Here is a 109,806-nt window from a genome sequence, read left to right as displayed (position 1 = left end):
CCGCTTCACGTTCGGCAAAGCCGTCGGCCTGCGTGACCATGGCGTTGACGACCAGGCCGTGACGGTTGTCGGTGAGCGTGTGCCCCATGTAGCGCAACTCGCTGGCAGTCTTGCCCTTGCGGTACAGCCTCGAATCGGGATCGGTCTTCGACTCGTGCGTTTCGTTGCTGCGTCGCTGCCCCTTGAAGTCCCCGCCGCTGCCGGCATCGTCGTCACCGCCCTTGCTAACGAAGCTCTTGTGTCCTGCCCAGGCCTGGATCAGCGTGCCATCGACGCTGAAGTGCTCTCCCGACAACCAATCCTTGTTCTCCGCCGTCTCCAGCACTTCGTTGAAGAAGGCGACCACCGCGTCGTGCTCAATCAGGCGCTGGCGGTTCTTGCTGAACACCGTCGGCACCCACACCGCGTCGTCCATCGCCAGGCCGATGAACCAGCGAAACAGCATGTTGTATTGCGTCTGCTCCATGAGCTGGCGCTCCGAGCGGATGCTGAACAGAATCTGCAACAGCATCGCGCGAAGCAGCTTCTCCGGCGCGATGCTCGGGCGGCCGCCCTTGATGTCGGCCTCGTACATCCGAGAGAACAACTCGTCCATCTTGGCCAGCGCCTCATTGACCATCACCCGGATGCGGCGCAGCGGATGGTCGGCGGGAACGAAGTCGTCCAGCCGTCTCATCGTGAACAAACCTTCGGTGAATGTGTCAGGGCCGCGCATCGCAGGGGGTTTCGTGGGTCTGCAAGGACAACGCCCCAGGCCCACTTTCGGGGGACTTTCGAATGAGGTATTTCAGCAGCCTGCTAGAGGAGCTAGATTCTGCGCTGCTCGTCGACAACAGGCCAGCGGGTCAGGTTTGCGAACGCCCGCGACCGTGAGTCTGCTTGATCACCATCCGCCAGCGGCGAGCCACTCTTCGACAACCGGCAATTTTTCCAAACCGAAGAACGGCTCTCCATCCACGATGAAGTAGGGCGAACCAAACACGCCGCGTTGGATCGAGTCATCGACATTGCGCCGAAGGAGCTCAGCCGGAGTTCCCTCGGCGCGAGCCGCCTCGAAGGCGGGCCACGACAGCCCGGCCTTTCTTACACACACGCTCAGCACGCTGTCCTCCGAGATGTCGAGACAGCGCACGAAGTAGCTGCTAAAGATGAATCCGGCGAGCCGTTTGGCAGCTGCCGGATCGATTCCCTTTGCCCAGGCGAAGGCGCGTCCAGCCTCCACAGGGCGGGACGTTGGAGACGTGCTGGGGCGTTCGAATGCAACTTGATGCTGCCTGGCATAGCGTTTGGCATCGTTGATGACATATGGACCCTTCAGCGGAAGCTCGACGATGGGCGGCAGACCCATCACCTTGAGCACACTCACGCCCACCAGCATCGATGTCCACTCCACCTCGCGGCCATAACGTCGGGCCAGATCGTCGATTCGAAGGCTTGCGAAGTAGCCGAAGGGGGAAATGAAGTCGAAGTAGAACTGGATCGGCGTTGCGGTTCGCGCCGTCATTTAGCTTCCAGCTTGATCGATCTGGCGAGTCGCCGGAGCTTCTCGGTGTCGTCGCCATAGAACTTCGCTGCTTGCTGCAGCGTCAGGCCGGGCTCGGGAACGCTGGTGCCGTTCTCAGCCGAGAACTTGAGGTACTCCGGGGTGCGAATCGCATCATTGACGGCGGCGTTCACCTTCTTTGCCGCCTCGGCGGGCAACGTGGCAGGGCCGAACAGGCCCAACCAGACGGTGTGGTGCAAGCCCTTCATCTGCCGGGACTCGTCCACCGACGCGACTTGTGGGAGCTGGGGATTTCGCTTGGGGCCCGTCAGCGCGATGGGCTTCACCCGGCCTGAATTGATGAGGCCCACGGTCTGTCCGGCCACGGGCAAAAAGGCGAGGTCGACCTGATTGCCGATCAGATCGGTGACGACGGGTCCCATACCCCGGTAGGGGACGTGCAGCAGTTTCCCGCCGCTGCGATCCTTCAGGTCCTCTCCGATCAGGTGGTAGATCGACCCGTCCCCGAAGGAGGCGTAGCTCAATTCCATGCTGGATGCGGCGCGCATGTGCGCCACGAGGTCATCCAGGCTGTTCAAGGCCAACCCCGGGCGCCCCACGATGACGAATTCGGCTTGGCCCATGTAGCCCAGCAGGCGCAGGTCTTCAGGCTTGTATCGCGCCGACTGGATGGCAAGCGGTGCCAGCACCGTGTCGCTCGCGGTACCGAGGAACAGGACGTGCCCTTCAGGCGCCGCATTCGGCATCTTCTGCACGCCGATGGAACCACCGGCACCCGGCACGTTCTCGACGATGACGGTCTGTCGCCACGACTTCTGAAGGTGCGGTATCGCGACCCGGGCGGTGACGTCCGTCGCGCCGCCGGCGGGAAAGCCGACCACGACGGAAATGGTGCGCGAGGGAAACGCCGGGCTCTGGGCCCGAACGCTTCCGAAAGGCAAAAGCGTAGCTGCGACGGCCGCTGCGGCGGTCCGCCTGTTGACGGGTTTCAAGGTGATCTCCTGGTTGCGATCAGGACGGGCTTGCCTGGGAGCTTGCCCACTCGAGGGTGAGCAGATAGCCCTTCAAGTCGGCAGCGATGCGCTGACGGGTTTCGTGGGAGGAGTCCTCCTCGGCGGCTGCCAACTCGATGCACACGACCAGGCCGCGGCCGGGTTCCTCGCGCACCGTCAGGGCTGCGATCGATTCACCCTGGAGCACCTCCAGCAAGTGCTGCCGTGTGCAGTCCTGCCGCAGTGCGGGCTTGTAGATCTTTCCCACGGCGGTCATGGGCAGTTGCTCCAGGACGAAGAGCCGCCGCGGGAGCGCGGGCGGTTCATTGATGGTGGCCTTGGCGAAAGCCAGCAGTTCGTCCTCGGTGACGACAGTCCCTTGCCGCAGGGTGACATAGGCCACCGGCACTTCGCCCGCGTAGGCGTCCAGCATGCCCACCGCGCCCGCATCGGCCACTGCGGGGTGCCGCATCAGGCACTCTTCGATGACAGCCGGGTCGATGTTGTGGCCGCCGCGGATGATCAGATCCTTAGCCCGTCCCGTGATGAACACACGACCGGTGGCGTCGACGTACCCCACGTCTCCGGTGATGAGCCAGCCGTCCTCGGTAAAGAGGCTGGCGGATTGCCCGGCGTCCTTGTAGCCGGGCGTCACGTTGGGCCCGCGAACCACGAGCATGCCCGCCTCACCCGGCATGCAGGAGCGGCTCGAGGCGCTTGTTCCAGCCAGCGCGCGCGCCTCGACTTCGCAGAACGGTATGGGGCACCCCGCGGACCCCATGACCCGCGCGCGGGACACCGGGTCGACGCAGATCACGCCACCGGCTTCGGTCATGCCATAGACCTCACGCATGGGCTTGCCCGTGAGCAGCTCCATCTGCTCGGCGACACTGCGAGGAAGCAAGGAGGCACCGCAGATGTTGATGCGCACGCGGCTCAAGTCCGCGCCTTTCGGATCGACCTTCACCACGGCCGAGAGCGCTGTGGGTACACCGCCGACGATGGTCGTTCCGGTGCGCTCCACGATGCGCCAGAAGTTGGCGACGATCTGGGGGTTGCGAAATCCGGCTGGCGAGAGGATCACCATCTCCGCGCCGGCAACGAACATGGCCAGGCTGCAAAAGATCGCGGATGCCACATGGAACATCGGCAAGCCATTGACGATCACGTCGTCGGTGCAAGCGCCTACCGCCCAGGCGCCTCCGTAGGCAGCGGCAAGCTGGTTGCGATGGGTATGAATGACCAGCTTCGGTGCGCCGGTCGTTCCGCCCGTATGGAAATAGGCGGCGACATCGTCTGGCTCGGGCAGGTCAGAAAATGCCAGTTGCCGCGAGTTCGACCGCAGCAGATCCGCCAGCAGATGAACGTCGGCGCCGCCGGCGGCTTTCTCACCTCCCACCTGGATCAGGGCGCCGATCGCCGGCACCAGCGCTCTTACCCGCTCGGCCTTGTCCCAGATCTCGGTGCCCGGCAGAGGTCCCAGTGCCACCAGCGCCTTGACACCGGCTGCCCGGCAAAGGCTGGCGATCTCCTCGGCCTTCAGCAGCGGGTTGAGCGGCAAGGCCGACGCAGCCGTCGCCGCGCCCCACAGCACGAACTGCGTTTCGACCAGCGACGGCAGCATATAGGCCACCACGTCGCCCCGCCGCAAGCCGAGAGACCGGAAGGCATTCGCCGTCCGCGCGATCCCCTCCACCAGTTCCGTATAACTGACCTTTCGCGGCAGGGCTTCAGGTTCCGTGCCGAGGAAGGTGATGGCTGTCTTGTCGACGCAGCAGCGCTTTTGCGTGCGCTCGATCGCATCGAACGCGTTCGTAGCCTGAATCCAGTCTTCGAAGCGCGTTCCAGAGCCGGGTGTATCGATGGTCGGCAAGGCGACGCCGGAGGTGCTGTTCATGCTGGTCTCCTTTCTTGTGCAGATTTCAGGCGGCGGCGCGGCCGGCCTGCGCGACTGAATCCTTCAGCATCCGTCCGAACTCCAGGGAGCCGACAGCGGAGAAGCCGCCATCGATCGGAATCACCACGCCATTGATGTAGCGCCCGGATTCGCTGGCCAGGTACAGCGCCATGTCGGCGATCTCCTGCTTGGATGCGCCACGTCCGGACGGAATGGACTGCAGCAGCCTGGCCCAGCTTTCCTGGCCCTGCGGCGCGAGCCGGACCATGCCTTCGGTATCGGCCACCGGGCCCGGCGCTATGCCCACGCATCGGATTCCATCCTCGGCCCACTCCACCGCCAGTGAGCGAATCAACATGTCGATGCCGGCCTTGGCGGCGCACACATGGGCCTGGGCGTAGGTGGGCATGCTGGACTGGACGGCGGAAATGGCCAGCACCAGGGCGGATGGCTTGCGAAGGAAATCGTAGGCGGCGCGTAGCGTATTGAAAGTCCCGACCAGATCGGTGTCAATGACGGCACGAAAGCCGTTGGAACTCATCCCCGTCGCCGGCGCGACGAAATTTCCGGCGGCGCCGGCGACCACGATGTCGATCGGGCCAAACGCCGCGTGCGCCTGCTCGACGGCGTTTCGTAACGCCTCATAGCTGCGCACATCCGCGGACAGCCCGATCGCATGCCCGCCGACAGCCCCGATCTCGGCAGCGGCATCGCGCGCCTTTTCCTCGCTGCGGCCAACGATCGTCACTGACGCACCGGCAAGCGCGTAGGTGATCGCGATCTGGCGGTTGATGCCGCTGCCGCCGCCCGTGATGAACACGGCCTTGTTGCGCAGGAGGCCGGGTTGGAAGGTGTGGTGGGTGCTCATGGCGTTCCTCTCACTGCGCGCGCAGCGCGGCAGCGATGGCGGCGAACGCCCGCCGGTCGAGGTTGTGCGTGAAGCCGGTATCCCCATTGGGGTGGGAAGAGAGCTTGACGATGACCAGCTCGGCCGCCGGGTTGATGTGCATGTGCTGCCCGTTCAATCCCTTCATCTCGAAGGTGCCGTCGCGGTCGTGGGGAATCCACCACTGGTTGTGGTACGAGTAGCCGAAGCGCGTCGCCTGGCCGCTGGCCTTGAACTTCTCGATGTCGGCGCCCTTGCGGATTTCCGCGATGACGCTTTCCGCGATGACCTGCTGCCCGTCGGAACGGCCCGCCGTGCGCAGCGTCTCGCCCACCCGCCCAAGGTCTCGCAGCGTTGCGCTGAAGCCCACGCTGGTGATCTGCGTGCCGATCGGGTCGACCCAGACGTACGCGTCATCCTGGGCGCCGATGCGCGACCAGAGGCGCTCGGACAGGAGCGCGGAATAGCTCTTGCCCGTGACGCGCTGCAGGAGCCAGCCCATGACCTCGGTGTCGACGGTCTTGTATTTGAATCCCGCGCCATGCTCACCATCCTTCTTGAGGGTCACCAGCAGGTCGGGGATGGTGCGGGGCCCGCTGTAAGCGAGAGGCACAGGCAACAGTCCGGCGGCATGCAGGTACTGGAAGATGCCGGAGCTCGGGTCGCGGAAGTTTTCCTGGTACGCAACGCCAGTGGTCATGTCGAGCGTCTGCTGTACGGTGGCATCCGCCCACGCGCTGTCTTTCAGCTCGGGCAGGTACTTCGTGACCAGGGCGTTGGGATCGATCACCCCCTCCTTGATCAGCATCGTTGAGAGCAAGCCGGTAAACGACTTGCTCATGGACCAGAGCGAATGCGGCTGGTGGGCGGCCATGCCGGAGTAGTGCTTCTGGTAGACGATCGCGCCCTTGTGCAGCACGAGAAGGCCATCGGTGTAGGTGCTGCGCTGCCAGTCGGCCAGGGTGGTCTTGCCGCCCTTGTCGTCCTCGAACTTCAGCGCGCCGATATCCTGTTGGGCCTCACGCACGATGGACGGCTTCTCGTCGCCACGCCAGACCTGCACCGTCGGACCGAGTTCTCGCATGTGGTGGAACGCCCAGCGGCCATTGGGGAATTTCAGGACCGTGGACAGCCTGACGGTTTTGTCGGGCGCCGGCGGGAATCCTTTCATGAGTTCCAGCTTCACGGGATCGGTGGCCTCTGGCGGTGGAGGCTGCGGAGCCTGCGCCAGGGAGGCCGAGGCACTGAGGATGAGAGCAACCGCGACGGCAACGGCGCGATGCGGTTTCGATGGGTTCTGCATGATGGTCCTTGCGAGGTGGGATTGGGGTTGGGGTTGGGGTTCAGGGGATTTTTCTTGCCGCTTTGCGAGCGGGGGCGGGGCTGATGCGTTCCAGGGCGCTTGTGCCGCGGCTGCCGGCCATCCCCTGTTGGAGGGCACCGCGCACCAGGGCCGACATGGTCCTTTCGTGGAGTTGCCGCAGTTCGGTGTCGTCGGCCACGATGCCCGAGAGCCTCAGCATCACGAGGCCGTGTGCGGACGCCCACAGCATCTGCCCCAGGGCTTGCGTTTCGCCGCGCAGGATGCCCTTGTCGATCAGTGGGGCCACGTATGCCACCATGCTGCGGCGCGCCCGCGCCAAAGCCTCTGTCAGCTCCGCATTGCCGGTCACGGCGGCTTGGCTGACGTCGAACATCATTCGGTAGGCGTCCGGGTTCTCCAGGGCAAAACCCAGGTAGGCCTGGCCGACGTTGCGTGCGCTCTTGCGCGGGTCCGGGCTCGAGCGCGTCGCTTCTTCGATGACTTCGCAGAACCGGTTGAATGCAGCGGCTCGCACAGCCGCAAGGATTTCTTCCTTGTTCTTGAAGTAGCGGTAGGCGGTGGTAGGACTCCAGGCAAGCTCCGCGGCAATCTGCCGCATCGTGACGCCCTCGACGCCATGACGCGCGAACAGCACCTCGGCAACGCGGCAGACATCGGCACGGAACTGAGCTACCTCTTCGTCGGTCAGTACAGGTCGCATTTCATTTACACCGTTAAATAAACAGTGTTAAATGTACTTTGCTTGCGTTCGTTGTCAATGCTTTTTTGGGCGGATCGCTGAAAAGGCCAGTAGGGACAGGGCACAACGCCCCCACGCGGCAACGGCCGGTACCGACTTCTGAAGACCGATCGCTCGATCTGGACGTCGTGTGCCGCCCGTATTGAGAAAGAGATCGAACAGCTCTCTGGTCTCGCGCAGCGTGAGGGGGTGCACACCGCCGCACTCGCAATCGATGCCCGCAATTGGCAATGGATGAAGCTTGTAGCGTGGGAGCACGCAGTTCCGATTGACCAGGTTGTCACCGAGAAGTACGAGATCCTGCATGTGTCCACGCCCGGCGGGCCGGGTTTGGTAGGGAGCACCGCCTACGCACAGGTGTGCCGAATTTTCAGAGCACCTCTGCGGCCTTGGCAACGCGTGGCGTTTGCCGGCATGCCATCGCGTTCGTGCCCATGGCATTGGCGGCTACCGCGATCTTGTTCTTCTCACGCGGGCGCTTGTGGCAGCCGTGAGCCAAATGGATCTGGCGGCAGAATGGCGTGCTCATAGACTCGCCCTGCTTGCGGCCACAAGCATCGATGATCGGGCGGGTCCAGTAGCTCGCGGAGTTGTCTCTCTAGACTCGTAGCCCTTCACGAAGGAGAGATCGAACGAGGTCGGCGAGCGCAATTCAGGGCGAGCGATCTGCTGAACAGGTCCGACGCATCGATCGCCGATGGCGTGCCCATGCAGGTGGCGTTGTCGTTGATCGACTTCGATCCATCGCAGCCGCGGCGTTCGGTCGATGAAAGGACCATCGCGGAACTGGCGGAGTCGATTCAGACGCACGGGGTGCTGGAGCCCGTGTCGCTGCGCCGGCATCCGGAGGCAGCGGGACGCGACATCGTGAACCGGGGGGAACGTCGCGTTCGCCGCGGCCAGGCGCGCGGGACTCGAAACGGTGCCGGCCTTCCTGGACGACCGGGTGGATCCGTTCGCCCAGGCCGCAGAAAACCTCCACCGCGAAAACATGTCGCCGTCGACCTGGCGCTGTTCATCGCGGAGCGCGAGAGGGAGGGGTATTCGCGCGCGGAGATTGCCCGCAGGCTCAACAAGCCTCGATCATTCATCACCGAGGCCGCGGGCCTGATCGACGCGCCGGCGCAGGTGCGGTCTGCATTCGAGACAGGACGTGTGGGTTGCGATACCCGGGTGCTCTACCAACTCGCAGCGGCGATGAAGAAACGACCGGCCCAGACCGTGGCGTTGCTGGAGGGCAGCGCAGCCATCACGCGCGGCAACGTCGATGCGATTCTTGGTCGACCACCGCCAGCTGAGTCGGGCGCAGCAGCGACTGCGGCGCCCGCCGCGGTTCGTTGCGACTCAAGGCGCACGACAACGACCTGGCAGAGATTCGCTTCGGCGATGGCTCTCGCGACCTCATCAATTTGAAAGAGCTCCGGCTCGTCTGCTGGGCGACGGAGGAATGAACCATGGACCACTTCAATATCGGCCGATCTCGATCTGTGACCGTGCCCCGCGCACCGCATTCCCATCGCGCTTCGGTTGCTGGAGATCTCGCTTTTCGTCGGTTGGCAGGTGGTGCGCCTCGCATGCTGCGCCTTGCTCGTGCTGATGGAGCCGCTTCTGCGCGCGACGTTCATGCCGATCGCATTCCTGGGGTTCCTGGTAACCCTGGTCTTCGGCTTCCTGATCGGCGACCCCCGATTTCCGCGCTGGGGCATGCTTGCGTTCTCGGTGGGGGCGCTGATGCTCTACTGGCTATTCCTGGGCCTGATGAGCCTCTTCATGACCTTGCCGCCCAGCCATGACCGTCATTGACAGCCACCTGCTCGAACGCGTCGCGCGCGAGCGGCGCTTCGATCCGCGGACATTGGAGATTGCCTGGCGGCATTTCATCGAGAAGGAACCGGTCAAGAAGTTGTCGGCCGAGTACGGCGTGAGCAGATGACCGAGCTGGCAGCGGAAGCGAACAAGTAGTCGATGGATCGGCGACCGCGAGGGCATCGGTAGTCGCGAGATCGACTGTTGACGCCCCTGCGCTGCCCATGGAGTGCCAGCGTCCTGGTCGCGTGGTTAACCCCGGAGGTCTTCCAGAGTCTTTCCGGCGGCCAGTGCGGCCTTCAGCCATCCGGGCTTGGGCCCCATCCCGCTCCAGGAATTGCCGGCATCATCCTTGTAGATCTTCGACGCGGCACGCTTCGCCTTCTTGCGGGCAGGGCGGGCAGCTGGCGCAACAGTCTCGCCGGACACGGTCTCCACGGAGACAGGCTTCGACTTCTTGCGCGATCCCACTCGGAATTCGTCGATCGACCGACCCGCCGTCAGCGCGTCACGAAGCCATTGAGGACGCGGTCCACGGCCTGCCCAGACGTTGCCGTTGCCGTCACTGAACTTCGCACCGGACTTGCCCGAAGCGTTCGTGGCCTTCTTCGGCTGAGCAACTGTCTTGTTCGTGCCAAGTCCCAGTTGTGCAGCCGTCAGGCCGTAGTGCGCAATCGCCACCTTGATGCGGTCGATGACACCTTTGACCTCACTGTTGCGCAGAGCTTCTGCCTGTCGTTGAAGCTGTTCGATCTGCTTCTGGATCTGCTTGTACGTTTGCGCCATGGATACTTCCATTGAATGAATAGAGGGCCGACTTTACTCGGTTGCCAATTGGAAGCTGATTAACTCCATTCGCCAGTCCACCAATGCGTCTGATTGATGGGTGCCCGTTCGACAGTGTGAATCAGATGCTAGACCACATCTTCGGGACTGCTCACGACTCTGCGGTATTTGCCCATGGCCTCTGGCTCGACCCCAAGCCACCGTGCGACCTGATCGGAATCTGTCCCGCGGCGCAGCTGCCGCAATGCAAAGGTATGCCGCAACCGGAACGAGCCGCCATCGCTGGCATCCAGACCTGCTTCCTCCAAGACCTGCCTGGCGGCCTTGTACTGCGCGTCCTTACTCCAGGGCTTGCCGCTGCGGGTCGACGGAAAAAGGAAATTGCCCAGAATGCGAGCTTCCGTGCGGACTTGGAGCCAGTGCTGCAGCAACTCGCCCGCCCAGGGGGCGATCGGCGTTTCGCGTGCAGGCGAATTGCCGTTGCCCGGCACCGCGACTTTCCATGGGCGTTCGCGCACGCGGCCACCGCGCGATGTCGGCGCATCGAGGGTCAGCGCGCGAACATCGCCCGGTGCCAGGCCCCCGCCCAATTGCAGCGCAACGGCCACTCGATTGCGCAGCTGCTGCCAGGTGAAAGCCAGATGACTGTCGCGGCGTGAGCCCGACAGACCCGGGCGAGGTCGCGCATCCGACAAGAACGTGATCAGGTGCCGCGCCTCGGCCACCGACAAGAACTCAGGCAAGGGGTCGGCCTGCGCGGCTTCGGCGTACCGGATCTCCGGATGGGCGTCGATCCAGTCGCTCGCCGCCGTGTTCACGGGCTCGCCGGTCTCGGCGGCATGGTGGCGCAGCACCCGGTCGATCAGGCGCAGCAGGCGAAGCGCGTGACGCGGGGTGAGCGACAGGTCGGCGCTTTTCATGCCGAAGCGCGCCGCCTGGAACGCCTGCAGATCGCGGACATCGAGAGACGCCAGCGACACGGCCGGGGATTGTCCGAGGCACCAGGCCGTGAAGCTGCCCCACATGTCTCGGTAGACCTCGATGGACGACGCCTGACGCAGGGATCCAACGGCGCGCTGGTCCTGCAACCATCGCTCAAACGCCAGGCGATGAACGGCGAGGGGCGACTCTTCGAAGAGGGAGAGAGAAGACATTGAAATTACGCTAACGGCGAGGGGAGTGATTTTGCCTAGCTGGGTGGGTTTTGTCACTGTGCAATGGAATGTGCGCGTGCTTGCTGGTCGCTAAGTTGGTGCGCCGTTAGTGTATTAATTGCGGGGCAAGGGATGGGACCCGGCCTGGGGTTCCGGGCTCGAACTCTGGGACAAGAAGCAGGACCGCTGCGTGACCACCGTGCAGCCCGAGTTCGGCCGCACCATCGTGCTGCCGCACGGCCCCGCGAGCTACCACGGCCACACCAAGCCGCTGCAGGCGCCGGACGGCCGGCCGCGCCGTTCGGTCGCCGCCTACTACTACACCAGCCCGCTCGCCGGCAAGCAGCACGGGGACGAATCGGCCTCGGTCTTCATGAAGACGCACCGCGTCGACCGCGTCAAGGCGCTGGCCCGCATGCTGACGCCCCCTGTGGTCTGGCTGCTGGCGCGAAAGGTCAGCGGGCGCGCCTGAGGAGCGGACCCGGCGCTGCCCCGCAGGACGGGGGAGATGTCAGTCTTTCGACTTCGGGACTTCCCCGAGTGTGCGACAGTCCTACGCCAGCACTGGCAACTCCCGACACCCTCGGCCGGTCGCGCTGCAGCAAGATGAATCATGAGACATCTGTGGTTAATGGCCAGGGTGATCGTGATCATCGTGCTGACACCCTTGGTCGCGATTGCGGGCTTGGCCATGGGCCAGATCTACGCCGTGCTGGTGCTGCTGTCGCTGCCGTTCCTGTTGGCGTACGAACTGATCCAGCGGAAGGCCGAAGAAGCCGCCCTGGCCGAGCGCGAACTGGATCTGCTGCAGATGACCTACCCAGACGTTCCGCGGCACATGCTGCGGCAAGCCAGGCGGGAAACTCTCATGCAGGAGGGCGGACATGAAGTAGACGCGCGGCAGTTGGAGCGCGATGCGACAGCGGAGATGTGGGCCGACACTGCAGGGCAACGCGCTCCAGACCTGTCGCGCTGATGCGCTCGCTCGCCGAAGCGTTCGACGGCCCCGTGCTCAACGCGCGCACACGCCTCAATCATCCTTGCGAGTCGCTTGGCGACCTGGCATTCAGTTTCCATCGTCGTGCTCGCATTGACGCAATGAAAGTGGCCGTAGTTTCTGCTGCGGCCAACATCCTGGGTTCCTGGATCGAGGCCGCGGCGCTGCTGCCACTCGAAAGTCGTGCAGGTCTTTTCTGCCAATGGCATGCGCCTGCTGTCCCGCAGACAGTCCGGTTTGGTCATTCACGGCTACCTCCACGCGCGGTCGCACATTGTCGAATTGCTGAGCTGGTATAAGCGTCGGAAACGCTGCCGCGCGCAGCTCGCTCGACGAATTCGAAGACCCCCCCGACACCCGCTTACCGTCAGCACCGGGGCCGTAGACGCGAACGCTTCCTAGGTCCGGCCCGGCGGCACATGAAAGATGGAACTTGAAGTCGCCCCCATCGTCCGAAATGGGGACCAAGTGCGATGGCAGCCCGTCGAGCGGCAGGTTCCTGAGCAGCGCTCGAACGTCAGTCCAATAGGGCGGCTTATTCCCACGTCCTCACAGGTGTCCTTTTGGTGATAGGCCGCCATCATCGCGGATCGCGCGATTGACACACCCTACAAGGCCATCACCTGGCGCACGGCCAGGTCTGGGGCCGCGCGGGACAAAGCACACTAACATTGCGGGCGACCAGCGGCTGGTGTTGGTCGTTCCTGCCGCTCTCGCAAGACGGCACCCCCGGGCCGAGTGCAAGTCTGAGCAATGAGCAACAAGAGCAACAAGAGCAAAAGGATTCGCGGCACCGTCGAGATGGTTGCCGCCATGCTGATTTCGGGGACGATCGGGTGGTTCGTCGTTTTCTCCGGGCAGCCCGTGATCCAGTTGCTGTTTTGGCGCTGTGTCTTCGGTGCCGTGACGCTGCTGATCGCATGTTTCCTCACGAGAACGTTGGTCGGCCCGCTGACGCTCAAGCAAGTCGGTTGGGCCGCCCTCGGCGGTGTGGCCATCGTCCTCAACTGGCTGCTGATCTTTGCCTCGTTCTCGCGCGCGTCGATTTCCGTCGCGATCGCGGTCTACAACACACAGCCTTTCATCCTGGTCGGCCTCGGCGCGATCTTCTTCTCGGAGCGCATCACCGGCACCAAGCTCGCGTGGCTTGGCATCGCATTCGCGGGCGTACTGCTCATCGTCTATGCCAGACCTTCAGCGGCAGCCTACGCCGGGCCCCCAAGCGCGTATATCGCCGGAGTCCTGATGGCGCTCGGCGCTGCATTCTTCTACGCCATCGCGGTGATCGTGACCAAGAAACTGGGCGATACGCCGCCGCATCTCATCGCGTTGATCCATGTCTGCGTCGGCACCGTCATGATCGCGCCCTTCGCGGACCTGACGTCTCTTCCGACCGACTATCGGGCCTGGCGCGATTTCGTGGTGATGGGCGCCGTATACACAGGTCTGGTCTTCGCGCTTCTGTACGGCGCGATCCAGAAGCTGCCGACGCACTCCGTAGGTGCACTGTCCTTCCTCTATCCCATCTTCGCCATGGTCGTGGACTTCGTCGCCTTCGACCATAGGCTCAAGCTGTTGCAGTTCGTCGGCTCGGTTGCCATCCTGATCGCCGCTGCCGGAATGACCCTCGGGTGGTCCCTGCATCGAAGGAAGACTACTTCGCACACCTGAGCTTGGAAGGGGGCCGCCATGGGAGCGGCGGCTGGGCGCGACATCATGACTCTCTTCGTCGCCGCTCGAGTAGTTCACGTTGATGGCCGCGATCGGAATTCTGGCGTGTCCCGGCTCGCCGGAGCCGGCGTTCCACTCGGGAAGTACAACCAGCTCCGAGTGACCCGGGAGTCTTCCGAGTCGAAGCGTCCCTTGGACACCCCTTCTAGGAACCGGTCACGCATCGCAGCGGGAAGCGGCAGTTCAGCAGTGCACGGCCGCCGCTATGACGTACATAGATCTCAATTGGGTGGTCCATCACCGCAGTCTATTCAGCCGAACAATGGGTAGGAAAACTTCCCGCGCCATAGGCTCTGAAAAGGTGTTCCCCTCTGCTAACCGTTGGGACCAGCCTGCTCCCCCTCCTTCCGGTGGATTCATGCAGCGCTTTCGATCTTGCAATGAATGCTTTAGTAAACGCTGAAGGATTGGCTGGCCGAGAAGTGCAGCCGGGGGTTGAACGGCACTGGCCGACAAAACGCCGCCCCTCGAAGCAATTGCGTCGTGACAACGCAACTTCATTCACGCTCGTGCGATCTCTGGTCGCTCACGCACGCGTGCCGGGCGGGCTTTTATGAGTATGCTGGCCGAGGCGTTGACCCGATGACCAGAGCGAAGCGACGCTTCCGGGTCTGCGGCATCGAGCTGCGGCTGTTCTGACCTGAACTCACATGATGCGCCTCCCTGTCCTTCGCCTCTCTCGCCTCGGCCTCCGCGCCCGGTTGACCGTGGGCGTGGTTGCCGTTGTCCTGCTGACGACGCTGGGCGTCGCCACCGCCGCGCTCTACTTTGTCAAGCGCCACATGCAGGAGGACATCGCCAACGAACAGTTCGAGCGGATTTCGGCCATCGCTGATGCAGTGGATCAGAAGTTCTTAAGCCGGCGCACCTTGCTCAAGACCTTCGGCAACAGCGTCGAGGCACAACACATTGCCGACAGCAAGCTGCTGCAGGACTTTGTTATGCAGCACAAGTCGCTGAAGGAGGCCTTTGACAACGTCGCCTTTGTCGACAGGAACGGCGACCTTGTGGCCAACCTCAACGGCGCGGACAAAATCGGCAAGGTCAATATCAAAGACCGTGAATACTTCCTGCGGACGGTCGCTGCCAAGGCGGGCGTCATCTCGCAGCCCTACCGGAATCGACTCAACGGTCTGGCGCAGATCGCGATGACGGAGCCGGTATTGAACAGCCAGGGTGAAGTGGTCTATGTCATCTCCGGCGCCATCAGTCTCAAGGAGCAGAACTTCCTGGGTGAACTTGCCAACATCAAATTTGGCAAGAGCGGATACATGTTCATCGCCAATACGGATGGCATTGTTATCGACCACCCTCGCAAGGACCTGATTCTGCAAAGTGTGAATGCTGAGGGAGGCCGCAATCCTGCGCTGGACCGCGCCATCGCCGGATTTGAGGGTACGGCCGAAGCCATGAATCGCGTTGGCGTGTACGGGCTCTATGCATTCAAGCGCAGCAGCCAGACCAACTGGGTGCTCGGGGGCATTTATCCGCGAAGCGAGGCCTTTGCCCGGATCGAAGAGATCGAACGGTACACCTGGGCGGGCGCGCTGCTCCTGACCGTGCTGGTGGGAGGCCTCGCCTTCGTGGTCATGCGCTCCCAGCTCATGCCCTTGTCACAGCTGCATGAACACATGCAGGTTTCGCGCGCCGTCTCGAACTACGCCCCCTTGGAGCAGGTCGGCCCCAAGGACGAGATCGGCGATCTTTCGCGCACCTTCGATTCGCTCATGCTGGAGCGCCAGATCGCCCACGAGCGGCTGCGGTCGAGCGAACGGTTCTTGCGCGATGTGACCGACAACCTGCCGGCCGTCGTCGCCTACTTCGATCGCCACCAGGTCTGCCTCTTCGGCAACAAGGCGGGACTCGCCATGCGCGGCAAGACGAAGGCCGACATCGGCACCCTGACGATGAAGGAGTCGCTGCCGGAGGCGGTCTACAAGCAACTGGAGCCGGAGATTGCCAAAGTGCTGGCGGGGACGGCGACGCGCTACGTGGGCACCTACGATCGCAATGGCAAGGAGGGTTTCTTCGAGTGCCATCTGGTGCCCGACATACGCCACGCCGGCGAGGTGTTCGGCTACTACGTGATGACCTTCGACGTCACGCGCCAGAAGGTGGCCGAACGCGAGCGGGCTGCGGGCGAGGCTCGCATTCGCACCATCACCGATAACCTCCCGGCACTGGTCTCGCACGTGGATGCATCGTTGCGCTACACCTTTGTCAACGCACATGTGCGGGCGCTGCACGACAACGCGGAGCTGGTGGGCCAGAGCATGGCCGATGTGCGTGGAATCGAAGACTTCAGGACGGTCGAACCCTATGTCCGCCGCGTGCTCGCCGGGGAAGCAGTGACGTTCGAGAAGAAAGGAGACCCTGCGCGCGGGGTCGGCCAGAAGTGGTTTCAGTCCCACTACATTCCCGATCGCAATGCGGAAGGCGTTGTGCAAGGCTTCTATGCAATGACTTTCGATGTGACCGAGCGCAAGCTGGCCGAGATCCGCAGTGCCGAGAGCGAGAAACGCCTGCGCGGGCTCACCGACAACGTGCCGGCGCTCCTGACCGAGCTGGACCTCGACGAGCGGGTGGTATTCTGCAACGGCAGGTACCTGACCTGGCTCGGCATCCCGCCATCTTCGATGATGAACCGGCCCATTCGGGAGGCCGTTGGTGACGCGCACTACGAGATGCGCAAGCCGCTGCTGGCGCGCGCGTTTGCCGGCGAGGAGGTCTCCTTCGAGCAGACGGCCAAGCTGCTGGTCGGCGAGCGAACCCTGCAGACGACCTACCTGCCGCAGAGGAATGCAGAGGGCGAGGTCGTCGGCCTGTACATCCTGGCGAACGACGTCAGCGACCTGAAGCAGAAGCAGATGCAGCTGGACACCCTCGCGCGTGAAGACGCGCTCACGGGCCTGCCGAACCGCCGGTCCTTCGAAGAGCACGTGCGCGAGGCATTCGCCAGATCCCGGCGGTCCCGCCTTCCGGTCTGTCTCATGTTCCTGGACATCGACTACTTCAAGTCAATCAACGATTCGCTGGGCCATGCAGCGGGCGACGCGGTGCTCAAGGAATTCGGCCGTCGGCTCAAGGAGAGCGTGCGTGAGACGGACATGGCGGCGCGCTACGCCGGCGACGAATTCGTGGTCCTGCTCGAAGGTGTCACCGATGCCGACGAAGCGCGGCTGGTTGCCGGCAAGGTGATCAGTGCGATGCAGCCGGTATTCCACCTTCCGAGCCGCACCTTGCAGGTGACGACCAGCATCGGTGTCGCGATCTCGGAGGGGGATGAGGACTTTCCTGCGCTGCTGGCATGCGCCGACTCGGCGCTGTACGCGGCCAAGAAGGAGGGAAGAAACCGATTCATGATGGCCGCGTCGAGGTCCGAAACGCAGCAAGCCCGGTACGGATCCTCATTTGCGAGGCGGGAGCAGTTGGTCCAATGAAAACCGAGAACATCACCGAGGCCGCCGGTTCTCGCATCGGGCCGGACTTCACCATCGCGTTCCAGCCCATCGTGGACCTCGAGCAGCGAGACATCTTCGCGCATGAGGCGCTTGTTCGAGGCATTCACGGGGAAGGGGCCTTCGAGGTGCTCGGCAAGGTGCAGGCGCGTCATCGTTTTGCTTTCCACGAGACGTGCCGCGTGAGGTCGATCGAGATGGCATCGGTGCTCGGCATGCAATCGAGGCTCAGTCTCAATGTCATGCCCAACGACATTGCAAGGCCAGCGGAATGTTTCCATACTGCCATCCGCACGGCCGAGCGAGTGGGCTTTCCCGTCGATCGCCTGATGTTCGAGATCACGGAGGGCGAGCCGTTCAAGGACCTGCGCGAACTGGCCGCGACGTTCGAAACCTTCGAGCGCTTCGGGTTCACCTCGGCCATCGACGATTTCGGTGCGGCCTATGCAGGCTTCGAACTGCTGGCCGCTTTTCAGCCGGATATCGTCAAGATTGACATGAGCTTCATTCGGGACATCCACCTCAGCGCCGTGCGCTTCACGATCGTGAAGGGGTTCGTCGCGACGTGCGACGAACTCCAGATCAAGGTGATCGCGGAAGGGGTGGAGACCCGGCAAGAGGTCGATTCGCTCCGAAGCCTCGGCGTGAAGTTGTTCCAGGGCTACCTATTTGCACGTCCTGGCATAGCCATGCTGCCGAATGTTGCCTGGGATGCGGCCTGAGCTTAGCGCTGCGCGATGCCCATCGGCGCCAGCAGACGGGCGCGCGCGATGGCCTGCTGTCGATTGCCCATGTCACCCGTGACTGGTGTCGACGTCGCCGTGCCGTTGGCGAGGGTCGTCACCGGAGGACCGAGATGGGCGAGGCCGTCAGGGCGCAGTCCTGGCCCACCCTCGCTGCGGGCTCAGAGGCTTCGTAGGTCTCGGACATCGGCTTCGGGCAGCGTGGTTGCACTGTCAGAGCCCAACACCACGGCCAGCAAGGCATTGCACGCCCGCTGATCGGTCCGCGGGACAGAAAGCCGGACCTATGCGCCGCCGCGGAAGCAGGACGAGCCCCACGGCGTCAGCTTCACGGGCAGGTGGTAGTGCTGCGACATATCGGCCAGGCCGAAGCGAAATACCTGCACGCCCATGAACGCGGGCTCGGGCAGCTTGACGCCTCTTGCGCGGTAGTACTCGGCCACGTGCAGGCGCAGTTCGTAGAAGCCGATCTCGAACAAGGACTCGCGGCCTTCGATGCCGCCGACCACGCCATTGCTGCGGACCTTGCCCGAGGCCACGTCCGTCCAGCCGTGGACGGACGGTGAGCGGGTTGTGGTCCGCGACTGCAGGGTCGTCGAGGAACAGTGGGACGAGCGACAGCAGTTCGACATCAAGGGGCTCAATGCAAATCGCGAGGCCACGTGCGTCCTCTACATCGCCTTCAGCCGCAGAGTTCCGTCAGCGGTCTGATACGTGTCCTCGCCAGTCCGCTGAACGATGCGTCCTGTCGTGAGACGGTACTCGGAACCAACCTCGTCTCCGGGCGCTGCTTGGCTGTCGTCAGCTTCAGGGTCCAAGTGGACGGTGTACCGCAACACAACGTGCCGCTTCCCGACCTGGTCAACAACCTTGATCTGTTCTGCCGCCTTCTTTTTGGGCATGCAACTTCCTTCGAATGCGAAATCAAAACCTTGTGCTCTAGGGCGATCTGGATCCACCGCTTCCAGCCACCGAGCAACCCGAATTCGGCTGCCTCTTCAGTGTGTGGCCGGTGGTAGGCGCGTAGTGGGACGTCCGCGGCCTGGAAGACTTCGAATGCGAACCGCGAGTAAGACGGATTCGTTCGACGACGGTTCACAACTTCCGAGCACTCCTCATATCAGCGGTGAATCGTGCGACCTCGCGAGATTCTGGCAAGAGTTCTGCTGCGGCTTCGCATCGGGCTTCCGAGAACCGCCGACGCGCGATGCATGCGCAACCCAAGACCGACTCGATTGTCAGGCCTGGTCTGCATGGCCATCGAAGCAAGTGACACACAGCTTGCGTACCATGTGCATTCGGGTTGCCACCTTGGCGAGCGCATCAAACCGAACTGATTATCTCCTCCAACCTCTTGGTGGAATTAATCCGGGGGTGCAAGCCCCGGGGGTCTTTCTCGCATCGATCCGCTGCGTGACCGTTGCGAACCAGACTTGCAGCGCATGGGGGAGGGCTTGCGCGGCCCTTGCGTTTTGCAGACCGCCGCAAGCACATCGGCAGACGCGGCTGATCTTCTGGCCGCACACGCTAGTCGCGGATCCAAAGTTGCATGATTGACAAGCGTCCGCTCGACGTTTGCCAGGGCCCTACGAGGCTCGGCACACTCGCCTCCTTACGACGTAATGCACCGCTTTGCAGCTCTGTTTTTGAAACCATTCCGAAGCAAAGACGACTGGAACCACGACGACGCCTTCAAGGTCTCCCAGGACTACCTCACGCGCTTCAAGGAGATCGACGCCATCTGGGCCGCCGACGACCACATGGCATGGGCGCGACCACCGCCACCAGCCACGCGGGGGCCACCGGCGACTTCGGCTCCAGCTACCGGAGAGAAAGCACCTCGACCTACAAGCCGCCGATGATGGGCCGAACCACCGTGGCATTCGTCATGGAGGCGAATTGGGTCGGCCCGTCAAGGCCTGCCAGAAGCCCGGCGACCTGATCATGCCGGGTGGCCGGAAGATAAACGTGCTCGAGATGATAAAAAGTCAGACGAAGAAATAGCCCTCAGGCTTTCGCCACGCAGCCGGCACGCGCCCGGCCCTAGCCCACCAGGCTCACGTGCGCGGACACCACGCGCCAGCCCTCCGGCAGGCGCGTCCAGGTCTGGCTCTGGCGGCCCGTGCGGTCGCTGCCTGTGCGCTTGAACTCGACGTTTGCGACCGCGAAGTCCTGCCCGAAGGTGGTAATCGACGTCGCCGTGATCTCGCGCTCGAGGTTGACCGCCGGGCGGCCCTGGCGGAACGCGCGTATCGCGTCGTAGCCATAGAGGTTCTCACCCGCGCCGTAGCGCAGCGTGTGCGGCGAATCCCAGAAGAGCCTGTCAAGCACCGGTACGTCGTTGGTGACGAGCGCACGCTCGTACTCGGCGAACACGGCTTCGACTTCGGCGAGCACGGCGGGCAGGTTGATGTCGGTCATGGGAACGGTCATGGGCTGGTCTACTTTCCGCCCCAGTGAACGAAGCGCCGCTCCACCACCAGGAACACGAGGTTCATCACATAGCCGAGCAGGCCCGCCGCGAAGATCGAGGCGTACATGTCAGGCATGTCGAAAATGGTTTGCGCATTCATGATGCGCTGGCCGAGGCCGTCGGTGGAGCCGATGAACATCTCGGCCACGATCACAATTACCAGCGCGATCGACACGCCCGAGCGCATGCCGACGAACACCTGCGGCATCGATTCGAGCAGGATCACGTCGGTCAGCACGCGCCAGCGCGGTGCACCCATCACCTTGGCCGCGAGCTGGCGCTGCTTGCGCGCGCTCATCACGCCGTAGGCGACGTTGAACAGGATGGCCAGCGCCGCGCCGAAGGCCGCGACCGCGATCTTGGTGGCCTCGCCGACGCCGAACAGCACCAGGAACAGCGGGAACATGGCCGAGGCCGGCGTCGAGCGGAAGAAGTCGATCGCGAATTCGATCGATTCGTAGATCTTCTCGCTCGACCCCAGCACGATGCCGAGCGGCACCGCGATCACGAGCGCGAGGCCGAAGGACGTGACGGTGCGCACGATCGTCTTGAAAAAGTCGCCCCACAGCGTGCCATGGGCGAGGCCGTTCCAGAAGGCGGCGAGCGCTTCGAGTGGCGAGGGCAGCAGCACCGGGTCGACCGCACGCGTTGCATGCACGAAGGCCCAGAGGCCGATCAGCGCGGCGATGCCGAACAGCGGGCGCAAACGCGCGCCGAAGGTGTTGGCGCGATGGGCGAGGCTCATGGCTTACGCACCTCCCGCTGGAACACGTCCAGCGCGCGGGTCTTGGTGGCGATGAAGGCCGGCGTGATCGTGGTGTCGGCCGTGCGCGGGCGCGGCACGTCGAAAGGCAGTTTCTCGGCCACGCGCGTGGGCCGCTTGGTCAGGAGCAGCACCTCGTCGGCCAGCAGCACGGCCTCGTCGAGGTCGTGCGAGACCAGCAGCGTGGTGGTCCGGCGTTCGGTCAGCACCTTCTGCAGACGCTCGCGCAGGAACATCACCATCTCGTAGTCGAGCGCGGAGAAAGGCTCGTCGAGAAACAGCACCTCGGGGTCGACCACCAGCGCCCGCATGATCGACACCAGCTGCTGCTGGCCGCCCGACATCTGGTAGGGATAGCGCTGCAGGTCGAGCTTGACGTCGAAGCTCTCCATCAGCCTGTCCATACGCGCCTGCTGCTCCACCTTCGACAGGTTCAGGTACTGCAGCGGATAGCGGATGTTGTCGATCGCGCGCAGCCACGGGAACACCGCCTCGCGGTAGTTCTGGAACACGTAGCCGATGCGCGTCTCGCGCGCCTCCTTGCCCTCGAACAGGATCTGTCCACTGTCGCAGGGCAGGATCCCCGCGATCATGTTGATCAGCGTGCTCTTGCCGCAGCCGTTGGGGCCGAACACCGACACGATCTTTCCCTTTGGAATGTCGAGGTCGAAGTGGTCGTAGATGGTCGCGTCCTGGAAGCGCTTGGTCAGCCCTCGGATCGTGATGTGCGTGCCCCTCGGGTACCAGCGGTGCGAGGCGTCGGCGTCCGCAGCCTGGGGCGCGGCGGTGCCGATCGGCAGGTGGGGACTCATGGCGCGCATCAGAAGGCCCGCACCAACGCCTTGCCGTCGATCTTGTCCTTGACCACGCCCAGCTCGGTGCCGATGTCGAGGAACTTCTGGAAGTCCCCGACGTCCGCGGGCGTCATGTCCTTCGCCATCACGATGCGCGGGAGCGGCACCGTGGCGGCCAGCTCGGGCGGCACCTTCATGCCCTGCACCAGGTAGCCGCGCGCGCTGCTGTCGGCCTGCGCGTCCTTCACGCCGCGAGCCCATGCGGCGGCGAAGCGCCTGGCCACATCAGGCTTGTCGATCATGAACTTGCCCGACATCACGGCACCGGCCGCGAAAGCCGAAGCGCTCTTGTTGCCCAGCAGATGGGTGGAGATCACGCCGGCCTCGATGCGCTTGCCGATCTTCTGCGCCACCATGATGGTGGCCGACGGCTCGAGGGTGTAGCCGCCGTCGAAGTTGCCCGACTGCAGTGCGCCCAGGTGCACGCCGATCTGCTGCTCCTGGATCGTGAAGTCCTTGCCTTCGACTAGGCCCACCTTCTTGAGCACCGCGCGTGCCGCGCCGATGTTGGCCGGGCCAGGCGCCGAGAAGAGCTTGAAGCCGTTCTTGAAATCCTTCAGCGTCCGGGCCGGGCTGTCGGCCTTGACGACGAACTGCTCGATCATGTGCTGCGCGTTCTGGCCGTTGAGCGAGATGTACTTCAGCGTGTTGGGCCGGCGCGATTCCATATTGGCGCCTTCGAGCGTCACCAGGTTCGCCGCCGCGTCGATGCCGTTCGATACCAGCGCCTGCACGGTCAACGGATGGCTGGTCATGGGCACCTCCTCGATCTCGAGGTCGGCCTCCTTGAAGTAACCGCGGTTCACGGCCACGTAGAACGGCAGCGCCGCGCTCGAGGGGAACACGCCGACCTTGATCCTGTCGGCCGCCTGGGCCGGCAGGGCCAACGCGGCGAGGACGAACGCCATGGCGCCGGCGAGAAGGGCGCTGGCACGAAGGGGCGCAGCGAAAGGAAACTCAGGGCGTGACATCGTGGGGTTCTCCGGAACGAGGTGGCTGGGTCAGGGCGGGATAGGAAAGCGGATCGAAGAAGGAACTGCCGGCGCGGTATACGCGCGCGGCCGACATGTCGGGCGGCGCGCCGTCTTCCACCGCGCCTTCGAAGGTGAGTTCGAGCTGCACGCCGCTCGGGTCGTAGACGAACAGTTGCCACAGCGTGGTGCCGGGCACGAGGAATTCGCGCCAGTCCAGCCACGCGGCGCGAAAGCGCGCGACGTAGGCGTGGTAGCCCGAGCAGGCCAGCGACACGTGGTCGATGGCGCCGCTGCCGTGCGGCACGTGGCCGCTCCCGCCCAGCGCCGGGCCGCCGGCATAGAGGTGGATGATGGCCTGGCCGCCCGGTTGCCCGCAGGCAAGCCACGCGCCGGGGTAGCCGAAGTCGGGCCGCGCGATCTCGCGCAGGCCAATCACGCCGGTCCAGAAGGCGCGGGTGCGATCGAGATCGGCGGTCTTGATCGCGAGATGAAACAGCCCGTGGGTGATGGCGGCGCTCGTCATGGCGCAGGCACCGTTTCGCGTTCGCCCAGCGATACATCGCGGAACAGCGTGGAAAGATCGCCGAGAAACCCGGGCCCGGTTTTCCAGCGCGTACCGGCCACCGGGTCGGCGCCGGCCAGCATGGTGTCGGTGGCCGTGATCGACAGTGCCATCGCGAAGCGGATGCGCTCGCGCCGCGCGGCGTCGACCAGCGCCAGCCAGTCGCGCGGCGCCAGGCGGCCCGCGCGGATCTCGCGCTCGAGGATCAGCGCCGCGGCGCAGGCATCCTCCATCGCCTGGGTCGCGCCCTGGCCCAGCGTGGGCGCCATGCCATGGGCGCTGTCGCCCAGGTACATCACGTTGAAATCGGCTTCGCCGAACAGCACGTCGGACTCCTGCATGCGCGCCCAGTGGCTGTGCGGCAGGTTCGCGCACATGGCGTCCATCAGCCATTGCACCTGCGCGCTCGGCACACCCTGCGCCGGCTGGTACGTGGCGCGCATCGTGGCTTCGGTCTTCCATTCGTCGCGCAGCGGCGCACCGGGTTCGACCGGGTAGGTCGCCGCGATGTAGACATGCCCTGGCGGCACGCAGAAGGCCAACAGCCGGTGCGGGCCATTGAACCACTGGCCGTAGTCGTCGATCAGGCCGCCGCTGGTGTCGGGCACCAGCGTGCGCAGGATCGCCACGCCCACGTGGCGCGGCTCGGGCAGGCCCGAGAACACGGCGCGGGTAGCGGAATAGCGGCCGTCCGCGCCGACCAGCAGATCGATGTCATCGATGCGGTGCTCGCAACCGCCCTGCGTGTAGCGCACGGCGGTGCGTCCGCCGCCGCCCGCGGCTGCGGCGATCGATGCGATCTCGCAGCCGTACCGGATCGCCGCGCCCGCGCCTTCGCGCAGCACGCGGTAGAGCTCCGACCAGCGGATGCGGATGCCGGGGTTGTCCGCCACCTCGGACAGCAGCAGGTCGAACAGCACCGTGCCGTCGGTCAGCGCGATCTGCCAGTGCTTCCACGGCAGGCTCGCGGCCTCGACCTCGGCGGCCAGCGCCGCGTCGCAAAGGTGCAGCGCCTTGACCGCGTTGGGGCCCACGTTGAGGCCCGTGCCGGCCTCGGAATGGTCGTCGGGGCCGACGCGCTCCAGACAATGCAGCTCGACGCCGGGCAGTCCGGCGAGCCGGCGCGCCAGGATGGCACCGGCCACGCCGGCACCGATGATCACGATCTTCATGCGGATAGGATCTCGCTGAGAGGCGCCACCGCGGCAAGCGCGGGACGCCGGTGTTGCCAGGGATGGCGTTGTTCGAAGGCATGGCCGATGGTGCAGAGCAGCGCATCGCTGCCCTGCGGCCCGACGAGCTGGAAGCCGATGGGCAAGCCGTCCACGCCAGGCTCGGCCGGCAGGTTCAGTGCCGGCAGGTTCAGTGCCGGCAGGCCGGCAGCGTTGACGAAGGCAGTGAAGACCGCATGTCCGCGCGCACCGACCGCGCAGCCGGCAATCTGCGAGGGATGGCTGCGCGGCGCCGCCCAGGGCATCGCGGCGCAGCTCGGCGTGAGGATCAGGTCCCACGATTCGAACACCCGCGCCATCGCGGTGCGCACCTCGCGCTGCAGCGCCTGCGCGGCGAACAGGTCGACGGCCGAAAGGCGGCGGCCGGCCGCGAGCAGCTCGGCCATGGCGGGCGACAGCAGGCCTTCGTCGCCCGCGCGATCCCGCAGCACGGCGGCCAGCCCGGTCGCGCTCAGCACCGGCCAGGCTTCGCGGTTGAAGCGGGCGACGGCATCGGGCGCTTCGGCTTCGAGCATCACATGGCCCATCGCGCGCAGCCGGACGGCCACCGCATCGACCTGGTCGGCGATGGCCGCGTCCACCGGACTGCCGGCGATGGCGCGCCAGTACGCGATGCGTTGCGGGCGCGGCGACGGAGCGGCAAGGTCGATGGTGTGCATGGCGGGTGCGAGCACCTGCAGGATGCGTACCAAGTCCGCCGTGGTGCGCGCGATCGGGCCGATCACTTCCAGGCCCGGCAGCATTTCGGGCAAGCCGTCGGCACGCGGCACCGCATCCCACGTCGGCTTCAGGCCGATGAGCCCGGTGTAGGCGCAGGGCCGACGAATCGAGCCGCCGCCATCGGTGGCGAGTGCCAGCGGCCCGATGCCCGCAGCCACGGCCGCCACCGCCCCGCCGCTCGAACCGCCGGGGGTGAGATCCAGGTTCCACGGGTTGCGGGTGGTGCCGGAGAGCGCGTTGGGCCTCTCGATCACCCGCCTGGGCGCGCGCCATCAAGATGGACCAGTCGAACTCGCGCACCACGACGGGCATTTCGCTCGGCGACGTTGTGTGAGGGACGAGCCTCAACGCAGGGTTTCGATCACGGTTGCTGCTCACGCAACGCACGATAGCCCTCAACGCGGTCCGCCGGGGCGACTATTTTTCTTTCGCGGTGCGTAACCTTTCGCCGCCCTCGGACGAACCTTTGAGTGTCGGTCTCGACCCGAGGCCTTAACGCGAGAGGTGAAACCATGACTCATCAAGTGTTCGCAGGTTCAGCGCTGTCTACCGCGCTCGGACTGGTGTTGGCCGCATCGGGGATGGCGGCCCAGGCGCAAGGCATGGACATGAGCAAGGCGCCACAGGCCGTCAAGGACAACATGGCGCGCATGGAGAAGAACAAACTGGAGAAGTGCTACGGCATCAATGCCGCCGCCAAGAACGACTGCGCCGAGGGCAAGCACTCCTGTGCCGGCCAGTCCACGCAGGCGCGCGACCCCAAGTCCTTCGTGCTGCTGCCGGCGGGTGACTGCGCCAAGATCCAGGGCGGAAGCATGAAGTCGAGTTGAGCGCGGTGGCGGCCATGCGCGACGAACGCGGCGCGGTGCCGGCCGCCGCGGGGATCGGGCTGCGCTTCCAGCACCACGAGGCCGTGCTCGAGACACGGCCCGCCGTCGCCTGGCTGGAGGCGCATACCGAGAACTACATGGGCGGCGGCGCGCCGATCCGCACGCTCGAGGCCATCCGGTGCGACTATCCGGTGTCCCTGCACGGCGTCGGCCTGTCGCTGGGCAGCGCGGACGGGTTGGACGCCGCGCACCTCGAACGCATTCGGGATGTCGTGCGCCGGATCGAGCCGGGGCTCGTGTCCGAACACCTGTCATGGAGCGTCGTCGGCGGTACCTATCTGGCCGACCTGTTGCCGCTGCCGATGACCGACGAAGCGCTCGACCTCGTCTGCCGCCATGTCGACCAGGCCCAGACCTGTCTGCAGCGCCAGATCCTGATCGAGAACCCATCGACTTACCTGCGCTCGCCAGTATGATCAGCCAAGACGAGCAGATGGTGCGTGCGGCATCTCTCGCGATGGATCTAACCGCCTGGTTCGTGATCCTGCCGCTGAGTCTCGCCTCGCTGACAACTGGGCTGATTCAAGCACTGGGTACTGCGTGGGGCTTGTTTCGGCACTATTGGATTCTTTTCAAACTCCTACTAACCGCCGTTGCCACCGGCGTGTTGCTGTTGAAGCTGCAGCCAATTAGCTACCTGGCCGACGTGGCGGCAGAGGCGACATTTTCCAGCGCCGACCTCATTGGGCTGCGAACCTCCCTCGTGGTCCACACCGGAGGTGGGCTATTGGTGTTGCTCGCGGCCGTCACGCTGGCGGTATACAAGCCGCGGGGCATGACTCGGTACGTGTGCGAAAGCAGCGCGAACAGGGCAACGCCAGGGCAGGGTCCGACCTCGGGTCGACCACGAGCACGCCACTCTGGGTGAAAGTCTTTGGCGGAATTGTCATCGTCCTGATCCTGATGGTTGGTGTCATGTTGCTTGGCGGCGGCCATGGCCCAGGCGCCCATGGCTAACAAGGCGCTGCACCGGACGGCAATTCCGCTGCGCACCAGCGCGCCGGTGAGCTTTGGCGTTGTGCCCCACCTTCGCTGCCATGAACTCGCTTGAGCTGAAGGTCCCTCCTGCCGCGGCGCTGCTTTTCGGCGTCCTCATGTGGCTCGTGTCCTCGCTGGTCGCGCCGGCTGAAGTGCCGTCCGGCCTTCGCATATCGGTTGCCCTTTTTCTTGCTTCGGTTGGCCTGGTTTTCGGCGTCTCGGGCATGGTCTCCTTCTGGCGAGCAAGAACCACGATGAACCCAATCAAGCCTATGGCTACATCGTCTCTGGTCACCAGCGGTGCCTTTCGCCTCACACGCAATCCCATGTACCTCAGCCTTCTGCTCTACCTGCTTGCGTGGGTCGCGTACTTGTCAAACTGCTGGCTTTGCTTCTGCCGGTGTTCGTGCTCTACGTCAACAAGTTCCAAATCAAGCCCGAGGAGCGCGCGTTGTCCTCGCTCTTTGGTCCACAGTACGCCGCATACAAGAAGAGGGTTCGCCGGTGGCTGTGAGGCATAGCCGTTCCCATATGGACTCCGTCTCAACCGCAAGAAAGCTGCCCGATATTGACGGCTTGAGGGAAGCGCCCGCACGGGCATCTCTAGCGAGCTCCCAACGGAATCCAGCGCCCGCCCAAGTTCACGATCGCCTTCATAGGGGCCGTTCGTCGGCGACCTCCCATCGTCGTTCGGCCACCGCCTGCTTGTAGTTCCGTAGCACCTCCAGCTCGAAAGTTTTGCAAACGTCGAATCTGTGCGCCGTCGCAACACCTCAACGATGGCTTGTAGCCGCGCGCGACGGCACGAAGCTGGTTTGCGTGGCGAGGAACTGTTCTACCTGCCGATACACAAATCATCATGACGAGGACCGGAGGCCTCAGATGATTCGTGCGAGCCTCGCCCAACGACAGACTCTCCACGCCTGGATGCTCGCATGCGCACTTGGCGTCCTCGCGGCGCCGCCGGTTCGCGCCGGCCAACCGGTGACCCTGACTCACGTCCACGGGCTGTCCTATAGCGCTGACGGAAAGCAGCTCCTGATCCCCAGCCACCATGGCCTTGCCGTGTACGCGGACGGGCATTGGTCCAAGGCGGAGGGGCCGGCGCACGACTACATGGGCTTCTCCGCCACGCGCGATGCGCTGTACAGCAGCGGGCACCCGGCGCCGGGTTCCGAGCTGACCGATCCCTTTGGCCTGATCAAGAGCAGCGACGGCGGCAAAACCTGGCAGCAGCTCGGGCTCACGGGCGAGTCGGACTTCCACATACTGGCAACCAGCTTCGCGACCAACGCCGTGTACGTGGCCAACAAAGAGGCAAACACCCGCATGAGCCAAGTCGGCATCTACCACACGCGGACCGACGGCCTCAGGTGGCGACGCGCCGCGGCCAAGGGACTGGGGCGCTGGCTCCATAGCCTGGCCGTGCATCCCACCAACGCTGCCGTCGCCGCCGCGGGCACGGACGAGGGACTCTATCTGTCCCGGAATTCGGCGGAGAGCTTCGAGCGGCTGGTCGGCGGCATGGTGACTGCCGAAAGCTTCGATCTGGATGGGCAGCACTTGTGGTTCAGTACCTATGCCGACAAGGCGGTGCTGGCGAGGATCGTATTGAAGGCCAGGGCCAAGGCCGAAGAGGTGCCGATCCCAGCGCCGACAGACGATGCTGTGGCGTACATCGCGCAGAACCCTGTTCGGCGCGAAGAGATCGCGATCGCCACCTTCAAGCGAAGCGTGTTTCTCAGCAAGGACCAGGGTCGGACCTGGACGCAGATCGCGAAGGGCGGAACGACCCATGAGTGACTCGACGCCACGCCGGCGGCCTCCCGCATCGACGGTTAAGGGTGGCGCGTGCCGCCCAAGCGGTTCGGCAACCGGCACACTGTCTAGTCGTTGTGAAGCGGAGCGGCGTCCAAAGCGGGCTGAGCAACGGTAGCGTACATCTTGGGCCCGCGTTGCCCCCTAGGACAGGTCAAAGCAGCAACCCGCGTAGTACGCTTTGTCGCCGCCGTCGACGAAGGGCACCTCGATCGGCTTGCCCTCGTTGCGCCAGGCGTCGCGCCGCTTGTAGCCGGATTCGGCGAGCTCGGCGAGGAGCTCGTCGTGGTGCTGGATCCGGTAGGGACAGACGGCAAAGCCGATGCTGTTGAGCGTGTAGAGCGTGCGCTCGGGATGCACCGCCGTCGTGTTGAGCACGATGCGCCGTGGCTTCACGGGCAGCGCGGCAATGATCTCGGACATGCGCGTCGGCAGGTACTGCAGGCTGCCCGAGGCGTAGAGCACGTCGCAGCCGCTCGCGTCGCGCCAATCGGTGGTGAAGCTGAGCTGCGCGCTGGCCTCGCGCTGCACCGCGAGCTCCCGGCCGCTCGCCACCACGTTAGGCACGTCGCAGACGGTCCAACGCAGGTCGGCAGGGTAGTTGAGCATGCGGCGGAAGGCGTAGTACTTGATGCCGACATGGCCGCCCAGGTCGAAGATGCTGCGCATGCCGTCGTCGAGCGCGCGGCCGAGCCAGAACAGGCCCGGGTAGTCGTAGAAAGCGACCTGGTGACTGTAGAAGGCGTCCGCCGGGGCGTTGTCGTATCCGATGGCCTTGGAGGGCGGCGCGCCGGCTTCGGCAGCGGCGAAGCTCTCGAAGGAACCCATGAACAGGTTTTCTTCGCGGTTGTCCAGGAACTTGCGCCGGTAGGCAGCTTCGCGGACCGACGACGGCAGCAGACTCAAGTGCATTCTTCCTCCTGTGTATGCGCAACGGAGCCGGGTGTAAAAACTGATGCAAACCCACTCAATAGGAGCCCGGCGGCGGTGTCGTCACCGGCTTGAAGCGCCGCGCCGATGCGGTCATGTCGACGAGGCAGGATCGCGTCACACCGACCAGTTGGTCAAGCGCCTTCTTCTCTGCCACATCGAAAGCTGTGGTCATCGCTGGCACCGCGAGATTGCGAAGGTTCGGATTCGCGCCTGCGCAAGCGCCCGTATCGCGTCGCCCCTCTCTTGCGATCGATCACCTGCCACTCCGGATAGGCGAACCGTTCCGAGTCGATGGCGCGTTCATGCAACGAGGTCAAGCTTGCGGGCTTGGGAACGGCAGGAGCGAACTAATGTCACGACGGCATGGGCAAACCCTCAAGAAACAATTGGTGACATTCGGGGATGCTTCATCTCGCCTGCTTTTGGGCAAGGAGATCGATATGAAGAAACTGATGGTCGCCCTCGTCGCGCTGATGATGAGCGTTGGGGTTTGGGCGCACTCCGGCGGCACGGACAAGAATGGCTGCCACCACGATCGGAAGAGCGGCGGATACCACTGCCATTGAGATAGATCGGCGCGTATGCCCGCCAAAATTGCGGGCATGCATCTGGGCGGCGACGACCCTCGGCTAGACTTGCGCGATGCGCCGCAGGCTAGCCCTCGTCCTCCTCCTACTTTCTGCGTTCTGGCAGGCCATCGCCATCGGCGGGCAGGCCACCGCGTTCGCAGAAGTAGAGGAAATGGCCCACGCCGTCCTGCACTGGCAGGACGAGGCGCATCACCATCACGATGACGGGTCCGTGGCGCAGGACGACTCGGACGAGTCTGTCCAACACGTCGTTGCCGATGGCTGCCTGGGCGCGTCCGCGGTCTGGCTCACGGCTTCCTTTTCCTTTGCACCTGCCGAAGCGCCCCGACCGATGATGGTCAACGAGGCGGCCGGACCCTGGCCGCATCTCGACGGTCCTCGACGACCTCCAAGACTGACGACCTGAAAACGCCACTGCTCACCCCGCGTTCGCGCGCGTGGGCCGTTTTCATGTTGGCGACCCTCGCAGGCTGATCCGCATCGCGCGTGCGCGGCCGGCTCGCCGATGTCGCCGTCCCGTCAGTCAGGAGTCTTGTGAAATCCGTTCCATGGCTTGTGTCCTGCACGATCGCAGGAAGCGTGCTCCTTGGGGTCACAGCGCCCGCAGCCGCGCAACCATCCACTTCATCCGTCAGCGCAGTGTCGGCCAGCGTGAGCATCGCCCAGGCCTTCGAAGCGGCCTGGCAGCGCGCCGTCCAATCGCGAGAGACTGAATCCCAGACTCGGCGCGCACGCGCAGAGCAGACGGCGGCGTCCAGCCTCTGGGCGGCGCCGCCTGCCGCCGAGCTCAACCACATCAACGACCGTTGGCATTCGAACGCCGGGCGTCGCGAGACGGAGGTGGGCCTCGTGTGGCCACTCTGGTTGCCGGGCCAGCGCGACGCGCGCGCTGCAGCCGCCGATGCCGAACTGAAGCTCTCGGACCTTGGCCTCGAGGCGGCGCGATTGCGCGTGGCCGGACAGGTCCGCGAAGCCGCCTGGAAGCTGTCGGCAGCCCAGGCCGAAGCAATGTCGGTCGCAGCTCAGACGCGCTATCTGCAAGGCATCGTCGACGACGTGCAGCGTCGTGTCCAGGCAGGCGACCTGGCACGGGCTGATGCCTTGGCGGCCCGTGCCGAGTTCCTGGAGGCCAAGGCTGTCCAGAGCGAAGCCGATCAGCGATTGCAGGCGGCTCGCGCGCAGTGGCGAACACTCACCGGCATCGACGCGATGTCGCAAATGCCGAGCCCGCCGGCGCCGGCTGCTGGAGAGCAGCCGTCGACGACCGGCGAGCATCCCGAACTGCGGCTCGCCACGCAGGCCGTCGAGCGGGCGCGCAAACGCCTGGACGCCGTCAACGTATCGCGGCGCGACCCGCCGGAACTATCGCTTCGGTACCGCGAGGAGGCACCCGGCATGGGTGAGGCGACACTACGTGGCATCGGCATCGGCCTGCGGATACCGTTCGGCACCGACGGCCGCAATGCGCCTCTGCAGGCCGCTGCCTTCGGCGACCTCGATGTGGCGGAGACGACCGAGCAACGCCTGCGCGAGCGGCAAGACACCGAACTCGCGGTGGCGCGTGCGGCCGTGCAAAGCGCCGCGCTGCAAGTCGACAGCACACGCACCCGCGCCGGTCTGCTGCGCGAACGTGCGCAACTCGTCGACGCCTCGTTCAAGGCAGGTGAAACCTCTCTGCCAGACCTGCTGCGCGCAGCAAATGCCGCCGCACAGGCCGACGCCGCGCTCGCGCGCCAGCAAGCGGCGCTGGGCCTGGCCCATGCCCAACTCCAACAAGCACTTGGACTGTTTCCATGATTCATCTCACACACACCTCCAGCCTCAGGCACCGCTGCTGCCTGCTGCTGGCCGTCGCCCTTTCGCTGATGCTGCTGCTGGGCGCCCGCGCCTGGGCCAGCCCGGGGGCCCATGGCCCGAACGGTGAGCACCTCGATGCCCCCGGCCAGACCGTCAGCGGCGGCAACAGCGCTCCGCGCATGGAGGCCAAGTCGGAAACGTTCGAACTGGTCGGCCACCTGCGCGAGGACGAGCTTTCGATGCTCATCAACCGGTTCGAAACCAATGAGCCGGTCCTCGATGCGAAGGTGGAAGTCGAGTCCGGCGCGCTCAAGGCAATCGCCAAATTCCATTCCGATCTGGGCGACTACGCCGTCGACGATGCCGCCTTCCTCAAGGCCCTGAAAGCGCCCGGCGAGCATGCGGTCGTGATCACCGTGCTGGCCGGTGCAGACACGGACCTGCTGGACGCAACCATCAAAAGCGAAGGAGCCGCCGCGGGCTCCCACGGGCACTCCCATGACGACGAACACGGCCACGGCGTCCCCTTGACCGTCTGGCTCGCACTGGCGCTGCTGGCTGCCGGTGCCGTCATCTATTTCCTCAATCGCCATGCCGGCAGCCGCCCCGGCCTTCCGACCGGAGGTGCCCAATGACGCAGCGACTTCAACTTGCATCCTGCAAACCGGCGCCGTATCGCATGGCGGTGATCGCCGCGCTCGCGGTGCTGCTAAGCCTCGTCGCACCCAGTGCAACGCTTGCAGCGGCCGGCGCGCACGGACCTAACGGAGAGCACCTTGACGCACCGAGCAGCAACAATACATCGGGCCTTGCTCGCCTGCCGGACGGCAGCGTTCAGGTGCCAATGCTGGCCCAGCGCCGCATGGCCATCAGGACCCTTGTGGCCACCGAGGGCGAGGCGGCCGCCACCTTGGAGCTGCCGGGGCGGATCGTGATGGATCCCAACGCCGGCGGCCGCGTGCAAGCTGTGCACGGCGGGCGTATCGAGCCGGGCCCGCGCGGCTTGCCGGTGGCCGGCCAATCGGTACGCCAAGGCGAGCTGTTGGCCTATGTGAAGCACCATGCCGAGCCCTATGCGCTGGCGAACCAGCAATCGCAGCTGGCCGAGCTGCGAAGCAGCCGGGAACTGGCGGCGCAGCGGGTGCAGCGCCTGCAGTCGCTGGAAGGCACGGTGCCTCGCAAAGACATCGAAGCCGCGCGCGCGGAACTGCAAAGTCTTTCGGCGCGTGAGAAGAGCATCGGTGCGAGCCTCGGCGCGCGCGAAGCGCTCGTGGCGCCCGTGGCCGGTGTGATCGCGAGGGCCGATGCAGTCTCCGGCCAGATCGTGGAAGCGCGCGACGTGCTGTTCGAGGTAGTCGACCCGAGCCGGGTGCTGGTCGAGGCCACGACCGCCGATCCTGGCTTGCCTGCTCGTCTCGGAGACGCTTACCTGCAAGCCACTCCTGGCGTGAAGCTGAAGCTGCTGGGTGCCGCACGCAGCCTGCGCGACGGCGTGCTTCCACTCACGTTCCGGGCGCAGCCGGACAAGCCTGGCGCAGCCATGCCCTTGGCCATCGGCCAGCCGGTCACCGTCGTGGCGACGCTCACGGAACGCATCAAGGGCTTCGTGCTGCCGGCGCAGGCGGTGGTGCGCAACAGCGCCAACGAGCCCATCGTCTGGATCAAATCCGGCGCCGAGCGCTACATCCCGCAGCCGGTGCAGTACCGTCCGCTGGACGCATCGACCGTGATCATCACCCAGGGACTGGGTGCCGACAATCGCGTGGTGGTGCAAGGTGCTCCGCTGATCGCGCAGATCCGCTGAACGGAGCCTCTGCATGTTCAACTGGATCGTTCACCACAGCCTGCGCGGGCGTCTCTTCGTGCTGGCCGTCGCGGCGCTGCTGCTGGTCTATGGCGCCATCACCGCGTGGCGCACGCCGGTCGACGTCTTTCCGGACCTCAACAAGCCGCTGGTCACCGTGCTCACGGAAGCCGGCGGCATGGCGCCCGAAGAGGTCGAGCAGCTTGTCACCTTTCCCTTGGAGACGGCGCTCAATGGCATGCCGGGCGTGACGCGCGTGCGTTCGACCTCCGGGGTCGGCCTGTCCATCCTCTATGCCGAGTTCGACTGGGACACCGACATCTATCGCAACCGCCAGCTCGTGGCCGAGCGCTTGGCGCTGGTGCGCGAGCAACTGCCAGGTGGCATCACGCCCGCCATGGGGCCGGTGTCCTCGATCATGGGCGAGGTGATGCTGATCGCGCTGCCCCTGGCGGAAGGAAACGGCAAGACGGCCGCGGACCCGATGCGCGCGCGTGAGTACGCCGACTTCGTCCTGCGCCCGCGCTTGCTGTCCATCGCCGGCGTTTCCCAGGTCATTCCGATTGGCGGTGACGTGCGGCAACTGCGCGTCGAACCCGACACGGCCCGCATGGCCCAGTACGGTGTCTCGCTGACCCAGGTCGAGCAGGCGCTGCGCGGCTTCGCGAGCAACGCGGGCGGCGGCTTCATCGACCTCAACAGCCGCGAGTTCCTCATCCGCCATCTCGGCCGCACCAACCGGGTAGAGGATCTGCGCGGAATTGCGGTTGCCTGGAAGGAGGGCCGTCCCGTCCTGCTGGACCAGGTGGCCAATGTGCGTTTCGCAGCCAGCATGAAACGGGGCGACGCCGGCTACAACGGCCTGCCGGCGGTGATCGTCAGCGTGCAAAAGCAGCCCGCCGCGGACACCGTGAAGCTGACGGGCGCCATCGAGACCGCCCTGGGCGAGCTCCAGCAAGGCTTGCCGCCGGGCCTGGCGGCACCCAAGGTGCTGTTCCGCCAGGCCGACTTCATCCAGGCATCGATCAGCAACGTCAGCGAGGCATTGCGAGATGGGGCCATCATGGTTGCGATCGTGCTGTTTGCCTTCCTGCTCTCGGCGCGCACAACTCTGATTTCCCTGGTGGCGATCCCGTTGTCGCTGGCGGTCACCGCGCTGGTGTTCAAGCTGCTGGGCCAGTCCATCAACGTGATGACGCTGGGTGGCCTGGCGATCGCAATCGGCGAGCTGGTCGACGACGCCGTGGTGGATGTGGAAAACATCCTGCGCCGACTCAAGCAGAACCGTGCGGCCGGCAATCCCCTGTCCACGATGGAGGTCGTGCGAAGGGCCAGCGTGGAGGTTCGTTCCGGCATCGTCTATGCGACCGCCATCGTCGTGCTGGTGTTCGTGCCCTTGTTCGCGCTGCCGGGCATCGAGGGACGGCTGTTCTCGCCGCTGGGCATCGCCTACATTGTCTCCATCCTGGCTTCCATGCTGGTGTCGATGACGGTGACTCCAGTGCTGTGCCTCTACCTGCTGCCAACAATGAAGCGCCTGGATCACGGCGACAGCCCGCTGGTCATCCGCCTCAAGCGCTGGGACGAGAAGGTATTGGGCTGGTCTTTCGAGCGCGCCAAGCTGCTGATCGCCATCGCCGCCGTGGCGGTAGCCGCTGCGGCGACCAGCGTGCCGTTCTTCCCGCGCGCCTTCTTGCCGGCCTTCAACGAAGGGTCGTTGGTGCTTGGGATGGTCTTCAATCCCGGCACTGCGCTGGCCGAGGCCAACCGCATGGGATCGCTCGCGGAAACGCTGATCGCCGAGGTGCCCGAAGTCACCCAGGTCGGGCGTCGAACCGGGCGCGCCGAGCTCGACGAGCATGCCGAAGGCGTGCACGCCGCCGAGATCGACGTGGACCTGAAGCGATCCGCGCGCGACCGCGAGACCGTGATGGCGGATATCCGGGCGCGGTTGTCGGTGCTGCCGGCACAGGTGGCAATCGGCCAGCCCATCTCGCACCGCCTGGACCACCTGCTGTCGGGTGTACGCGCGCAAATTGCGCTGAAGATCTTCGGCGACGACACCGATACGTTGCGCGGCCTCGGCGAGCAGATGCGCCAAGGGCTGTCAGGCGTACCCGGCCTGGTCGACCTGACGGTGGAGAAGCAGGTGCTGATTCCCCAGATCACGGTGCGCCTCGATCAGCGCAAGCTGGCGCAGACGGGCTTGTCGCCGGGCGAAGCTGTGCGGGTGCTGCAGGCCTTGACGGACGGGGCACACGGCGCCCAGATCGTGGACGGCCAGCGTCGCTATGACCTGGTGCTGCGCCTGCCGGACGGTCGGCGCAGCCCGCAGGACCTTGCCGCCACGTTGATCGACACCCCGGCCGGCCGCTTGCCGGTCTCGGCGATCGCCACGGTGGAGGAAACCGATGGCCCGAACCAGATCGGACGCGAGAACGGGCGCCGGCGCATCGTGGTCTACGCCAACACCGACGGCTCGGACATGGGACGGGTGATCCAAGATATCCGCAATGTGATCGCCAAGACGCCATTGCCGCCGGGCACCTTCGTGAGCCTGGAGGGGCAGTTCCAGGCCCAGGAGCAGGCGATGAAGCTGATCGTGGGTCTGTCGCTGGTCTCGCTGGCGATGATCTTCCTGGTGCTCTATGCGCGCTACAAGTCCGCGGTGCTGGCCGGAATCATCATGGCCAACATTCCACTCGCCCTCATTGGCAGCGTGGTGGCCATGTGGCTCGCCGGTGTGAGCCTGTCGGTGGCCTCGATGGTGGGTTTCATCACGCTGGCGGGCATCGCGACGCGCAACGGCATCTTGAAGGTCAGCCACTACATCAACCTGTGCCGCTTCGAAGGCGAGAGCTTCGGCATTCCGATGATCGTGCGCGGCTCGCTTGAGCGTCTGACGCCGGTGCTGATGACCGCGCTGGTGGCCGCCTTCGCGCTGACGCCGCTGCTGCTGGCCGCCGATGCGCCGGGCAAGGAAATCCTGCACCCGGTCGCCGTGGTGATCTTCGGCGGCCTGGTCAGCTCGACCGTTCTCGACACGCTGCTCACGCCGGTCCTGTTCTGGCTGCTTGGCCGCCGCGCCGCCGAGCGTTTGCTCGAAGTGGAGGTGCCCGGACCTGGCCTCCGGCCGGTCCCGCAGGAGTCGTACTGAGGTGAGCTGCACGATTCTTGTTTCCATTCCCCAAGGCTTTGCGGCGCCGCCTTGTCAAAGCGCGCCATCCCCTGACCAAAGGACGATCCGATGATCCTGAAAAACTCTCCCTTGCGCCTTCTCGCCGCCGCTGTGGTGCTGACGGCATCGACGCTGAGCGTGAACAACGCGTTTGCGCACGGTGCTGCGAAGCCGCAGTACGGCGGCATCGTGCAAAGCGCGAGCGACCTGTCTTTCGAACTGGTCGCAGCCGGCGACGGCGCCACGATCTACGTCCTCGACCACGAAGACGAGTTCGATACGGCCGGTACGAGCGGCAAACTCACGGTGCTCAACGGCGCAGAAAAATCGGAAGCCGCTCTGAAGCCGGCGGGCGGCAACAAGCTCGAAGCGAAGGGTGTCAAGCTGGGCAAGGGGTCCAAGGTGGTGGCCGCGCTGAAGACGGCGGACAAGAAGACCATCACCCTGCGATTCACGCTGAAGTGATCAGCAGCACGCGGCGGCGCCCTCCAGAAGGCGGCGTGGCGTTGGCACTCGTCGTGCTCAACGGCCTGTTGCAAGGCTGCGCCGGTCTGCTGGACGAGCGTGCCCGCTTCCTGGAAGGCTGGCGGCCGGGCAGGGTCGTGCAGATCGATCAAGGGGCCGCCATCCACGTGCGGATCGCCAAGGATTGCCGCAAGATGGTGGCGCCCGACGCCGCGGCGCGAGATCGCTACGTGCTGGTTCGCTACTCCGAGACGCCCAGCCGCTGTGCGTATCGAGTCGCACCGTTGTCCGGCGCTGAAACGATCGAAGTTGGTGATCGGGTTCAAGTCAACATTCAGCACTGTCATGCTCCGCTGGCAATGATCGGTGGCTGAGGGAAATAATCTTTCGAAGGTGGTCGGCGCATGAAGCAACCCCATGCTCATCTACCCGCATTGCGCGGAGGCCTCCTGGCTCTGGTGGCGGCGGCGCTGTTCGGCATCAGCACCCCGCTGGTTCAGCGATTCGGGGCAGGTCTCGGGGCATTCACGACAGCGGCTTTGCTCTATGCGGGTGCTGCTGTCGTGGGAGCGTTTTCGCGACAGCATGTTGAAAAGGAAGCTCGGCTCAAGCGTGGCGACCTTCCACGCCTGCTGTCGATGGCGGCCTTCGGCGCCGTGCTGGGGCCCGTCGCGTTGGCATGGGGCCTGCAACACACCAGCGGTACCGGTGCTTCGCTGATGCTCACCCTCGAAGCCTTGTTCACCGCCTTGCTGGCGCGCGGCTTGTACGGCGAGACCATGGATCGACGCGTCTGGGCCGCCATGCTGCTCCTGCTCGCCGGCGGCATCGCGCTGGTGCTGGACCAGGGCCGCCAGGGCGGAAATCAGCTCTGGGGAGTGCTGGCGGTGCTGCTGGCCACCGTGGCCTGGGGCGCAGACAACACGCTCTCGCGTGCGCTGGCCGAGCGCGACCCGGCACAGGTGGTGCTTGGCAAGGCGGTCCTCGGGGCTGCCGCCACGACAGCGCTGGCGATGCTGTTCGGTGATCCGCTGCCCACGCTCGGCGCGGCGATCGGGCTGCTGGTAGTAGGCGCGACCGGCTACGGACTGAGCCTGCGTTTTTATCTGCTGGCCCAGCGGGCCTTCGGCGCGGCGCGCACGGGTTCTGTGTTTGCGTTCGCGCCATTCATAGGCGCCGCGCTCGCGATGGCGTTGGGGGACCGCAGCGGTAGTTGGATCATGGCGGTGGGCGGTCTGCTAATGGTGCTGGGGGTGGCGCTGCACTTGGCGGAATCGCATGGGCATGCGCACGCGCACGAGGCGTTGGAACACGAGCATGCGCACCGGCATGACGACGGGCACCATAACCACGCGCACGAGGTGATGCCGGCGGGCCCGCACAGCCATCGACACGTGCACGAACCGATGAGCCATGCGCATCCGCATGTGCCGGATGCGCACCATCGGCACGAGCATTGACGGCGAATAGGAACAAGCTGGTCACACGTTTGTCTGATCTGGTTGACCAGCAAGCGGGTGCATCGAGGCCTGCGGCTCAGTCGAGCGTCACCACTGCGACGTACAGTTCCACCACCAGCCAGCCGATCAACGCCGCAGCGCCGATGGCCAGGAGCACTGAAGCAGCTCTGCCCTCAATGCGTCGAAATGCACTGCTTGCCATTGGGCGACCGGTCCAAGAATTACCTGATAGGCGCTTCATGGAACGATTGTTGATCGCTTGGCGCGCAATGTAAAAGGCACGCTGGGCGCGAGGTTTCGCCGCGCAATGAGAGGAGCTTCGCATAGAGCGTGTCAACCGTCAGCACGCTCGGATGCACCCATTGCGCCGGAAAGAAGGCGCTGCTATGGCCACATCTGGGCGACTCTTGCGGGTCTTGTTCATTCAGCTGTACCCGCCGATCAGCAGTAGTGCGGTAGTGCGCGTGCTCCAGGTAGGGCCTCGCACAGGGGGTTTTTGTGGTGTGAGCCGGCTACCAGACACTTCGCGGGCCGGCTCGGCGCATTGACTCAAGCGCCCAAAGGACGCTGGCATGGACGCCACAACAGTCCGCAGAGTGCAATCAGGCAGAAGGCCGCCCCGGCATAGAAGGTGGCAGACGCCCCGAGCCGATCCCACAACAGCCCGGCAACCACGCTGGCGACCAGCATCGCCGCTCCGCTCACCAAGTTGAAGAACCCGTAGGCGGTGCCGCGCAGATCTGCGGGCGTGGTATCCGCCACCATGGTGGCTAGCAAGCCTTGCGTGATGCCCATGTGCACACCCCACAGGGCGACGCCTGCCAACACGACCCACCAATGATCGCTGGTGGCGAGCACGACGTCGGCCGCGATCAACACGGCCAGGCCGAGCGCCAGCAGTTTGGTGTGGCTCATGCGGTCGGAGAGCTTGCCAAAAGGATAGGCCGACAGCGCGTAGATCAGGTTCATCGCTACCATCACGAGGGGCACCAGAGCGACCGCAATGCCGCCTTGCTGTGCTCGCAGCACCAGGAATGCCTCGCTGAACCGCGCCAGCGTGAACACGGCACCGATTCCCACCACCCACCAATACGGCGGGCCAAGCCGCTTCAGGTTTTCTCGGCGGATTGGATTGGTCCGCTTCTCAACCTGATGATGTTTCGGCTCCCGAAGGCCGAACAAGAGCAGTGCGACAGCCATCAAGCCCGGGACCACTGCCACCCCGAAGACGGCCCGGAAATCATTGGCCCAGAGCAGCATCAAGCCCACCGCCAGCAGCGGACCGAGGAAGGCCCCCACGGTGTCGATCGACTGGCGCAGCCCGAAGGCGGCGCCGCGCAAGTGCGGCGGCGCAATGTCGGCGACCAAGGCATCACGGGGTGCACCGCGTACCCCCTTGCCGACCCGATCCAGCAGCCGGGCCGTCAGCACAATGCCGATCGTAGGGGCCAGCGCGAACAGCGGTTTGGACAGTGCCCCCAAGGCGTAGCCAAACACGGCCAGCCCTTTTCGCTTGCCGAGATAGTCGCTAAGCGCCCCCGAGAAGACCTTGACGATCAGCGCCGTGGACTCGGCCAGCCCTTCGATCAGACCGACCGCCGAAGCGCTGGCGCCCAAGGTCGAGACCATGAACATCGGCAGCAGGCTGTGGATCATTTCCGACGAGATGTCCATCAGCATGCTGACAAAGCCGAGCACCCAAATGCCGGCCGGAATTTGATGCAGGGTGCTGCTGCTTCTTGTGGTCATGGGTTCCGGCGCAGCATTGCTGTCAAAGAGCATGTCAGGCGTGATGGGGGTTGGACCCACTCAGGGCTTGGCATCTCGTTTGGCAGGCCGCTTTGCGGTCGCTTTCTTTGCCGTTGCGGGCCGTCTCGTCGGTGCGGTTTTCGTGTTCTGCTCCCGCTCGAAAACCTCATTGGCATAGCTCTCCAGCAAGGCCTCGCACTCGACCAGCTGCTGTTCGGCCGTCGCGCGCGCCGGCGCGCCATAGAAATCGACGACCTTGATTCGCTCGAGCCAGTTCTTGAGCTTCTTCAGGTCTTCGTCGTTCTCCTTGATCTCGGCGAAGCTGTAGTGGCCAGCCTTGACCTCCTTCTCGATCTCCTTCTTGTAGTCGTCACACTTTTCGAGAAACTCCTCGTAGTCCTGCTCGCGGTCGCGCTTGAAATAGGCCACGACACGCTCCTCCTGCTTGGCGTCGAGCGCGTGCGTTTCGAAGATCACCGCTTCGCCGCCCGCTTGCTCGATATCGCTTTGCACCGTGCGCAGCTGACGCTGGTGCTCGCTGCTGGTGGGCAGTACACAGATGCTGTTCTGCAGGTAGACGGCGCCCATGCCGCGGATGCGCCTCCAGATGCCGACCCGCAATTTGCTCGGCTCGGCGGGCACCTTGTAGGTCAGGAGAAGCCAGGACGAGTACTTGTTCGGATTCATTGCTAATGTAGCGGTGGTTACATCACAACTGTAGCAGATTAGAATCGAATCTGTGATTTCGACGAAGGTGATGCATGAACCGTGAGGACGGACGCGTTCAGGCGCGCGAGAAAGACAACCCGAGCCTGTTTCAGGTTCTAGCTAGGTGCCTGGGCCACACGCCTCAAGCGTGACGCCGTGATGCTCTGGTTCGCTTGCAGACATCAACGCACGCCCTGGGCCGCAAAGGCCCTTGGTGCGTTCGTCGTCGCCTACGCCTTGATTCCCATCGACCTGATCCCGGACTTCATCCCCATCCTCGGCTATGTGGACGATGCGCTGTTGCTGCCCGCGTTGATCTGGGTGGCGATCCGCATGCTGCCCCCGGACGTTGTCGAGGATTGCCGCGCACAAGCGGCGGCGTGGATGAGCCGGGACAACGGCAAACCGCGCAGCGTATGGGGCGCCGTGCTCATCGTCGCGATCTGGATCGGCTTCGCAGTGGCCCTTTGGCAGTGGCTGCGGTAACGCGCAAAATGCGGCGGCGATGAACATCGAGCGCATCAGAACATGGGCCTTCCGCTCGGCACGCAATCTCATTGCGCTGTGGCCGGCAGGATTTCATCGAGGGACACCGCGATCGGCCAAGACCATCGCGATCTTCGTCGTCCTCTATGCCACGCTACCGGTCGACCTGATCCCAGAGTTCCTGCCGCTACCGAGCTATCTGGACGATTTGGCGATGCTGGCCGGCTTGTCCTGGGTGGCAATCCACCTGGTCCCTGCAAACGTCTGGGATGCCAGTTGCGCCCAAGGGGATCATTGGCTCAGGCGCACGATCGGCTGGATCCAAGTCAGAAGCGACAACGTGATTCTGTGCATCGTTCTCGCAGCACTCGCCCTGTGGTTCAGGTTCTGGTTCGGAGGGTGAATTGGCCGGCGACGCCCCTGGATTTCCCGATCAACGACAAGCTCGCGGTTGGCAAGAAGGTCAACATCGAGTGCGTTCACAAACATACAAGGAAAACGAGTCTTCGCGGCCCGTTTTTTCTTTCGACCCCCACCCGGTCCGGGCGAGCGCCGAAGCAACCTCTACCAGCGCCTGCCGACTGTCAGGATGAATTGTGAAGTGCGACGGTGAAGCAACGATTGCAAGACCCAACGCCTCTTGCAACCGCAGTTGGATTTCGCGCTTCCTTGTCGGCGGGCCCCGCTGAGCCGCTCGGCGGCTCCGCAAAGCCGGGAACCGGCGCGCTCAGGCTGGAAGATTTTCTTGTGATCGGCGCTCGAAACGCGAAGCGGGCGTGCCATGCGTAGCGAGCCAAGCCTGCCGTTCCAACTCGCAAGCCTCACAGGTCGCGACTTCAGAGTCGATTTGCGTGACCAGGTCATCGTCCGAACCGTAGCGAGCCCGGAGATCGCCGACGAGCGTGACCAAGTCGTGAAGGTGCCGGGACGTAGAAGGCATAGACATTGCGTTCTCCTCGGGGGACGAAGCTTAGGTCATGTCCTCGGCGCTTGGCAAATCAAGAGACGATTCGTTTCACCTCGCTCCTTTGCGCGTCAACCGTGGCGGCGCGCTACGACTGCCCTGCAGGCGATGGCGCAGCCGTTCCGCGCCCCGCGGCTCAGGGCGCCGGCACGGCCTCGCGGTTGCCGGGCACGATCATCGGCTGGTACGAGAAGACATCGCGGCTCTTCGGGTCCACGACGACCTTCAGCCACTGGACGTCGTTGTTGCCGTTGGCCGCGTTGTCGCCGAAAGTCTCGACGCGGGTGAAGTTCTCGAGCCGGCGGCCGCGGACGTCGAGGAACGGCTTGTCGATGCGGAAGTAGTGCGAATCGCCGTGCACGTACGCCACCGGGCGCCGGAACGCGATCACCTGTTCGCGCAGGGCCAGAAGGTATTCCTTGTAGCCGTCGGGCGCACCGTCGGTCTGCTCCAGCGTCAGCGGGTCCCGCACCGGCGCGCGCGTGGGGTCGCTCTTGTCCCAGCCGGGGTTGGCCTGGGCAATGATCATGAGCGCCACCGAGCCCGTTTGCGCCGCCGCCGCGAAGGACTCGCGCAGCCACCGGATGTTCGCTGCATTGCGCGCCTGGAACTCCGCAGGGTCCGGGGCCGTGTCGCACAGGTTGTTGCAGGAGCCTGGAATGTTCAGCGTGACGTAGGTGACCCTGCCCACTTTCCAGCGTCGATTCTCGACGCAGGGCACGGCCCCGGCCTGGCCGAGGCACAGGGCTTCGGTCTGGACTTCCTGCACGATCGGATCGCGGCCCATTGAGAGCGGCGTGGAGAAGAACACCTGGCGTTCGCGGTCGAGCCGTTCGCGGGAGTTGAAGCCGCCGTTGGCCGTCCGGTCGCAATCGGTCCAGTCGTTGTCGCCTGGCGTGAACATGGCCGCGCCCTGCAGCGTATTGAACCAGCCCACCGCCCGGTGGAAGAGGGCGTCGTCGCACAGGCTTCCCGAGCCCTGCTTGAGGTCGCCGTTGTGCACGGTGAACGTCAGCTTCTGCGCGTTCATGTCGGCCAGCAGGTTGGGCAACCCGACGGCTTCCTGGACGGGGGAGTAGGGAAGGTCGCCCCAGAGTCCGATCGCATATGCTGCGTTCGCCTCCCCCTGGTCGGCGTGGGCCGGCAGCGGGACGCAGGCGACCAGGCCGAGGGTGATCAGTCCTGCGCCCAGCCGCGTGGCGGAGCTGTGCAGGCGTCGAAGCAGCGAGCGGGTCATCGGGTGTTCTCCTTCAACGGGCCGGCGGGATCGCCGGGGCGCATCTTGGGGTTCACTCGGTGACGCGCCGATGACATTCGCGGCGCCGCCGCCGTGCGGATCGATCACCTTTACCTTGCTCCAGGACCGCTTTTTTTCACGGCCATTGAAGTCGCAAACAGGCCAATAGAGTCGCAACGCAGCGGCCAAGCAGGGCGAGAGGGTGGGGCGTTGCCGGTGCGCAGCGCGCGGCTCAGAAAGCGACCGATGCGCGCGACCGTTCACGCGATTGAGACCGCGTGCCACGGCAAAATCACCCAATGACTGAGCCCGGTGAACTCTCCGACGCTGATCTGCGGGAGCGCGCTCTCGCTTGGCGCCGGCAGGCCCTCGGGGTGCGTTGCACGCACGGGCATCAGACCGACTACGGACTGGCGCTCGGCCGCGAGTTGCCGAACCACCGTGCCGCGTTCTCAAACTCCTCGTGTGCAACCTCAGTGGGGTCACGGTCGGCTTTTGAAGGGTAGATCTCGATGGCCCAGTACGCGAGTAGCTCCAGTGGGGCTACTCCATTGGAGAGCCTGGAAAACTCCTGCGTGAAGCCGCGCAGCCCTGCTTCTGCCGGCGAGAGGGTGTAGCCGGCGATGACGATAGGCCCGGCAAGTTTCCACATGGCTCCTGGCCCTCATGCCATCAGACCATTATGCCGTGAGACTGTTGATTGGTCAGATTTCGTTTTCGTTGATCTCCGATGATTTGTCTGAGCAGTGAGCGCAGGCGCTCAAAGAGGCTCCGTATACGCAAAGGCGATTCGATCGTTGGCCGCCTCGAGCTTTGGCCGCTTCAAGATTTCGATCAGGCCCAGGTTCAGGAGCGCCCGCGACGCGGCGACCGGATCTTTCAGCGGAGAGAGTTGATGAAGGTGCTGCAAAGCAGTATGGCCGTTGACTCGCAACAGCAGCGAGCGTTCGTCCAAGCCCAGCGCAGACGCGCGGAACAACACCTCACGCTGGCCACGAGTGGTGCGCGCCAGGACAATTTGCAGATCTTCTGTATGGTTCATAAAGTTCCAGGGTACGTGTCAGAGAGGCGCAATGCTGGCTGATGTTGCATGCGCGTTTCCCGAAGCGCAGCATCAGGGCGCACGGCAGTCAACTCGCCTTCTTGACCCATGCACTGCACCAACCGTTGGCTGCCACCAGCTTGCCCGGAAACAAGGGGCAGCCACCTGTCGCTTCTTTCGGCTTGCCCTGGAATAACTGGCAGTTCGCGCAGGTTTGCGAGACCACGTGCTTGGGGTATTTCTTGGGGTCCACCTTGGTAGTGTCTTGCTTGTAGCCGAGCGCCGTTGCCTGGGGATCGCTTTCTTCCAGCTTGGGCCCCGTAGATTGGGCGTAGACGCCAGTTGCCGCGAGTGCTGAACCTGTGGCGACGACTTGAAGCATGAAGCTCCGACGATTGCTGCTGTTCATGGAATGACTCCGGGTGATTGAAAAATGTTCGGGCAAAAGTTTGCGTGTAAGCGGCGGCAAGTGCCGGTGTCAGGATCGGGGTAACGGCGCACCTCGCGTCGCGACTCTTGCATTCGACGCATGACGGCCGCGAACCGTGCGCACCCGAGCGCGATGCTCAGCATCGCAATGCCCCAGTCCGGCCTCCGTCCGCCTTTCCAGGTGGGAGATGCGAAATATCGTCCGTTGCGGGCCTCCCGTGTCCTTAAGGCATCCCCTGGCTATGCCATCTGCCGAACCGCTTGATCATGGAAAAGCTGGGCGCCAGTTGCGCCCATGCTTCAGGCGCCAGCGTCGATGCGCAGCGTTGCAGGTTTGCAAGCAGCGGCGGCGTGGGCGTTTCCTTGAATGCGAAGGCAATGGTGTTGCCATAATCAAAGTCATTCACGGTGACGACACGTCCAGCAAAGCTTTCTTTAATCCGCTCAAGGTAGACCGGGAAGTGCTCATGATGGGAGTGGAGGTTTGCCACCAAAACCCCGTTGGGCTCCAGCATGTCAAAGCAGTTGTCGTAGAAAGAGCGCGAGCAAAGACTCGCAGGCACCCCGTTGGCATCGAAGCCGTCGGCCACGATCACATCGTAGCGATACTGGGCAGTACGAACATAGTCAGCAGCGTCCTCCTTGCGGACATGAAACCGGTGATCGTCTCTGGGCACCTCAAACTCATCGCGAAGCGCGATGACATAGGGATTGATTTCGATCACCTGAATGCGCGAATCTGGCAGATACCAGTAGCAGAACTTCGCCAGTGACCCGCCACCCAGACCCACCATGGCGATGTGGCGGGGGTTGGGCGCAAACAGCAGGAAGCCCATCATGAGGCGCGTGTAAGCCAGCATGAGGTTGTTGGGCCGGTCGATCTGCATCCGGCTTTGAACGTCGCAGATCGAGAAATGCATGGTCTTTGAGTTCAGCGATTTGTCAACAAGAGGTCGCGGGTGCCGGTTGTACTCGAGGCGGTCTGACATCAATGATTCAATGAGATGAAAAAGAAGGGTGGGCGGAGCGGGCGCGCGCTTGGAAGGACTACTTGTCGCTTGGGATCTCGGCGACAGTCAGGGCAGTCATGTTGAAGATGCCGCGCACCGTTGCCGACGGTGTCAAGACATGGATAGGCCGTGCTGCGCCGAGCAAGATGGGACCGATGGTGATTCCACCCCCCATGGCAGTCTTCATCAGGCCGTAGGAAATGTTGGCGGCGTCGATGTTCGGGAATACCAGCAGGTTGGCGTCGCCGGCCAGCGCACTGTGCGGCATGACGGCGGCGCGCTGCTTGCCGTCGAGCGCCACATCGCCCTGCATCTCGCCGTCGACTTGCAGCCAAGGCGCCTGGATCAGAAGGGCGTCGAGCGTCTGACGCATCTTGATAGCGCTCGGCTGGTTGCTGCTGCCGAAGTTGGAATGCGACAGCAGCGCCGCCTTCGGCTTGAGGCCGAAGCGCATCATCTCCTCGGCCGCCATGGTGGTGATCTCGGCGAGCTCCTCGGGCGTCGGGTCGTAGTTGACGTGCGTGTCGACCAGGAACACCTGGCGGTCAGGTAGCAGCAGGCCGTTCATGCAGGCGTAGGTGGAGACGCCGGCGCGCCTGCCGATCACCTGGTCGATGTAGTGCAGGTGCAAGGCGGTGGTGCCCCAGGTGCCGCAGATCATGCCGTCCACGTCGCCCTTGTGCAGCAGCATGGCGCCGATCAGCGTCAGGCGGCGGCGCATCTCGATCTTGGCGGTCTGCACCGTCGTGCCCTTGCGCTCGGTCATGCGGTGGTAGGTCTGCCAGAAGTCGCGGTAGCGATGGTCGTGCTCGACGTTGACGATGTCGTAGTCCAGCTCTTCCTTGAGGCGCAGGCCGAACTTCTCGATGCGCTGGGCGATGATCGCCGGCCGGCCGATCAGCGTGGGACGGGCGATGCCTTCGTCCACCACGATCTGTGCCGCCCGCAGCACGCGCTCTTCCTCGCCCTCGCAGTAGGCGACGCGCTTCTTCGGCGCGCGCTTGGCGGCGTCGAAGATCGGCTTCATCGCGGGGCCCGAGGCGTAGACGAAGCTCTGCAGCTTGTCGCGGTAGGCATCCAGGTCCGCGATCGGCCGCAGCGCGACGCCGCTCTCCGCAGCGGCCTTGGCGACCGCGGGCGCGACCTTTATCATGAGCCGCGGGTCGAAGGGCTTCGGAATCAGGTACTCGGGACCGAAGCTGAGCTTTTCGCCGACATAGGCGGCAGCCACGCGCTCGCTCTGCTCGGCCTGCGCGAGTTCGGCGATGGCATGCACCGCTGCGACTTCCATCTCGTCGGTGATGGTGGTCGCGCCGCAGTCGAGCGCGCCGCGGAAGATGTAGGGGAAGCACAGGACGTTGTTGACCTGGTTCGGGTAGTCGGTGCGCCCGGTGGCCATGACCACGTCGCTGCGCACGGCATGCGCGTCCTCGGGCGAGATCTCGGGGTTGGGATTGGCCAGCGCGAAGATCACCGGCTTGGCCGCCATCTTCGCCACCATCGCGGGCTTGAGCACGCCGCCGGCCGAGAGGCCGAGGAACACGTCGGCGCCTTCGATCACCTCGGCCAGCGAGCGCGCCGAGGTCTTTTGCATGTACTGGCGCTTGTCGTCGTCCATCAGCTCGGTGCGGCCTTCGTAGACCACGCCGGCGAGATCGGTCACGAACACGTTCTCGCGCTTCAGGCCGACCTTCAGCAGCAGGTTCAGGCAGGCCAGCGCCGCGGCGCCGGCGCCCGAGGTGACGAGCTTGACCTGCGAGATGTCCTTGCCCACCACCTTCAGGCCGTTGAGCATGGCGGCCGCCACCGTGATCGCCGTGCCGTGCTGGTCGTCGTGGAAGACCGGGATCTTCATGCGCTTGCGCAGCTCGCGCTCGACGTAGAAGCAGTCCGGTGCCTTGATGTCTTCGAGGTTGATGGCGCCGAAGGTCGGCTCCAGCGCGGCGATGACCTCCACCAGCCTGGCCGGGTCCTTCTCGTCGATCTCGATGTCGAACACGTCGACGCCGGCGAACTTCTTGAACAGGACGCCCTTGCCTTCCATCACCGGCTTGGCGGCCAGCGGCCCGATGTCGCCGAGGCCCAGCACGGCGGTGCCGTTGGTGATGACCGCGACGAGGTTGCCGCGCGCGGTGTACTTGAAGGCGTTGACCGGGTCCTTGACGATTTCCTCGCAAGGTGCCGCCACGCCGGGCGAGTAGGCCAGCGCCAGGTCGCGCTGGTTGAGCATTTGCTTGGTCGCCGCGATCGCGATCTTGCCCGGGACCGGATGCCCGTGATATTCAAGCGCGGCAAGGCGAAACGGATCAGTGGGGTTGGTCATAAGGTTCCTGTTCTGGCGCTTCATACGGAGCCGAGATACGCTCCCCGCCAGCTGAACGCGCTGGTCGTCGAGGTCGGTGGGGCAACTTCATGACGACAGTGGCGTAGCCCACACCAGCCGAACCAACCCGTTGGCGATGTGTGGCAGCCGCATCCCCGTCGCGAGCACGCTGGTTGTCAGCCGGAGAGGTAGCGCGCCCTTCAACTGAGCGAATACAAAGAACGAGACTTCCGAGTCCGAGCGCAGGCGAAAAAGCCGATCACTCTCCACAAGCAACTGGGGGACCACGCGACTCGGACGCGTATCGCGATCAAAGTAGATGCGTACGAGCCGGTCGTCAGGGAGGAGAAGTCGCGCGCACTCGCTCGAACCCTCCTCAGATATCAGCTCTAATGGAAGGCCCTTGAGAACGGCATGCTCCTTGACGAGGTGCTCCAAGGTCAGGTTCACAACGGTCCGAAGCATCTCGACATCCAGCAACTGCGCTTGGTTCTCTCCTTCCAGCAGGCTGGCGAGATCCCCGCCACGATCCGGTCCTTCGTACCGAACGCAGCTCAACCCCAGGCCCGGTTCTGTCTGGCAGGCCTGTGCAACGTCCAGTAGCTCGCGCGCAGCGCTGCAAACTGACTGCAGCCAGGTGATAGCGGCAGCGAAGTGATCAAATTCGTATGTGGCTTCTGGAAACCGGTCAACGAAGAGCTTCGGGTCCAACACGTCATTGAGTCTTCGTGTGATCGGTGACGTCCACCGGACTTCGTTGCCCAGTTGCCAAACCGCACCGAAGGTGCGGCTTGCACCTCCCGATGGAGGCTGGTAACGCAGCAGCTTGATGTGTCGGCTGACGGTGCGGTTCGTTCCCGCAGCGGCTTTCACGAAACATCCCCCGTAGATCTGTCACCCATCGACCTCAAGTCTTGCAGCATCGGCGGTGCAGCCAACGTCACCAGCACGGCGGCAAAGAGCACCGCCGCCGCAAAGCCCACAACCGTGAAGGCGATGACGCCGACAACGCCTCCGCCCACAAACAACCCGAGGATCGTCGTATAGAGAGCCACCTTCTCGGAGTCGGCCTTCACCATGCGTTGGCCATCGACTCCTCGAGGATCGTCACCGTGGATCCATCGACCCAGCTCAACGCCCAGGTCCGTGATAACGCCAGTCATGTGTGTCGTCCTGATCTCGGTCTTCGAGATCTTGCTGACGATCGCGTTCTGCAGCCCCATGATGAAACAAAGGAGCAAAACGGTGGACGGAACGAACCATTCGCCAAGCAGCTCGAGATTGGCGCCCAACAAACCAAACAGCAACAGCAAGACCGCCTCGAGCACAAGGGGGTGCGCGAACTCGCCCTGTAACCGCCGGCGGCGCGCACGAGTGGCCAGCGCTCCGGTGGTTGCCGCTCCGCAAATAAATGAAATGAGCAACGCGACTCCGGCAAACGCCCAGGCGACGACGCGAGCACGCCTCCCAGCTGTCGGTTTGTTCGTTGGGTCCGAACCAACTGGATGAGTTCTTGAAGAATGTTCGCTCGCATGGACGGTGGGGGCGTCGCGAGCTCATCGGGCTTCACGGCGGAAGCGCGAATATAGTTTTCATTGTGTATCATTGCAATTACCATTTGATTAACATATTTTGCGATCACCTCAGCGCGACAGGTACGCCCGTCGAAACACCGCATCTGCGACGCTTTCGCCTGAGGCTCAATAGATGCGAGTGCTCGAATGGCCTGTTCAGCGCCGCGGCGTCACACTCCTCGCAGCCGAGCGCCAGCTATTCAGCAGTCCTTAAGGGAGCTGACGGAGTTTTTTCTGCGGATTTCGGTCTGCGTGGCGGGATGAACGGCCGAGATTTGGCCGAGAGGAGCTGGGCGATACGACCCAGCCTCAAGGTGCTGTTCGTTACCGGCTATGCCGAGAGCGCCGCGTTTGGCAAGGGGTTTGTGTGAAGTTGGACATCTACGAAATTCTGAAGAGGCTTCCCCACCGCTATCCGTTCCTTTTGGTGGACCGCGTCGTGAATCTCGAGAAGGGCATGCGGATCGAGGCGCTGAAGAATGTCACGATCAACGAAGCGTTGTTCCAAGGTCACTTTCCTCACCGTCCCGTGGTGCCCGGCGTACTGCTGCTGGAAGCGCTGGCGCAGGCGGCTGCATTGCTCGCATTCGAGACTTTCGGTGAAACACCTGATGACACGAAGATGTACTACTTCGGTGGAATCGATGCAGCGCGGTTCAAGAGGCCGGTCGAACCTGGGGATCAGTTGATGATGGACGTTCGACTGCTGCGCAGGAAAGCGGGGGTCTTCAAGTTCAAGGGGAGTGGCTTTGTAGACGGTCAACTCGCCGTTGAGGCCGAGTTGCTGTGCACGCGTGTGGTCATCGCGTGATGTTTCGATGCCGCGCGTGCCGCCTGACCCGGCGCGTGGCCCCCCATTGAAAAAGAGCTCGTTCTACAGGTGGGAGGGGGACATCTTGGTCCTCAACATTCTCGGGACACCCGGCGCAGCAAAGGACGCCATCGGCAAGGTCAAGGGCAATCAGTTGAAAGTCAGCGTCACCGAGGCGCCGCGCGTGGGCCGTGCAACGGACCACATGGTGCGTTTCCTGGCCGGCGAGTTTGGCGTATCGCGCTGCGCCATCGAGGTTGTGTTCGGGCGCAAGAACGTCAACAAGCAACTGCGAATCAAGGCTCCCTCGAGGTTGCCTGCATGCATCGAGCCGCCTGCCATGGTCTCGCCAAGTTCGGTTCGACCCAAATAGGACGGTCCCGTCGATAGAGCGCGGCTTGCCAATCGGCATGGAGTATCAATGAGCGGGAATGGCCGGCCGACTCCTGTCTGGCACCGCGGCTGCGACGCGTGGTGGGGCCGCCCGTCCAGATGACATAGGCTCCTGTCGACGGACGCACAAACCCGGAGCCTGCAAGGCACGCGTTGCATTGCCGACGAGGTACAGCCCGGCGCCGGGGATTGCCCAGTTGCTTGCGCACTCGACGATGGTCACCGACAACCGCTGCTCGCGCAGGGCGATCGCAAGCGCCAGGCCGGCGAGGCCGCCCCCGACGATCAGCAGCTTCAATTCGTCTCCACCGTGGTCGAGTCGAATGACTTGGTGCCGACGCCGATATGGATCGGCGCTGTCAACACGGCCGGGCCCGCGCCGACCGCGCGCTCTCGGACCATGTCGTCCAGCGTCTGCTGGACCCCAACGAGCTGATCCTGCGTCAGGTGCAGGTGTCCTAGAACCTCCCCGACGATAGGATTGCTGTGCACCAACCAGTCCCACATGTGCTCGCCGGACTCGAACGCCGTTTTCTCGGTGACCGTCTCCACGCTGACCTGTTGAAGTCCGGCTTTCGTGAGCTCCTGGCGCAGCCTTTCGGGATCCTTCAGCTGAAAAGGCAGCGGAAGAGGATCCATCGTCGGACCTTCGAAGGACGGGACCACGGACCGTATGGCGGCCACGAAGAAGCCAAAGAATTCGATCTCGTGCGGATCGCCGTACACGGTCATCAGCACCCGCCCCGTCGGCTTGACGACGCGCGCCATTTCACGGATTCCGCGCGGCATGTCCGGAAACAGCATGACGCCGAACTGCGATCCGGCGACGTCGAAGCTGCTGTCCTCCAGCGCAAGGGCATGGCCGTCCATGACGCGCGTCTCGATGGCGAGCCCTTCCTTGCGTGCGCGCGCATCGAGGTGCTCGAGCATGGCCGGCGATTGGTCCGTCGCCAGGACCTGCGCGCCGAAGCGCGCTGCGGGAATGCTGAGCGCGCCGCTGCCTGCCGCCACGTCCAGGAAACTCATGCCGGCGAGCACGCCGGCGCGGCGCAGGCCTTCGTTGCCTACCCACATCTGCGTGGGCGTGTTCGTGCGGTCGTATCCCTTCGCGATCCTGTCCCAGGCATCCCGCGTTGATTCCGGGGTGTTCAGAGAGTCGGCGAGCGCGGCGCGCACCGCACGCACAAACGCTTCCGGCTGTTCGATCGCAGGATCGTCGTCGGCGTCCTCGATCACATGCAACGGCCATCCGTAGCGCGCGCTCGACGCCTCGGCAACGGGTAGCCCCGTCACACGGTCGTACCGCCCCCAGATCAGGGTCGTGGGGACGGCGATTCGCGCGAGATCCGCCGACGGGATCGCCGGCAGTCCGAACAAATCCATCAATGCGCCCAGAGCAGCCTGTACTCCCGGTGTCCGGGCACGATCGAGGTTATAGGCCTTGAACGGCTCCAAGAGCTCACCCATGCGTTGTCGCACGTCGTCCAGGTCGAGTGCGCAGTACTGCCACAAGCGATCGTGCGTATGCTCGGTCGGTTGCGCAATGAAATCGTTCAACGCGAGCCCGAAGACCTGCGCAGGCTGGAACGGGCTCAGGCCCAGGGTGTCGACGAGCACGAGCCGGTCGAGCCGATCGCCGTGCTGGCTGGCAAAGCGGGCTGCGATGGCGCCGCCAAGTGCGTAGCCCACCAGCACGGGTGGCGACGGGCAGGTGCGCGCGATCAACTCGCCGAGCCAGGCGAACACGCGATCGGCGTCCAAGGGGCCCTCGTCCACCTCCGAGGCGCCCTGGCCGGGCAGGTCGGGGGCCACGACGCGATGGGTTCTCGCGAGGTCCGGGATGACCTGCAACCAGTGAGCCGCGTTGCCGCCCGGACCATGCAGCAGCACCATCGACGGGCCGTCCCCACCCTCGAGCATCGCCGTCGAGACGCCGGCCAGCCGAAGTTGCCGCTGTGTGACCGGTAACCCCGCCAGCAACTGCTCGCGGGCGTCCGCGTCGGCCGGGGGACGGATGCGTTGCTGAGTTTCTTCGCGGGTAGTCACGGCTTGCTCCTTGTCGATGGCTTCACCATACAAACAGGTGCAAGACGGCGCGTCGGGCGGATCACCCAATTTCGGCCACGCGGCGGCATGGGTAGTCTCACCCAGTAGACCCGGCGGGTCAGGCGAGCTGGTGCTGGTAGGCGTAAGCGGTGGCGGCGCTGCGCGAAGCGACGGCGATCTTGTCGAAGATGTTGCTCACATGCCGGTCGATCGTCTTTTCGCTCACGAACAGCTCGTTCGCAATGGTCTTGTTGGTCCTGCCGGTGGCGATCAGGCGCAGCACCTGCAGCTCACGCGGGGTCAGGCCATGCGCCTGCGCCTTCGCCGCGCGGCACATCTGTGCGTCGATGCCGGCAAGGTCGGGCGCGGCGCCCAGTTGATCGAACACGGCACGGGCCGCTTCGAGCTCGAGCCTGCATCCTTCGTCGTCGCCGAGTGCGCGACAGGCCAGCCCCACCATCACACGGACGCGGGCGGTCATGTACGGAGCCTCGACTTCCTGCCACACCGCCGCTGCGCGACGCAGCGAGCCGAGCGCGGCCTGCGCGTCGCCGTCGGCCAGCTCGAGGGCCCCTCGGGCGTGCGCGGCCATCGCATCGAGCACGCCCGTGTCGAAGCTCCGGGCGACCTCCTGCAGCTCGCGGCAGGCGCTGCGCGCCTGTTCGATGTCGCCCACGGCCAGCATGATGTCAACGCAAGCGGGCAGCAGGCGCATGCGCTGGCGCCCCGTGGTCGCGCCCACGACACGGCGGATCGCTGCGGCTGCCGTGTTCGCGCGTCCCTGGGCGAGCCGCAACAGCGCAAGTCCAGGCTGCGGTTCCTGCCCTGACTCGCTCGCGCTGCGATACGCCTCCTCCGCCGCCGCAAACTCCCCGCGAAGCCGATGCACTTCGGCCTGCTGATAAAACGCGGCGCCTACCGCCTGCGCGTTTCCAGCCTGAGAGCAACGGCTGCGGGCGCGGCGCGCCTCCTCGATCGCCTCCGGCCAGGCGCCGCGCAACTGCATGATCTCCGAGCGATGCACCCGGCAAACGCCCGAGAAAGCGAGCATCTCGGGTTGCGCCTCGCACCACTGCGCCAGTGCAGTGGTCCACTCGCGGGCACGGTCCAAGGCGTAGACCTGCTGACAGCCTTCGATCACGCTGCAGTAGATCAAGCCGGTGACCAGAGGCGACAGCTCGCCTGCGGTCACGGCGACCATGGCCTCGTCCAGCAGCGCGAGGCCCGCCTCGACCTTCCCTTCGTGGATCAGGACCAGGCCCTGCAGGTGCCGTGCACACGCGACCAGATCGACTTCGCCGAAGCGCTCTCCGATTCCGGCGGCATCGGCCGCGCTCGCGTAGGCAGCGCGGCTATCGCCCGCATTGAGCTGTTGCCGCGCGACCGGCAGCATCAGGTAGCCCTGCTCGACGCACTCCCGTCCCTCGCGTTCGAGCAGCCGCTGGGCGCGCGCGAGCCATCCGGTCGCGCTGCCCGTCTCGCCTCGAAACAGAAGACGCAGGCCCAGCCAAAACGCGCAGCGAACAGCGCGCGCGCCTTCGCCTGCGTTCAAATGAGCCTGGTGTGCGCGAGCCAGCGCCTTCAAGTAGTCTTCATCCCGTCCGACCAGGTATGCCGAGATCGCCAACGACTCGAGATCCTCGGGTCCCAGCGGCGCAGTCTGGTCAGCGGCAGCGAGCGATTCGCAAGCACCCGCCCAGGCTCGTCGGCGGAAGCATTCACGGCCGCGTTCGAGTTCATCACAAAACAGCGCGGCGCGGGCGTCTGGGCAGTGTTGGTCAGGGTCGCTCATTCGCTTCAATCCCGTCTGCAGCGAATCTAGCAGACAGGTGATGCCATATTCTGCGCGTGTGTTCTGCTGCTACCGCTGCGTCTGTCGAGCGCGTGATAGTGCCGTGCCCAGCGCGATCCGTTGGGGCGCGAGGATGTGCAGCCGCTTGACATCCGCCATGGCCTTCGCGGCTGCGATCTCGAGTTCGCAGGCCGACAGCCGATCCTGCAAGGCCTTGGCACGGGGGCCTGCGCGCTCCAGCACCCAGACGTTCATCTCGCTGTGGACAGCGCGGATGCACCGACCACGGCGTCGTAGAGGCGCCGGGCCTTGAGGATCTGTTCGGATGCGGCGGCTTCGCAGTGCTGGTCCAGGCGAGCACCGAACTCGTAGACCACGATGTCCGCGGGCGCCGAAATCCAGGGTTCGATGAGGAGCGGGCGGGCGGTGGACGCAGGCGTGGCGCCAACCTCGGCGCCTTTCGCCTCAAGCAGGAACGCTTCTGCAATCTTCATGGCTAACGCTTGCCGGGCTGCGCCTGACGTTGTCGGACGGCGCTGAGGATCCCGCGCAGGATGTCGATCGGCGGTGGAGGACAGCCCGGTACCGCCACATCGACAGGAATCACGTTCGCCACCTTGCCACAACTGGCATAGCTCTCGCCGAAGATGCCGCCGGTGCAGCCGCAATCACCGACGGCGACCACCAGCTTCGGTTCCGGCGTGGCGTCGTAGGTGCGCCGCAATGCCTCTTCCATGTTGCGCGACACCGGCCCGGTGACCAGCAGCATGTCGGCATGGCGCGGACTGGCGACGAACTTGATGCCGAGTCCCTCGATGTTGTAGTAGGGGTTGTTGAGTGCGTGGATCTCGAGTTCACAGCCGTTGCATGAGCCGGCATCGACCTCGCGGATCGTGAGCGCCTGGCCAAGGATGGCGAGGATGTCGCGCTGGATGCGATCGACCGCGGCGTGTTCGGCATCGTCAACCTGCGGCGCCGGCTCGGTGACGATGCCGGTGCGGACGATCTGCTTGAGGATGTGCCACATCAGAGGTCGTGCCCCGAATAGCTGAGGTTGAAGGACTTGTTGATCAGCGGGAAGTCCGGAACGATGTTGCCGATGATGGCGTGCTCGAGCACTGGCCAGTTCTGCCAGGACGGATCATGGCAATGGCAGCGCAGGATGCGACCATCGCCCCCGATCTCCAGTGCGACGAAAACCTCGCCCCGCCAGCCTTCCACCCAGCCCGCACCCAGCGATGCCGAGGCCGGAGGCTGAAGCTCGGCGCGAGCAGCGCCGTCCGGCAAGCCAGCGCAGATGGCGCGGATGAGCCGCAATGACTCGAAGGCCTCTTCGAACCGCATCGTCACGCGCGCAGCGACATCGCCGTCGCTGGAGGTGGCCATCGCAACCTTGAGCCGATCGTAAGGCGGCCATGGGAAGCTGCAGCGCAGATCGGCCGTCTGCCCGCTGGCGCGTCCCGCAAGGCCCGAGAGGCCGAGTCGCGCGGCCAGTTGGGGCGTCACCCGCCCGGTGCCGACAAAGCGGTCCTGCAGGCCCGCATGTTCGTCGTACACACGTCGCAGCGCGCGCACCTCTCGCTCGATCACATCGCACTGCATGCAAAGGCGATCCCGCTTCATTGGCGTCAGATCGATCGCCACGCCGCCGGGCACGATGGCGTCCATCATCAGGCGGTGGCCGAAGATCTCCTTGGACAGGCGCAACCAGTCTTCGCGCAGGCGCGAGAACTGCGCCAGGCCGAAAGCCAGGGCCGCATCGTTCCCAAGAGCGCCGAGGTCGCCCAGGTGATTGGCCACACGCTCGCGCTCCAGCATCAGCGCACGCAGCCAGGTGGTGCGGTCCGGGACCTCGCCGCCCCAGGCCGACTCGAGCGCCATGCTGTAGGCCCAGGCGTAGGCCACCGTCGTGTCGCCCGAGATGCGTCCCGCGAGGCGGTGCCCCTCGAGCGGCATCAGTTCCGTGAACCGGCGCTCGATGCCCTTGTGCGTGTACCCGAGGTGCTGTTCGAGCCTGAGCACCTTCTCGCCCACGACGGAGAACCGAAAGTGGCCGGGCTCGATGATGCCGGCATGCACGGGCCCGACGGCGATCTCGTGCACGCCGTCGCCGTCGACGCGCACGAAGGGGTAGTCGGCAGGTAGCGCACCGGCGGTAGCAGCTGCTTCGGGCTGGGGTTTGTGTTGCAGTGGCGATGATCCGGGCGGCCACACCCCGTGGTCGAGCCAGGGGCGATCGTCACGGCTACCCTCGGCCCGGATGCCTGACAGGTCGGCCACGGCGCGTTGCATGCGCGCCGCGCACGGGAATGCGATTGCCAGATCGGGGAACTCTTGCGCTGCATCGTCCAGCTTCAGTTCGAGCCAGACCAGCCCCTCGGAAACGGCATAGGCTGCACACGCCGCCATGGCCTCGCCGGATGCGCTGCGATCGACGCCCCAGACTGAGATCAGGCGTCCACCCGTGTCCGCGATGCTGCGCGCCATTGCGCTCCATGCGTCCCGACCCACCCGCCCATGCCAAATGGGCGTCGGCGCCGACAGGCGCCGCAGATCGAGTCCGAGTTCCGGCCGTGCCATTTGCTCAGTTCCCCAGCATCGCCGCCGCCTGGACGTACCAGGCGTTGAGATAGGGTGGGATGTAGACGCCGAGCATCAGGCCAAGCGCCAGATGCACGAACACCGGAACCAGGGCCGGCGGATGCGCCAGGGGCTTGACGTTGGTCTCGCCGAAGACCATCGGCTGGACCCGGCTGAAGACGGATGCAAACGCCAGGCCCAGGGCGATCAGCAGGAACGGAGTCGCCCAGGGCTGCTCGCGCATTGCGGTCGTGACGATCAGGAACTCGCTGGCGAAGACCCCGAACGGCGGCATGCCGAGGATGGCGAGCGATCCGAGCATCAGTCCCCAGGCGACCGTCGGGCTGACCTTGATGAGCCCGCGGATGTCTTCCATGATCTGGGTGCCCGCCTTCTGCGTGGCATGGCCGACGGCAAAGAAGATCGCGGACTTGATCAGCGAATGCACCGTCATGTGCAGCAGCCCGGCGTAGTTGGCGATCGGGCCGCCCATGCCGAAAGCGAAGGTCATCATCCCCATGTGCTCGATCGACGAGTAGGCGAACATGCGCTTCACATCCTTCTGCCGGATCAGGAAGAACACTGCCGCCACCACCGACAGCAGGCCGAAGCCCATCATCAACCGGCCGGCCAGAGGATAGTGCAGCGCACCATCGGTCAGCACCTTGCAGCGCAGGATTGCGTAGAGTGCGACGTTCAGCAGCAGGCCCGACAGCACGGCCGACACCGGCGTCGGACCCTCGGCATGCGCGTCCGGCAGCCAGTTGTGGACCGGCACCAGCCCGACCTTGGTACCGTAGCCGATGAACAGGAACGCGAACGCCAGCGTGATGATGTTCGGGTCGAGCTGGTCCTTCACTGCATCGAGGTTGGTCCAGAGCAAGGCGCCGCCCTCGGGGCCGATCACCTTTTCGGCCGCCATGTAGAGCAACACCGTTCCGAACAACGCCTGGGCGATGCCCACGCCGCACAGGATGAAGTATTTCCATGCGGCCTCGAGACTGGCCGCGGTGCGATAGACGCTGACCAGCAGCACGGTGGTCAGCGTGGCGGCTTCCATCGCGACCCAGATGATGCCCATGTTGTTGGTCGTCAATGCCAGCAGCATCGTGAAGCTGAACAGCTGGTACATGCTGTGGTACAGGCGCAGGCGCGGCGGCGTCATCTTGCCGTGATCGCGCTCCACGCGCATGTAGGGGCGCGAGAAGATGGAAGTGGTCAGGCCGACGAATGCGGTCAGCGTGACGAGAAAGACGTTCAGCGGGTCGATGTAGAACTCGCGGTCCCACACCAGCATCGGCCCGCTCTTGACGATCTGCGCCGTGAGCACGCAGGCGGCGACGAAGGTGCCCAGGCTGAAGGCGACGTTGACGTCGCGCGCGTTGTCGCGATGGCCGACCAGCGCCAGCACCAGTCCGCCGGCCAGCGGAGTTGCGAGGAGGAAGGCCAATGCGAGCACCTCAGTCGTCCTTCAGATTTTCGAGGTGGCGGATGTCCAGGCTGTCGAATTGCTCGCGAATCTGGAACATGAACACGCCCAGGATCAGCACGCCGATCAGCACGTCCAGCGCGATGCCGAACTCGACCACCATCGGCATGCCGTAGGTTGCCGACGTGGCGGCAAAGAACAGGCCGTTCTCCATCGCGAGGAAGCCGATCACCTGCGGAACCGCCTTCGCACGCGTGATCATCATCAGGAACGACAGCAGCACGCAGGCCAGCGCGATGCCCAGTGTGCCGCTGGCCAGCGCTGACGACAGCTGGGAGATCGGTATCGCCAGATTGAACGCGAAGATCACGACCCCAATGCCGATCAGCATCGTCGTCGGGATATTGATCAGTGTCTCGACGTCCCAGCGGATGTTGAGACGGTCGATGACCCGGTGCAGCAGGTACGGGATCAACAGCACCTTGAGCACCAAGGTCAGCCCGGCCGACAGGTACAGGTGGTGCTGGTCGGTCGCAAAGCCGACCACGGCGGTCGCGAGCGCCAGCGCAGCACCCTGCATCGTGAACAGGTGAATCAGGGTGAGGATGCGCCGCTGCGAGATCATCGCGAATGCGAGCATCAGCAGCACCGCACCGAGCAGGTTGACAAGTTGGGTCAGGATGCTGCTGCTCATGTCACTGGTTGAGCAGCAGGTGCACCAGCATGCCGATCACCGCAAGCAGAAAGGCGGTGGCCAGGAACTCGGGCACGCGGAAGATGCGCATCTTGGCGCTTGCCGTCTCCAGCGCAGCAAGCAGAAAGCCGCCCACGGCGAGCTTGATCACCAGCACGGGCAGCGCCAGCAACATCTCCAGCGGCGCCTGGGCCTCGGCAACGCCCCAAGGGAAGAACAGGGCCAGGCCGATGCACGAATAGGCGAACAGCTTCAGGCTGGCCGCCCATTCGATCAGCGCCAGGTGGCGGCCCGAGTACTCGAGGATGAGCGCCTCGTGGATCATCGTCAGCTCGAGGTGCGTGGCCGGGTTATCGACCGGGACGCGCGCGTTCTCGGCCAGCGACACCATCGTGAATGCAACCCCGGCAAAGGCCATACCGGGATAGATCGCCAGTTCGCGGTGCGCCAGCGTCTCGACTATCGTGGTGAGCGAGGTCGACTGGGAAATCAGCGAAGCCGAGAACAGCACCATCAACAGGGCGGGTTCGGCAAGAAAACCAACCAGCATCTCGCGCCGCGCACCCATGGTGCCGAACGCGGTGCCGATGTCCATGGCGGCCAACGAGATGAACACTCGCGCCAGGGCGAACAGGCCGACCAACGCGATCGCATCGGCCGCTGGCGCCAACGGCAGATCGGTCGACAGCGTGGGGATAATGGCGCAAGCCAGCACCATGCAGCCGAACATCACATAGGGCGCGACGCGAAACAGTCGCGATGCATGGTCGGCGACCATCGACTCCTTGTTGAACAGCTTGTGCAGCATCCGGTAGGGCTGCCAGAGGCTGGGCGCGGACTTGTTCTGGAGCCACGCGCGCCACAGGTTGACCCAGCCGGTCAGCAGGGGCGCCAGCCCGATCGCGATGACGATCTCCAGCAACTGCGACATGAAGCCGGCGAAGCTCATGGCGACCTCATCGCATCACCACGAGCAACGTGGCCACCAGCGTCAGGAAGCTGTACAGCAGGTACACCGAGATCCGCCCTTGCTGCATGAGGCCGATCAGTCGCGCGAGGTACGCCGCCAGATCGGCGATGGGCACATAGAGCCAGCGCCAGAAGTGATCCTCCACCGTCACGCGGTAGCGCGGTTTCGCGTCGAAGGGCGTGGGCAGATCACGCCGCATCAGGAAGAAAGGTTCGAAGATCTGGCGGATCGGCTGGCCGAATCCTTCGGCGGTGTCCTGCATGCGTGCTGTGCTCCACGGGAAGCCGCAGGCCCAGGGCAGGCCGCGACGCACGCGGCCGTGGTAGAGCTTCCGCACGAGCAGGAAGGCGAGCGCAAAGCTCCCCAGGATGCCGAGCAGGAAGATCACGGGGCCGTAGCTGGCCTGCGCTAGACTGTTCGGCGCCAACAGCCAGCCATTGGCTGCTACCTTGGCGCCGAGGCCCGACTCGACAAGCTGCTGCGTCACGGGGTCTATCAGCTGAATGAATTGTGTCGGCAGCAGTCCGAGCGCGATGCAGCCGAGCGCCAGCCACACCATACCCATGCGCTCCCAGCGGCCGCCATCGTGGGCGTGGGTGAGCTTGTCCTCGCGCGGCTGCCCGAGGAAGATCACGCCGAAGAACTTGACCATCGTGTAGCCGGCCAGCGCGGCCACCAGAGCGATGAGCGCGGCGACCACCGGGATGAGCATGGTCAGCAACGGCACCGGCAGCCCCGGCGTGAAGAGGAAGCTCTGCAGCAGCAGCCATTCCGACACGAAGCCTCCCAGCGGCGGCAGACCCGCGCTGGTCAGCACGCCCAACAGCGTGAGCCAGGCTACCCAGGGCATGCTTCGGATCAGGCCTCCCAGCTTGCCGAGGCTTCTCTCGGAAGTGGCATGAAGCACGCTGCCGGTGCCGAGGAAGAGCAAGCTTTTGAAAAAGGCGTGGCTCGCGACGTGATAGAGGCTCGCGGTCAGCGCGAGCGCGGCCATCGGCTTCATGCCGTAGGCCGAGAAAATCAAGGTCAGGCCCATGCCGACGAACAGCAGGCCCATGTTCTCGATCGACGAATAGGCCAGCAGCCGCTTCATGTCGGTCTGCACCGCCGCGAAGATCACACCGAACAGGGCGGTCGCCAACCCGACTGCCAGCAGCAGCCCACCCCACCACCACAAGTGCGTGTGCAGCAGGTCGAAAGACACGCGCAACAGACCGTAGATGGCCGTATTGAGCATCACCCCACTCATCATGGCCGAGACCGGAGATGGCGCGGCGGGGTGGGCTTCGGGCAGCCACACATGCAAGGGCAGGATGCCGGCCTTGGCGCCGAATCCCAACACGGCGAGCAGGAAGCCGGCCGAGGCCCAGAACGGCGACAGTGCCTGGGCGCGCATGTTGGCGAAGGTGTAGTCGCCCGTGTTGGCCTGCAGCACACCGAAGCACAGCAGGACAGCGATCGCACCGATTCTCGCCATCGTGATGTAGAGATAACCGGCGCTGCGCACCTCGGCCATGCGGTGGTTCGCGGTCACCAGGAAGAACGACGACAGCGCCATCGTCTCCCACATCACCATGAATGAATACGCGTCGTCGGCGAGGATCACCCCCACCATGCTGACCAGAAATACGTGGTACTCCAGGCACAGCAGGCCGGGTGGCGTGCCTTCGCCCTTGCGGAAGTATCCGGCCGCAAATGTGGAGATGCCGGCTGACGCGCCACCGACCACCATCAGGAAATAGGCCGACAGGCTGTCCAGGCGGAGATGGAACGGCAATGCCGGCAGCCCGATGGGCAGCACGGCGACCTCGGGGGGGCCAAGCAGTGCGTCCAGGGCCAGGCCGAAGAGCGCCAATCCGAGCAGTGCCCCGATAGGGAAGAGCACTTGGGACACCAGGCTGAATCGATGCAGGGCGAAGATCCCAGTGGCCCCCACGATCAACCAGGCCACCGTCACAACGAGTATCCAGTCGAGATGGAGCCATTGCGCGACGGGAGGCAGGCTGCTCATGACTCAGGCCTTGGGGCGCACGGCTCGACGCCTCACGGCCGAAGGAGCGGCGTCCGGCGAGCCCGATTTCGGCCACAGCGCCGGTAAGTCAAAGCGGGCGGCGAACTCACGCGCGCTCACGCCGCGCGCCATGTATTGGACACCGTGCTGCGCGAGATAGTCACGGGTCAGCTGTCGCACCATCTGCGACGCCGTCCGATCCTGCGGCGCACAAAGCCGCTCGAAGGCTTCCTTCTTATGAGGATCAATGAGCAGAGTCAGGCGCGCAGTTTTGAGCTCCATGGATCCTCAGCATGGCAATGCAACAGGTACCCGCGACACATAGTATATGAACGCCATGCAATTGGAGAGGTCTAGCTTCGCTGGTCTCTCAGCACCGATGCGATCAGTGCAAACCCTGCGAGCAACTGGCTGGCGGCGCCTGGGTCGAGGTTTGGCGGCCTGCGAATCGCTCCCAAGCGGTACGTCTCGAGGGCATCACCTTTGCAGGCAAACACGATGCTATGGCTCTCCTCGCCGTCATCGACCACCAGGACCGAGCCATTGAAACTGCGACGGATGTGAGCCAGGTGCTCGTCGGTTTCAGGGTCACCGTACTGCAAATTGACCACCATGATTCCGTCGGGCTGGAGCGACTCGCGGCAGTCGTCGTAGAAGCTTCGAGAAGACAGCTGCGCGGGCAGTCCCTCAAGGTCATAGCCGTCGACGATCAATACGTCGAAACGATTTGGACCACGGCGTACAAAGTCCGCCCCATCGGCTTGAAAAACGATGAACCGCGCGTCATCGCGCGGTATGTGGAACTCCTCGCGCAACGCGATCACCATCGGATTGATCTCGGCGATCTGGATTCGAGCGCGGCTCAAATGGCGGTAGCAGAATTTGGCCAGCGACCCGCCGCCCAAGCCGACCATCCCAATGCTGCGCGGCTCCGGCTTGAAAAGCAGGAACCCCATCATCGTGCGTGTGTACTCGAGAGCGAGCGCGTACGGGTCGTTGAGTCGCATGCGGCTTTGAGTGTGACTGATACAGAAGTGGAGAGCCTTGGAGCTGACGGTCTCGTAAATGAAGGGTTTGATGTGCTGCGCAGATGCGGAACTGTCGGACATGGGCAAGGTTGGTCTACTGTTTCTTGATTGGGGAGCTCTGGTTTCAGCGCGTGGCCATATGTACCAGCGAGGCACGAACGTGATCAGTGTCCATGTTGGTGATCACCACGCGCGGGGTGAGGAACGTCGGCTGGTTGATTTGGAGATTGGGCACTACGAGCAGACATTGGGTCCGTGCATTGTTCGGGGCAGTCATCCTGTGGTGGGCCAGCACCCCTTGACGTACGACGTCCGTCGAGGCGATGTCCGCGAGCAAGGTGACAATCACCACTCGATCCAGCCCGAGGTCCAGCGTTGCGACGTCGTCCCCCTTTTGAGAGGTCGATTCGATCTGACCTGCCACCAGCTCAGGGTCGTTCTTCAGGATTTGCCTGATCATTTCCAGCAGGCAATCGCGCATGATCGCCTCCGGGAATGCGCCGGCTGTCTCCGCAGCCCGAATCAGGCCTGCCAGCCCCAACAGGTTGGCATCGCCTCCGTCGTACCGCACGCATCGCAATCGCCACTCGGGGTGCTGTTGACATGCGGTATCAACCTCGCGCGGGTCGGCAGCGCCATAGCACGCTGCATCCAGCCAGGTCATGGCTTCTTCGAAGGCATCGATCGACGCCAAGGCATTGGGAAACTGTCGTGCATAGGACTTCGGGTCCCGAACACCGTTGCGTGCGCGCATGAGCGGCGCTGCGAGGTGTACACGGTCACCCTCGCGCCAGAGTGCTGCACAAACTCGTGGTTCCCCGCCGGGCGGCAGAAACTGCACCAGCATCAGGTTGTGGTTGAGATGTGATCCGCCGGCCGCGGCGGGCTTGTTGAAATGCTGTTGGGGCATGGTGTCGCCTCAGGCCCCTCGAACGACGTTGATCAACCGTCGTCTCGGTGAGCACCGCCGGCCAACTCGAACTGCAATTGCCGTCGCTGCCAGAACAACAACAAGAGTCAGACGAACGAACCCCACGTCATCGAGCCTCCGCACGGCAAGTGTGGCCAGCGACGCGGTTTCTCGGCGCTGGGCTAGCCAACGCGCTCAAGGAGGCATAAGCTTCAAGGCAAATGTAATGCGTTGAATGTGTAATTGCAATGGTAATTATATTACCATGTTTGGTGGGCACGGAGGCCGGATCGCTGCAGGCGTGGCCAACCGTGATGCGGCGATGCAGCAGAGGCGTTACCCGTCGCCGCCCGTACGGCCGACAACAACAACGAGAAGGCGCCGGAATGTTCAAGGCCTTGATGGATCGGCTCGATCACCACAACATCGACGTTTCGGGCATCGTCAACTAGAACCTGGGAGACCGAAGCAACAGCTGTTCCGTCAACGCACCCCTCCAACGGCTTGCGAGAGCGGCCTTGTCTCTCCCACAAAGTCCGCACCCCTGCGATGAAGTCGACGAGACAGGAGATGAAACGACCTTCTTCAAACAGGTGTGACCTGCACGGCGTAGCCGATTTGTTGGAGCCGTCGGATGAGGCGGTTGGCGGTTTTATGGGCGTCTGCGTGGTCGAAGTGTGCGGCGCCGAGGTCGTGCCATTCGGTACCGTCGCGCAACATGTGCCAGGCGGCTGTGAGCATCGAGGCGGCCACGCCGATGATGGCCTTCTTGGCGCCGCGGCGGGCACGCAGACGGTGGAACTGCGCTTGCAGGTAGCCACCTTTGACCCTCACGGCGGACCATGCGGCCTGCACCAGCGTGGTCTTGAGCCATTTGCCGCCGCGGCGCAGCCGGGTGCTGCGGCGCTTGCCGGCGCTCTCGTCGTTGCGCGGGCACAGGCAGGCCCAGGACAGCAAATGGCCGGGTGTGGCGAAGCGCGACATGTCGATGCCGATCTCGGCCACGATGACATGGGCGCTGACAGCGCTCAGGCCCGGCATGGTGCTCAGGAGCCTGGCGGCTTGTCGAAACGGTTGGAGCCCCAGCCCCACCTCCTTTTCGATGTCGGCGATGGCCTTGTCCAGCGCGTCGATGTGCCCCAGGTGCAGCTTGAGCATGAAGCGGTGGTGCGTACTGACGCGCCCGCGCAGCGCCTCCAGCAACTCGGCGCGGCTGGCCTTGACGCGGCCAATGCAGGAGATCAGGCGCTCGGGGTCGTCGTGGCCGTCGATGATGGCCTGCAGCACCGCGCGCCCGCTCTTGCCCAGGATGTCGCTGAGCACGACGCTGAGCTTGAGGTTGGCGTCTTCGAGCACCTTCTCGATGCGCTGAGCATGAGCGCTCCTCTCGCGCACGAACTGCTTGCGCGTGCGCGTGAGGGTGCGCAGCTCCTGCACGGCCACCGGCGGCACGAAGCTGGCGCGGATCAAGCCGTGGGCCAGCAGATCGGCCAGCCACATTGCGTCGTTGACATCGGTCTTGCGCCCAGGCACGTTCTTCACGTGCGCAGCGTTGGCCAGCACCAGTTCGAAGTGGCCTTCGAGCACGTGCCACACCGGCTTCCAATAGACGCCCGTGGCCTCCATACCCACCTGCTCGACGCCGAACGAGTCGACCCAGTCAGCCAGGGCCAACAGACCCGAGGTGCTGGTGGCAAAGGTGCGCACCTCCTGCAACGGGGGGCCGTCGCCGGCGATGCGAACGCACGCCACCACGGTTTGCTTGTGAACGTCCAGGCCCGCGCAGCGCGGATAGATGACTTCCATGATCGCCTCCAATGTGCGGCGACATCGGCGTGCGGCCCACGTCATCGAAGTCTGAGATGCGTGCTCAGGGGCGAAACGCCCCAGGCGACAGTAGGGGGTGCTCGTGGAGCCGCGGGTCCAACTGATATAAGGGTTCGAGGCACCAAGGACAAACCGACCTCTTTGCCGGACGCCGCCCCTCAATTACAACAAGGTTTCATGCGTCGTGGGTCGCGCCAGGCGCGGTGGAGCAACTCATATGGATCGGGGTCAGATTGGTGCTCCCGCAAGATAAAGGCAGTAGGCATGCGCATATCGGGAGCACCGAGCAACTCGGCAGAGTCATACGGACCGTGATCACCGCCGACTTGGTGATGAGTATCGACAACGTGTTGGCGATTGCCGCGGCAGCTGAAAGCACCGCCATCCGGCACAAGATGCCGATCGTAGTGTTCGGGCTGCTGGTAAGCATCCCCATCATCGTTGTCGGCAGCCGCTTGGCATTGCGGCTGATGGATCGCTACCCGATCGTCGGGACCGCAGGTGGATTACTTCTTGGCTGGATCAGCGGTGTCATGCTGGCCACCGATGTCGGGATCGCGTGGATGGTCCCGCAGAATGCCATTGCAAGGTACGTCTGCGGCGCGGTAGGCGCTGTTTTAGTGGTCATGCTCGGCAGACTGTCGGCTGCGAGAGCTTCCAGGACAGCTCACGAGACCGAGCCGGGCGGATGCGGGTGAATCGTGGTTCAAATATCTCAGCTCGCAATACCAAGCAGGTCGAGCACCCCGCATACGAAAGTGAGCGGATGAGGCGGACGAGAAGCCATGCGGCCGGAGCTGCGGTCTCCCAGCCACGCAGGAAGATCAGTGCATGATCCGCGGTGTAGACGAGCACGAACGACAAGGCCATCAGGTTCAGCAGTGCGTAGTGCACCCCCAGATGCCGCTTCGATGTGAAGTGCGGCCCCAGGTAGCCGACCGCATAGACGCTGCCCAGCAAGGTCATCGGGAGTGACCAGGCCAGGAAGAAGGCGCCGAGTGCGTCCAACCGTACCCGCAGCGCGCCCGCCGGCTAGGCCCAGGCCAGTTCGCCGACCACGGGTGCTCCACCGGCCAGAATAGGTGTCACCGTTGCACAGATCAAGGCCGTTGCGACCACTTGCGACAATATCCCGATGCCAGCATGCGTGGCGCTGCGCACGGGCAGCAACAGGCTGCGGCGCCCAGCACCAAGACGAATACGGCGGCGCTGAGGGCCGTCATTGGTGTTCCAGAGCCTTGGGCGCCGCGAAGCCGTCTCGAACTCGTCCGGTTGCGCGCTTCAGCGAACCGGACGGCCAAGCCGCGTGCGGTGCGCAGGAATCAACGAGACAATGCAATGAACAGCTCCGGCATCTCGGCCAAAGCGGGCATCAGAAACGCCTTGGCCTGGCTTGCAATTCGATTGCGCTGGATGATACTGTTATTATCATGAAACTGACATAGGGATAGCTCATGGAACTCAAGACAGCGCGCCTGACGGTGCTGATCGATCCCTCGAAGAAAAAGGCCTTCGAGGCACTTTGCGCCCGCCAGGATGTCACGCCTTCGCAGGTCGTTCGACGTCTGATTCGCGACTACTTGGCGCACCACGGCGTCACCTTCGTCCCAAGCGGAATGGAGCAAGACGAGGAAATGGCTGCGAAGCCCTGATCGACGCTGACGCGAGCGAGAGCATTTGAGAAAACTGTCGGACGGTACAGTGGTTGGTGTCGGCGGCCCGAAAATCTTTGCCCAGTTCGGATGCTGGGCGCATGCATTTTTCTCGGGGACGGTCTGCGAAGCGCGATCTGGTCCCAATGGCTCTGGTCGATACGTGCTGTCGGTGACGGGGACTGCGAAACTTCGAGGGCCGCTCGCGGCGGCCCCCGGTCAGCACGAGAGTCGCCGAGCCACATGGCGATCCTCGGCCTTGTGCGCAACTCGACGATTGAAAGTGTCAAGCCCAGCGGCGGCCATGACAACGCGGCGGGCGGTATTTTGCGTAGCCGCCTCATCAGGCACTGAATGTCTTCTCCCAACGAAATAGAGAAACGAGCAGACGTGAATGACCGCGTGCCGCCGCATGAACTCGACGACGATCAATTGGCCGAGTTGGCCCGGGAATGGCGCAGTCGGGCCGCACGCGGGGATGAGCTCGCCTTTGGCCTCGCGCATGCTTTCGAGGCCGAACTTCGTCGCCGCGTGCGGGACAGCCAGGTCTCGCCTCTCGCGACGCCCGAGCAACCGAGCAGCCCCGAACCGCGGCCATGGTGGAAGTTCTGGTGAAGCATCAGTTTGATGCGTAATCCGACAGTACCGAATCGCTATCCACCCGCTCTGTCCCGCCTCATTTCTGTAAACACCCCGAGCCTGCCTTTTTCCGGCACGCGTTTCGCGTCGCAGGCTCGACTTACAGCTTGACCTCAACCGGCTCAATGCCGAACCAGCGGGAGCAAACGCGCGGCAGCTGTACAGCCGTGCCCGCACGCAACCACCGCATTTCGTGCGCCAGATCCCCTCGTCGCGATCTCAGACCTTCGACAGGATTTCCATCGCCTTGTTGGCGTCGCCCAGGGAGTCGACCGCGATATAGGCCACGAACTGTTTGCCGATCACGGAGGCCGAGAAGCCGCGAAGATTGATTTCCCCGGCGGCAAGCTTTTGCGTCAACTCCGCAGCGATGCCCGGGCGATCCGGGCCCATGACTCGAACCGAGTGAAGGCTTTGCGTCACGTTGAAGCCTACCTGTGCCGCCGCACGGATTTCACGGTCGTTCTGCAGCGGCGTGACATAGACGACCCCCGTCGCGGGCTTGTCCGGCCTACGCCTCGCAACGATGAATTGCAGGTCTGCCCCCGCTTCGCGCAGCGTATCCAGCACCTCGGCAAGGCCGCCGGGCCGGTCCTGGATGTCCGCTGCCCATACATCCGTACGTTCCACGAGAAGATCCATGATTGATCCTCCTTTTCTGCTGGTGACGCGTCCAACCAGAGGCTAGGCCAAAACCTCCGGGTTGACAAGCATGGGTAGAGTGGTGTAGTTGTTTCTGTTTGGAATTCGATCTGCCCGAAAAAAGGAGTGATCGTCATGACTGAACACAGGTCGCCTCGCCATGCCGCGGAGCAGCAGACTGTCGATGTCTCCGAGGCACAGATCGCGGTGCATTGGCCGGAAGAGGACTACGTCGCGCCGCCCGGCGGATTCATCGCGCAGGCCAACTTGACCGACACCGGCATCTTCCAGCGCTTTGCCCTTGACAAATTCCCCGAGTGCTTTAAGGAGTTCGCGGACCTTCTCGACTGGTACCAGCACTGGCAGACGACGTTCGACGCCAGCAACCCGCCGTTCTGGCGCTGGTTCGTCGGCGGCAGGATCAACGCCTGCCACAACTGCGTCGATCGCCACCTCGTCAAACACAAGAACAAGACCGCGATCCATTTCGTGCCCGAACCGGAGAACGAGCCGGTACAGCACCTGACCTATCAAGAGCTGTTCGTCCGCGTCAACGAGTTCGCGGCGCTGTTGCGCGACTTCTGCGGACTCAAGGCAGGCGACCGCGTGACCTTGCATATGCCGATGGTGGCGGAACTACCGATTACCATGCTCGCCTGCGCGCGGCTCGGCGTGATCCACTCGCAGGTGTTCAGCGGCTTCAGCGGCAAGGCTTGTGCCGACCGCATCTGGGATTCCGAGAGCCGCGTGCTGATCACGATGGACGCGTACTACCGTGCCGGCCATCTGCTCGATCACAAGGAAAAGGCTGACATCGCGGTGAAGGAGGCCGCCAGCCTCGGCCAGCAGGTCGACAAGGTCCTGGTCTGGCAGCGCTACCCGGGCAAAACCTCGAGCGCCAAGCAGCTGGTCGAGGGGCGCGACGTCATCGTCAACGACCTGCTCGGTAAGTTCCGCGGCCATCGTGTCGAGCCCGTGCCGATGCCGGCCGAGGCGCCGCTGTTCCTGATGTACACGAGCGGCACCACCGGGCGGCCGAAAGGTTGCCAACATTCGATCGGCGGCTACCTCGCCTACGTCACCTGGACATCCAAATACATCCAGGACATCCACCCCGAGGACGTGTATTGGTGCATGGCCGACATCGGCTGGATCACGGGCCATTCCTACATCGTCTACGGCCCGTTGGCGCTCGCTGCTTCAACGGTCGTGTATGAAGGCGTTCCGACCCATCCGGATGCCGGCCGGCCATGGCGCATCGCTGAACAACTCGATGTCAATATCTTCCATACCTCGCCCACGGCAATCCGCGCGCTGCGGCGCGACGGACCCGACGAGCCAGCGAAATACAGCCACCAATTCAAGCACATGACGACCGTTGGCGAGCCGATCGAGCCAGAGGTGTGGAAGTGGTACCACCGCATGGTCGGCAAGGGCGAAGCCGTCATCGTGGACACCTGGTGGCAGACCGAAACCGGCGGCTTCCTCTGCAGCACGGTGCCGGGCATCCACCAGATGAAACCCGGCAGCGCCGGGCCCGCGATTCCCGGCATTCATCCGGTGATCTACGACGATCAGGGCAAGGAGCTCGCCAGCGGTTCGGGCAAGGCCGGCAACATCTGCATCCGCAATCCCTGGCCGGGCGGCTTCCAGACGATCTGGAAGGATCCCGAGCGTTATGTGCGCCAGTACTACTCGCGCTACTGCAAGGACCCAAAGAGCAAGGACTGGCGCGACTGGCCCTACCTGGCGGGCGACGGCGCGGTGCAAGCGGCCGACGGGTACTACCGCATCCTCGGCCGCATCGACGACGTGATCAACGTTGCCGGCCACCGCCTGGGCACCAAGGAAATCGAATCGGCTGCGCTGCTCGTGCCAGAGGTCGTCGAGGCGGCCGTGGTTCCGGTGGCCGACCCGGTCAAGGGCAAGGTGCCCGACCTGTATGTCGCGTTGAAGCTGGGGCTGGCACCTTCCGCGGAGATTGCCGACCGTGTCTCGGCATCGGTGGTGTCCGAAATCGGCGCCATTGCGCGTCCGCGCCGGGTGATCGTCGTTCCCGACATGCCCAAGACGCGCTCGGGAAAGATCATGCGGCGCGTGCTCGCAGCGATTTCGAACCGTCAGGATCCAGGCGACGTGTCCACCCTCGCCAATCCAGAGGTCGTCGACCGGATCAGGGAGCTGGCCAAATAGAACCTAGAACCGCTCTGTCGCCCGCGACCAGGCATTGAGCTGTTGCGTCTCATCCGAAAGGGCCACTTCAATCTCGGGCGACTGCGCTTCGGGGCCAAACTGCGCCTGCAATCTGAACGCGGTTCTGTCGGCCTGAAATTCGGTCGTTCGCCAAACTTGCCGCCATCATCGCCTACCTGAGGGTGCAGCCCGCGTCAGGAATGAAGTACCCAAGTCGAAATACAACATCCGTCTGCCGACCAGTTACGGCCCGGTCGTCAAGAGCGTGAAGGCACCGGCCACCAGCAAGAAGGTGAAATACGGGGAGTACCTCGCCAACGTCGGCCACCGCATGGAATGCCACACCCCGCGCGACGTCAAGGGCTTGCTGCAGCGCGTCAGCCTGGGCGTAGGCGGCGTTGCCGATCATCGGCTCTTGGTCGAATGGCGGGCGCGCATCGTTTGTTCGATGACGCGGTCCCGGCAGTCAGCTTGTGTTGGCCTTCAGCCGTTCGAAGACTTCGGTCACCCGCGTCCGGCGCTGCGGTTCGACGAAGTCGAAGTTGAGGCCGCGGTCATTCAGTTCCCAGAACACTCGGTCCTGCACGGAAAGGATGCCGTGCTTCGCTTTCTCGATGACAGCCGGCGTCACGCCCCGCAACGAGGCCTCCACGAGCTCCAACTCCTGCGTCAACCCGCACTCGAGGAAATAGGCCGCGAGAATTGCACGCGACTTGACCAAGCCTACGCTCTGCGCGGCGCCGTCGAAGGCGAGCACGGCATCGAGCAGCTCCCGCGCTGGCGCAGCCTTGCGCTCGTAGGCGCGCTCGGTCAGTTCGCTCAACTCGTAACTGACCAGTTCATAGATGAAAGGCAGCCCCTGCATGCGCGCGTACTCGGCGTAAAAGCGCAGGTAGCGTACCAGTCGAGGAACCTGCTCGGGACGGTCGCTGAGGAGGCGACGGATCAGGGCCTTGTACGAGTAGACGACATTGAAGACGGAGGCGTTCTCTTTCTTCTTGATCGCCTCGCGCGTGAAACAATTCAGCATGCGCACGAGCAGGTCGAAGACAGCATCGTTGCGCCGGCACGCCTCTTCGTGCGCGGCGTTCTTGACCGCCTGGGCCATGGCGCTCACGCCGTCCGGCATCTTCCCCAGCACGCTCTTGAAGGCCAGGACCAACTGAATGGCAATGCGGTGCTCCATCCAGATGCGGGCCTCGCTGAGCATGTCGGTGGCGTCGCCGGACAGGCCGACGAGCAGGTCGTTGCTGACCTGGAAGAACTTCTCGGGCAGCCGCGTCTTCACATCGCGCAGGCGAGCCAGTTCCAGCATGTGTGTCTGGATTGCGTCGAACGTCACGTCGCGATCAGCTCGATCCGCCGCGCGCAGCAGCACGCTGCCGAGGTTGGCGATCTTCTGGTTGACGCGATGCTGGGACACAGCCACCGAATACTTGCCGGCGGCAGCGTCGTCGAGTTCGTGCATCAGGCTGTTGCGCACCCGCTTGATGATCGTCAGCGGGTCAATGAAGCTGACGACATAGAAGTAGTACGGCAGTAGCAAGAGCCAGCCGAAGATCGCACCGGCAACCGCAATCGCGAACGGCAGTTGTCCGGTCCATTGGTCGAACGAAAGGCTGAAGGCGAACAGGTTGTGGGCGGCGAGAATCGCGCAGGTGCAGAGCACGAACAGGTTGATACGGTCGCGGATGAAGATTTCGATCAGCTTTGGCGTGTAGAGATTGGCTGTGATCGGGATGGCCAGGGAGATGAAGGTCAACAGCAGGGCGATCAGTGTGTTGTAGGCGCCGGCGAAGGACGAAGAGAGTGCGCGCACCATCGCCGGCGTCGCTCGAAGTTGCGACAGCCGCACGGCCTCCCCGGTGGCTGGGTCAATCGCGTGCGACAAATCCCATGCGGCTTCCAGCCAGAAGAAGATCAGCGTGATGAAAAACAGGGCGACCAGCAGCCTCAGGGCGAATTTGACATGGTCCATGGTGGAAGGGTCACAAGCGATAAGGGCTTTCGGCCAGCATCCCAGCATTCTGGAGCGACACGACGTACTTGTCCGCTTCGCGTCCGCGTCGAACTCAATCTTCACACTCCACTGCGGAGGGGATTTGCCCGGCGCCCGCCGGCACGCAAGATCTGGGTCAATCGGGAGTAATCTTCGCTATTCTTGGAGAATCGCCATGTTCAAACGCATTCTTGTCGCTACCGATGGTTCCGCGCTGTCCGAACAGGCCGTCGCCAAGGCGATCGACCTGAGCTTGCTGACCGGGGCCGAGCTGTTTGCAGTCACTGTGGCTCACCTCGAACCGCACAGCTACTTTGACGGCTCGACCGTGTTGTTGAACGACCGGGAGATCGAAGAGTCGCGTCATCGTTCGGTCGCTGCCGCCCAGAAGTTGGTCGACGCCGTCAAAAGCGCCGCGCACGCCAAGGGGGTTCGCAGTGCGGAGGCCGTGGTCATGAAGTCGAACCTGGTGGCCGAGTCCATCGTCGACGTCGCCAAAACCCACGAGTGCGACTTGATCGTGATGGCTTCGCACGGGCGCCGGGGCCTCACGCGGCTGCTGATGGGTAGCGAGACGCTGCACGTCCTGACCCACTCGCACACGCCCGTTCTGGTACTGCGCTAGTCAGGGCTGCCTGCCACGCGGGCTTTGCGTGCCGGCCACGGACTGCTGCACACCTTATTCTTGCACCATCGTCGCTATCGGCCTGTTTCTTGGGAAACGTGCCGGCGTGCAAGCGCGACCCCCATGGCAGCCGCGATTCGCTCACTCACACCAGCGGCATGCCCCGTATGGCGGCCGCTCGAGCAATTGCGCCTTCCTGTCCGTGATCTGGTTGGGAGGCACGTCGTGCTGCTGGGCCAACGCGACCAGCGTCGTGTCACCACGGACGGCCCCCAACGCCGCCAAGGCCCAAGAACGCTGGTGAGTGATCGCGGCATGGTCTTTGGCTCTTGGTCTCTACGCCTCGTACACCCGCTTCGCAGCTGCGTTTATGGGGCAGAGTTGCCATTCATCGCGGTGTGGGGCCAGCGATCCAGACGGCGCGCTCAACCCTTCGATCGAGACCGTGATCCGCAGCCACAACGAGGGCGAGGCCGATTGCTCATCTAGGAAGCGTCATCGTCCAAAACGCAATGCGGCGCGCCCTGGCAGACGGTGCACTGAAGCCGATCGAGACTCAGACCATCCTCCTCGACAGCGATGGCGTCCGGTTCGTCGTGCGCACGGTGTCGAGCCTCGCGCGCAGGGACAAGGCGCGCCATGGAAGCAAACTCAACATGTGCGCGCGAACCGTGGAACAGCGGCCAAGCGGCTGGCGTCAATCCGGCCGCCATGCCATGTCGATGCGGCCATCGACGATGCCGATGCGCCGGTCTGCCACAGAGGCAAAGTTGGCGTCGTGCGTGACGGCAACCACGGTCTTATCGAACTCGTGGGTCAGGTTGCGCAGGATGTCGCGCACGTTGGTGCTGGCGACCGAATCGAGGTTGCCGGTCGGCTCGTCGGCGAGGATCACGAGCGGGTCGTTCGCCAGCGCACGGGCGATCGCGACGCGCTGGCGCTGGCCACCCGACAACTGGCTCGGCCGCTTGTGGTGCTGGCCCGCTAGGCCGAATCGATCCAATAGCTCGGCGGCGCGCGCCCGGGCCGCTTCGTCGGACACGCGGCCCAGCTTTCGCATGGGCAGCGACACGTTGTCGAGCGTGCTGAACTCGGCTAGCAAGAAATGGAACTGGAACACATAGCCCAGCCGCAACAGCCGAAAATCCGTGAGCCGGTCGTCGTCGAAGCTGCTCGTATCTTCGCCGTCGATCCAGACGCGTCCACGCGTGGGCACGTCGAGCAGCCCCAGCAGGTATAGCAGGGAGGACTTGCCCGAGCCCGAAGGCCCCATCACGCAGACAAACTCGCCGCGCTCGATCTGCAGGCTCACGTCGCTCACCAGCGTAACCGGCACCTCGCCTTGGAGCGTGCGGGTCACGTGTTCGACGCGAATCGCCGGGCCAGACGCCGATTCACCGCCACTCATGCCGCACCCCGCAGGATGTCCACCGGATTTACGCGTCCGGCACGCCGCGCCGGAAGATACGAGGCCGCCAGGCACGAAAGCATCGCAAACGCCGCCGCCAGCGCGTACTGTTCGGCGCCCCAGAACATCGGCAGGTGCACGACCTCGGTCACGCCGGGCGGACGGATCTCGATCTGCTCCAGCAGCCGCATCAGAGACAGGCCGAGCAGTTCGCCTAAGGCGCTGCCGATGAGTCCGACGATCAGCCCTTCGAGTAGGAAAATGCGGCGCAGGTCGCGCGCGTGGAAGCCCATCGACTTCATGATCGCGATGTCGCGCGTCTTTTCCATCACGATGGTCGAGATCGTGTTGTAGATGCCGAACGCGGCCACCACCAGGATCGCCGAGACCACGCTGTACATGATGATGTTGCGCACCAGAAGCAGGCTCAGCAGGTCTTCCGAGGCCTCGATCCACGACACCGACTTGTAGCCCGTGGCGGCCTCGATGGTCTGCGCCACGCTCTGCGCCGCATACGGGTCGGCGACTTGGATGACAAAGCGGTTGACGCGGTTCTCGCGCCCCAGCAACGACTGCGCGCGCTTGAGCAGCACAAAGGCCTGGGCCTCGTCGTACGTGGCGTTGCCGGTGCGAAAGATGCCGACCACGCGCAAGGATCGGCTGGTGCCGTCGGCGGCCAGCACGATCAGCGTACTTCCCAGGCGCAGGCTGAACTTGTCGACCAGGCCGCGGCCGACGACAACCCCGTTGGGGTCGGCAGCAAGCGCTTCGAGCGAGCCCTCGAGCATCTTCTCTTCGATGGTCGTCACATGCTTCATCTTCTCTGGCACCACGCCGGACAAGGTGACGCCCTGCTGGCGCCCAGCGAAGGTGAGCACGGCTGCGTCGGCGAGCACCGGCGCGGCGCGCACACCCGGCAAAGCCTCGATGACGGCCAGCCGCTGCGACCAGCCGCGTATGCCGCGCGTCTCACGCGGCGGCCGCACGTTGTGCACGCTGACTGCGCCATCGGGCCAGCGCATCGCGGCCGGCTGCGCGCGGCCGTGGCGCATCTCGTCGTAGACGGTGATGTGCGGGCTGTTGTCGACCAGACGCTTGAGAAAGTCTGCCTCCGAGCCGCGCATCAGCCCCGACACAGCGAGGAAGAAGGCCACGCCGAGCACGACGCCGGTGAGCGAGACCAGGGTCTGCCGCTTGCGACTAGTCAGGTGAGCCAGCGCGACGTCGAGTGCGATCGCCATGGCGTCACCGTTGGGTCGATGGTGCCGAGGCAGCCGAGGCGGGCGCGCTGCGCGCGCGCTGCCCGTCGCGCAACGCGTCGGGCGGCGACAGCACCACTTCTTCGCCATCCGCGAGTCCGGTGACGATCTCGGTGCGCTCGCCGCCGACCACGCCCTTGTTCACCGTGCGCCGCTTCACTCGACCCTGCGCCATCACCCACACGGCGTCGCCCTTCAGCGCGCGGTTCGGTATCAGTAGCGCCCCTTCGCGGCGCGACACGATCAGGTTGGCGTCCATCGTCATGCCGCTGCGCAGCGGGCCGGCATCGACGGCGGGCGCGTCGGCGAGGCGGACGCGCACCCGGTAGCTGCGCGACACCGGATCGCCCTTGGGCGTGATCTCGGCCACCTCGCCGTCGAACAGGCGCTTGGGCAAGGCATCGCTGCGCATCGTGACCTTCTGGCCGACCGCGACACGGGCGATGTCCTCTTCGTCGACCTCAGCCGTCACACGCAGCGGCGCGCAGCAGGCCAGCGTGAACACCGCCTGGCCGGCAGGCACGAACTGACCGGCTTCGCCATCGCGGCGCAGCACCATGCCGTCGGCCGGGGCCACGAGTTGGTTGTAGTCGCGTTGGGCTTGGGCCCGCTTCGCAGCAGCCTGCGCGACCTGTAGCTCGCTGCGCGTGCGGTCGAGCTCGGCCGGCGCGACGAAGCGCTTCTCCACCAGGTTGCGGGTGCGCTCGAACTGGGCGCGCGCCAACTGTTCGCGCGCGCGCATCTCCAGCACGGTCTGATCGAGGTCGATCGACTCGATGCGCGCGAGCACCTGGCCGCGCTTTACCGGCGCGCCTTCCTCGGCCTCGATCGCCACCAGCCGTCCGCCGGCGCGCGGCGCCACCGGCACCATCACCGTGGGTTCGACCGTGCCCGTGGCGTACACCGCCTCGATCGCCGGACCGCGCGTGGGCAGCGCGGTTTCCACGCGCGCGGGCCACTGCCACCAGACGATGGTGACCGCCCCAGTCGTCAGCGCGGCGAGGGCGATGGCGATTGCCGTCTTCCGTTGCAAGCGCATTCCGGTTCGCATGAGTGCAAGGGGGTTCACTATCGCACGCCGGTGAATTCATGGGCTAGGGGTCTTTGGCATTTGCGATGTCCGGTCTGGCCCGACTGCCGAAGTTAGCAGCAGTCGCATCGACCGGTTGAAGCCGCACTGCAAACCCGGCCGGACGCGTCATGCGGCCGCAGCCTCATGTCGAAGAGAAATGTCTCGGCAGAGTACAGATTGATCGCCACTTCCGCGACCCTGTCCCAAGCCGTCTTGTACGAGCGAGTGGCGATCCGGTTCTCATCGGCCCTGTGCGCGTTTCACCAGCTTGCGAAGCTCGCTGAACCACAGCACCACGCTGGCCATCGCAGCGCACACCAGCCATTGATCGACAGCCAGCGGCACCGTGCCAAAGGCGAGGTTGAGGAAGTCGAGATTGACAACCGCCACCTGCAGCAGAACCGAAAGCGCAATCGCCCCCCAGAGCCAAGGATTGACGAACAGATGCGAGAAGGCACTCGTGGTTTCGGAGCGCGCATTGAAGCAGTTGAACAGCTGGGCGAAGACGAGCACCGTGAAGCCCGCGGTGCGCGCAGTGGCGAGGTCGTGCGTGCCCTCGATCAGCCCGCCGGGCAGGTGGATGTCGATTGTCAGCAGCGTCATCGCGGCCATCACGGCGCCGATCTGGATCACCCCTGCCCACATTCGCGCGTCGATCACCCGTTCGGTGAGCCGCCTCGGCCTTCGGGCCATGACATCGTCGGTGGGCGGGTCGACACCCATCGCCAGTGCGGGCCCCGAGTCGGTGATCAGATTGATCCAGAGAATTTGCGTCGCCAGCAGCGGCAGCACCACCGCCTCGCCGGAACCCGTGAGCCCGATCACGCCGGCTCCCACGACACCCAGGAAGACGGTCAGTACTTCGCCCATGTTCGAGGACAGCAGGTAGCGCAGGAACTTGCGAATACCGTCGAAGATGGCGCGCCCTTCGCGCACGGCCTCGACGATCGTGGCGAAGTTGTCGTCGACCAGGATCATCTTGGCGGCTTCCTTCGTGACCTCGGTCCCGGTCACGCCCATTGCAATACCGATGTCCGCCGACTTCAGCGCCGGGGCGTCGTTGACGCCGTCACCCGTCATCGCGACGACGTTGCCGTCGGCTTGCAGCGCATCGACGATGCGCAGCTTGTGCGCGGGCGCCACCCGGGCGTAGACCGAGGTCTTGCGCACTGCCTCGGCGAAGGCCGCATCGTCCAGCCCATCGATCTCGATGCCGGTCAGCGCGCTCGCGCCGGATTCCACAATCCCGAGATCCGTGGCGATGCGCACAGCCGTGCGGGGATGGTCACCGGTGATCATGATCACCCGGATGCCGGCGCGCCGGGCCTCGTGGATGGCCACGGCCGCTTCCTCGCGCGGCGGGTCGATGATGCCCACGGTGCCGACGAACACGAGATCGCGTTCGAGCGCGTCCGTGATCAGCGGGTCTTCTTCGGGCCCGAGCGGGCGGTAGGCCACGGCCAGCGTGCGCAGCGCCGCGTCGGACAGCGTTTCGACGTCGGCCAGGATCCGCGCCCGAAGGGTGTCATCGAGAACCACCGCGTCCATTCCCACCCGCGCCCGGGTGCACCGATCGAGCAGGACGTCCGGGGCTCCCTTGGTGATCAGCACGACTTCGTCGCCGTGCTCGTGGTCGCGCTCGATCGTCGACATCATCTTGCGCTCGGACGTGAACGGGATTTCCCCGATGCGCTCGAAACGCCGCTCGCGCCGCCCGCTGACGCCCAGCTTGCGCTCGGCTACCAGAAAGGCCGCCTCCGTGGGATCGCCCTGGATCTCCCATTGGCCATCCGGTCCTTGGCGCAGGTCGGCATTGCCGGCCAGGCTGCCGCCGCTGAGCACCACGATGTGCTCCTCGCGCAGCGCCCCGGGCTCAAGTTCGACGCCTTCGTGCTCGACCCGTCCCTGCGGCGCGTACCCCACCCCGGTGACGCGGGAACTGCCCGAGGCAGTGATCACCCGCTCAACGGTCATCTCCGCCCGGGTCAACGTTCCTGTCTTGTCCGAGCAGATGACCGACGCCGACCCGAGCGTCTCCACGGACGACAGGTTCTTGACAATCGCGTTGTGCTTTGCCATCCGCTGCACTCCCAGGGCGAGCACCACCGACAGGATCGCCGGCAGCCCTTCGGGCACGGCCGCCACCGCCAGCGAGACGCCGAGCAGCAGGACGGTGATGACATCTGCGGCGCTGCGGATGTCGGAGATCAGCAGGATGGTCCCCACCACCAAGACGGCGATGATGACGACTGCGATGCCCAGCATGCGCCCGATGCGCCCGACTTCCTTCTCGAGCGGCGTCGGCTCCTGGGCGGTGGCCTCGAGCATTTCGGCGATCGCGCCCATCTCGGTGTCCATCCCGGTCGCCGTGACGACGGCGCGGCCGGTTCCCTGCGCGACGGCCGTTCCCTTGAAAACCATGTCGAGGCGGTCGCCGAGTGCAGCGCAATCCTGAAGCGTGGCGGCGTCCTTGAGCACCGCTTCGCTCTCGCCGGTGAGAGAGGCTTCCTGCACGCGCAGCGATGTGGCCTGAATCAGGCGCGCGTCCGCCCCAACGGCGTCACCCTCGCCGAGGACGAGCAGGTCCCCGCACACCAGTTCGGCGCTGGGAACGCGCAGCGACTGCCCGTCGCGCACGACGGCCGAAGTCGCGGCGGTCATCCGGGCCAGCGCGGCCACGGCGTTCGCCGCCTTGGCCTGCTGCAGGTAGCCCAACACGGCGTTGAGCAGGACGATCGTCGCGATGACGATCGCATCCACGGGCCAGCCATCCCGACCTTCGATCGCCCAGGCAATGAGCGCGATGGCGATGGCGGCCAGCAGCAGGTAGATCAGCGGATCCTGGAACTGCGACAGGATGCGGCGCCAGGTCGGCGTCTGCGGGCTGGCGCGAAGTTCGTTCGGACCGCTTTCCGAAAGTCGGCGTGACGCCTCCTGCGAAGTGAGCCCTTTGTCGACGTCCGCCCCGAGCGCACGCGCGACTTCGTCGATGTCCTTCGTGGCCGGCTCGTCGAGGCGGGCTGCCTTTGCCATGGCGTCAGGCCGCCTGGGTCATATATCCCATCCATGACCAGTACGTCAGCGCGAAGATCCCCAGCAGAACGGTCGCCGCCAGCATGTTCTGCGGCGCATTCACCGGCAGGATGAAGCCGAAGCTCACCACGAACTGCAGCAGCATGGTCATGCCGGAGGTCTGGACCCTGTCTCCAGGCTTGAACGCGGAAACACCCGGACCCACGGCGTCGCCGATGCCCACGCCTTCATGGCGCGGTACGGTTGCGGGTTGGCAGCTCGGCGCGTCACCCTTGAGGATGTGCAGGTCGGTGCCGCAGATGGTCATCTTCGTGATTCCTGATGATCGCGTCGGTGGGCCTGCTGATGATCGGCTTGGAGCGGACTTCCAGCGTCTGGCGACCTGGGCCGTTGTACACGAGGGCTTGAATGAGGATCTCCTTTGCAATCGGCCTGATGGCTGGTACGGGTGAGAGCGGACAAGAACCCACGTAGCCTAGGTTTCGCGCTTGCGCTGTGGCTTGCGCTGAATCAACGCAGCGTTTTCGGCCGGCGTGGCAAAGCTTGATCGAGCGCAAGTGCCATGTCCCGGCTGCTCGCTAGTCTCAGCCATTGTCCACGGAGAAGTCATGACACGACCATCATTGAAATTCAGATTGGCTGCGGCTTCTCTGCTGCAAGCGCTTCGAGACGGTGAGCGCGAGGTCTCGTCGTTTGGCGCCGGCGGACGATCGCGCGATGACGACGCCATCACGGCTCAAACGAAAGAAAGATCAACTCGGCGCAAGCGGCCCGGCTCAAGCGCCGGCAAGACCCCCGGGCGACTGCGAGCCCCTTGAGGGGGAACTCTCATTCAATGGCGCCGTGGGCGCTCGTTGTCTCACGCGCGGCGCCATGGGGCCGCGTTCTGGGGAATTTCATGGTCCTTCCATCGACGAGCTCAAGTGCTGGGCATCCCAACACTTTGGATTCATCGAGAACCTGCTGGATGGTGCGCCAGGTCAATGAGCTTGAATACGCGGATCAGATGTCAGCCTCGGATCGATCCGACGCCCCTTCCATGGGCTTGCCTCTCGCGGATCCGGCTGCGAGAGATAGATCGGGCTTCTGACGGTGCTTGAAGAGGCCAACAACACCCATTCGTCGGCAGCTAGATGGCTCGTGTGGATCGCCCCTCAACGGGCATTGACCGGCAGACAGATGATGCAAGCGCTCGTCGCGGCCGCCGGCTGCGGCTCTTCGGCAAGACCTGCGGCCACCAGCAGGGCTGTCGCTCCAAGGGTTGCAAGAACGAAGGCCAGCGCCTTCAGCGTTCGGGTGTGCCTCGAGATCATGGGGTCAACTCCTCATTCAACGAAGCACCAATACCGGCAACGCCGAATGGGTCAGCACGTGCTGTGTCTCGCTCCCGAGCAACAGCCGCTTGATGCCCTTGCGGCCGTGCGATGCCATGACGATCAAGTCGCTCTTGTGCTTCTTTGCGGCGGCGATCACTGCGTCCCCCACGAGGTCCGAGTTGATGGTTGCCGTCTTGCTCCTGACACCCGCTGCCTCTGCCAGCGTAGTGGCTTCGTCCAACGTGCCCTGCGCGGTCTCGGCCCACTGCCGCTCAATGCGCGCGACCTCGTCGTGCGAGAAGACCATCGCGCCGTCGAAATAGGTCTTCGGATAGCGAGGCACTACCGTGACTGCCACGAGGTCGGCATTGTTCTGAGCCGCAAGGGCGACGGCGCTTTTCACGGCCTTCTTCGAGAGCGCGGAGCCATCCGTGGCGACCAGGATGCGTTTGAACATGATCTTTCCCCTATGCGGTGAATGTCGCAAGCGTACGGAACGGGGTGTGATGGGGGTTTGATGCAGATCAAGGCCGCCCTGCATGCGTGCCAATAGCCTTGCACAATGCAAGCCGCAGCTGCGTTCAGCCCGCCCGCCCGCCACGACCCCACGTCCGCCGATCTCGCGGCACAGGCGGACTGCTCGCTGCTGGACGATGCGACCGAGTGGCCGGCATTTGGGCGTTCGCTCGACGACCAGCCTGCGGCGGGGCGCTGGGAATCGCAGGTTGTGGTCGAGGGCATGCATTGCGCAGCCTGCGCCTTCACGGTCGAGGCGACGCTGGCACAGGTGCCGGGCGTCGAGAAGGCCGAAGTCAATGCCGCAACCCGGCGCGCACGTATCGTGTGGTCGGCCGCGGCCGTGACGCCCTCGCGCTGGTTCGCGGCCTGCGCGGCCGCCGGCTACCGGCTCGTGCCGGCCGGCGACATGTTCGTGCGTGCTCGGCGTGCGCGTGAGGCGCGGCTCGCGCTGTGGCGCTGGCTGGTCGCGGGCTTCTGCATGATGCAGGTGATGATGTATGCCTACCCAGCGTACATCGCCAAGCCCGGCGACATGACGCCCGATGCCGCGCAGCTGCTGCGCTGGGCCTCCTGGGTGCTCACCCTGCCGGTGATCCTGTTCTCGTGCGGCCCGTTCTTTCGCAGCGCGCTTCTTGACCTACGCCACCGCCGCATCGGCATGGATCTGCCGGTCGCACTCGGCATTGCGATCACCTTCGTCGTCAGCACGGCGGCCACCTTCGATGCCTCTGGCCCGCTGGGCGGCGAGGTGTACTTCGACTCGCTCACGATGTTCGTGTTCTTCCTGCTCACCGGCCGCTGGCTCGAGACGCGCTTGCGCGACCGCACGGCGGGCGCGCTCGAAGCTTTGATGAACCGGCTGCCCGACAGCGTCGAGCGGCTCGGCGCCGACGGCATGTTCACTCGCGTGGCCGTGAGGCGCCTCGCGCCTGGCGATATTGTCCGCGTGCTGCCGGGCGAGGCTTTTCCAGCAGACGGCATCCTGACTGCCGGCGACACCACGGCGGATGAGGCCTTGTTGACTGGCGAATCGCGCCCGGTGCCGCGTCCCTGCGGCACGCGCGTCTTGGCCGGCAGTCACAACCTGTCGTCGGCGGTGCAGATCCAGGTCGAATCGCTGGGCCAGAACTCGCGCTTCGCGCAGATCATGGCGCTGATGGAGAGCGCGTCGCTGCAGAAGCCGCGGCTCGCTCGGCTCGCGGATCGCGCGGCGCGGCCCTTCCTGGTGGCTGTTCTGGCCGCAGCCTTCCTTGCCGGGGCGTTCTGGTGGCCGGTCGATTCGGGCAGGGCGTTGATGGTCGCGGTGGCGGTGCTGATCGTCACTTGCCCCTGCGCGTTGTCGCTCGCCACGCCGGCGGCGATGCTCGCGAGTGCCGGCTTCCTGGCCCGCCGCGGCGTCGTGGTGCGCAATCTGCAGGCGCTCGAGGCGCTCGCCTCGGTCGACACCGTGGTCTTCGACAAGACCGGCACGCTCACGCGCGATGTGCCCCGACTCGACCGCGTCTACTGCCGGCACGGCATGCGGCCTGGCGACGCGGTGGAACTCGCCGCGGCGATCGCTGCGCAGTCGCTGCATCCCGCAGGCCGTGCCCTCGTCGCGGCCTGGAGTGCCCAGTTCCGCACCGCGCCAGCGTGGGAGATCCTTCAACTGACGGAATACGGTGGGCTCGGACTCGAAGCACGTGTTCGCCGAAATGCGGCGATGGACGACACCGCGCGTTGCGTGCGCCTCGGCTCGGCAGCCTTTTGCGGGGTGCCCCCGCTGGAGGTCGAGGCGGTGCAGGTGCATCTGAGCGATGCGCAGGGCTGGCTGGCGAGCTTCGTACTGGCCGAGGATCTTCGCCCCGATGCGGGCGTCGCGGTGGCTGCGCTGCAAGGGCAGGGCCTGTCAGTGCAGCTTCTCTCGGGCGACCGCGACGCAGCCGCGCGCCAAGTCGCCGCCCGCTGCGGCATCAAGCAGGCCAGGGGCGACTGTGCGCCCGAGGAGAAGCTGCGCGTCCTGCAGGCGCTTCAAGCGGGCGGTCGGCGCGTCGCGATGGTCGGCGATGGCCTCAATGACGGCCCCATCCTGGCGCACGCGCATGTCTCTTTCGCCTTTGGCAACGCCGTTCCGCTGGCCCAGGCGCGCGCCGACTTCGTCGTGCTGGGCGGCTCGCTCGCCGTCGTCGCGCAAGCGGTCGCGCAGGCACGCCGCACGCTGCGGGTGGTGCGGCAGAACCTCTGGTGGGCCGCCGGCTACAACGCGCTGTGCGTGCCGCTGGCCGTCGCCGGCTGGCTGCCGGCCTGGCTCGCCGGGCTGGGGATGGCGGCGAGCTCGCTGCTCGTGGTGCTCAACGCGGCGCGCCTGGCCAGGCCCGCTGAGGCAGGACGCTGATGGACATCCTGTTTCTCCTGATCCCCTTCTCGGTCGTGCTCGTGCTGGTGATCCTGGGCGGGCTCTGGTGGGCCGTCGAGCGTGGCCAATTCGACGACGTCGAAGGCGAGGGCGAGCGCATTCTGCGCAACGATTGATCTGCATCAAACCGCCTCGCATGCCGCGCCGGGACACTGACCGCAATCCACGAGAAGGCCAGAAGATGCAAGTATCCAATCCTCCCGCAGCGGTCTACAGCGACACCGTCGTGCGGCAACTCGCCCTGATGTCGGTCGTGTGGGGGGTGGTCGGCATGCTCGTCGGCGTGATCATCGCCTCGCAGCTGGCCTGGCCCGAGCTCAATCTCGGCATTCCCTGGCTCAGCTACGGCCGGCTGCGGCCGCTGCACACCAACGCAGTGATCTTCGCCTTCGGCGGCTGCGCGCTGATGGCCACCAGCTTTCACGTGGTGCAGCGCACCTGCCAGGTACGCCTGTTCGCGCCGGCGCTCGCGTCCTTCGTCTTCTGGGGCTGGCAGGCCGTGATCGTGGCTGCCGCCATCAGCCTGCCGATGGGCTACACGAGCGGCAAGGAATATGCGGAGCTCGAATGGCCGATCGACATCCTGATCGCCCTGGTCTGGGTGGCCTATGCGGTCGTGTTCTTTGGAACCATCGGCACGCGCAAGGTCCGGCACATCTACGTGGCCAACTGGTTCTACGGCGCCTTCATCATCGCGGTCGCCCTGCTGCACATCGTCAACAGCGTGGCGATCCCCGCCGGCTTGATGAAGAGCTACTCGGCCTACGCCGGCGTGCAGGACGCGATGGTGCAGTGGTGGTACGGCCACAATGCGGTCGGCTTCTTCCTCACGGCCGGCTTCCTCGGGATGATGTACTACTACATCCCCAAGCAGGCCGGCCGGCCGGTGTATTCGTACCGGCTCTCGATCGTGCACTTCTGGGCGCTGATCTTCACCTACATGTGGGCGGGGCCGCACCACCTGCACTACACGGCGCTGCCCGACTGGACCCAGTCGATCGGCATGGTGTTCTCGCTGATCCTGCTGGCGCCGAGTTGGGGCGGAATGATCAACGGCGTCATGACCCTCTCGGGCGCCTGGCACAAGCTGCGCACCGACCCGATCCTGCGTTTCCTGATCGTGGCGCTCTCGTTCTACGGCATGGCGACCTTCGAGGGGCCGATGATGTCGATCAAGACGGTGAACGCGCTCTCCCACTACACCGACTGGACCGTCGGCCACGTGCATGCCGGCGCGCTCGGCTGGGTGGGACTGATCTCGATGGGCTCGCTTTACTACCTGATCCCGAGGATGTACAGCCGTAGCGAGATGCACAGCGTCAAGGCGATCGAGCTGCATTTCTGGATGTCCACCATCGGCATCGTGCTCTACATCGCCGCCATGTGGATCGCCGGCGTCATGCAGGGCCTGATGTGGCGCTCCATCAACCCGGACGGCACGCTCACCTACACCTTCGTGGAGAGCGTGAAGGCCACCTATCCCTACTACGTGGTGCGCCTGATCGGCGGTCTGCTCTACCTGGGCGGGATGCTGGTCATGGCATGGAACGTCGTCATGACCGTCATTTCGGGGAGCTCGGTGCGCGCAGCCATCCCGCTGCCCGCAGCCGCAGCCGCCTGAGGAAAGAAGAACATGAGCTCGAACACGCCCAAGTCCGGCTTCTCGCACGAGAAGATCGAGACCAACAACTTCCTGATGATCGTGCTGATCCTGCTGGTCGTCGCCATCGGCGGCCTGGTCGAGATCGTGCCGCTGTTCTTCCAGAAATCGACCACGCAGGCCGTGGCGGGCATGCAGCCGCCGAGTTCGCTGCAGGTGCTGGGCCGCGACGTCTACGTGCGCGAGGGCTGCTACAACTGCCACTCGCAGATGATCCGGCCCTTCCGTGCCGAGACGCTGCGCTACGGCCACTACTCGGTCGCCGGCGAGTTCGTCTATGACCACCCGTTCCAGTGGGGCAGCAAGCGCACCGGCCCTGATCTGCAGCGCGTCGGCGGCAAGTACAGCGACGAGTGGCATCGCATCCACCTGATCAACCCGCGCGATGTGGTGCCCGAGTCGAACATGCCGGGCTACGCCTGGCTCGAGAAGGCGCCGCTCGACGGAGCCGAGGCTGCGACCCACATGCGTGCCCTGCGCCGCGTGGGCGTGCCTTTCACCGATGAGCAGCTCGCCGCGGCGCCGGCCGAGGTGAAGGGAAAGACCGAGATGGATGCGCTGGTGGCCTATCTCCAGTCGCTCGGGCTCGCGGTCAAGTAAGGAGCGCCTCATGGACATCACCACCTTGCGGATCGTGGCCACGCTGGCTTCCTTCGCCACATTCATCGGCATCTTCGTATGGGCTTACTCGCGCCGCAACGCGAAACGGTTCGAGGGCGCCGCCCAACTGCCGTTCGAACAGGACTGAGAGAGCAACATGAGCGATTTCTTCAGTGTCTTCTGGTCGAACTATGTCGCCATTGCCTCGCTGGGCAGCATCCTGCTGTGTGCATTGCTGCTGTGGCTCGTTGCCCGCGCGAAGGTTCCGGGCGGGACCGATGAAACGACCGGACATGTCTGGGACGAAGACCTGCGCGAAGCCAACAATCCGATGCCGCGCTGGTGGGTCGGCCTCTTCGTGCTCACCATCATCTTCGGCCTGGCCTACCTGGTCGCGTATCCGGGGCTCGGCAGCTACCAGGGCCAGCTCGCATGGAGTACCGAGAACGAGTATGCGAAGGACCTTGCCAAGGCCAAGCGTGACCTCGAACCCGTCTACGCCGCCTATGCGGCCATGCCGATCGAGCGCGTGGCGGGCGAACCCGCGGCGGCGGCGATCGGCGAGCGCCTGTTCCTCAACAACTGCGCGCAGTGCCACGGCTCGGACGCGCGCGGCAGCAAGGGCTTTCCGAACCTGGCCGACCGCGACTGGTTGCACGGCGGCGCACCGGAGAAGATCAAGGAATCGATCACCCGGGGGCGCACCGGCGTGATGCCGCCGATGGCCGAGGCGGTCGGCACCCCCGAGGATGTCAAGAACGTCGCCAACTATGTGCTGAGCCTGTCGGGCAGCCCGCACGATTCGGTCCGCGCCGGCCTGGGCAAGAGCAAGTTCAGCGCCTGCGCGGCCTGCCATGGCATCGGCGGCGTCGGCAACCCCGCCATGGGCGCGCCGAACCTGGCCGACAAGGTCTGGCTGCACGGCTACGGGCAGGAGGCGATCATCTCGATCATCAACACCGGCAGGACCAATCAGATGCCGGCCCAGCAGGGCCGCCTGACCGAGGCCCAGATCCATGTGCTGGCCTCCTATGTCTGGGGCTTGTCGAACAAGCCTGCCGCTGCGCCCTAGGGCTGTCATGAAGGATGCCGCTTCCGCGTCGACCCCGGTGAGGCGCCGGGTGATCCCGATCGCCGCCGTTAAGGAAGGTGGCGGCCTGTTCGCCGCGCACCAGAAGGTCTATCCCCGCACGGTGCGCGGCGTCTTCGCGCGCTGGCGCTGGGCCATGGTGTTCCTGACGCAGCTCGTGTTCTATGGCCTGCCCTGGCTCGAGTGGGGGCAGCGCCAGGCGGTGCTGTTCGACCTGGGCGCGCGGCGCTTCTACATCCTCGGGCTGGTGCTGTATCCGCAGGACCTGATCTACCTGACCGGGCTGCTGGTGATCTCGGCGCTGTCGCTCTTCCTCTTCACCGCGGTGGCCGGGCGGTTGTGGTGCGGCTATGCCTGTCCGCAAACCGTCTACACCGAGATCTTCATGTGGGTCGAGCAAAAGATCGAAGGCAACCGCATCGCGCGCATGCGCCTGGACGAAGGCGACTTCTCGCTCGAGAAGCTGGTCAAGAAGTGGTTCAAGCACATCGTGTGGCTCGGCATCGCGCTGTGGACCGGCTTCACCTTCGTCGGCTACTTCACGCCGATCCGCGAGTTGGGCCTGGAGTTCCTGCAGACGCGCATGGGTTCGTGGGAGGTGTTCTGGGTCTTCTTCTACGGCTTTGCGACCTACGGCAATGCGGGTTTCATGCGCGAGCAGGTCTGCATGTACATGTGTCCCTATGCGCGCTTCCAGAGCGCCATGTTCGATCGCGACACGCTGATCGTGAGCTACGACAGCGAGCGTGGCGAGCCCCGCGGGGTGCGTTCCAAGAGCAGCAATGCCCGCGCTCAGGGACTTGGCGACTGCATCGACTGTTCGTTGTGCGTGCAGGTCTGCCCGACCGGCATCGACATCCGCAAGGGGCTGCAGTACGAGTGCATCGGCTGCGGGCTCTGTGTGGACGCCTGCAACACCGTGATGGACAAGATGGCCACACCGCGAGGTCTGATCCGCTACGCGACCCAGAACGGCATGGCCGGCCATTGGACGCCGAGGCAGGTGCTGCGCCGCGTGCTGCGCCCACGGGTGCTGATCTACACGGGCTTGCTCGCTGCGCTGACGATGGGGGTGCTGGCGAGCCTGGTCGTGCGCATGCCGCTGAAGGTCGACGTGGTGCGCGACCGGGCTTCGCTCGCGCGCATCGTCGAGGGCGGCCAACTCGAGAACGTCTATCGCCTGCAGATCATGAACGCGACCGAGCAGGTACAGCGCTACCGCATCGAAGCCAGGGGGCTGGAAGGCTTGAGCGTGTCGCCGCCTGATCCGGTCGAGGTCGGTTCTGCGCAGTCGCGCTGGGTCGCGGTGCGCCTGCAGCTCCCCTACGGCAGCGCCACCGCGGGTTCCCACGTCGTGCACTTCGACGTGCGCTCGGCCGACGGCAGCGCGCAGGTGTCGGAGAAGGCGACCTTCCTGGTGCCTCGTTGAGTTGGCAAAGAGGAGACAAGATGGACGATCATGCGATGACTTCCCCGAAGAGCGAACCCTGGTGGCAGTTCCCGCTGCTGTGGATGGTGATGGCCGGGCCCGCGGTGGTCGTCGTCGCCAGCTTCGTGACGCTCTGGCTCGCCCTGCGCACGCCCGATCCGGTGGTGGCGCCAGACTACTACCGCCAGGGCATCGAGATCAACAAGCATCTGATCGAAAAGAAACTGATGCCCGCGCTGGCGGGCCGCAATCATGCGGCAACGCCTGATGCCGACCTGCCCGCACCCAGGCGCTGATGGTCATGAAGACGCGCAACTGGATGTCGATTCTCTGGCCCGCCTTTCTGCTGGCGAGCGCGGCCGAACTGCTGGTGTTTGCACTGGTCGACCCCGGCGACCTCCACTGGCGCGGCGAGGCCGTCGGCCTGTCCCGCCAGACAGTCTATGCGGCCGGCTTCTTCGTCTTCTGGCTGCTGGCGATAGGGTCGAGCGCGCTGACGCTGCTTTTGACCAGGCCGGCCTCCGAGATCAACAGCCGGGAGGATTGACGATGCGCCGGAGCGCCTCGGCGTCGACGATGCGAAGATTGCGCTTCTCCACCTCGACGATCCCATCCTCCATGAACTTGGAGAGCGTTCGGCTCACGGTTTCGAGGGTGAGTCCGAGGTAGCTGCCGATCTCCTCGCGGGTCATGCGCAGCACGAACTCGGAGCGCGAGAAACCGCGCGCGTGCAGGCGCTGCACGAGGTTGAGCAGAAAAGCCGCGAGGCGTTCCTCGGCCCGCATGCTTCCCAGCAGCAGCATCACCCCGTGCTCGCGCACGATCTCGCGGCTCATGATCTGATGCACGTGGCGCTGCAGCGCCGCGACCTCGCGCGACAGTTCCTCGATTCGGTGAAAGGGCATCACGCAGACCTCGGCATCCTCGAGCGCGACCGCGTCGCAGGTGTGCTGGTTGTTGACGATGCCGTCGAGGCCGATGATTTCGCCGGCCATCTGGAAACCGGTGACCTGGTCGCGCCCATCCTCGGTCGCCACGCGGGTCTTGAAGACACCGGTGCGGATCGCATAGAGCGAGGTGAAGGGCTCGCCGTTGCGAAAGAGCGTCTCGCGTCGTCGGACCTTGCGCCGCGTGGCCACGATCTCGTCGATGCGTTTCAACTCGCTCGGCTCCAGCCCCGCGGGCATGCACAGCTCGCGCAGGGTGCAACTGGAGCAGGCGACCTTGATGTGTTCGGCTTTCATGGAGGGCGTCGAGGGTTGCAGTGATTCTGTGACGCGGTGCGCCGCCCAGGCTTGATGCACATCAAGGATGACGGGTCGACCTGCCCGCATAGTGGGTCATTGCTTGCCAGACCCACCGCCGCAATGAACACATCTCTCGCCCTCGCCCCTGCCGATTCATCTCGCGTCCCGGCCGAGCACAACCGCACGCGCTTCTCGCGCATCGTCTGATCATGCAGACTGCGCTCGCCAGCACTGCGCTCCTGATGGGATTGGTCGGCGGGCCCCATTGCGTCGCGATGTGCGGTGCTGCCTGTGCCGGCGTGATCCGCATCGTGCGCGTGCCGGTGGATGGTGGTGTGGCGCCGCTTTCGGCGAGCCCTCCGGCCGTTTCCGCATCCGTCGCCTTCCATGCGGCCCGTATCGCGGGCTATACGGCTGCCGGGGCGGCCGCCGCAGCGGCGATGCAGAGCCTCGGGTTCGCAAGCGAACAGGTCGCGGCGTTGCGTCCTCTGTGGGTGCTGCTTCATGTGTTCGTGCTCGCCTGGGGCCTGGTGCTCGCCGCACTCGGGCGACAGCCACTCTGGGCGCACCGTATCGGGCGCGCGCTCGCGACGCGCCTGCGGCCGCTCACCGGTTCGATGGCCGGCGTGCTCGCGACGGGTGCGCTCTGGGTCTCCATGCCTTGCGGTCTGTTGTATTCCGCGCTGATGCTTGCCGGGCTGGCCAACGGACCGGCGCAAGGCGCACTGACGATGGCCCTCTTTGCCGTGGGCAGCGGCGTGTCGCTGGTTCTGGCCCCTTGGCTGTGGCAGCGCTTGCGTTCAGGTGCCAGCATTGCGCGCAAGGAATGGGGAACCCGGCTTGCCGGCGGCCTGCTTGCGGCAGTGGCAATTCAGGCGCTGTGGATCGACCTGAGTCATCAGATCGACATATGGTGCCGCTGAAGGGAGACACCATGAGACGCAACATGATCGCGCTGATCGGACTTTCGGCCGTCTGCGCCGCGCTCATGAGCCCTTGCGCTGCCCAGCAGCGCCCCGCGCAGCCAGACCTTCAGATGCAGGGCATGGCCGCCCATGACGTTGCATATCAGGCGGCTCTCGATGCAGCCTCGGCCACAAGAAACGCGTCCAAGGACGCCGCTGCGGCGTTGCTCAAGGCAAGAAGGTATGCAGCTCGGCCCTCTGATCGCCGCGTGAAGGCGGCCGGCGAAGCGGCACGAAAGACCGGGCTGTCCGCCCATCGCGCTTGGCAAAGGGCGCTTGTTGCAGCCGATCGCGCGACGAGCCAAAGCAAGACAGCGGCCGAGCATGCGGCGCAGGCGAGCGAACAAGCCTCTGTCGCCTGGAATCGGGCGCTCGAGCAGATCGAGGCGGCGTCCGACCAGTTCGCTGGGGCGAGCACGGCGCAAGCCAAGAGCGCCGCGAGCGCTGTCTACGAAGATCTCCGGACAGCGCGCGATGCCTTGCGCATGGCAGCAAAGGCGAGCCACGAGGCCGCTGAGGAATCATGGCGGGCGAAAAGGCGGGCGCTGAGCGGAGAGACAGCTTCGGCCGCGCCTTAGCGCCGGGTTAGCCTTCAATGGAGCACAAACCAGACGGCAGCGGCCCATGTGCATGCGAGTTTGGCAAACAGGGCGGCGGCGATACGCAGCGCGAAGCTGCAACCCCCGCGATGGCGGCCAGGGTACATCGGGTCACCGTGTTGGCGCTGACCGCGACCAAGGCGCCGCGCACGAAGTGATGGTCGGCAAGCGCCCGCCTATGCTGCAACGGCGAAGGTGCGCAGGCCTGCGGCGGCGCGCCGATCACCGTCGCCCTTGCGACCCCTTGCGACGTTCGCGCTCGAAGCCGAGCAGGAGCCCGATGCCCAACGCCACGGCCAGGCCGACGACCGCGCCTGGCCGGGCGAGTTGCTCATACCTTCAGTGTCGCTTGAAGCTGCGCGTTCGCCGAGCCGCCGGCGCGCCAGGGATATCGCGAAGCATCAATCCAGGGTGATCCAGGCAATCAGCGCCTGGAGGGCGAGCCACAGCAGCGCCGCGCCGAGCAGCACCAAGACCGCGACGATCATCCACATGGCAGATCTCCCAAGGCGCCTCGATGGGCCGACATTCACGGTCGTCCTGGCCGGCCCCGAGGGCTGTCGCTGGCACAGGTGCCGACGCCGAGCAGCGCGTAGGCGGGGCAGGCGCCGAAGAGGCCTGTCAGCAGGGGCACGATGCCCAGATATCCCCATGGCCCGATCGTCCCGGCAGCCGACAGGCCGATGAGCGCGGCACCCGCCGTGATGCGCAGCAGGCGATCGGCAGCTCCAACATTCCGCTTCATTGCGCACGCTCCTTGTGGCTTCAATGCCATCCATCGTGCGCCAGACATGGGCGGGCGTCCTTGCGATGGATCAAGGGGTGATGATCGGACTGTTCAATGTCCTGACCACGCGCCGCACGCCCGAATCGGCCGGTTCCGCCGGATCGGCCTCGAAGCCCATGGCGCGCGCCAGGTTCAGCATCCGCGTGTTCTCGCGCAGGATGATGCCCACGAGACGGCCGATTCCGCGGCTCCTGGCGTGCTCGATCAATTGCGCGAACAGCAGCTTGCCGAGCCCGGCGCCCTTGAGATCGGAGCGCACGATAATGGCGAACTCGGCCTCCACCCGGTCGGGATCGCTCACGGTACGGGCCACGCCCAGCGTCTCGGGTGCGCCCTGCGCGTCGGAGCCTTCGGCAATGAAGGCCATCTCACGGTCGTAGTCGATCTGGGTGAGGCGGGCGAGCTCGCTGCGCGGCAGCTCACGCCTTGTCTGGAAGATTCGCATGCGGATGTCTTCCGGGTCGAGTTGCTCCAGAAAGCGCCGGTGCTGCGCCTCGTCCTCGGGGCGGATCGGCCGCAGCGTGATCTCGCGGCCGTTCCAGGTCAGGGTGCGGACCCATTGCGAAGGATACGGAAGGATCGCAAAGCGCTCCGCCCCGGCGACCGGCCGCGCGGCGACGCGAATGCGGGCATCGAGAGCGATGGCGCCCGATTCGTCGACATACAGCGGATTGATGTCGAGTTCCGCCAACTGCGGCAGGTCCGCGAGCATCTGCGACACGGCGATCAGCACGTCGTAGAGCGCGTCCAGCTGAGCCGGCGGATGGTCGCGGTAGCCGGCCAGCAGGCGCGACACGCGCGTGCGCGAGACCAACTCGCGCGCCAGGCTGCGGTTGAGAGGGGGCAGGGCGACGGCGCTGTCGGCGGTGACCTCCACCGCGGTGCCGCCCTGGCCACAGAGGATCACAGGGCCGAACACGCTGTCGATGCTGGCCCCGACAATGACTTCCTGGGCATGAGGCCGACGCACCATCGGCTGCACAGTGAACCCGTCGATGCGCGCATCGGGCCGGGCGATCCGCACGGCCTGCAGCATCTCGCTGACCGCATGGTCCAGCGATGCCTGGTCGCGCAGGTCGAGCCGGACGCCACCGACGTCGGATTTGTGCGTGATGTCGCGCGAGACGATCTTGAGCGCCACCGGGTAGCCGACTTCTCGCGCCGCTAAAAAAATGGCCTCGGCCGAGGCGGGAACCGCGAGCGTGGGCACCACCGGCACGCCATAGGCCTTAAGCACGGCCTTGGCCTCCTGCTCACCAAGCCATTCGCGACCTTCGGCGAGCACGGCGTCCAGCTGGCGGTGTGCCGAGGCGACATCGGGCACCGGGTTCTCGCTGGCGCTCGGTGCCTCGATCAGGGTGTCCTGGTTGCATCTGTAGGTTTGCAGCATCGCGAAGGCGCGAACGGCTTCCTCCGGCGTCGGGTAGTCGGGTATGCCGGCCTGTTCGAACAGTTGACGCGCCTGGGCGACGGCGGCGTCGCCGAGCCAGGCGCTCATGACGCGCGGCCCGGTTGTACGCAGCAAGGGCAGACAGGCGCGCGCGATGTCGTCGCTGCGAACGATCGCGGTCGGCGCGTGGACGAACAGCACCGCGCCGGCCGCCTCGTCGGCCAGCAGGGCCGACAGCGTGTCGGTGTAGCGCTCGATCGGTGCATCGCCGATGATGTCGATCGGGTTGGCGTGCGACCAGTTGGCTGGCAGCACCGCATTCAAGCGTTCCAGCAGCGCCTCGTTCGGCTCGGCGAGCGTGATGCCGGCCCGCGCGGCCGCGTCGGCTGCCATCACGCCGGCGCCGCCGCCGTTGGTCATGATGGTCAGCGATTCACTGCGGTTGCCGCGAAAACGCGCCAGGGTCTCCGCCGCGATGAACAGGTCCTGCAGCGTGTCGACACGCAACATGCCGGCTCGGCGGATGGCGGCGTCGTAGACGGCGTCCGAACCTGCCAGCGCACCGGTGTGCGAGGCGGCGGCGCGCACGCCGTTACCGGCGCGCCCGGCCTTCACGACGATCACCGGCTTGTTGCGCGCCGCCGCCCGCGCGGCGGACATGAACTTGCGCGGCGACTCCACCGATTCGACGTAGAGCAGGATGGATCGCGTGCGCGCGTCGCTCGCCAGATGGTCGAGCAGATCGCCGAAATCGACGTCGCAGTGGTCGCCGAGGGACACGAGGTGCGACAGGCCGATGCCGCGGCTCTTGGCCCAGTCAAGTACCGCGGTGACCAGCGCGCCGGACTGCGACACGAAGGCCAGCTCCCCCGGCAGCGCGTCGGTATGGGCGAAGCTGGCATTCAGCCCGATGTGCGGGCTCAGGAGGCCTATGCAATTGGGACCCAGCAGGCGCATCAGATAGGGCTTTGCCGCATCGAGCGCTGCCTGCTTCTGCGCTGCACTCAGACCGGCGGTCACGATGATGGCCGCGCGGGTGCCCAGCGCGCCGAGTTCGGCGATCAGTTGCGCCACCGTGTGCGCCGGCGTACACAGGAGGGCGAGATCCGGTGCGCCGGGCAGATGGGCAGCCTTCGCGAACACGGGCGCGCCATCCAGCACAGCGTGCTTGGGATTGACGGCATAGATCGGACCCGCGAAATGGCCGGCGCGCAGATTGCGCCAGACGGTGGCGCCGACACTGCCTTGGCGGTTCGAAGCGCCGACCACGGCGACCGAGTTCGGAGACAGCAAGCGGTCGAGATGGCGAATGGTCAAGGGGGCCTCCGGCGAAAAGCCGATCATGCGCAGCCGAGCATGCTCCTACCTTGACGAACATCAAGCCGAAGCGTGCGTCTGCTGCCAAGCTCCGACTCAACAAGGAGAAACAATGCGCATCGAATTCCTCGGTGGCACGGGCACCGTCACCGGATCGAAATACCTGCTGGAACACGAGGGCCGCCGGCTCTTGGTGGACTGCGGCCTGTTTCAGGGCCTGAAGCAACTGCGTCTGCGCAACTGGGAGGCCTTGCCGGTCAAGGCCTCCGAGATCGACGCGGTGCTGCTCACGCATGCGCACATGGACCATAGCGGCTTCGTGCCGCGGCTTGTCAAGCTCGGCTTCAAGGGCCCTGTCTACTGCACCGGGGCAACGCGCGACCTCTGCGAACTGCTTCTGCCCGATTCGGGCCGGCTGCAGGAGGAGGAAGCCGACTTCGCGAACCGGCATGGGCATTCCAAGCACAAGCCGGCGTTACCACTCTATACCGAGGAGGATGCCCGCGCTGCGTTGAAGCGCTTCGAGGCGATCTCCTTCGACAAGGAACACTCGCCATGGCCAGGCTGGTCGTGGCGTCTGAAGCGCGCGGGACACATTCTCGGCGCGGCCAGCGTGCACCTCACCTGGACCGGCGGCAGCATCCTGTTTTCCGGCGACCTTGGCCGCAGCGACGACCTGGTGATGCGCCCACCCGAATCTCCCGAGCCGGCGGACTATGTCGTCGTGGAGTCCACCTATGGCGATCGCCGGCATCGCGATGTCGACACGCTCATGGCGCTGGCCGACGTGGTCAACCGCACCGCGGCGCGCGGCGGCGTTGTCGTCATCCCTTCCTTCGCCGTCGGGCGCGCGCAGACCATCCTGCACTGCATCCACCTGCTCAAGAAGGCGCACCGCATTCCCGACATGCCGGTGTATCTGAACAGCCCCATGGCGGCCGATGCCACGCGCATCTTTCGGCATCACCTCGACGAGCACCGACTGAGCGCCGAGCAGTGCGCAGCCATGAGCAAGGAGGCCACCATCGTCAACACGGTGGAGGAGTCGAAGCGGCTTAACACATTGACGTTTCCATCGATCATCGTGTCCGCCAGCGGCATGGCGACCGGCGGCCGTGTGCTACATCACCTGAAGGCCTATGCGCCGGATGCACGCAACACGATCCTGTTCGCCGGCTTCCAGGCTGCCGCAACGCGCGGTGCCGCCTTGGTGGGTGGTGCGGAATCGGTCAAGATCCACGGCGTCTATGTGCCGGTGCGTGCCGAAGTGGCGAATCTGGACACCTTGTCGGCCCATGCGGACCGCGAACAGCTGCTGGCCTGGCTCGGCGCGCTGCGTGCGCCGAAGCGGGTTTTCGTGACCCACGGCGAGCCGGTGGCCGCCGATGCGCTGCGGCTGGCCATCGAGGAGCGTCACGGCTGGCCGGTCACAGTGCCGGAGTACCTCGAATCCCGCAAGCTCTGAAGAACGATCCACGCATGTCCTTCGAACACCTGCGAGCACGCCGGGCCGGCATCGACACCTATCAGCAACCCGTGGTGTACATGCGCGGCGACTGCCCTGTCTGCCGGGCGGAAGGCTTCGAAGCGCAGGCGCAGGTCGAGGTGATCGCCAACGGACGCCATCTGCTCGCAATCCTGAACCACGTGAGCAGCGACTGGCTTGGCAGCGACGAGATTGCGCTATCTGAGGTCGCCTGGACCTTGCTGGGAGCGGCAGCAGGCGATGAAGTGGAGGTGCGCCATCCGCCGGTGCTCGCCTCGCTTGCGCACCTTCGCGCCAAGGTACACGGCAGCAGGCTTGGCTATTCCGCCTTGCGCGAGCTCATGGAGGACGTGAGCCGTGGCCGGCTTTCCGACATTCACCTCGCGTGCCTGGTGACGGTCTGCGCTGGCGGCGGGCTCGATCTCGACGAGACGGTCGCGTTGACGCGGGCCATGGTCGACGTCGGCGAACGCATCGACTGGGGAACCTCGCCAGTGATGGACAAGCACTGCATCGGCGGCCTCCCAGGCAACCGCACGACGCTGCTGGTGGTGCCGATCGTCGCTGCGTGCGGCGTGCTGATGCCCAAGACCTCCTCGCGCGCCATCACCTCCGCGGCCGGAACTGCCGATGCGATGGAGACACTGGCGCCCGTCGAGCTGGACCTGGTGGCGCTGCGCCGCGTCGTCGCAAGGGAAGGGGGGTGCATCGCATGGGGCGGCGCCACCCGCATCAGTCCCGCCGACGACATGCTGATTCGCGTGGAGCGACCGCTGAGTCTGGAGAGCGAAGGCTTGCTGGTGGCCTCCATCCTCTCCAAGAAGGCGGCGACGGGCTCGCAGCGCGTGCTGATCGATCTGCCGGTCGGCCCGTTAACCAAGGTACGCAGCACAGCCGCAGCGGAACTTCTGTCGCACAGCCTGGTAACGGTAGGCGCCGCATTGGGGCTGCAGGTGCGCACGGTGTTCACTGACGGCACGCAGCCTGTGGGTCGCGGCATCGGGCCCGCGCTGGAGGCCATGGACGTGATGGCTGTGCTGAAACGCAGCGCCGATGCGCCGGAGGACCTGCGCGAGCGTGCATTGCTGCTTGCTGGCTTGCTGCTGGAAATGGCCGGAAAAACTGCCCTCGGTAGCGGGCAGGCGCTGGCGCGCGAGGTGCTGGAGGATGGACGCGCGCTGGCCAAGTTCCTCGCGATCTGCGAAGCGCAGGGCGGCTTGCGCGTGCCGCCCAGGGCGGCGCACACCGAGGATGTGATTGCGCATGCGTGCGGCACAGTGTCTGCGATCGACACACGGCTCATCTCGCGCGCGGCCAAATTGGCTGGCGCTCCGCGCGATCCGGCGGCCGGGGCAAGAATGCATGTTCGTGCACGCGACCACGTCGAGCTGGGACAGCCGCTCTTCACGTTGCATGCCGGCAGCCCTGGGGCGCTCCAGTACGCTTTGCGCTTTCTGCGTTCGCAGCTGCCTGTCGTTCAGATCGAAGCGCTGCCATGAGCGCGAGCAGCGGCGGCGCGGACAGGCTGCCGTCGACCAATCACCTCCTGCCACCGTTCGGACCCAGCTGCAGGGCGTTGCCACGGCCGCGCTGAGCCGAGCTCGCATTCGGTGTGCAGCCTAGGTGTTTGGGCGCCTTTCCCGAAGGGGCAGGGCACTGTGGAGGTGTGCGCTCATTGCGATAGCGGCAAAGCCGGCCATGCGTTGCGCAGTGGGGCGGTTCAGCGTGTCGCCGCCGTGACGCCCGGGCGATCGGTCAACCGTGCGCGACGGTATCAAGCAGTACCGTCTGCATCACGAAGCGGTGATTCTCGCAACGCCAAGCTTCGTCCAGCGGGCCGTTCGTCGAAAGCAGCGACCAGTGCCCGGCGTTCGTCGCATCGACCACACAAGTCGCATCGTTCGAAGCCGCCTGGCATTGGCCTCCCATCTCCACCTCGAAACCTATCTCACGGGCGGCGGACAGGAAAGCGCTGCCCCGCATGGTCAGCGGATCGCCGAGGAAGAGGATCGACGCGCGGGTCGTTGTCGGTGGCCGATGCTCGCACAGCGCCATGAGATCCGCCAGCGCCCGGGCTGGGTGGTCGTCCATCCCCAGCCCCTGGTAGACGGGCACCCCGGCTTCCCTTTCCAACTGACGGGCGGCTGCCGAAGGCATCGTTCCGCAGTCAATCGCGTCGTACATGCGGCCCAGCATCCGTGCCAGCGTGCGAATGTCGCCGTTGGAATGCGCTGATTCTGCAGGCTCGGCGAACCTCACCTCGGCGACGTGCGCCCCAAGCTCCAACGCCGCGCCATGGAGCGCCGACCTTTCTCCCTCGGACGACGTGCCGATCAGCAGGGCGATGTTCTTGCCGCGCAGGGGCTTGCCGACCGTACCCGCTTTCGCCGCGGTCCTCAGTCGCCGGGCGGCGGCGAAGACCGCGAGGATATGGCCGGCGCGCAGTGGCTCGCGAGGCGACAAGCAGTGCGAAGGGATTGAGAGGCGAGATTGCACACAGCGAAGGTATAGCCTGTCGCCATCTCGACCTTGATCGCCGTCAACGATCAGGCGTTCTGTGGGCGTCGCTACCAACGAGACACAAAGCATTCACCCACTGTTACCGAGACAGCCGTCACGTTGGCGTCGCTGTTGCACTGGCTTTCTAAGCTTCAACCATCGATTCGCAAGGAGCAAGAAAGTGAAAACGACGAGCGTTCCCAGGTGCACCCGGTCCACCGTCCAACGCATTGCGGACATGCTGCAACTGCTGCAGGACAGCCTGCCGATCCAGCGGCGCATCGTGCGCACGGGGGACACGATCTATCAGGCGGGCCAGCAGTTCGGGTGCCTTTACATCGTGAATTCAGGCTTCTTCAAGATGGTCAACCTGTCGAGCGAAGGGCGCGAGCAGGTGGTCGGTCTTCATTTCAAGGGCGACTGGCTGGGCCTCGACGGGATCGCCATGTCACGGTATGGCTGCGACGCGGTCGCGATGGACACCGGCGAGGTCTGGGCCATCCGCTATGACGCCTTGCTCCAGGCGGCGGTCCGCACCCCTGCGCTGCTGACTGCGCTGCATGAGGCCATGAGCCGCGAGCTCACGCGCGATCACGATTCGATGCTGTCCTTGTGCACGCTGCCCGCCGACGCCCGCGTGGCCGGTTTCCTGCGCTACTGGGCCGACGCGCTCTCGCAGCGCGGCCTGCGTACCGACCAATTCACGCTGCGCATGACGCGCGCCGAGATCGGCAATTACCTCGGCATGACGCTGGAGAGCGTGAGCCGTGCGCTCTCCCGACTGGCGCGTGGCGACGTGATCCGTTTCACCGAGAAGGGTCGGCGCGACATCCACATCCCGCAGGTGGAGGCGCTCACGAGCTTCATGCAGGGCCTCGCCACACCGATGAGCGCCGCCGCCCTTCACTGAGCTGCGTTGAGGACCCTCACGATGGCATGCTCGAGCTCGGTGCGCGTGTAGGGTTTGCGCAGCAGCTCCCAGCCCTGGGGCTCATCGAGCAGTTTGCTGGAATAGCCCGACATCAGCAGCACCGGCAGGCCGGGAAACTGCGTGCGCACCGCATCGGCCAGCTCGGTGCCGCGCATGCCGGTGCCGAGCAGGATGTCGGTGAGCAGCAGCCCGATGCCGGGTTCCGATGCGAGCAAGCGCAATGCTTCTTCGGCGTTCGCGCAGGCGACGACCTCGCAGGCCATCGAAGCAAGGAACTTCTCCACCACGCTCAGGACCTCGGGATCGTCCTCGACCAGCAGGACACGCAGGTTCGCGGGCACGCTGCCCGACGCCGTAGCGTCGAAATCCTCGTCGGCAGAGCCATCCTCGTCCACGCGCGGGAGATAGAGCGTCACCGTGGTGCCGGCGCCGGGCGCGCTGCTGAGACCGACGGCGCCGCGTGATTGCTTGGCGAAGCCGTAGACGGTCGAAAGGCCAAGGCCGGTACCGCGGCCGCTTTCCTTCGTGGTGAAGAAGGGTTCGAAGGCGCGCTCCTTGACGGCCTCGGGCATGCCCGAGCCCGTGTCCGAGATGGAGATTGCCACGTAGCCGGCCTCGTTGGCCGGCCCGCGCTCGGCATCGAGACTGGCCGGCAGCGAGGGAGCGGCGCGGCAGACAAAGGCCAGTGTGCCGCCCTGCGGCATGGCGTCGCGCGCGTTGATGGCGACGTTCAACAGCGCGGATTCGAGCTGCCCCGGGTCCGCCAGGCACAGTGCCTCTTCGGCATCGAGCGTGATGACGATGCGCTGATCGAGCGTGCGGCGCAGCATGTCGGTCAGGGAGTGCAGCAGCGCAGCGGCGTCGACGACCGTGGGTTGAAGCACCTGGCGCCGCGAAAACGCGAGCAGCTTGCCCGTCAGCTCGGCGCCTCGGCGTGTGGCACGCGCGGCGGCGCCGACGAGTTGCTGGATGAACGGATCGCCGGCGCACGCAGGAGCGTCCTCGAGCACCTGCAGGTTGCCCGAGATGATGGTCAGCAGGTTGTTGAAGTCGTGCGCGACGCCGCCGGTCAGCTGACCGACGGTCTCCAGCCGCTGGGCATGGTTGAGCGCCTCCTCGCTCTGCGCGCGCTGCAGGACGGTCCCCAGCAGGCTCGATAGCGAATCGAGAAATCGAAGCTCGTCGTCGCCGAAGCGGCTGCGCGTGCTCGAGTGCACGGCCAGGACACCAATGGTCCGGCCGCGATCCAGAAGCGGCACGGCAAGCTCGCTTGGCAGGCCGCGTTCCATGGCACGCGACGCCAGCTCGAAGCGGGTGTCCAGCGCATGGTCCGCCACCAGAACCGCCTTGCCGACGGCGATGACGCTGCCGGCAGGCGAGGTGGGCGAATTGGGAACTCGATCCCCGACGGCGAGATCCTGCAATGCGCCGCTGATGGCCGCGACGCGGAACTCGAGGCCGTTCGGCTCCAGCAGGAGGATCTCGGCCGTCTCGACCTGGAGTGCTTCGGCCGCGATCGCGGGCACGAGTTCCAGCATTTCTTGCGGCTCCCGCGCATCGACCGCAAAGCGGCCGAACTGGGCGAGATGCTCGGCATACCGGGCTCTTTGCAAGGCCTGCTTGACGCGCGGATAAGCGCTCACGCCGCGAATCGCAGCCACGACATACGGCAGGCCGTGGTCCTGCAACGGACTCAGCGCGATCTCGACCATCACCGTGCTGCCGTCGCGCCGTTTGGCGACCAGGTCCATCTGCATGCCCATCGGGCGCGTGCGCGGGTGGTCGGCATAGGCGTTGCGATAGGCCGCATGGCGCGGCCGGATCGCGTCGGGCACCAGTTCGTCGACCGAAAGTCCGACGAGTTCGTCTGCCGAATAGCCCAGCAGATCGAGCGCCGCCGGATTGGCGAGTCCGATCACGCCCTGAAGATCGACCAGCAGAAGCGCGTCGGGATAGGCAGCGAAGAGCGAGCGGAATACCGCCCCGTCGTCGAATCCGGGAACGAGGGATTTCTGCTTCATCAACCCGCCTCGACCTTGGGGACCAGAATGTAGCCGGCGCCACGCACCGACTTGATGATCTGTGGATTGTTCGGGTCGGCTTCCAGCTTTTTGCGCAGCCGCCCGATCTGGACGTCGATGGTGCGGTCGAAGGGGCCGCCGTCGCGGCCGCGGGTGTGTTCGAGAAGGAAGTCCCGCGACAGCACGCGGCCCGGGTGCGTCGCCAGCGTGTTCAGCAGGTCGAATTCGCCCGTGGTCAGGGGCACCTCAATTCGGTCGGGATCCAGCAGGCGCCGTGCCGCGGTGTCGAGCTCCCACTGCGCGAAGCGCAGCAGCGTCGTCGCGGCTTCGGCGTTCGCTTTTCCCTGGCCTTGTTCACCAGGTGTAAGGCGGCGCAGCACCGCTTTGATGCGCGCCAGCAATTCGCGCAGATCGAAAGGCTTGGTGACGTAGTCGTCGGCCCCGACCTCGAGGCCGACCACCTTGTCGACCGCATCGCCGCGGCCGGTGACGATCACCAGCCCGCAGCGCCAGTGCTCTCGCAACTGGCGCGCGATGGCGAAGCCGTCCTCGCCGGGCAGGCCCAGGTCGAGCAGCACGAGCATGGGCGCGTCGCGTGCCATCAGGTCCATGAGCGCTGTACCGGAATGCAGCTGGCTGACGCGAAAGCCGTGGCCTGCAAGGTAGTTGGCGAGCAGCATGGTGATGTCTGCTTCGTCGTCGAGAACTGCGAGATGGATGGAGGTGGTCACCCGGGTGATGTTAGTCGGGTGGCCACGGACCATCAACAGGGGCTGGGCCGGGCGGACTCGTTTGCATAATGATCCATCGCACGCCCTCGATCGCACGACGCCAGGCCACCCATGCGCATTCTCATCGTCGAAGACGACATCCTGCTCGGCGACGCCCTGGCGTCCGGACTGCGTCAACTGGGCCAGGTGGTCGATTGGTTCGGCAGCGGCGCCCAGGCTGACGCGGCGCTGGCCGATGCGCCCTTCGATGCGGTGGTGTTGGATCTCGGCCTGCCCGGCGGCGACGGCATGCATTGGCTGGGCCGCTGGCGCGGCCGCGGCCTGAAGCTTCCGGTGCTCATCCTGACCGCGCGCGACGCCGTCGACCAGCGCATCGCCGGACTGGACGGGGGGGCGGACGACTACCTGGTCAAGCCGATCACCATCGACGAACTTGCCGCGCGCTTGCGTGCGCTGGTGCGCCGCGCCTCCGGTCATGCCCAATCGGTGTGGCAGCACGGCGCGCTGGAATACGATCCGGCGGCCAAGCTGGTGCGTTGGAAGGGAGTGCCGGTCGATCTTACCGGTCGCGAGCTGACCCTGCTGGAGGCGCTGCTGACGGATTCTCAGCGCGTCCTGTCCAAGGCCTATCTGCAGCAAAAGCTCTACGACTGGAGCGGCGGGGAACCCGAAAGCAACACGCTGGAGGTCCACATTCATCGCCTGCGGCGCAAGATCGATCCCGGCATCGTGCGCACGGTGCGCGGAGTCGGTTACGCGCTTGGCTCCGGGGAGGCCGCCCCATGAGCCTTCAGCGCCGCTTGCTGACGTACCTGGTGGTGTGTGCCCCACTGGTATGGGCCGTCGCGTTGTTCGTGTCCATCGACCGCGCGCGACACGAAGTCAACGAACTTTTCGATACCGAGTTGATCCGTTTGGCCCGGCAGGTCCACGCAAGGCTGCCAGGGACGGCCGCTGTGCTGCCGCCTGCGCCGGCGCCGGGGAGCGTGGGATCGGGCGAAGCCGACGTGCGCGACCTTGCGATCGCGGTGTGGGACGCCGACGGGCGCCTGATGCTGGCCGACGGGGAGGGTGCTCAGTTTCCGCGGGTCGACGGCGCCGGTTTCGTGGACGAGCGCATCAATGGGAATCTCTGGCGTGTCTACTACCTCCGGTCGCTCGCCGGGGAAGGGATGGTCGCAGCGGGGCAAAAAGCCTATGAGCGTGACGAACTCGTTTTCAGCCTGACGGCGAGCCAGGTGGTGCCCTGGCTGCTGGTGCTGCCGCTGCTGCTGGTGATCATGGCCTGGGCCGTCCGACGGGCGCTGGCGCCAGTGCACCAGCTCACGGCGGAACTGCGGGGTCGCCGCGCGGACGATCTCCAACCCGTGCCCAAGGGCCAGGCGCCGGCCGAACTCAAGCCATTGGTGGACGCGATGAACGGCCTGTTCGCGCGCATCGAGGCGATGCTGGCGCGCGAGCGCCGCTTCACGGCCGATGCTGCGCACGAGCTTCGCACGCCCCTGGCCGTGCTGCGCGTTCAATGGGACGTGGTGCGCCGTGCGGCGAGCGGGCCCGAGCGCGCGCAGGCCGAAGCCAAGTTCACCGCAGGGATGGAACGCATGAGCCGCCTCGTCAGCCAGATGCTGGCCCTGTCGCGCCTGGAGGCGACCCACGCGGCATCGCTGACGACGGAAGTGCAATGGCCGACCATCGTCGAGCACGCGGTGAACGATTGCCTGGTCCTGGCCGAACGCCGCCGGATCGATCTGGCCTGCGAATGGCCCCCGCGGGGCCGACATCCGATGCCGTTGCTGGGTGACGAACACCTGCTGACCGTGCTGCTGCGCAATCTGCTGGACAACGCCGTGCGCTACGCGCCGCGAGGTACGGCCGTGACGCTGCGCGTCGCAGAGGAGCAACTCGAGATGGAGAACGAGGGGGAATCTTTGTGACCCGAACAACTGCTTCGACTGGGGGAGCGTTTCTACCGGCCCGCCGGACAGCAGGAAGGCGGCAGCGGCCTGGGTGTTTCGATCGCGCGGCGCATCGCCGAGCTGCACGGACTGGAAGTGATGTTCGGTGCGGGCGCGAACGGCAAGGGCGTGCGCGTCGTGCTGCGCTTCGACGCGGCGCACCGTTGAGTGTCTACTTGTTCTTCGCTTTTTCGAGCAATGCGCGCGCCTCTTCGCGCCGCCCCGCATCGGCCACCTGGCGCCCGGGGCGGGCAGGTGCCTCTATCGCGCGCTCGAGATATGTCACGGCCTGGTCGGGTTGCTTGATTTCGAGCAGGTACTCGCCATAGAAATAGTTGGGGTCGATGCCCTTGGGATTGAGGGCCAGGGCCTTCTGCAGCAACTCCTTGGCCTTGGCCTTGTCGCCGAAGCCCATCGGCCAGCCGGGTACCTTGTAGTAGAGGACGCCGAGGCTGTTGTAGGCCGAGCCGTCCAGCACGTCGCCATCGATGCGGATGGCCTCTTCGTACAGCGCCTTGGCCTGCTTGACCAGGCCGAGCGCGCCAAGACCGCCGCGCTCGCCGGCCCAGGAGCTGACGATGATGCCCTCCCAGACCAGCGGCTCGCTGCGGCCCGGATTGGCTTCGCTCACCTTGCGCGCCTGGGCGGCCAGCGCCTCGAAGCGCTTCTCGCGCTCGGTGGGCGGCGTCTGGTAGCGAATGACTTCCCACTCGCGCTGCAACGTGGCGACGGATTCTTCGACGCCGGCGGCGCCGGCTGCCAGCGGCAGCAGCTGGGCGAAGACGGCAGCAGCCAGCATGGCGGTCATGCCGCGGCGGGACAGCGCCGCGGCGGCGGTCTTGGGCGTACGGGTCATTCGGTGGTCCTCATAGAACAGTATTGAGCGGAGGCGAGTCGGCCTTGGGGCCCGCATGCGAGGCGGCGGGCAGGCTGTTGCGGTGCTTGACGAAGGCGGCGTCCATCGGGATGGGCGCGAGCCCGTTTAGGCGCACGGCCAGCGTTTCCGGAAAGCCGAGGAAACGCTCGGCAGCCTCGCTCTCCATCAGCTGCAGCATGGCGTGCGCCACCACTTCGGGGCTGTCCATCGCGGTGCCAGTGGCGCGGTTGTAGGCCTCCGCGTCGGCCGAGTTGAAGGCGGTGCGTGTGCTGCGCGGGCCGAGGTATTGCACGCGCACGCTGGTGCCGCCCAGCTCGCGGCGCAGCGCCTCGGCAAAACCGCGCAAGCCGAACTTGCTGGCGCTGTAGACGCTGTAGCCCGGCAGGCCGATGCGTCCCAGTACCGAACCCACGCAGATCACCTGGGCGCGCGGCAGGTCGCTCAGGTGAGGCAACAGCGCCCGGGTCAGCAGCATCGGGGCGAGCAGGTTGGTGTGCAGCACCTGGACGATGTCGTCCGGGCTCAGCGATTCCAGCCGACCAAAGCTCGGGACCCCCGCGCCGTGCACGAGCACGTTGCATCCCCAGGTGGAACCGGCCTCGCTCAGTTCCGCGAGGCCGGACACCTTGTTCAGGTCGGCGGCGTGCCACGCCACGCGCGGCGTCCGGACGTCGCAGTCGCGCGAGAGCGCGCGTGCCTGGGTCGACAGCCGCGCCGGCGATCGGCCGACGAGCATCACCGATGCGCCGGCCTTCAAGAAGGTCACGGCCGCCGCCGTTCCGATGCCGCCGGTGGCGCCGGTGAGCATGATGCGGGCCTCGGTAGCCTTCATGCCGTGGCCCCGATGGAACCGGCCGCCGCCAGGCCCGGCCGGACCTGCGGCAGGGGCAAGCTGCGGAACACATCGCCGTACAGGCGGTAGAAAGCACGTGCGGCATGCACGATGTCGGCCTGATCCTGTGGATCCTCGATCCGGTCCATCAGCAGCGCGAAGTGTGCGGTGTGCTCCTGGTCGAGCGTGCCATGCGAACGCAGGTAGCTGAAGGCCGCATCCGGCAGCTGCAGCGGCTGCTGAATCTGCTCGGCTGCGAGCAGCGCCAGCGACACGCTGGTGCCTTCGAGTACGTGCACCATGCCGAAGAAGCCCAGTGGATTTCGGCGCGCGATGGTGTCGTACGCATAGGCCACCATGACCTCGGTGGCGTGGCCCGGGAGGCCTTCGCGCACGGCCTCGGCATCGCCGCCGGCAGCGCGGATGTCGTCGAGGATCCACTGGTCATGACCCTGCTCCTCATCGATGTACTCGTCCAGTGGCTCGCGCAGCCAGTCGTTGCGCGCGGGCAGCGCGGCCTTGCAGGCTCGCAGCAACGGCACGGTGTGGCGCACATGGTGGTAGGCCTCGCGCAGGAAGGCCAGGTAGCTGGGCCGCGACACCTCGCCGCGCAGGCAACCCTGGATGATGGGTGTGCCGAGCAGCCCCATGCGGGCGTCGGCGGTTTGTTCGAGCAATCGGGCATGGAAGCTCATGAGCAATCCTGGGAGGTGGGGTGGTCAGAGGGGGCGATGCCCAAGGCATCGGCGTGTTCTTGCAGGATCGCCGCGCGCTGCGGGCGCCCGTTGGGGGTGGCCATCCCGGATTCCGGACTGAAGGCTGCGCGGGCGCGTGTCCAGCGCTGCACGCGCGCGTAGTCGGGCAGCGCTGCGTTGGCGGTTTCCACCGCAGCCTGTAGCGCCGCGTCGGGCACGCTCGGCTGCACCGGCCACAGCACGGCGCTCAGCGCCGCTTGCGCGTCGCCGAACACCACGGCCTGGCCGATGGCGTTCTCATCACGCAGGGCAGTTTCTACCCATTCCGGCGAAACGTTGCGGCCGAATGCGGTGATGAGCACCAGCTTCTTTCGCCCCTGGACGTAGACGAAGCCATCGGCGTCGATCGTGCCGAGGTCGCC

At 65.1% G+C, this 109,806-nt stretch carries 114 protein-coding genes and 4 pseudogenes (2 of these 118 cut by a window edge); 52 read left to right on the top strand and 66 right to left on the bottom strand.

All coding sequences use genetic code 11. The features are described from left to right. The 8 genes from ACSQ86_RS37385 to ACSQ86_RS37350 form a co-directional block, all read right to left on the bottom strand. Positions 1–715, bottom strand: the 5' portion of a protein-coding gene (locus ACSQ86_RS37385) for an IS5 family transposase (protein WP_436307573.1). 383 nt of this gene lie to the left of the window's left edge; 715 of the gene's 1,098 nt are visible here — the first part of the coding sequence; its start codon is at positions 713–715; the stop codon falls past the left edge of the window. Positions 716–883: 168 nt separating this feature from the next. Then, the gene (locus ACSQ86_RS37380) at positions 884–1,504 is read right to left on the bottom strand and encodes a 2-hydroxychromene-2-carboxylate isomerase (RefSeq protein ID WP_436307574.1); all 621 of its coding nucleotides are present in this window, start codon (positions 1,502–1,504) and stop codon (positions 884–886) included. Next, positions 1,501–2,496: a Bug family tripartite tricarboxylate transporter substrate binding protein gene (locus tag ACSQ86_RS37375; RefSeq protein WP_436307575.1), complete on the bottom strand. Its 996-nt coding sequence runs from the start codon at positions 2,494–2,496 to the stop codon at positions 1,501–1,503. Before ACSQ86_RS37375 ends, ACSQ86_RS37380 begins: the two co-directional genes overlap by 4 nt. A 19-nt stretch (positions 2,497–2,515) precedes the next feature. Then, positions 2,516–4,393: an AMP-binding protein gene (locus tag ACSQ86_RS37370; RefSeq protein ID WP_436307576.1), complete on the bottom strand. Its 1,878-nt coding sequence runs from the start codon at positions 4,391–4,393 to the stop codon at positions 2,516–2,518. 25 nt (positions 4,394–4,418) lie between these two features. Further along, positions 4,419–5,261 (bottom strand): SDR family oxidoreductase, encoded by an 843-nt coding sequence (locus tag ACSQ86_RS37365; RefSeq protein WP_436307577.1) that lies wholly within the window; start codon positions 5,259–5,261, stop codon positions 4,419–4,421. A gap of 10 nt (positions 5,262–5,271) precedes the next feature. Then, positions 5,272–6,582: a serine hydrolase domain-containing protein gene (locus ACSQ86_RS37360; RefSeq protein ID WP_436307578.1), complete on the bottom strand. Its 1,311-nt coding sequence runs from the start codon at positions 6,580–6,582 to the stop codon at positions 5,272–5,274. Positions 6,583–6,622: 40 nt separating this feature from the next. Further along, positions 6,623–7,237 carry a TetR/AcrR family transcriptional regulator gene (locus tag ACSQ86_RS37355; RefSeq protein ID WP_436310875.1) on the bottom strand — a complete coding sequence of 205 codons (615 nt, stop codon included), beginning with the start codon at positions 7,235–7,237 and terminating at the stop codon, positions 6,623–6,625. 120 nt (positions 7,238–7,357) lie between these two features. Beyond that, positions 7,358–7,648 carry a hypothetical protein gene (locus ACSQ86_RS37350; protein ID WP_436307788.1) on the bottom strand — a complete coding sequence of 97 codons (291 nt, stop codon included), beginning with the start codon at positions 7,646–7,648 and terminating at the stop codon, positions 7,358–7,360. Here ACSQ86_RS37350 and ACSQ86_RS37345 point away from each other — a divergent pair. From ACSQ86_RS37345 to ACSQ86_RS37330, 4 genes are all read left to right on the top strand, one after another. Continuing rightward, positions 7,532–7,873: a hypothetical protein gene (locus ACSQ86_RS37345; protein WP_436307580.1), complete on the top strand. Its 342-nt coding sequence runs from the start codon at positions 7,532–7,534 to the stop codon at positions 7,871–7,873. The two genes, ACSQ86_RS37350 and ACSQ86_RS37345, sit on opposite strands and share 117 nt — an antisense overlap. A gap of 177 nt (positions 7,874–8,050) precedes the next feature. Beyond that, the gene (locus tag ACSQ86_RS37340; RefSeq protein WP_436307581.1) at positions 8,051–8,755 is read left to right on the top strand and encodes a ParB N-terminal domain-containing protein; all 705 of its coding nucleotides are present in this window, start codon (positions 8,051–8,053) and stop codon (positions 8,753–8,755) included. Positions 8,756–8,869: 114 nt separating this feature from the next. Then, positions 8,870–9,145: a hypothetical protein gene (locus ACSQ86_RS37335; RefSeq protein ID WP_436307582.1), complete on the top strand. Its 276-nt coding sequence runs from the start codon at positions 8,870–8,872 to the stop codon at positions 9,143–9,145. Continuing rightward, entirely contained in the window at positions 9,132–9,275 is a 144-nt protein-coding gene (locus tag ACSQ86_RS37330) for a hypothetical protein (protein ID WP_436307583.1), read from the top strand. The genes ACSQ86_RS37335 and ACSQ86_RS37330 overlap by 14 nt, the downstream gene beginning before the upstream one ends. Positions 9,276–9,400: 125 nt before the next feature. Here ACSQ86_RS37330 and ACSQ86_RS37325 read toward each other — a convergent pair whose 3' ends face one another. Next, complete coding sequence (locus ACSQ86_RS37325) at positions 9,401–9,934, bottom strand: H-NS family nucleoid-associated regulatory protein (protein ID WP_436307584.1); 534 nt, start codon at positions 9,932–9,934, stop codon at positions 9,401–9,403. A gap of 128 nt (positions 9,935–10,062) precedes the next feature. Further along, on the bottom strand, positions 10,063–11,088 hold the full coding sequence (locus tag ACSQ86_RS37320; RefSeq protein WP_436307585.1) for a tyrosine-type recombinase/integrase: 1,026 nt from the start codon (positions 11,086–11,088) through the stop codon (positions 10,063–10,065). Between the two features lie 118 nt (positions 11,089–11,206). Here ACSQ86_RS37320 and ACSQ86_RS37315 point away from each other — a divergent pair, with 118 nt between their 5' ends. The 5 genes from ACSQ86_RS37315 (at position 11,207) to ACSQ86_RS37295 (ending at position 17,996) form a co-directional block, all read left to right on the top strand. Continuing rightward, the gene (locus tag ACSQ86_RS37315; RefSeq protein WP_436307586.1) at positions 11,207–11,560 is read left to right on the top strand and encodes a hypothetical protein; all 354 of its coding nucleotides are present in this window, start codon (positions 11,207–11,209) and stop codon (positions 11,558–11,560) included. A 141-nt stretch (positions 11,561–11,701) separates the two neighbouring features. Beyond that, entirely contained in the window at positions 11,702–12,064 is a 363-nt protein-coding gene (locus ACSQ86_RS37310) for a hypothetical protein (protein ID WP_436307587.1), read from the top strand. 774 nt (positions 12,065–12,838) lie between these two features. After that, entirely contained in the window at positions 12,839–13,756 is a 918-nt protein-coding gene (locus ACSQ86_RS37305; protein ID WP_436310874.1) for a DMT family transporter, read from the top strand. Positions 13,757–14,466: 710 nt separating this feature from the next. Continuing rightward, positions 14,467–17,256 carry a PAS domain-containing protein gene (locus tag ACSQ86_RS37300; RefSeq protein ID WP_436307590.1) on the top strand — a complete coding sequence of 930 codons (2,790 nt, stop codon included), beginning with the start codon at positions 14,467–14,469 and terminating at the stop codon, positions 17,254–17,256. Then, positions 17,253–17,996 (top strand): EAL domain-containing protein, encoded by a 744-nt coding sequence (locus ACSQ86_RS37295; protein WP_436307591.1) that lies wholly within the window; start codon positions 17,253–17,255, stop codon positions 17,994–17,996. Before ACSQ86_RS37300 ends, ACSQ86_RS37295 begins: the two co-directional genes overlap by 4 nt. A 305-nt stretch (positions 17,997–18,301) precedes the next feature. Here the strand turns inward: ACSQ86_RS37295 and ACSQ86_RS37290 are convergent, their stop codons facing one another. Next, on the bottom strand, positions 18,302–18,649 hold the full coding sequence (locus ACSQ86_RS37290; protein WP_436307773.1) for a hydroxyisourate hydrolase: 348 nt from the start codon (positions 18,647–18,649) through the stop codon (positions 18,302–18,304). Positions 18,650–18,688: 39 nt separating this feature from the next. Beyond that, positions 18,689–18,919: a hypothetical protein gene (locus tag ACSQ86_RS37285; RefSeq protein WP_436307592.1), complete on the bottom strand. Its 231-nt coding sequence runs from the start codon at positions 18,917–18,919 to the stop codon at positions 18,689–18,691. Between the two features lie 768 nt (positions 18,920–19,687). Between ACSQ86_RS37285 and ACSQ86_RS37280 the strand changes: the two are divergent. Together ACSQ86_RS37280 and ACSQ86_RS37275 are read left to right on the top strand one after the other, a co-directional pair. Beyond that, positions 19,688–19,783 (top strand): annotated as a pseudogene (locus ACSQ86_RS37280) (ABC transporter substrate-binding protein); the annotation flags it as partial. Continuing rightward, positions 19,783–19,959, top strand: coding sequence for a hypothetical protein (locus tag ACSQ86_RS37275; protein ID WP_436307789.1), 177 nt, complete (start codon positions 19,783–19,785; stop codon positions 19,957–19,959). The pseudogene ACSQ86_RS37280 and the gene ACSQ86_RS37275, both read left to right, overlap by 1 nt. Before the next feature lie 101 nt (positions 19,960–20,060). Here ACSQ86_RS37275 and hpxZ read toward each other — a convergent pair whose 3' ends face one another. From hpxZ to ACSQ86_RS37240, 7 genes are read right to left on the bottom strand one after another with little or no spacing between them, the layout of a single operon-like run. Then, positions 20,061–20,450 (bottom strand): oxalurate catabolism protein HpxZ, encoded by a 390-nt coding sequence (gene hpxZ, locus ACSQ86_RS37270; protein ID WP_436307593.1) that lies wholly within the window; start codon positions 20,448–20,450, stop codon positions 20,061–20,063. A gap of 8 nt (positions 20,451–20,458) precedes the next feature. Beyond that, positions 20,459–21,235 (bottom strand): ABC transporter permease, encoded by a 777-nt coding sequence (locus tag ACSQ86_RS37265; protein WP_436307594.1) that lies wholly within the window; start codon positions 21,233–21,235, stop codon positions 20,459–20,461. Further along, complete coding sequence (locus ACSQ86_RS37260; RefSeq protein WP_436307595.1) at positions 21,232–22,074, bottom strand: ABC transporter ATP-binding protein; 843 nt, start codon at positions 22,072–22,074, stop codon at positions 21,232–21,234. Before ACSQ86_RS37260 ends, ACSQ86_RS37265 begins: the two co-directional genes overlap by 4 nt. Then, entirely contained in the window at positions 22,074–23,078 is a 1,005-nt protein-coding gene (locus tag ACSQ86_RS37255; RefSeq protein ID WP_436310873.1) for an ABC transporter substrate-binding protein, read from the bottom strand. The genes ACSQ86_RS37260 and ACSQ86_RS37255 overlap by 1 nt, the downstream gene beginning before the upstream one ends. Then, entirely contained in the window at positions 23,065–23,604 is a 540-nt protein-coding gene (locus tag ACSQ86_RS37250) for a VOC family protein (protein ID WP_436307597.1), read from the bottom strand. Before ACSQ86_RS37250 ends, ACSQ86_RS37255 begins: the two co-directional genes overlap by 14 nt. Then, positions 23,601–24,815, bottom strand: coding sequence for an FAD-dependent oxidoreductase (locus tag ACSQ86_RS37245; protein WP_436307598.1), 1,215 nt, complete (start codon positions 24,813–24,815; stop codon positions 23,601–23,603). The genes ACSQ86_RS37250 and ACSQ86_RS37245 overlap by 4 nt, the downstream gene beginning before the upstream one ends. Beyond that, positions 24,812–25,849, bottom strand: a complete 1,038-nt coding sequence (locus ACSQ86_RS37240; protein WP_436310872.1) for an amidase — start codon at positions 25,847–25,849, stop codon at positions 24,812–24,814. The genes ACSQ86_RS37245 and ACSQ86_RS37240 overlap by 4 nt, the downstream gene beginning before the upstream one ends. Positions 25,850–26,107: 258 nt before the next feature. On the opposite strand from ACSQ86_RS37240, the gene ACSQ86_RS37235 reads away from it, so the two are divergent. From ACSQ86_RS37235 to ACSQ86_RS37215, 5 genes and pseudogenes are all read left to right on the top strand, one after another. Then, positions 26,108–26,425, top strand: a complete 318-nt coding sequence (locus ACSQ86_RS37235; RefSeq protein ID WP_436307464.1) for a BufA1 family periplasmic bufferin-type metallophore — start codon at positions 26,108–26,110, stop codon at positions 26,423–26,425. Between the two features lie 14 nt (positions 26,426–26,439). Next, positions 26,440–26,889 (top strand): annotated as a pseudogene (locus ACSQ86_RS37230) (multinuclear nonheme iron-dependent oxidase); the annotation flags it as partial. An 8-nt stretch (positions 26,890–26,897) separates the two neighbouring features. Next, a complete protein-coding gene (locus ACSQ86_RS37225) occupies positions 26,898–27,353 on the top strand; it encodes a hypothetical protein (protein WP_436307604.1) in 456 nt (151 codons plus the stop codon). Positions 27,354–27,522: 169 nt separating this feature from the next. Further along, positions 27,523–27,984 carry a methyltransferase gene (locus tag ACSQ86_RS37220; RefSeq protein WP_436310871.1) on the top strand — a complete coding sequence of 154 codons (462 nt, stop codon included), beginning with the start codon at positions 27,523–27,525 and terminating at the stop codon, positions 27,982–27,984. Positions 27,985–28,345: 361 nt separating this feature from the next. Then, on the top strand, positions 28,346–29,266 hold the full coding sequence (locus ACSQ86_RS37215; RefSeq protein ID WP_436307605.1) for a F510_1955 family glycosylhydrolase: 921 nt from the start codon (positions 28,346–28,348) through the stop codon (positions 29,264–29,266). Positions 29,267–29,425: 159 nt separating this feature from the next. Here ACSQ86_RS37215 and ACSQ86_RS37210 read toward each other — a convergent pair whose 3' ends face one another. Both ACSQ86_RS37210 and ACSQ86_RS37205 read right to left on the bottom strand, forming a co-directional pair. Next, positions 29,426–30,193, bottom strand: a complete 768-nt coding sequence (locus ACSQ86_RS37210) for a TIGR04325 family methyltransferase (RefSeq protein ID WP_436307606.1) — start codon at positions 30,191–30,193, stop codon at positions 29,426–29,428. A 55-nt stretch (positions 30,194–30,248) separates the two neighbouring features. Further along, positions 30,249–30,386: a hypothetical protein gene (locus tag ACSQ86_RS37205; RefSeq protein WP_436307607.1), complete on the bottom strand. Its 138-nt coding sequence runs from the start codon at positions 30,384–30,386 to the stop codon at positions 30,249–30,251. Between the two features lie 268 nt (positions 30,387–30,654). Here ACSQ86_RS37205 and ACSQ86_RS37200 point away from each other — a divergent pair, with 268 nt between their 5' ends. From ACSQ86_RS37200 to ACSQ86_RS37160, 9 genes are all read left to right on the top strand, one after another. Beyond that, positions 30,655–30,780, top strand: coding sequence for a YHYH domain-containing protein (locus ACSQ86_RS37200; protein WP_436307608.1), 126 nt, complete (start codon positions 30,655–30,657; stop codon positions 30,778–30,780). Between the two features lie 175 nt (positions 30,781–30,955). Beyond that, positions 30,956–31,210: a hypothetical protein gene (locus tag ACSQ86_RS37195; RefSeq protein WP_436310870.1), complete on the top strand. Its 255-nt coding sequence runs from the start codon at positions 30,956–30,958 to the stop codon at positions 31,208–31,210. Positions 31,211–31,455: 245 nt separating this feature from the next. Then, a complete protein-coding gene (locus ACSQ86_RS37190) occupies positions 31,456–32,601 on the top strand; it encodes a TolC family protein (RefSeq protein WP_436307610.1) in 1,146 nt (381 codons plus the stop codon). A 68-nt stretch (positions 32,602–32,669) separates the two neighbouring features. Next, complete coding sequence (locus tag ACSQ86_RS37185) at positions 32,670–33,236, top strand: hypothetical protein (RefSeq protein WP_436307611.1); 567 nt, start codon at positions 32,670–32,672, stop codon at positions 33,234–33,236. A 44-nt stretch (positions 33,237–33,280) separates the two neighbouring features. Then, complete coding sequence (locus ACSQ86_RS37180) at positions 33,281–34,405, top strand: efflux RND transporter periplasmic adaptor subunit (protein WP_436307775.1); 1,125 nt, start codon at positions 33,281–33,283, stop codon at positions 34,403–34,405. 13 nt (positions 34,406–34,418) lie between these two features. Next, positions 34,419–37,562: an efflux RND transporter permease subunit gene (locus tag ACSQ86_RS37175; protein ID WP_436307612.1), complete on the top strand. Its 3,144-nt coding sequence runs from the start codon at positions 34,419–34,421 to the stop codon at positions 37,560–37,562. A 90-nt stretch (positions 37,563–37,652) separates the two neighbouring features. Then, the gene (locus ACSQ86_RS37170) at positions 37,653–38,048 is read left to right on the top strand and encodes a hypothetical protein (protein WP_436307613.1); all 396 of its coding nucleotides are present in this window, start codon (positions 37,653–37,655) and stop codon (positions 38,046–38,048) included. A gap of 41 nt (positions 38,049–38,089) precedes the next feature. Continuing rightward, positions 38,090–38,422, top strand: coding sequence for a hypothetical protein (locus tag ACSQ86_RS37165; RefSeq protein ID WP_436310869.1), 333 nt, complete (start codon positions 38,090–38,092; stop codon positions 38,420–38,422). A 30-nt stretch (positions 38,423–38,452) separates the two neighbouring features. After that, positions 38,453–39,508: an EamA family transporter gene (locus ACSQ86_RS37160; RefSeq protein ID WP_436307615.1), complete on the top strand. Its 1,056-nt coding sequence runs from the start codon at positions 38,453–38,455 to the stop codon at positions 39,506–39,508. 76 nt (positions 39,509–39,584) lie between these two features. Here the strand turns inward: ACSQ86_RS37160 and ACSQ86_RS37155 are convergent, their stop codons facing one another. From ACSQ86_RS37155 to ACSQ86_RS37145, 3 genes are all read right to left on the bottom strand, one after another. Continuing rightward, positions 39,585–39,710: a hypothetical protein gene (locus ACSQ86_RS37155; RefSeq protein WP_436310868.1), complete on the bottom strand. Its 126-nt coding sequence runs from the start codon at positions 39,708–39,710 to the stop codon at positions 39,585–39,587. Positions 39,711–40,057: 347 nt separating this feature from the next. Continuing rightward, the gene (locus ACSQ86_RS37150; protein WP_436307776.1) at positions 40,058–41,257 is read right to left on the bottom strand and encodes an MFS transporter; all 1,200 of its coding nucleotides are present in this window, start codon (positions 41,255–41,257) and stop codon (positions 40,058–40,060) included. A gap of 60 nt (positions 41,258–41,317) precedes the next feature. Beyond that, entirely contained in the window at positions 41,318–41,944 is a 627-nt protein-coding gene (locus ACSQ86_RS37145; RefSeq protein WP_436307617.1) for a Chromate resistance protein ChrB, read from the bottom strand. 180 nt (positions 41,945–42,124) lie between these two features. On the opposite strand from ACSQ86_RS37145, the gene ACSQ86_RS37140 reads away from it, so the two are divergent. Both ACSQ86_RS37140 and ACSQ86_RS37135 read left to right on the top strand, forming a co-directional pair. Continuing rightward, complete coding sequence (locus tag ACSQ86_RS37140; protein ID WP_436307777.1) at positions 42,125–42,451, top strand: YkvA family protein; 327 nt, start codon at positions 42,125–42,127, stop codon at positions 42,449–42,451. Positions 42,452–42,470: 19 nt separating this feature from the next. Then, positions 42,471–42,854, top strand: a complete 384-nt coding sequence (locus ACSQ86_RS37135) for a YkvA family protein (RefSeq protein WP_436307618.1) — start codon at positions 42,471–42,473, stop codon at positions 42,852–42,854. A 697-nt stretch (positions 42,855–43,551) separates the two neighbouring features. Here ACSQ86_RS37135 and ACSQ86_RS37130 read toward each other — a convergent pair. The 8 genes from ACSQ86_RS37130 to ACSQ86_RS37095 all read right to left on the bottom strand — a co-directional run bounded on the left by ACSQ86_RS37130 (position 43,552) and on the right by ACSQ86_RS37095 (position 50,880). Further along, positions 43,552–44,652, bottom strand: coding sequence for a hypothetical protein (locus ACSQ86_RS37130; RefSeq protein ID WP_436307619.1), 1,101 nt, complete (start codon positions 44,650–44,652; stop codon positions 43,552–43,554). Positions 44,653–45,055: 403 nt separating this feature from the next. Further along, on the bottom strand, positions 45,056–45,304 hold the full coding sequence (locus tag ACSQ86_RS37125) for a hypothetical protein (RefSeq protein ID WP_436307620.1): 249 nt from the start codon (positions 45,302–45,304) through the stop codon (positions 45,056–45,058). 108 nt (positions 45,305–45,412) lie between these two features. Then, a complete protein-coding gene (locus ACSQ86_RS37120; protein ID WP_436307621.1) occupies positions 45,413–45,694 on the bottom strand; it encodes a hypothetical protein in 282 nt (93 codons plus the stop codon). 88 nt (positions 45,695–45,782) lie between these two features. After that, positions 45,783–46,103 (bottom strand): high-potential iron-sulfur protein, encoded by a 321-nt coding sequence (locus ACSQ86_RS37115; RefSeq protein WP_436307622.1) that lies wholly within the window; start codon positions 46,101–46,103, stop codon positions 45,783–45,785. 244 nt (positions 46,104–46,347) lie between these two features. Continuing rightward, positions 46,348–47,112: a fused MFS/spermidine synthase gene (locus tag ACSQ86_RS37110; protein ID WP_436310867.1), complete on the bottom strand. Its 765-nt coding sequence runs from the start codon at positions 47,110–47,112 to the stop codon at positions 46,348–46,350. A 58-nt stretch (positions 47,113–47,170) separates the two neighbouring features. Continuing rightward, complete coding sequence (locus tag ACSQ86_RS37105) at positions 47,171–49,456, bottom strand: NADP-dependent malic enzyme (RefSeq protein ID WP_436307624.1); 2,286 nt, start codon at positions 49,454–49,456, stop codon at positions 47,171–47,173. 87 nt (positions 49,457–49,543) lie between these two features. Beyond that, positions 49,544–50,329, bottom strand: a complete 786-nt coding sequence (locus ACSQ86_RS37100; RefSeq protein WP_436307625.1) for a hypothetical protein — start codon at positions 50,327–50,329, stop codon at positions 49,544–49,546. Further along, positions 50,326–50,880 (bottom strand): YoaK family protein, encoded by a 555-nt coding sequence (locus ACSQ86_RS37095; RefSeq protein WP_436307626.1) that lies wholly within the window; start codon positions 50,878–50,880, stop codon positions 50,326–50,328. Before ACSQ86_RS37095 ends, ACSQ86_RS37100 begins: the two co-directional genes overlap by 4 nt. A 523-nt stretch (positions 50,881–51,403) precedes the next feature. On the opposite strand from ACSQ86_RS37095, the gene fabZ reads away from it, so the two are divergent. Next, complete coding sequence (gene fabZ / locus ACSQ86_RS37090) at positions 51,404–51,841, top strand: 3-hydroxyacyl-ACP dehydratase FabZ (protein ID WP_436307627.1); 438 nt, start codon at positions 51,404–51,406, stop codon at positions 51,839–51,841. A 7-nt stretch (positions 51,842–51,848) separates the two neighbouring features. Continuing rightward, positions 51,849–52,214 (top strand): DUF167 domain-containing protein, encoded by a 366-nt coding sequence (locus ACSQ86_RS37085; protein ID WP_436307628.1) that lies wholly within the window; start codon positions 51,849–51,851, stop codon positions 52,212–52,214. A gap of 45 nt (positions 52,215–52,259) precedes the next feature. Here ACSQ86_RS37085 and ACSQ86_RS37080 read toward each other — a convergent pair whose 3' ends face one another. The 15 genes from ACSQ86_RS37080 to ACSQ86_RS37010 form a co-directional block, all read right to left on the bottom strand. Further along, complete coding sequence (locus tag ACSQ86_RS37080) at positions 52,260–52,532, bottom strand: FAD-binding protein (RefSeq protein WP_436307629.1); 273 nt, start codon at positions 52,530–52,532, stop codon at positions 52,260–52,262. Beyond that, positions 52,529–54,280, bottom strand: coding sequence for an alpha/beta fold hydrolase (locus ACSQ86_RS37075; protein WP_436307630.1), 1,752 nt, complete (start codon positions 54,278–54,280; stop codon positions 52,529–52,531). The genes ACSQ86_RS37080 and ACSQ86_RS37075 overlap by 4 nt, the downstream gene beginning before the upstream one ends. A gap of 118 nt (positions 54,281–54,398) precedes the next feature. Next, positions 54,399–56,072, bottom strand: a complete 1,674-nt coding sequence (locus ACSQ86_RS37070) for a LuxR C-terminal-related transcriptional regulator (protein WP_436307631.1) — start codon at positions 56,070–56,072, stop codon at positions 54,399–54,401. A 69-nt stretch (positions 56,073–56,141) separates the two neighbouring features. Beyond that, positions 56,142–56,327 carry a hypothetical protein gene (locus ACSQ86_RS37065; RefSeq protein ID WP_436307632.1) on the bottom strand — a complete coding sequence of 62 codons (186 nt, stop codon included), beginning with the start codon at positions 56,325–56,327 and terminating at the stop codon, positions 56,142–56,144. Next, positions 56,324–56,566 (bottom strand): hypothetical protein, encoded by a 243-nt coding sequence (locus ACSQ86_RS37060; protein WP_436307633.1) that lies wholly within the window; start codon positions 56,564–56,566, stop codon positions 56,324–56,326. The genes ACSQ86_RS37065 and ACSQ86_RS37060 overlap by 4 nt, the downstream gene beginning before the upstream one ends. 2 nt (positions 56,567–56,568) lie before the next feature. Beyond that, entirely contained in the window at positions 56,569–57,099 is a 531-nt protein-coding gene (locus ACSQ86_RS37055; RefSeq protein ID WP_436307634.1) for an NADH-quinone oxidoreductase subunit B family protein, read from the bottom strand. Continuing rightward, positions 57,099–58,652: an NADH-quinone oxidoreductase subunit C gene (locus tag ACSQ86_RS37050; protein ID WP_436310866.1), complete on the bottom strand. Its 1,554-nt coding sequence runs from the start codon at positions 58,650–58,652 to the stop codon at positions 57,099–57,101. The genes ACSQ86_RS37055 and ACSQ86_RS37050 overlap by 1 nt, the downstream gene beginning before the upstream one ends. 4 nt (positions 58,653–58,656) lie before the next feature. Next, on the bottom strand, positions 58,657–60,111 hold the full coding sequence (locus tag ACSQ86_RS37045) for a hydrogenase 4 subunit F (protein WP_436294337.1): 1,455 nt from the start codon (positions 60,109–60,111) through the stop codon (positions 58,657–58,659). Position 60,112: 1 nt separating this feature from the next. Continuing rightward, on the bottom strand, positions 60,113–60,775 hold the full coding sequence (locus ACSQ86_RS37040) for a formate hydrogenlyase (protein ID WP_436307636.1): 663 nt from the start codon (positions 60,773–60,775) through the stop codon (positions 60,113–60,115). Position 60,776: 1 nt separating this feature from the next. Continuing rightward, positions 60,777–61,724 carry a respiratory chain complex I subunit 1 family protein gene (locus tag ACSQ86_RS37035; RefSeq protein ID WP_093110235.1) on the bottom strand — a complete coding sequence of 316 codons (948 nt, stop codon included), beginning with the start codon at positions 61,722–61,724 and terminating at the stop codon, positions 60,777–60,779. Between the two features lie 7 nt (positions 61,725–61,731). Beyond that, a complete protein-coding gene (gene hyfB, locus ACSQ86_RS37030; RefSeq protein ID WP_436307637.1) occupies positions 61,732–63,756 on the bottom strand; it encodes a hydrogenase 4 subunit B in 2,025 nt (674 codons plus the stop codon). A gap of 3 nt (positions 63,757–63,759) precedes the next feature. Continuing rightward, entirely contained in the window at positions 63,760–64,038 is a 279-nt protein-coding gene (locus ACSQ86_RS37025; RefSeq protein WP_436307638.1) for a ribbon-helix-helix protein, CopG family, read from the bottom strand. A 71-nt stretch (positions 64,039–64,109) separates the two neighbouring features. Further along, positions 64,110–64,865: a fused MFS/spermidine synthase gene (locus ACSQ86_RS37020; RefSeq protein ID WP_436307639.1), complete on the bottom strand. Its 756-nt coding sequence runs from the start codon at positions 64,863–64,865 to the stop codon at positions 64,110–64,112. 43 nt (positions 64,866–64,908) lie between these two features. Further along, positions 64,909–65,694: a hypothetical protein gene (locus ACSQ86_RS37015; protein WP_436307640.1), complete on the bottom strand. Its 786-nt coding sequence runs from the start codon at positions 65,692–65,694 to the stop codon at positions 64,909–64,911. Positions 65,695–66,279: 585 nt separating this feature from the next. Next, positions 66,280–67,500: an IS110 family transposase gene (locus ACSQ86_RS37010; RefSeq protein WP_436307641.1), complete on the bottom strand. Its 1,221-nt coding sequence runs from the start codon at positions 67,498–67,500 to the stop codon at positions 66,280–66,282. A gap of 224 nt (positions 67,501–67,724) precedes the next feature. Between ACSQ86_RS37010 and ACSQ86_RS37005 the strand changes: the two genes are divergently transcribed. The 3 genes from ACSQ86_RS37005 to ACSQ86_RS36995 all read left to right on the top strand — a co-directional run bounded on the left by ACSQ86_RS37005 (position 67,725) and on the right by ACSQ86_RS36995 (position 69,788). Then, complete coding sequence (locus ACSQ86_RS37005) at positions 67,725–68,219, top strand: TerC family protein (protein WP_436307642.1); 495 nt, start codon at positions 67,725–67,727, stop codon at positions 68,217–68,219. A 756-nt stretch (positions 68,220–68,975) separates the two neighbouring features. Then, complete coding sequence (locus ACSQ86_RS37000) at positions 68,976–69,173, top strand: ribbon-helix-helix protein, CopG family (protein ID WP_436307643.1); 198 nt, start codon at positions 68,976–68,978, stop codon at positions 69,171–69,173. 354 nt (positions 69,174–69,527) lie between these two features. Next, positions 69,528–69,788 carry a hypothetical protein gene (locus ACSQ86_RS36995; RefSeq protein ID WP_436307644.1) on the top strand — a complete coding sequence of 87 codons (261 nt, stop codon included), beginning with the start codon at positions 69,528–69,530 and terminating at the stop codon, positions 69,786–69,788. A gap of 243 nt (positions 69,789–70,031) precedes the next feature. On the opposite strand, the gene ACSQ86_RS36990 is transcribed toward ACSQ86_RS36995, so the two are convergent. Next, positions 70,032–70,454, bottom strand: a complete 423-nt coding sequence (locus ACSQ86_RS36990; RefSeq protein WP_093110230.1) for an ACT domain-containing protein — start codon at positions 70,452–70,454, stop codon at positions 70,032–70,034. A gap of 135 nt (positions 70,455–70,589) precedes the next feature. On the opposite strand from ACSQ86_RS36990, the gene acs reads away from it, so the two are divergent. Further along, positions 70,590–72,647: an acetate--CoA ligase gene (gene acs, locus ACSQ86_RS36985; protein ID WP_436307645.1), complete on the top strand. Its 2,058-nt coding sequence runs from the start codon at positions 70,590–70,592 to the stop codon at positions 72,645–72,647. A 466-nt stretch (positions 72,648–73,113) separates the two neighbouring features. Here acs and ACSQ86_RS36980 read toward each other — a convergent pair whose 3' ends face one another. Continuing rightward, a complete protein-coding gene (locus tag ACSQ86_RS36980) occupies positions 73,114–74,730 on the bottom strand; it encodes a DUF2254 family protein (RefSeq protein WP_436307646.1) in 1,617 nt (538 codons plus the stop codon). Between the two features lie 91 nt (positions 74,731–74,821). Here ACSQ86_RS36980 and ACSQ86_RS36975 point away from each other — a divergent pair, with 91 nt between their 5' ends. Continuing rightward, positions 74,822–75,271: a universal stress protein gene (locus ACSQ86_RS36975; RefSeq protein ID WP_436307647.1), complete on the top strand. Its 450-nt coding sequence runs from the start codon at positions 74,822–74,824 to the stop codon at positions 75,269–75,271. 512 nt (positions 75,272–75,783) lie between these two features. Further along, a pseudogene (locus tag ACSQ86_RS36970) lies at positions 75,784–75,915 on the top strand (hypothetical protein); the annotation flags it as partial. A gap of 53 nt (positions 75,916–75,968) precedes the next feature. On the opposite strand, the gene ACSQ86_RS36965 reads toward ACSQ86_RS36970, so the two are convergent. The 7 genes and pseudogenes from ACSQ86_RS36965 to ACSQ86_RS36935 all read right to left on the bottom strand — a co-directional run bounded on the left by ACSQ86_RS36965 (position 75,969) and on the right by ACSQ86_RS36935 (position 83,816). Further along, a complete protein-coding gene (locus tag ACSQ86_RS36965) occupies positions 75,969–76,631 on the bottom strand; it encodes an ABC transporter ATP-binding protein (protein WP_436307648.1) in 663 nt (220 codons plus the stop codon). A gap of 44 nt (positions 76,632–76,675) precedes the next feature. Beyond that, positions 76,676–77,920 (bottom strand): ABC transporter permease, encoded by a 1,245-nt coding sequence (locus ACSQ86_RS36960; protein ID WP_093110224.1) that lies wholly within the window; start codon positions 77,918–77,920, stop codon positions 76,676–76,678. Positions 77,921–77,924: 4 nt separating this feature from the next. Beyond that, entirely contained in the window at positions 77,925–78,977 is a 1,053-nt protein-coding gene (locus ACSQ86_RS36955) for an efflux RND transporter periplasmic adaptor subunit (RefSeq protein ID WP_436310865.1), read from the bottom strand. A gap of 273 nt (positions 78,978–79,250) precedes the next feature. Continuing rightward, complete coding sequence (locus tag ACSQ86_RS36950) at positions 79,251–82,043, bottom strand: cation-translocating P-type ATPase (RefSeq protein ID WP_436307650.1); 2,793 nt, start codon at positions 82,041–82,043, stop codon at positions 79,251–79,253. A gap of 220 nt (positions 82,044–82,263) precedes the next feature. After that, a pseudogene (locus ACSQ86_RS36945) lies at positions 82,264–82,350 on the bottom strand (hypothetical protein); the annotation flags it as partial. A gap of 847 nt (positions 82,351–83,197) precedes the next feature. After that, positions 83,198–83,356: a hypothetical protein gene (locus tag ACSQ86_RS36940; protein ID WP_436307651.1), complete on the bottom strand. Its 159-nt coding sequence runs from the start codon at positions 83,354–83,356 to the stop codon at positions 83,198–83,200. Positions 83,357–83,372: 16 nt separating this feature from the next. After that, entirely contained in the window at positions 83,373–83,816 is a 444-nt protein-coding gene (locus tag ACSQ86_RS36935; RefSeq protein WP_436307652.1) for a universal stress protein, read from the bottom strand. A 105-nt stretch (positions 83,817–83,921) separates the two neighbouring features. Here ACSQ86_RS36935 and ACSQ86_RS36930 point away from each other — a divergent pair, with 105 nt between their 5' ends. From ACSQ86_RS36930 to ACSQ86_RS36890, 9 genes are all read left to right on the top strand, one after another. Beyond that, the gene (locus ACSQ86_RS36930) at positions 83,922–86,252 is read left to right on the top strand and encodes a heavy metal translocating P-type ATPase (protein ID WP_436310864.1); all 2,331 of its coding nucleotides are present in this window, start codon (positions 83,922–83,924) and stop codon (positions 86,250–86,252) included. Further along, positions 86,252–86,389, top strand: coding sequence for a cbb3-type cytochrome oxidase assembly protein CcoS (ccoS, locus tag ACSQ86_RS36925; RefSeq protein ID WP_093110219.1), 138 nt, complete (start codon positions 86,252–86,254; stop codon positions 86,387–86,389). The genes ACSQ86_RS36930 and ccoS overlap by 1 nt, the downstream gene beginning before the upstream one ends. 65 nt (positions 86,390–86,454) lie before the next feature. Beyond that, complete coding sequence (gene ccoN, locus ACSQ86_RS36920; protein WP_436307654.1) at positions 86,455–87,894, top strand: cytochrome-c oxidase, cbb3-type subunit I; 1,440 nt, start codon at positions 86,455–86,457, stop codon at positions 87,892–87,894. A 12-nt stretch (positions 87,895–87,906) separates the two neighbouring features. Next, positions 87,907–88,533 (top strand): cytochrome-c oxidase, cbb3-type subunit II, encoded by a 627-nt coding sequence (gene ccoO, locus ACSQ86_RS36915; RefSeq protein ID WP_436307655.1) that lies wholly within the window; start codon positions 87,907–87,909, stop codon positions 88,531–88,533. Positions 88,534–88,543: 10 nt separating this feature from the next. Beyond that, a complete protein-coding gene (locus tag ACSQ86_RS36910) occupies positions 88,544–88,681 on the top strand; it encodes a cbb3-type cytochrome oxidase subunit 3 (protein ID WP_436307656.1) in 138 nt (45 codons plus the stop codon). Between the two features lie 9 nt (positions 88,682–88,690). Further along, a complete protein-coding gene (ccoP, locus tag ACSQ86_RS36905) occupies positions 88,691–89,605 on the top strand; it encodes a cytochrome-c oxidase, cbb3-type subunit III (protein ID WP_436307657.1) in 915 nt (304 codons plus the stop codon). A 7-nt stretch (positions 89,606–89,612) separates the two neighbouring features. After that, the gene (gene ccoG / locus ACSQ86_RS36900; RefSeq protein WP_436307658.1) at positions 89,613–91,052 is read left to right on the top strand and encodes a cytochrome c oxidase accessory protein CcoG; all 1,440 of its coding nucleotides are present in this window, start codon (positions 89,613–89,615) and stop codon (positions 91,050–91,052) included. Positions 91,053–91,072: 20 nt separating this feature from the next. Continuing rightward, positions 91,073–91,348, top strand: coding sequence for a FixH family protein (locus ACSQ86_RS36895; RefSeq protein ID WP_436307659.1), 276 nt, complete (start codon positions 91,073–91,075; stop codon positions 91,346–91,348). Positions 91,349–91,353: 5 nt separating this feature from the next. Continuing rightward, positions 91,354–91,599: a hypothetical protein gene (locus tag ACSQ86_RS36890; RefSeq protein WP_436307660.1), complete on the top strand. Its 246-nt coding sequence runs from the start codon at positions 91,354–91,356 to the stop codon at positions 91,597–91,599. Here ACSQ86_RS36890 and fnr read toward each other — a convergent pair. Further along, positions 91,580–92,296, bottom strand: a complete 717-nt coding sequence (fnr, locus tag ACSQ86_RS36885; protein WP_093110211.1) for a fumarate/nitrate reduction transcriptional regulator Fnr — start codon at positions 92,294–92,296, stop codon at positions 91,580–91,582. The genes ACSQ86_RS36890 and fnr overlap by 20 nt on opposite strands. 212 nt (positions 92,297–92,508) lie before the next feature. Here fnr and ACSQ86_RS36880 point away from each other — a divergent pair, with 212 nt between their 5' ends. Both ACSQ86_RS36880 and ACSQ86_RS36875 read left to right on the top strand, forming a co-directional pair. Beyond that, complete coding sequence (locus tag ACSQ86_RS36880) at positions 92,509–93,222, top strand: sulfite exporter TauE/SafE family protein (protein WP_436294362.1); 714 nt, start codon at positions 92,509–92,511, stop codon at positions 93,220–93,222. A gap of 23 nt (positions 93,223–93,245) precedes the next feature. Continuing rightward, a complete protein-coding gene (locus ACSQ86_RS36875) occupies positions 93,246–93,842 on the top strand; it encodes a hypothetical protein (RefSeq protein WP_436294363.1) in 597 nt (198 codons plus the stop codon). Between the two features lie 550 nt (positions 93,843–94,392). Here ACSQ86_RS36875 and ACSQ86_RS36870 read toward each other — a convergent pair. Continuing rightward, complete coding sequence (locus tag ACSQ86_RS36870; RefSeq protein WP_436307661.1) at positions 94,393–94,608, bottom strand: YgaP family membrane protein; 216 nt, start codon at positions 94,606–94,608, stop codon at positions 94,393–94,395. Positions 94,609–94,678: 70 nt separating this feature from the next. Then, entirely contained in the window at positions 94,679–97,357 is a 2,679-nt protein-coding gene (locus ACSQ86_RS36865; RefSeq protein ID WP_436307662.1) for a bifunctional acetate--CoA ligase family protein/GNAT family N-acetyltransferase, read from the bottom strand. A 112-nt stretch (positions 97,358–97,469) separates the two neighbouring features. Between ACSQ86_RS36865 and ACSQ86_RS36860 the strand changes: the two genes are divergently transcribed. Together ACSQ86_RS36860 and ACSQ86_RS36855 are read left to right on the top strand one after the other, a co-directional pair. Beyond that, positions 97,470–98,822, top strand: a complete 1,353-nt coding sequence (locus tag ACSQ86_RS36860) for an MBL fold metallo-hydrolase RNA specificity domain-containing protein (protein WP_436307663.1) — start codon at positions 97,470–97,472, stop codon at positions 98,820–98,822. A 14-nt stretch (positions 98,823–98,836) separates the two neighbouring features. Beyond that, positions 98,837–100,342, top strand: coding sequence for a thymidine phosphorylase family protein (locus ACSQ86_RS36855; protein WP_436310863.1), 1,506 nt, complete (start codon positions 98,837–98,839; stop codon positions 100,340–100,342). A 256-nt stretch (positions 100,343–100,598) separates the two neighbouring features. On the opposite strand, the gene ACSQ86_RS36850 is transcribed toward ACSQ86_RS36855, so the two are convergent. After that, entirely contained in the window at positions 100,599–101,339 is a 741-nt protein-coding gene (locus ACSQ86_RS36850; protein WP_436310862.1) for a hypothetical protein, read from the bottom strand. 241 nt (positions 101,340–101,580) lie between these two features. On the opposite strand from ACSQ86_RS36850, the gene ACSQ86_RS36845 reads away from it, so the two are divergent. Further along, a complete protein-coding gene (locus ACSQ86_RS36845) occupies positions 101,581–102,252 on the top strand; it encodes a Crp/Fnr family transcriptional regulator (protein ID WP_436310861.1) in 672 nt (223 codons plus the stop codon). On the opposite strand, the gene ACSQ86_RS36840 is transcribed toward ACSQ86_RS36845, so the two are convergent. Beyond that, positions 102,246–104,294: a PAS domain S-box protein gene (locus ACSQ86_RS36840; protein ID WP_436307666.1), complete on the bottom strand. Its 2,049-nt coding sequence runs from the start codon at positions 104,292–104,294 to the stop codon at positions 102,246–102,248. The genes ACSQ86_RS36845 and ACSQ86_RS36840 overlap by 7 nt on opposite strands. Further along, a complete protein-coding gene (locus ACSQ86_RS36835) occupies positions 104,294–105,058 on the bottom strand; it encodes a winged helix-turn-helix domain-containing protein (protein WP_436294371.1) in 765 nt (254 codons plus the stop codon). Before ACSQ86_RS36835 ends, ACSQ86_RS36840 begins: the two co-directional genes overlap by 1 nt. A gap of 78 nt (positions 105,059–105,136) precedes the next feature. Between ACSQ86_RS36835 and ACSQ86_RS36830 the strand changes: the two genes are divergently transcribed. Genes ACSQ86_RS36830 through ACSQ86_RS36820 form a run of 3 tightly spaced genes read left to right on the top strand, consistent with a single transcriptional unit; the run spans position 105,137 to position 107,148 of the window. Further along, the gene (locus ACSQ86_RS36830; RefSeq protein WP_436294372.1) at positions 105,137–105,811 is read left to right on the top strand and encodes a response regulator; all 675 of its coding nucleotides are present in this window, start codon (positions 105,137–105,139) and stop codon (positions 105,809–105,811) included. Next, the gene (locus ACSQ86_RS36825) at positions 105,808–106,959 is read left to right on the top strand and encodes a histidine kinase dimerization/phospho-acceptor domain-containing protein (protein WP_436310860.1); all 1,152 of its coding nucleotides are present in this window, start codon (positions 105,808–105,810) and stop codon (positions 106,957–106,959) included. The genes ACSQ86_RS36830 and ACSQ86_RS36825 overlap by 4 nt, the downstream gene beginning before the upstream one ends. Before the next feature lie 9 nt (positions 106,960–106,968). Then, on the top strand, positions 106,969–107,148 hold the full coding sequence (locus tag ACSQ86_RS36820) for an ATP-binding protein (protein ID WP_436310903.1): 180 nt from the start codon (positions 106,969–106,971) through the stop codon (positions 107,146–107,148). Positions 107,149–107,152: 4 nt separating this feature from the next. Here the strand turns inward: ACSQ86_RS36820 and ACSQ86_RS36815 are convergent, their stop codons facing one another. The 4 genes in view from ACSQ86_RS36815 to ACSQ86_RS36800 are tightly spaced (at most 10 nt apart) and all read right to left on the bottom strand, a layout consistent with a single transcriptional unit that may run on beyond the window. Continuing rightward, the gene (locus tag ACSQ86_RS36815) at positions 107,153–107,836 is read right to left on the bottom strand and encodes a tetratricopeptide repeat protein (RefSeq protein ID WP_436294374.1); all 684 of its coding nucleotides are present in this window, start codon (positions 107,834–107,836) and stop codon (positions 107,153–107,155) included. Positions 107,837–107,846: 10 nt separating this feature from the next. After that, the gene (locus ACSQ86_RS36810) at positions 107,847–108,689 is read right to left on the bottom strand and encodes an SDR family oxidoreductase (RefSeq protein WP_436307668.1); all 843 of its coding nucleotides are present in this window, start codon (positions 108,687–108,689) and stop codon (positions 107,847–107,849) included. Further along, a complete protein-coding gene (locus ACSQ86_RS36805; protein ID WP_436307669.1) occupies positions 108,686–109,384 on the bottom strand; it encodes a TenA family transcriptional regulator in 699 nt (232 codons plus the stop codon). Before ACSQ86_RS36805 ends, ACSQ86_RS36810 begins: the two co-directional genes overlap by 4 nt. Then, positions 109,381–109,806, bottom strand: partial view of an AMP-binding protein gene (locus ACSQ86_RS36800; RefSeq protein ID WP_436310859.1) — the end only. It continues 1,035 nt past the right edge of the window; the window shows 426 of its 1,461 coding nt (coding positions 1,036–1,461); its start codon lies off the right edge, out of view; its stop codon occupies positions 109,381–109,383. Before ACSQ86_RS36800 ends, ACSQ86_RS36805 begins: the two co-directional genes overlap by 4 nt.

The sequence above is a fragment of the Variovorax sp. LjRoot130 genome, assembly GCF_964253755.1.
GTDB lineage: Bacteria > Pseudomonadota > Gammaproteobacteria > Burkholderiales > Burkholderiaceae_C > Variovorax.
This window is presented reverse-complemented; position numbering and strand designations above follow the sequence as displayed.

Bases quoted from the DNA above. Each gene is read 5' to 3' on its own strand.
- ACSQ86_RS37380 (WP_436307574.1), bottom strand. From the start codon at position 1,504: ATGACGGCGCGAACCGCAACGCCGATCCAGTTCTACTTCGACTTCATT.
- ACSQ86_RS37370 (WP_436307576.1), bottom strand. From the start codon at position 4,393: ATGAACAGCACCTCCGGCGTCGCCTTGCCGACCATCGATACACCCGGC.
- ACSQ86_RS37365 (WP_436307577.1), bottom strand. From the start codon at position 5,261: ATGAGCACCCACCACACCTTCCAACCCGGCCTCCTGCGCAACAAGGCC.
- ACSQ86_RS37360 (WP_436307578.1), bottom strand. From the start codon at position 6,582: ATGCAGAACCCATCGAAACCGCATCGCGCCGTTGCCGTCGCGGTTGCT.
- ACSQ86_RS37350 (WP_436307788.1), bottom strand. From the start codon at position 7,648: ATGCAGGATCTCGTACTTCTCGGTGACAACCTGGTCAATCGGAACTGC.
- ACSQ86_RS37340 (WP_436307581.1), top strand. From the start codon at position 8,051: ATGCAGGTGGCGTTGTCGTTGATCGACTTCGATCCATCGCAGCCGCGG.
- ACSQ86_RS37330 (WP_436307583.1), top strand. From the start codon at position 9,132: ATGACCGTCATTGACAGCCACCTGCTCGAACGCGTCGCGCGCGAGCGG.
- ACSQ86_RS37325 (WP_436307584.1), bottom strand. From the start codon at position 9,934: ATGGCGCAAACGTACAAGCAGATCCAGAAGCAGATCGAACAGCTTCAA.
- ACSQ86_RS37320 (WP_436307585.1), bottom strand. From the start codon at position 11,088: ATGTCTTCTCTCTCCCTCTTCGAAGAGTCGCCCCTCGCCGTTCATCGC.
- ACSQ86_RS37310 (WP_436307587.1), top strand. From the start codon at position 11,702: ATGAGACATCTGTGGTTAATGGCCAGGGTGATCGTGATCATCGTGCTG.
- ACSQ86_RS37305 (WP_436310874.1), top strand. From the start codon at position 12,839: ATGAGCAACAAGAGCAACAAGAGCAAAAGGATTCGCGGCACCGTCGAG.
- ACSQ86_RS37300 (WP_436307590.1), top strand. From the start codon at position 14,467: ATGATGCGCCTCCCTGTCCTTCGCCTCTCTCGCCTCGGCCTCCGCGCC.
- ACSQ86_RS37295 (WP_436307591.1), top strand. From the start codon at position 17,253: ATGAAAACCGAGAACATCACCGAGGCCGCCGGTTCTCGCATCGGGCCG.
- ACSQ86_RS37290 (WP_436307773.1), bottom strand. From the start codon at position 18,649: ATGTCGAACTGCTGTCGCTCGTCCCACTGTTCCTCGACGACCCTGCAG.
- ACSQ86_RS37285 (WP_436307592.1), bottom strand. From the start codon at position 18,919: ATGCCCAAAAAGAAGGCGGCAGAACAGATCAAGGTTGTTGACCAGGTC.
- ACSQ86_RS37275 (WP_436307789.1), top strand. From the start codon at position 19,783: ATGGGCGCGACCACCGCCACCAGCCACGCGGGGGCCACCGGCGACTTC.
- hpxZ (WP_436307593.1), bottom strand. From the start codon at position 20,450: ATGACCGTTCCCATGACCGACATCAACCTGCCCGCCGTGCTCGCCGAA.
- ACSQ86_RS37265 (WP_436307594.1), bottom strand. From the start codon at position 21,235: ATGAGCCTCGCCCATCGCGCCAACACCTTCGGCGCGCGTTTGCGCCCG.
- ACSQ86_RS37260 (WP_436307595.1), bottom strand. From the start codon at position 22,074: ATGCGCGCCATGAGTCCCCACCTGCCGATCGGCACCGCCGCGCCCCAG.
- ACSQ86_RS37255 (WP_436310873.1), bottom strand. From the start codon at position 23,078: ATGTCACGCCCTGAGTTTCCTTTCGCTGCGCCCCTTCGTGCCAGCGCC.
- ACSQ86_RS37250 (WP_436307597.1), bottom strand. From the start codon at position 23,604: ATGACGAGCGCCGCCATCACCCACGGGCTGTTTCATCTCGCGATCAAG.
- ACSQ86_RS37245 (WP_436307598.1), bottom strand. From the start codon at position 24,815: ATGAAGATCGTGATCATCGGTGCCGGCGTGGCCGGTGCCATCCTGGCG.
- ACSQ86_RS37235 (WP_436307464.1), top strand. From the start codon at position 26,108: ATGACTCATCAAGTGTTCGCAGGTTCAGCGCTGTCTACCGCGCTCGGA.
- ACSQ86_RS37225 (WP_436307604.1), top strand. From the start codon at position 26,898: ATGATCAGCCAAGACGAGCAGATGGTGCGTGCGGCATCTCTCGCGATG.
- ACSQ86_RS37220 (WP_436310871.1), top strand. From the start codon at position 27,523: ATGAACTCGCTTGAGCTGAAGGTCCCTCCTGCCGCGGCGCTGCTTTTC.
- ACSQ86_RS37215 (WP_436307605.1), top strand. From the start codon at position 28,346: ATGATTCGTGCGAGCCTCGCCCAACGACAGACTCTCCACGCCTGGATG.
- ACSQ86_RS37210 (WP_436307606.1), bottom strand. From the start codon at position 30,193: ATGCACTTGAGTCTGCTGCCGTCGTCGGTCCGCGAAGCTGCCTACCGG.
- ACSQ86_RS37205 (WP_436307607.1), bottom strand. From the start codon at position 30,386: ATGACCACAGCTTTCGATGTGGCAGAGAAGAAGGCGCTTGACCAACTG.
- ACSQ86_RS37200 (WP_436307608.1), top strand. From the start codon at position 30,655: ATGAAGAAACTGATGGTCGCCCTCGTCGCGCTGATGATGAGCGTTGGG.
- ACSQ86_RS37195 (WP_436310870.1), top strand. From the start codon at position 30,956: ATGGCCCACGCCGTCCTGCACTGGCAGGACGAGGCGCATCACCATCAC.
- ACSQ86_RS37185 (WP_436307611.1), top strand. From the start codon at position 32,670: ATGCTGCTGCTGGGCGCCCGCGCCTGGGCCAGCCCGGGGGCCCATGGC.
- ACSQ86_RS37180 (WP_436307775.1), top strand. From the start codon at position 33,281: ATGGCGGTGATCGCCGCGCTCGCGGTGCTGCTAAGCCTCGTCGCACCC.
- ACSQ86_RS37175 (WP_436307612.1), top strand. From the start codon at position 34,419: ATGTTCAACTGGATCGTTCACCACAGCCTGCGCGGGCGTCTCTTCGTG.
- ACSQ86_RS37170 (WP_436307613.1), top strand. From the start codon at position 37,653: ATGATCCTGAAAAACTCTCCCTTGCGCCTTCTCGCCGCCGCTGTGGTG.
- ACSQ86_RS37160 (WP_436307615.1), top strand. From the start codon at position 38,453: ATGAAGCAACCCCATGCTCATCTACCCGCATTGCGCGGAGGCCTCCTG.
- ACSQ86_RS37155 (WP_436310868.1), bottom strand. From the start codon at position 39,710: ATGGCAAGCAGTGCATTTCGACGCATTGAGGGCAGAGCTGCTTCAGTG.
- ACSQ86_RS37150 (WP_436307776.1), bottom strand. From the start codon at position 41,257: ATGACCACAAGAAGCAGCAGCACCCTGCATCAAATTCCGGCCGGCATT.
- ACSQ86_RS37145 (WP_436307617.1), bottom strand. From the start codon at position 41,944: ATGAATCCGAACAAGTACTCGTCCTGGCTTCTCCTGACCTACAAGGTG.
- ACSQ86_RS37140 (WP_436307777.1), top strand. From the start codon at position 42,125: ATGCTCTGGTTCGCTTGCAGACATCAACGCACGCCCTGGGCCGCAAAG.
- ACSQ86_RS37135 (WP_436307618.1), top strand. From the start codon at position 42,471: ATGAACATCGAGCGCATCAGAACATGGGCCTTCCGCTCGGCACGCAAT.
- ACSQ86_RS37130 (WP_436307619.1), bottom strand. From the start codon at position 44,652: ATGACCCGCTCGCTGCTTCGACGCCTGCACAGCTCCGCCACGCGGCTG.
- ACSQ86_RS37125 (WP_436307620.1), bottom strand. From the start codon at position 45,304: ATGTGGAAACTTGCCGGGCCTATCGTCATCGCCGGCTACACCCTCTCG.
- ACSQ86_RS37120 (WP_436307621.1), bottom strand. From the start codon at position 45,694: ATGAACCATACAGAAGATCTGCAAATTGTCCTGGCGCGCACCACTCGT.
- ACSQ86_RS37115 (WP_436307622.1), bottom strand. From the start codon at position 46,103: ATGAACAGCAGCAATCGTCGGAGCTTCATGCTTCAAGTCGTCGCCACA.
- ACSQ86_RS37110 (WP_436310867.1), bottom strand. From the start codon at position 47,112: ATGTCAGACCGCCTCGAGTACAACCGGCACCCGCGACCTCTTGTTGAC.
- ACSQ86_RS37105 (WP_436307624.1), bottom strand. From the start codon at position 49,456: ATGACCAACCCCACTGATCCGTTTCGCCTTGCCGCGCTTGAATATCAC.
- ACSQ86_RS37085 (WP_436307628.1), top strand. From the start codon at position 51,849: ATGCCGCGCGTGCCGCCTGACCCGGCGCGTGGCCCCCCATTGAAAAAG.
- ACSQ86_RS37070 (WP_436307631.1), bottom strand. From the start codon at position 56,072: ATGAGCGACCCTGACCAACACTGCCCAGACGCCCGCGCCGCGCTGTTT.
- ACSQ86_RS37065 (WP_436307632.1), bottom strand. From the start codon at position 56,327: ATGAACGTCTGGGTGCTGGAGCGCGCAGGCCCCCGTGCCAAGGCCTTG.
- ACSQ86_RS37060 (WP_436307633.1), bottom strand. From the start codon at position 56,566: ATGAAGATTGCAGAAGCGTTCCTGCTTGAGGCGAAAGGCGCCGAGGTT.
- ACSQ86_RS37055 (WP_436307634.1), bottom strand. From the start codon at position 57,099: ATGTGGCACATCCTCAAGCAGATCGTCCGCACCGGCATCGTCACCGAG.
- ACSQ86_RS37050 (WP_436310866.1), bottom strand. From the start codon at position 58,652: ATGGCACGGCCGGAACTCGGACTCGATCTGCGGCGCCTGTCGGCGCCG.
- ACSQ86_RS37040 (WP_436307636.1), bottom strand. From the start codon at position 60,775: ATGAGCAGCAGCATCCTGACCCAACTTGTCAACCTGCTCGGTGCGGTG.
- ACSQ86_RS37035 (WP_093110235.1), bottom strand. From the start codon at position 61,724: ATGAGCTTCGCCGGCTTCATGTCGCAGTTGCTGGAGATCGTCATCGCG.
- hyfB (WP_436307637.1), bottom strand. From the start codon at position 63,756: ATGAGCAGCCTGCCTCCCGTCGCGCAATGGCTCCATCTCGACTGGATA.
- ACSQ86_RS37025 (WP_436307638.1), bottom strand. From the start codon at position 64,038: ATGGAGCTCAAAACTGCGCGCCTGACTCTGCTCATTGATCCTCATAAG.
- ACSQ86_RS37020 (WP_436307639.1), bottom strand. From the start codon at position 64,865: ATGTCCGACAGTTCCGCATCTGCGCAGCACATCAAACCCTTCATTTAC.
- ACSQ86_RS37015 (WP_436307640.1), bottom strand. From the start codon at position 65,694: ATGCCCCAACAGCATTTCAACAAGCCCGCCGCGGCCGGCGGATCACAT.
- ACSQ86_RS37010 (WP_436307641.1), bottom strand. From the start codon at position 67,500: ATGGAAGTCATCTATCCGCGCTGCGCGGGCCTGGACGTTCACAAGCAA.
- ACSQ86_RS37000 (WP_436307643.1), top strand. From the start codon at position 68,976: ATGGAACTCAAGACAGCGCGCCTGACGGTGCTGATCGATCCCTCGAAG.
- ACSQ86_RS36995 (WP_436307644.1), top strand. From the start codon at position 69,528: ATGTCTTCTCCCAACGAAATAGAGAAACGAGCAGACGTGAATGACCGC.
- ACSQ86_RS36990 (WP_093110230.1), bottom strand. From the start codon at position 70,454: ATGGATCTTCTCGTGGAACGTACGGATGTATGGGCAGCGGACATCCAG.
- acs (WP_436307645.1), top strand. From the start codon at position 70,590: ATGACTGAACACAGGTCGCCTCGCCATGCCGCGGAGCAGCAGACTGTC.
- ACSQ86_RS36975 (WP_436307647.1), top strand. From the start codon at position 74,822: ATGTTCAAACGCATTCTTGTCGCTACCGATGGTTCCGCGCTGTCCGAA.
- ACSQ86_RS36960 (WP_093110224.1), bottom strand. From the start codon at position 77,920: ATGGCGATCGCACTCGACGTCGCGCTGGCTCACCTGACTAGTCGCAAG.
- ACSQ86_RS36955 (WP_436310865.1), bottom strand. From the start codon at position 78,977: ATGCGCTTGCAACGGAAGACGGCAATCGCCATCGCCCTCGCCGCGCTG.
- ACSQ86_RS36950 (WP_436307650.1), bottom strand. From the start codon at position 82,043: ATGGCAAAGGCAGCCCGCCTCGACGAGCCGGCCACGAAGGACATCGAC.
- ACSQ86_RS36940 (WP_436307651.1), bottom strand. From the start codon at position 83,356: ATGATCTCGAGGCACACCCGAACGCTGAAGGCGCTGGCCTTCGTTCTT.
- ACSQ86_RS36935 (WP_436307652.1), bottom strand. From the start codon at position 83,816: ATGTTCAAACGCATCCTGGTCGCCACGGATGGCTCCGCGCTCTCGAAG.
- ACSQ86_RS36930 (WP_436310864.1), top strand. From the start codon at position 83,922: ATGCAAGCCGCAGCTGCGTTCAGCCCGCCCGCCCGCCACGACCCCACG.
- ccoS (WP_093110219.1), top strand. From the start codon at position 86,252: ATGGACATCCTGTTTCTCCTGATCCCCTTCTCGGTCGTGCTCGTGCTG.
- ccoN (WP_436307654.1), top strand. From the start codon at position 86,455: ATGCAAGTATCCAATCCTCCCGCAGCGGTCTACAGCGACACCGTCGTG.
- ccoO (WP_436307655.1), top strand. From the start codon at position 87,907: ATGAGCTCGAACACGCCCAAGTCCGGCTTCTCGCACGAGAAGATCGAG.
- ACSQ86_RS36910 (WP_436307656.1), top strand. From the start codon at position 88,544: ATGGACATCACCACCTTGCGGATCGTGGCCACGCTGGCTTCCTTCGCC.
- ccoP (WP_436307657.1), top strand. From the start codon at position 88,691: ATGAGCGATTTCTTCAGTGTCTTCTGGTCGAACTATGTCGCCATTGCC.
- ccoG (WP_436307658.1), top strand. From the start codon at position 89,613: ATGAAGGATGCCGCTTCCGCGTCGACCCCGGTGAGGCGCCGGGTGATC.
- ACSQ86_RS36895 (WP_436307659.1), top strand. From the start codon at position 91,073: ATGGACGATCATGCGATGACTTCCCCGAAGAGCGAACCCTGGTGGCAG.
- ACSQ86_RS36890 (WP_436307660.1), top strand. From the start codon at position 91,354: ATGAAGACGCGCAACTGGATGTCGATTCTCTGGCCCGCCTTTCTGCTG.
- fnr (WP_093110211.1), bottom strand. From the start codon at position 92,296: ATGAAAGCCGAACACATCAAGGTCGCCTGCTCCAGTTGCACCCTGCGC.
- ACSQ86_RS36880 (WP_436294362.1), top strand. From the start codon at position 92,509: ATGCAGACTGCGCTCGCCAGCACTGCGCTCCTGATGGGATTGGTCGGC.
- ACSQ86_RS36875 (WP_436294363.1), top strand. From the start codon at position 93,246: ATGATCGCGCTGATCGGACTTTCGGCCGTCTGCGCCGCGCTCATGAGC.
- ACSQ86_RS36870 (WP_436307661.1), bottom strand. From the start codon at position 94,608: ATGAAGCGGAATGTTGGAGCTGCCGATCGCCTGCTGCGCATCACGGCG.
- ACSQ86_RS36860 (WP_436307663.1), top strand. From the start codon at position 97,470: ATGCGCATCGAATTCCTCGGTGGCACGGGCACCGTCACCGGATCGAAA.
- ACSQ86_RS36855 (WP_436310863.1), top strand. From the start codon at position 98,837: ATGTCCTTCGAACACCTGCGAGCACGCCGGGCCGGCATCGACACCTAT.
- ACSQ86_RS36845 (WP_436310861.1), top strand. From the start codon at position 101,581: ATGCTGCAACTGCTGCAGGACAGCCTGCCGATCCAGCGGCGCATCGTG.
- ACSQ86_RS36840 (WP_436307666.1), bottom strand. From the start codon at position 104,294: ATGAAGCAGAAATCCCTCGTTCCCGGATTCGACGACGGGGCGGTATTC.
- ACSQ86_RS36835 (WP_436294371.1), bottom strand. From the start codon at position 105,058: ATGGTCCGTGGCCACCCGACTAACATCACCCGGGTGACCACCTCCATC.
- ACSQ86_RS36830 (WP_436294372.1), top strand. From the start codon at position 105,137: ATGCGCATTCTCATCGTCGAAGACGACATCCTGCTCGGCGACGCCCTG.
- ACSQ86_RS36825 (WP_436310860.1), top strand. From the start codon at position 105,808: ATGAGCCTTCAGCGCCGCTTGCTGACGTACCTGGTGGTGTGTGCCCCA.
- ACSQ86_RS36815 (WP_436294374.1), bottom strand. From the start codon at position 107,836: ATGACCCGTACGCCCAAGACCGCCGCCGCGGCGCTGTCCCGCCGCGGC.
- ACSQ86_RS36810 (WP_436307668.1), bottom strand. From the start codon at position 108,689: ATGAAGGCTACCGAGGCCCGCATCATGCTCACCGGCGCCACCGGCGGC.
- ACSQ86_RS36805 (WP_436307669.1), bottom strand. From the start codon at position 109,384: ATGAGCTTCCATGCCCGATTGCTCGAACAAACCGCCGACGCCCGCATG.